Below are 98653 nucleotides of genomic sequence, written 5' to 3'. Positions count from 1 at the left end.
TTTCCATTCCTTTCCTCTCCCTGTTTTTTATCCGCTTGCATGGTCTTTTCTCCCCCCCCGTCCCCCCCTCTGATTTGTTTTTTCCATTGCATACCACCCACATTATACCCCCCCCCCCCCCCCCATTTGCAAGAGCTCTGCGAAAAATCGTATTTATTCACAAAACGCATCCGGTTTCTTTGGTGATTTAGCAGTTTTTACAGCGGCTCCTTCTGTTCCCGATGGGCAGGTCCCCTTTTGCGAAAAAAAGCCCCTCTGTCTTTTCAGACAGAGGGGCTTTTCCTCATTTCCCTTCGATCGAAAGGGGAACTCTTTTTTGATTACAGGGCAGCCACAGCAGCCTTCAGCGCATCCACGCGGTCGGTGTTCTCCCACTTCACGCCCAGGTCCTCGCGGCCCATGTGGCCGTAGGCGGCCAGCTTGCGGTAGATGGGCTTGCGCAGGTCAAGGTCGCGGATGATGGCGGCGGGGGTCAGGTCGAACACCTTCTCCACAGCCTGCTCGATCTTCTCATCCGAGACGGTGCCGGTGCCAAAGGTGTCCACCATGATGGACACAGGCTTTGCCACGCCGATGGCATACGCCACCTGCACTTCGCACTGCTTGGCAAGACCTGCAGCCACGATGTTCTTTGCCACCCAGCGGGTCGCATAGGCTGCGCTGCGGTCCACCTTGCTGGGGTCCTTGCCGGAGAAGGCACCGCCGCCGTGGCGTGCATAGCCGCCGTAGGTGTCCACGATGATCTTGCGTCCGGTCAGGCCGGTGTCGCCCTGCGGGCCGCCCACCACAAAACGTCCGGTGGGGTTGATGTAGTACTTGGTGTTCTCGTCCAGCAGCTCGGCGGGGATGGTGGCCTTGATGACCTTTTCCATCACGTCTGCACGCAGCTGCTCCATGCTCACGCTCTCGCTGTGCTGGCTGGAGATGACCACGGCGTCCACGCGCACGGGCTTGCCGTTCTCGTCGTACTCCACGGTCACCTGGCTCTTGCCGTCCGGGCGCAGGTAGTCCATCTCGCCGTTCTTGCGCACCTCGGTCAGGCGCTTTGCCAGCTTGTGGGCCAGGCTGATGGGCATGGGCATCAGCTCCGGGGTCTCGTCGCAGGCATAGCCGAACATCATGCCCTGGTCGCCTGCACCGCCCACCTGGTCGTTGGTGCCGAGGGCGATGTCGGGGCTCTGGCCGTCGATGTTGGAGATGACAGCGCAGGTGTCGGCGTCAAAGCCGTACTTTGCGCGGGTGTAGCCGATGTCGGAGATGACCTCGCGGACGATCTTCTGGAAGTCCACGTAGCAGTTGGTGGTGATCTCGCCCATGATGTGCACCAGACCGGTGGATGCGCAGGTCTCGCAGGCCACGCGGGCGTCGGGGTCGTGGGTCAGAATTTCGTCCAGAATGGCATCGGAGATCTGGTCGCAGATCTTGTCGGGATGTCCTTCGGTGACGGACTCAGAAGTAAACAGGTGTCTTGCCATTTGTTTTGCCTCCTAGTGTTTTTTACAGCAGGGTGTGTATTTCTTGCTCCAACATTCCGTTCAAGCTTTTTGTGCGCGAAAAATAAAAGCGCCCAGAGCCCGAAAGCTCTGAGCGTTGCACTCTTATCTCTCGGTTTCCCGCAGGATTTGGCACCTTGCGTTTGCACGCAGGTTGTCGGGCTTCACAGGGCCTGTCCCCTCAGCCGCTCTTGATAAGTCGGTATTCAGTTGGTACGTTGAGTATTCTATCATTGCTTCGTCAGATTGTCAAGATAAGTATCACTCATTTTAGACAAGATTCCAAAATTGATGGAAAGTTTTCATGGTTCTCAAAAGAAAAGCACCACCAGCCCGGCAATGATCGCCGCACCGGCCACCCAGACGAGGGATATGGTCACCCGCTTTTTGATCATCTGGCCCCAGGTCTGCACATAGGGCATATCCTCCAGGCCGGGCAGCACCCAGAAGGAACTGTGCCCCACCCACAGCATGTCGATGACGATGCCGTCGAACCAGTTCATGATTTCCAGAAACAGCAGTGCCTGTAAGTACGCGGTCCTGAAGTCCGACACGCCGTTCCATCCGCCGATGAACAAAACCGGTGCCGCCGCCAGAAACACATAAAGGGCGACCATGCACCGTGTGCGCTGTCTGCGCACCGTTTCCCGGTCGGCCAGGCCGATCTCGAACGCTTTCTCCTGCACTGCCTTGGGGTAAAAGTACAGGCCGTTCACCGCATTGTCCCGCACCGCCGCCTTGACGATGACCACCAGCAGCAGACAATACAGCACCAGTTGAACAAAAATCATTGTACCGTACCTCCACGCAGTAGTTAGTTTCAACTATCCGCTTTTATTATAGCACGGTTCTTTCTGCACACAAAGGGCAAAAAACAACGGCACCGCCGAAACGATGCCGTTGCACAAAACGATATTGCTTAGTAGCCCTTGGCCTGCTCGCCGTTCAGAATTTTGACGGCGCGGGAGGTGCCCAGACGGTCAGCGCCCAGAGCGAGGAACTTTTCCATATCCTCCACGGTGGAGATACCGCCGGCAGCCTTGACCTTGCAGCGGCCATGCACGCCCTTGACCATCAGCTCCACATCGTGGAAGTTGGCACCTGCGGTGGAGAAGCCGGTGCTGGTCTTGATGTAGTCAGCGCCTGCCTCGCAGACGATATCGCACATCTTTTCCTTTTCCTCGTCGGTCAGCAGGCAGGTCTCAATGATGACCTTCAGGATCTTATCGCCCACCGCCTGCTTCACGGCACGGATGTCCTCGCGGACGGCGTCGTACTCCTTGTTCTTCAGGCGGCCGATGTTGATGACCATATCCACCTCGGCAGCGCCGTTCTCGATGGCAGTCTTGGCTTCAAAGGCCTTGCTGGCGGTGTCCATAGCACCCAGAGGGAAGCCGACCACGCAGCACACCGGGATGCGGCCCGCCATGTACTCCACAGCCTGCTTGACGTAGCAGGTGTTGATGCACACGGATGCGGTGTGGTTTGCAATGGCTTCGTCACACAAGGTCTGGATCTGGGGCCAGGTAGCCTCCGGCTTCAGCAGGGTGTGATCGACATGGGAGAGAATTTCTTCACGATTCATGTTGTTTCCTCCGTTTTACTTGCTGGCACGGCGCACTTTTGCCATGCCGACAGCGCTCAGGGCAATAGCCGTTGCAGAGACCGTTGCACCAATGATGCCCAATACCAGACCGGAGACCAGGAATGCAAAACCTTTCAGACCACGCTTCATAAAACCGTACCTCCTAAATTATATTGGATATTTTCTCCGCCCGCGGCGGAGAAAATATCTCACTTGCGATTTTTAAAGATGATCAGCTTGCTGAACACATAATTCAGCACGATCACCAGCACATTGGAAAACACCTTTACGGCAAGCCCCCACAGCGCCTGCGCGTTGTAGAAGCTGGTAACAAAGATGGCCGTCGGGCCGTCTGCACCGCCGATGACGGCAATGGCGGCAGAGCCATCCGTGACCCCCGCCGGCGTGCCCGCATAGGACGCTGCCATCTGGATGGCCGTATCCGGGCCAAGCCAGTGGGACACTGCACCCAATAAGCCCTGCATCATATTCTCCATCAGTGCCGCACCCTGCGCCGCCAGCAGATTGCCCAGCACCAGCATAATTGCGGTGTCCAGCAGCATTGTGCCCAGACGGCAGGTGACGAATGCACCAAACTCCTTTGCCATGGCCCTGCCCTGCGTCTTGCTGCGGAATACAAAGGCGCGGTTGGTGCAATAGGCAAACAGGATGCAGATGATGTTATCCAGCACATTGCCCCAGCTGTTGGCCGCGGTGTAGCCGAACAGGCTGTTGAACAGCGCATAGAGCACGATGTTCAGCAGGGTGGTCAGCACGCCAAAGATAAGGTAGCTGAGCACTTCCCAGTGTTTTTTGAAGAATTTTATCATTTTTCTTATAAAAACAGCCCCGCCGCCGTTTTCCCGGCAACGGGGCTGTTGATCGCATTGTGTCAGAAGATGATCTTCCGAACGAAGGACTGATTACTCAGCGTCGTCGTTCAGCAGAGCCTTCATGGACAGGCTGATGCGCTTCTTGTCGAAGTCAACATCCAGCAGCTTCACATCGACCATATCGCCGACCTTCAGTGCGTCGGAGACCTTCTCAACGCGGTCATTGCTGATCTCGCTGATGTGGACCAGACCGTCAACACCCGGCAGGATGCGGACGAAAGCACCGAACTTGGTCAGAGACACGACCGGAGCATGGAAGGTGCTGCCGATGGGGTAGTTGTTCTTCAGCTGCTCCCAGGGGTTGTCCTCGGCCTTCTTGTAGCCCAGAGAAACCTTGTGGTTCTCGGTGTCGATGTCCTTCACATACACTTCGATGGTGTCACCAACGGAGACAACCTCGGAGGGATGCTTGATGCGGTTCCAGCTCAGCTCGCTGATGTGGCACAGACCGTCCACACCGCCGATATCGACGAATGCACCGTAAGAGGTCAGGCTCTTGACAACGCCGGTGTAGGTCTTGCCCACTTCAACGTTTGCCCAGAACTCCTCACGCTTTGCCTTGTTCTGCTCAGCGGTCACCTTGTTGATGCTGCCGACGATCTTGCGGCCGGAGCACTCGGTGACGACCAGCTGAACGTGCTGGCCAACCAGAGCGGTGTAGTCCTCATCGCGGCGCATAGTAGCCTGAGAACGGGGAACGAACACCTTGGCGCCCTTGACGTTGACCACAACGCCGCCCTTGTTGAACTCGGTGACGTCGCCCTCGACGACCTCGCCGGACTCAGCGGCCTTAGCGATCTCCTCCATGCCCTTGCGAGATGCGAGCTTCTTGCGGGAGAGCTGGATGACGCCATCCTGATCCATAACCTTCTCGACGATGAGGTCCAGCTCATCGCCAACCTTCACCAGGTCTTCGACCTTGGCGGAGGAATCATCGGTCAGCTCGCTCAGCTTGACAAAGCCGGTCTGCTTCGCTCCGATATCCACCTGGATCTCGTTGGCAGAGATGCTGGTCACGATTCCTTTCACAATACTGCCTGCATGAACACGCTTTTCCTCGGATGCATTCAGCATCTCCTCAAAGCTCATGCTGTCATTGATTTCTGCGCTCATACTGTTAAGTACCTCCTCAATAATAGACGATGGCGTTGAAGCCCCGGCTGTCACGCCCGCCACTTTAACATCTGCAAACCATTCCGGCCGAAGTTCGCTCGCTGTCTCGACCGTTACGGCACGCGTGTGTTTTGCGGCGACCTGTACCAGCTTTTGGGTATTGGAAGAATGATGACCGCCAATGACAACAATGATGTCGCATTGTTGGCTGAGGTCTTCCGCTTCCTGTTGCCTCGCCCACGTCGCATTACATATTGTATCAAAAATTCGGGCGTTTGTATAGGCTTTTTTGAGAAACTCCGAACTTTCTTGCCATTTTGTTACCTGAAATGTGGTCTGTGCAACTGCAAACAGGGGTTTTTGCGGGTCCGAGGGGCCCTTCCAGGCCCGCAGCTCGTCCAGATCGGCAAAAACGAACACCTCTCCACGGGTGTGCCCGACGATTCCCTGCACCTCCGGGTGGGTCTTATCGCCCGCCACCAGCAGCACCGCGTTCTCTTTTTCGGCCTGCTCGGCGATGCGCTGGATCTTCTGCACGAAGGGGCAGGTAGCGTCGTGATAGCGGACGCCGCGGGCGGCCAGCGCGTCATACACGCTGCACGGCACGCCGTGGCTGCGGATGACCACCTCATACCCGGCGGGGATGTCCTCCACCGTGTCTGCCACCAGCGCGCCCCGGCGCTGCATGTCTGCCACCGCCTGGGGGTTGTGGATCAGCGGCCCGAGGGTGGCCACCCTGCGTCCCTCGGCCAGCAGGCCGTAGGTCAGCTCCACGGCGCGGTTCACGCCAAAGCAGAACCCCGCCGTTTTGGCGACTTTGATCTCCATATTATTCCCCCATCTTCTCCCACGCATCCAGCAGCGCCTGCTTGTTGGCGCGCAGCTTTTTGGTGTCGCGGCGGCCCTCCATGGCAAACTGGGCGGCGGGCATCGGCTCGCCATAGATCACCCGCACTTTGCACAGCAGGTGCATTTTTCCGTCCGGCGTGTCGTAGAGGATGCGGCAGGGCACCACGTCCACTCCGGCCTGCGCCGCGATGACGAACAGGCCGCTTTTCGGCGGCAGCAGCTTGCCTTCCTTCTCGCGGGTGCCCTCCGGGAAGATGAGCAGGGTTTCGCCGTTTTTGCACTTTTCCACGGTCTGCTCAATGACAGCCACCTCGTCCCGGGTGCCGCGCACGCACACTGCGCCGCAGCAGCAGAAGAACCAGCTCAGCAGGGCGCTGATCTCGAACAGTTCTTTTTTCGCGAACACGACCATCCGCCTGCCCCACCGCGTCACCACGATGAACACCGGGTCGATGGCGGAGATGTGGGTCGGCGCAAGGATATACCCCTTCGTCTGCACTTTTTTCAGGTTCTCGCGGCCCTCCACATGGATGCGGAAGCCGATGTGCCACAGCAGCCATGCGAAAGGCACTAAGATGTAATATAATATCATTTTATCGTTTTATTCCTGTGTTTTAGATTTATTCAGCCTGCGAACCGGAAGTTTCTCCGAAGACCGTCCGCTGGGGTGGGACCCTGTTGCCCGAAGGGCAATAGGGCGGGCGATGGAATGGCCCGATTCGTGTCTAAGGAGGAAGCTTCCGGTTCACGGGCGTTTCCTTCAGCCGACTTTCTGTGCAATGATCTTCTTCATTGCAGCAAGGCTCTGTTCAAAATCCAGCTCCGAGGTGTCCAGCAGCACGGCATCATCCGCCTGCTTGAGCGGCGCAGCGGCGCGATGGGTGTCCTGATAGTCCCGCTGCTTCACATCGGCCAGCACTTCCTCATAGGGCGTGTCGATGCCCTTTTCCCGGTACTCCTTCCACCGGCGGGTGGCGCGGGCTTCCGGCGTGGCCGTAAGGAAAATCTTCACCGTGGCATTCGGCAGCACCACCGTGCCGATGTCGCGGCCATCCATCAGCACGTCCTGCTTCCGGGCCATGTCCTGCTGCATCTCCAGCAGGAAGGCGCGGACGGCCGGGTTCGCGCCCACAGCGGAAGCTGCCATGCCCACCTGTTCGGTGCGGATGGCGGTGCTCACGTCTTCTTCCTTTAAATAAATGTGCTGCTCACCGTCGATGAACGCAAAATGCAGTTCAATTTCCGGCAGCAGCGCGTTGACCGCCGCGTTATCCTTGGGGTCCTTGCCCGCGCGCAGGGCATACAGGCCGATGGTGCGGAACATGGCACCGGTGTCCACATAGATATAGCCCATCTCAGCCGCCAGACGGCGTGCCAGCGTGGATTTGCCTGCGCCCGCAGGCCCGTCGATCGCAACAGATACCATTTTGTATCTCTCCTTTTTAAGCCAAACGATTTAAAATGGCCGCCGCTCACGCTCTGGCCATCTTCAGCGGAAATTTATTTTTAATATTTACAGATCCGGAAAATCTGATTTTTCACGAAGGGGGCGTGCCGAATCACTGCATCTTTCGGTTTGGACTTTTTTCGTGAAAATGCGTTTGGAGCAGCCCGCAGGCCGCGACAAACGTGAAATAATAAAATTCGATTCCTATAAATATGCCCAGAGCAGCGCGGAGGGCATTCAAAATTGTTTTGTCTGCAATTACAGATTATTTGCAAACGCCTGCGCGGTGCAGAAGGCGATCTGCAGATTGTAGCCGCCGGTGTAGGCATCCACATCCAGCACTTCGCCCGCAAAGTACAGGCCCAGCGCCTTCTTGCTCTGCATCGTCTTCGGGTCCACCTCGCGGACGGACACACCGCCGCTGGTGATGACCGCATGGGCCAGGTCGCCCCGGGCGTCGATGGACACCCGCCAGTGCTTGCATAACTGCACCAGTTCCCGCTTCTGCTCCCGGGTGATCTGGTTTGCCTTGGTGGCCGGGTCGATGCCCCAGCGCGCCACCATCACCGGCTGCATGCTGGACGGCAGCAGCTTGACCAGCGCGCCCTGCGCCGCGTGATTCGCCAGCAGGGCAAAATCCCGCGTGATGCGGTCATAGAGCTGTTCCTCGCTGAGGGCAGGCTTCAGGTCGATCTCCGTATAATACTTGTGCTTTTTCATGTCGCCCAGATGGCTGGACGCACTCAGGGTCAGCGGGCCGCTGATGCCGAAATGGGTGAACAGCATCTCGCCCTGCTCGTCAAAGATGGCCTTGCCGTCCTCAAACAGGGTCAGCGTCACGTTTTTCAGGGCCAGCCCCATCATTTTTTTGCAGTCGGCGTCATGGCTCACCAGGCTCACCAGACTGGGCACCGGCTCCACCAGGGTGTGCCCGGCCTGCTGTGCCAGCTTGTAGCCGTCGCCGGTGGAGCCGGTGGTGGGGTAGCTCACGCCGCCAGTGGCCACCAGCACCGCGTCGGCCCGGTATTCCCGGCCCGAAGTACCCCGCACGCCGATGCACCGCAGGGCCGGGCCGGTCTTTTTCTTTTTGGGGTGGCGCGGGTTCTCCGGCACAGCGGGAGCCGCTTCCGGCTCCGGCGTTACATCTTCAAGGATCAGCTTTTTCGCGCCGTCATGTACAAGTTCCGCATCCTGCGCGTAGCGCAAAAGGGCCTGCCGGATTTCTTCTGCCTTGTCCGACACCGGGAACACCCGGCGGCCGCGTTCCACCTTCAGCTCCACGCCAAGGTCCTCGAACAGTTCCATAGTCTTGGCGGGCGGGAAAGACCCCAGCGAGGAAAACAGAAACCGCGGGTTCGTGCGCACATGCCGCAGGAATTCCTCCGCCGGGCAATCGTTGGTCACGTTGCAGCGGCCCTTGCCAGTGACCAGAATTTTCTGGCCGGGCTTATCCATGTGCTCCAGCACCGTCACCTGATGCCCCTGCCGCACGGCGGCACCCGCCGCCATCAGTCCCGCCGCACCGGCACCTACGATCAACACCTTCGCCATCTGATTTCCTCCCAAAACGCCTAGTTCTACGTATATATCATACCAGAACCGTCCCGCAAAAGCAATGCAGCCCCGCCGGGAAAGAATGGATTTTTGGGCTGCAGACAGCGCAAAAGGCGGCAGAGCCGTTTCGCCCTGCCGCCTTTTCTGATGCTTTATCCGATGAGCTTTGCCGGGTCGAGGTACTTGTCCCCTTCCAGCACTTCCAGATGCACATGGGTCTCCTCGGTGCATTCGTTCGGGATGTTCCCCGCGCGGCCCAGCGTCTGGCCCGTGGACACGGTGTCACCGGCCTTCACCTGCACATCCGCCGTGCCGCACACCCGCCAGACGCGGCCTTCCCCGTCCTCGATGCTCACCACGCTGCCCCAGCGGCCATCCGTCTCCACGGCGGTCACCTTGCCGTTCACCGGGGCAGACACTGCCGCATCCTGGGCGCAGGCATAGTCCACGCCGTTGTGGGTGCGCCAGTCGCCCAGCGTCTTGTTGTAGACCAGCTCATCGCCGCTGCAGGCGTTGAGCACACGTCCCGTGACCGGCTGCGCGCAGGCAGGCGCTGCCGAGCTGCTGGCAGGCGCAGAGGAGCCTTGCAGTGCGGAGGGTTCGCGCACAGAACCAGCACCAGACACCGCCCCAGAAGACGAGCCAGAGGATGCGGCCCCACTCTCCGCTTTGGGCACACCGGCCACGCTGTTTGCTGCTTCGGTAACATCCTGCCATGGTTCATCCTCCACTTTCAAATCGGTATCCGGCACGGCGGCCTGCGGGGCGGAAGACGCCTCCGGCCGTGTCAGTTCTTCATAGCTTTTTTCCAGTTCATTGCGGACGGCGCGCACCGCCCAGACCCCCGCCGCGCCTGCCGCCACCAGGCAGGCCAGAAGCGCCAGCGCAAAGCCTTTGCCGCGCAAAAATCGTTTGATCTGCTCCATTTTCTTCGCTCCCATCTGTCGTGTTGTGTACGCATTGCTTCCGGGGTTAGTGTGGGGTGCCCGGCGGGATTTTATACAAAACACAGCCTTCTTTTCGCCTTTTATAAGGAAAAGTACCGGGATGCCGCCCATTTTCTTGCATTTCCCGCTGCGGTATGCTATACTGTCCTGCGAACTGAACAGAAAAACAGCAGGTGCCTTCTGCCGTTATGGCGGCGGGAAGGGTAAAAGGGAAGCGGGTGCAAATCCCGCACGATCTCGTCACTGTGATAAGGGAGCCCGCGTCAGGGTGCTTTGCACCAGCCATTGGAGCTTTGCTCTGAGAAGGCGGCGCCGGGCGGCGATCTTTCAGCCAGGAAACCTGCCTGCTGTTGGTACGGGAGCGAAAGCTCCAGATCACGAGGAATTGGTTGTACCAAAAAAGCTCTGAACCGTAAGGGCCTTTTTGTCATGCCATCCGCAGGACAAAAGGGCCTTTTTTTCATCTCTCTTTCCTGTACCCTTTGTTCGGTTCAGCCCGTAATTCATTCCACAGGAAAGGAAAAGACACACAATGAGAAAGATCGAAACCAAGAAGCTGGCTGCAGCCGTCACGGCTCTGGCCCTGTGCGCCGGTGTGCTCACCGGCTGCGGCGGCGCTGCATCCAGCACCGCTTCCAGCACCAGCACCGCCGCGTCCGCTGCTTCCAGCGAAGTGAGCAGCGAGGAGGCTGACGAAATGGCCGCAAAGAACGTGGCAGACCTGATCGACGCCATCTATGTGCAGGAGCGCAGCGATGACACCGACGCCCAGTGCGAGGCCGCCAAGGCTGCCTGGGATGCCCTGACCGACACCCAGAAGGAGCTGGTCGAGGGCGAGAACGCCGACCCCGACTACTTTGGCCGCGACACCGGCGATGCCTCCAAGGACGATGCCCGCAACGCCGATGAGATCGGTGAGAACGAGCTGCTGGTGGTGTCCTTCGGCACCTCCTTCAACGACAGCCGCGCTGCCGACATCAAGGGTATTGAGGACGCCTTGCAGGCCGCATACCCCGACTGGAGCGTGCGCCGCGCCTTCACCGCACAGATCATCATCAACCATGTGCAGGCCCGTGACGGCGAGAAGATCGACAACATGCAGCAGGCCATGGACCGCGCTGTGGCAAACGGCGTGAAGAACCTGGTCGTCCAGCCCACCCACCTGATGCACGGCGCGGAGTACGACGAGATGATGGAGATGATCGACTCCTACCGTGACAAGTTCGAGACCGTCGCCGTGGCTGAGCCCCTGCTGGGCGAGGTCGGCTCTGACGCCTCTGTCATCAACCAGGACAAGGAAGATGTCGCCAAGGCCGTCACCGCTGCTGCCGTGAAGGAAGCCGGTTACGACAGCCTGAGCGCCGCCGCTGAGGACAAGGTCGCCTTCGTCTTCATGGGCCACGGCACCTCTCACACCGCAAAGGTGAGCTACAGCCAGATGCAGACCACCATGCAGACCCTGGGCTACGACAATGTGTTCATCGGCACCGTTGAGGGTGAGCCCGAGGAGACCGCCTGCGAGAACGTCATCGAGGCCGTGAAGGCTGCAGGCTACACCAAGGTCGTTCTGCGCCCGCTGATGGTCGTTGCCGGTGACCACGCCAACAACGATATGGCCGGTTCCGACGAAGATTCCTGGCTGAGCCAGTTCACCGCTTCCGGCGCATTTGACAGCATCGACTGCCAGATCGCTGGTCTGGGCGAGATCGAGGACATCCAGAGCCTGTACATCGCTCACACCAAGGCTGCCATTGACTCCCTGAAGGGCTGATTTTCCCGAACCCTCCCCGTCTCGCTGCCGCCGCTGCGGAGCCCGATGGAGAGGGTTCATTTTTTCTTAGAATCATGCTATAATAAAATCCAATTCTTTATAATGTAGAGGTATTTCTCATGAAACGCATTTTTTCCTGTGTTGTGACCGCTTCTCTCGCGCTGAGCCTGCTGGCAGGCTGCGGCGCTTCTTCTGCTGCTTCCTCTGCGGCGTCCAGTGCTGCTTCCTCCGAAGCTGCGTCCTCTGCCGCTTCTGTGGTTGAGACCGCTGCTCTGCCGGACGGCATCTACACCGCCGAGTTTGACACCGACAGCTCCATGTTCCACGCCAACGAAGCCTGCGACGGCAAAGGCACCCTGACCGTGGAGAATGGCCAGATGACCTTCCACGTCAGTCTGGTTTCCAAAAATGTCGTCAACCTGTATCTGGGCAAGGCCGCCGAAGCCGAAGCCAACGCGTCCGACTGGCTGCAGCCCACCACCGATACGGTCACCTACTCCGACGGCACTTCCGAGGAAGTGTACGGCTTCGACATCCCGGTGTCTGCTCTGGATACCGACTTTGACCTGGCCATTCTGGGCAAAAAGGGCAAGTGGTATGACCACACCGTCAGCGTGCGCGATGCGGTGGAACAGGCCGCAGCTGAAACGCCCGCCGACGGCACCTACACCTGCGAGGTGACGCTGGAGGGCGGCTCCGGCCGTGCCACCGTGGAAAGCCCCGCCGCCCTGACTGTGGCGGACGGCAAAATGACCGCCACCATCGTGTGGAGCAGCCCCAACTACGACTATATGATCGTGGACAGCGAGAAGTATCTGCCCACCAACACCGAGGGCAACTCCACCTTTGAGATCCCCGTGGCCGCGCTGGACACCGCGCTGGACGTGACCGCCGACACCGTGGCCATGAGCACCCCCCATGAGATCGAGTACACGCTGACCTTTGCTTCGGCAAGTTTGAAGTAACATGAAAATCACCCGAAACCAATTTCTAAAGCTCATTCCGGCGGCAACGCTGGCGCTTTCCGGCTGCGGCAGTAAGGCAGAGCCTGCGAATACAGAAAGTCTTGTTTTCTCGCATCATTACCAGTTGGACTACGCGCAGCAGTTCACGGCGGACTGCTACGAAGGCGGCTATACCATGGTGAGCATCCCGGATTCCGGCCAGAAATTTCTCGTTGTGCCGCAGGATGCCGCCGAGGTGGACAGCCTGCCCGCCGACGTGACCGTGCTGCGTCAGCCGGTGGAGAACATCTACCTTGTCTCCACCTCGGTGATGGACCTGATTTTGCATCTGGACGCGCTGGACAGCGTGACCCTCTCCGGCACCAAGGCCGAGGGCTGGTATCTGCCCGAAGCAAAGCAGGCCATGGAAGAAGGCCGCATCGCCTACGCGGGCAAGTACAGCGCCCCAGACTACGAGCAAATCTTAGCCGCAAACTGCAGCCTTGCCATCCAGAACACCATGATCCTGCACACCCCCGAAGTGAAGGAGCAGCTGGAGCATTTCGGCATCCCGGTGCTGGTGGAGCGTTCCAGCTACGAGAGCGGCCCGCTTGAGCGCATGGAGTGGATCAAGCTGTACGGCATCCTGCTGGGCAAAGAAGACACGGCCGAGCAGGTGTTTGCCGCGCAGGAAGCTGCCATTGCGCCGCTTTTGGAGCAGGAGCCCACCGGCAAGAGCTGCGCGTTCTTCTCCCTCAGCTCCAACAACCTCGCCACCGTGCGCAAAGGCAGCGACTATGTGGCCAAAATGATCGAGATGGCCGGCGGGGCCTACGTCTTCTCGGACCTCACCGACAATGGCAACAGCCTTGCCACCATGAACCTGCCGCTGGAAGATTTCTACGCCGGTGCCAAAGACGCCGACGTGCTCATCTACAACAGCGCCATCGAAGGCACCATTGCATCCGTGAGCCAGCTGACCGAAAAGTTCCCGCTGCTCAGCGAGTTCAAGGCCGTGCAGAACGGGCAGGTGTGGTGCACGAGCCAAAGCCTGTTCCAGCAGAGCATGGAGCTTGCTGACCTCATCCTTGACATGAACAAGGTGTTCACCGAGGGCACACCCGATGCCGATACCCTGAAATTCCTCACCCATGTTGCCTGACGTTTTCTGCCTTCCCCCCGTCGGGAGAAGGTGGCGCGAATGCGCCGGATGAGGGCGTACCGTCACGCGTTCTGTAATAATCAAGTCTTATTTTACTGAAAGGACTGTCTATGACCCGTACCCGACGCCTTGCTGTCTCCTATCTTGCCCTTGCGGCGGCGCTGGCTGTGCTGTTTGCGCTGAACCTGTTCTGGGGCAGTGTGTCCCTTGCGCCGGGCGCAGTGGTGGCGGCACTGCTGGGCAAGGGGCAGGACACGCTTTCCATGAACATCATTCTGCAGCTGCGTCTGCCGCGCGCGGTGATGGCGGCGCTGCTGGGTGCGGCCCTCAGCGCGGCGGGCTACCTGCTGCAGACCTTCTTTGCAAACCCCATCGCCGGGCCCTTCGTCATGGGCATTTCCAGCGGGGCCAAGCTGGCCGTGGCCTTGACCATGGTGGTTTTCCTCAATCGCGGGATGCTCACCGGTTCGGTAACGCTCATCGTCGCCGCCTTCGTGGGCGCTATGGCCGCCATGGCCTTTGTGCTGGCGGTGGCGCGGCGGGTGCAGCGCATGAGCATCCTCGTCATCTGCGGCGTCATGATCGGCTACATCTGCTCGGCCATCACGGACATCGTGGTGGCCTTTGCGCAGGACTCCAACATCGTCAACCTGCACAACTGGTCGCAGGGCAGCTTTTCCGGCATGACCTGGGCCAACGTCCGGGCAGCGGCGCTGGTGGCCCTGCCTGCGCTGGCGGCTTCCTTTCTGCTGTCCAAACCCATGGCCGCCTACCAGATGGGGGAAGAATACGCCCGCAGCGTGGGTGTGAACGTCAAGCCGTTCTCGGCGGCACTGGTGCTGCTTTCCAGCCTGCTGGCGGCCTGTGTCACTGCCTTTGCCGGGCCCATCTCCTTCGTGGGCATCGCGGTGCCGCACCTCGTCAAGCAATTGCTGGGCAGTGCAAAGCCGCTGCATGTGCTGCCCGGGTGCTGCCTGGGCGGGGCGGCGTTCTGTTTGTTCTGTGACCTTTTGGCCCGCAGTCTGTTTGCGCCCACCGAGCTGTCCATCAGCTCGGTGACGGCAGTGTTCGGCGCGCCGGTGGTCATCGGACTGCTGGTGCGGCGCAATCAGGAGGGTGCACGATGAACGAGACCTTTCTCTGCACGGCAAATGACCTTGCCATCGGCTACGGCAAAACGCCGCTTCTCTCCGGCATTGCGCTGGGGGTGCAGCCCGGCCAGATTTTGACCCTCATCGGGCCCAACGGCGCGGGCAAATCCACATTGCTGCGCACGCTGGCGGGCCAGCTGGACCCCATGGGCGGCGCGGTGCTGCTGGACGAAAAGAACCTTTCCGACTATACCGGCACCCAACGGGCCCAGAAGCTTGCCCTGATGGCACCGCACAGCCGCCGCATGGAGCTGACCACCTGCTTTGACTTTGCTGCGGCGGGCCGCTACCCCTACACCGGGCGGCTGGGCATCCTCTCGGCCGAAGACAAACGGCAGGCGCACAGCGCACTGGAACGGGTGGGTGCAGCCCATCTCGCCGACCGGGATTTCAACCGCATCAGCGACGGCCAGCGCCAGCGCGTTCTGCTGGCCCGGGCCCTGTGCCAGCAGCCGCAGGTGATTTTATTGGACGAGCCCACGTCTTTTCTGGACATCAAGGGCAAGATCGAGCTGCTGACCATTTTAAAAGAGCTGGCCCATGGTGAGCATCTCGCCGTGGTGCTGAGCCTGCATGAGCTGGAACTGGCGCAGAAGATTGCCGACACAGTGGTGTGCGTCTCCCCTGCCGGGGTGTCCGGCGTGCTGACGCCGGATGCTGCCTTTGCGCCGGAGAACATCCGGGCGCTGTATGGCCTGACGGAAGAACAGTACGCTGCTCTATACGGCGCACCGGAGCCGCCAAAGCCGGAAGCCAACCCGGCTGGGCCGCAATTTGAGCATTACGTCCGCAGCGGGCAGAAGCTGCTGCGCTGCGGTTACACCACCGGCACCTGTGCGGCGCTGGGTGCGGCGGGCGCGGCACGACTGCTGCTCACCGGCCATGCACCGGAGACGGTGGCTCTGCGCACACCGAAAGGCATTGTGGTGGAGGTGGCACCCATCTTCTGCCGCAAAACGGACACCGGCGCAGAATGCGCCATCCGCAAGGACGGCGGCGACGATGTAGATGTGACCACCGGCCTGCCGGTCATTGCATCGGTCGTGCTGGAACCGGACGCGCCCGGCGTGCGCATCTTTGGCGGCGAGGGTGTGGGCCGGGTGACTAAACCGGGCCTTGACCAGCCGGTGGGCGAAGCCGCCATCAACCATGTGCCCCGCCAGATGATCGCCGAAGCGCTGGAACGGGAGGCCGAGAACGCGGCCTACACAGGCGGCTTTGCCGTGACCATCTCCATTGAGGGCGGGGCCGAGACGGCAAAGCGCACCTTCAACCCCCACATCGGCGTGGAGGGGGGCCTTTCCATTCTGGGCACCAGCGGTATCGTGGAGCCCATGAGCCAGCAGGCCATTCTGGACACCATCCAGCTGGAAATGAATCAGGCCGCTCTGCGTGCCAAAAACACAGACGGCCCACGGCGGCTGGTGCTGGCCCCGGGCAACTACGGGCTGGACTATCTGGCGTCTGCCCTGCCACAGTTTGAGCGGTTCCCGGTGGTCAAGACCTCGAACTTCATCGGTGACACGCTGGATATGGCCGCAGCGGCAAACTTTGAAGAAGCGCTTCTCGTGGGCCACATCGGCAAGCTGGTCAAGCTGGCGGCGGGCGTCATGAACACCCATTCCCACACCGCCGATGGCCGCGCCGAGGTGTTCTGCGCCCACGCGGCGCTGTGCGGCGCTTCCCGCGAAGTGTGCGCCACCCTAATGGACGCCGCCACCACCGACGCCTGCCTTGACATTCTGGACGGTGCAAACCTGCGCACCCCAGTGCTGAAAAGCATCCTTGCCGCCATCCAGCTGCACCTTGACCGCCGGGCAGGCGGGGGCTTCCGGGTGGGTGCCGTGCTGTTCTCGAACCAGCACGGCCCGCTGGGCGAGACCGAAACCGCAAAGGAGCTGATGACAGAATGGAAAATGTAAAAGGTACCTTTTACGGTGTCAGCGTCGGCCCCGGCGACCCGGAACTGCTCACTCTGCAGGCGGTGCGGCTCATTCAAAGCTGCCCGGTGCTGGCCGCGCCGCAGACATCCTCCGGCCAGATGCTGGCGCTGGACATCGCCCGCCGGGCATTGGGTGATGCACTGGACGGCAAGGCCATCGTTCCCCTGCACTTTGCCATGAGCCGTGACCCGGCGGTGCTGGCGGCATCTCACCGGCAGGCGGCGCAGGCCGTGCGGCCTTTTCTGGATGCCGGGCAGGACGTGGCCATGCTGAACATCGGTGACGTTTCCATCTACGCCACCTTCGGGTACTTGCAGGAGATTTTGCAGGCGGAAGGCTATGCCACCGCCATGGCGGCGGGTGTGCCCAGCTTCTGCGCGGCGGCGGCGCGGCTGAATGTTCCCCTCACCGGCGGCATGGATGCCCCGCTCACCATTGCGCCCGGCGGCTGGGCAGACCGCGTGCTGGAAACGCCCGGCACCAAAGTGCTGATGAAGACCGGCAGGCAGCTGCCCGCCCTTCTCGATACACTGGAAGCCCGCAGAAAGCTGGCCGACAGCGCCCTTGTATGCAATTGCGGTCTGCCGGACGAAGCCGTCTGGACCGACCTTTCCGCTGCCCGGCCGGAAGAATCAGCGGGCTATTTTGCCACCGTTCTGGTAAAGGAGTAACGCTATGGTACATTTTGTTGGCGCAGGCCCCGGTGCACCGGACCTCATCACCCAGCGCGGCGCGGCCCTGCTGCAGGCCGCCGACTGCATCATTTATGCGGGCAGTCTCGTGAACCCGGCCCTGCTTGGCCTTGCCAAAGCGGGCTGTGCAATTTACAACAGCGCCGAGATGACTCTCGAACAGGTTCTGGATGTGATGCGCCGGATGGAAGCCGCGGGCAAGACCACCGTGCGCCTGCACACCGGCGACCCCTGCCTGTACGGCGCCATCCGGGAGCAGATGGACGTGCTGGATGCCGAAGGCATCCCCTACGATGACACGCCAGGCGTTTCCAGCTTCTGCGGCGCGGCAGCGGCGCTGAACGCCGAGTACACCCTGCCCACTGTCAGCCAGACCGTCATCATCACCCGCATGGAGGGCCGCACCCCGGTGCCGGAAAAGGAAAAGCTGGCAAGCCTTGCTTCACACGGGGCCACCATGGTCATCTTCCTCTCCATCGGTCTGGTGGACAAGGTGCAGGAAGCCTTGCTTGCAGGTGGTGCCTACACGGCAGAGACCCCGGCAGCGGTGGTGTACAAAGCCACCTGGCCGGAACAGAAGACCGTTCGCTGCACCGTGGGCACGCTGGCCGAGAGCGTCCATGCGGCACACATCACCAAGACGGCCCTCATCGTGGTGGGCGGCTTCCTGGGCCAGAATTACGAGCGCAGCAAGCTCTACGACCCGGCCTTCACCACCGCGTTCCGCAAGGGGACCGACCAGTGACCCGGGCTTACCTTGCCTTTACGGCAAAGGGCCTTGCGCTGGCCCAAAAACTGGCGGCAGCCTATTCCGGCAGTGTGGCCCGCTGCGGCCATGCGCCCGGGCAGGTCGGCCTTGCCGACTGGACAGCCCGGCAGTTTGCCGGGAGTGACGCTCTGATCTTTGTGGGCGCTGTTGGCATCGCAGTGCGGGCCATTGCCCCCCACTGCCAGAGCAAGGCGTCGGACCCCGCCGTGGTGGTGCTGGACGAGTGCGGGCATTTTGCGGTGCCCATCCTCTCAGGCCACCTCGGCGGTGCCAACAACCTGGCCCGGGCGCTGGCGGCTGTGTGCGGCGCGGTGCCGGTCATCACCACGGCTACCGATGCAATCGGCGTGTTTGCGGTGGACGAGTGGGCCAAGCACCAGAACTGTGCCGTGCTGGAGCCGGAGCGCATCAAGCTTGTCAGCGGTGCACTGCTGGCGGGCAGGCCCGTGCACTTTGCATCCGACTGGCCCATTGCAGGCACGCCGCCTGCGAGCCTGACCGAGAGCGCAGATGCCCCGGACTTTGCCCTCACCCTCTGCCCGGCGGGAGACGCCTTGCATCTGGTGCCCCGCATCGGGGTGCTGGGCGTAGGCTGCAAACGCGGCACCAGCGCCGGCACGCTGGAAGAAGCTTTCGCGGCCTTTTGTGCCGCAAACCGGCTGGCCCTGCAGTGCATCACGGCGGCGGCCAGCATCGACCTGAAACAAAACGAAGCGGGCTTACTTGCCTTCTGCCAGGATCACGGCTGGCCGGTGCAGTTCTTCCCCGCCGAAGCCCTGCGCGCCGCGCCCGGCAGCTTTACGCCCTCTGCCTTTGTGCAGAGCGTCACCGGCGTGGACAATGTCTGCGAGCGGTCAGCCGTGCTGGCGGCAGGCGGGCCGCTCGTTTTTCACAAATACGCCCGCACCGGCGTGACCTTTGCGCTGGCGGTGCGGCCCTTTGCCCCGGATTGGAGGTGGCAAAATGTTTGACCCGATGGAATTTGAGATCGACCAGCCGGAAAGCGTCGTCTATGCGGTCGGCATCGGCCCGGGCGACCCTTACTATATGACCCAGGAAGCCCACAATGTCCTCGAAAGTGTGGACGCCATCTGCGGCTACAAGCTGTATCTCGACCTGATCGAGCCGGAGTTTCCCTGCGAGGAATACTATTCCACCGGCATGACAAAGGAGATCGACCGCTGCCGCTGGGCGCTGGAAAAGGCCAGCACCGGCAAACGGGTGGCGCTGGTGTGCAGCGGCGACGCGGGCGTTTACGGCATGGCCAGCCCGCTGCTGGAGCTGGCCGAAGAATACCCGGACGTGACCATAGAGGTCGTGCCCGGCCTGACCGCCGCCCTCAGCGGCGGAGCCGTGCTGGGTGCCCCGCTGGCCCATGATTTCTGCGTCATTTCCCTTTCCGACCGGCTCACCCCGTGGGAGGTCATTGAAAAGCGGCTGGCCTGCGCGGCCATGGGCGATTTCTGCCTGGCGCTGTACAACCCTTCCTCCAAAGGCCGCCCGGACTACCTGCAGAAGGCGGTGCGCATTCTGCGCGCTAACGGTAAGGGCCCGGAGACGGTCTGCGGCCTTGTGCGCAACATCGGCCGCGAAGGCCAGACCAGCTGTGTGCTGACCCTGGCCGAGCTGGAAAGCACCCCGGTGGATATGTTCACCACCGTGTACATCGGCAACGCAGCCACCCGCGCGGTCTCGGGCTGGATGGTCACGCCTCGGGGGTACCGCAAGTGAAGGCGGTCGTGTTCAGCGGCACCACCGAGGGCCGCCGTTTCTCCCAGAAGCTGGCCGCACTGGGTGCCAAAGTGACCGTCTGCGTGGCAACGCCGCTGGGTGCCGAGGAGCAGGGCGAGATGGCGGGCATCACCGTCCACGCCGGGCGGCTGCAGCCGGACGCCATGGCGGCGCTGCTGGCAGGTGCAGACCTCTGCATCGACGCCACCCACCCCTACGCGGTGGATGCCACCAAAAACATCCGCGCGGCAGCGGCGCAGGCGGGCGTGGAATACCGCCGCCTGCTGCGGGCCCAGAGTCCCCTGCCCGAGGGCTGCGCCGTGTTTGAGACGGCGGCACAGGCCGCAGAATACCTTGCCGGACAGGATGGCAATGTGCTGTTGGCCACCGGTGCCAAGGAGCTTTCTGCTTTTGCGTCCCTCGACCCGGCCCGGCTCTACCCCCGCGTGCTGCCCACGCCGGAGGGCATTGCCGCCTGCGAGGCGGCCCACATCCCGCACAAAAACATCATCGCCATGCAGGGGCCGTTCAGCCTCGTGCTGAATGTTGCTTTGATGGAGCAGTTCCATATTCAATATCTCGTCACCAAGGACGGCGGCGCGGCAGGCGGCTTTGCCGAGAAGGTACAGGCCGCTGCCAAAACCGGCGCACAGCTGGTGGTGCTGCGCCGCCCGCCGGAGGTCGGCGAGACCGAGGACGAATTATTCACGCATTGTCAGGAGATGTTGCAATGGTCACACTGATCGGTATGGGCAGCGGCAGGTGGGAAGCCCTTTCCGCACAGGCACAGGCCGCCGTGCGCGGCGCGGGCCTTGTGTTCGGCGCAAAACGGCTGCTGGCGGGTCTGCCCGCAGACTGCACCGCCCGGCAGTTTGCCCTCTACCAGCCTGCCGACATCCTCGAAATGCTGGCGCAGAACCCCGGGCAGGACGCCGCCGTGCTCTACAGCGGCGACATCGGGTTTTACTCCGGAGCGTCCGGCCTGCTCACGCCCCTGCGGGCGCTGGGCATCCCGGCCCGGGTGTACCCGGGCATTTCCAGCGTGCAGCTGCTCTCGGCGGCGCTGGGCCGCCCGTGGCAGGACTGGAAGCTGGTCTCGGCCCACGGCTGTGCCTGCGACCCGGTGGCAGAATGCATGACGAACAAGGCCGTATTCTTCCTCACCGGCGGCACCGAGACGCCCGCCACCCTCTGCCGGAAGCTGACCGCTGCCGGTATGGGTGCGGCCCACGGTGTTGTGGGCGAGAACCTTGGCACCGAAGCCGAAGCCATCCGCTACGGCTCTGCCGCCGAACTGGCCGGGCAGAGTTTTGCACCGCTCAGCGTATTGCTGGTGGAAAACTTCGATCTTCCGCCGTTTCGTTCACAGGGCTGGCCGGATGAAGCCTTCACCCGGGGCGACGTACCCATGACCAAGCAGGAGGTGCGTGCCGCCGCGCTGGCAAAACTGGCGGTGACCCCCACCGATACGGTGTGGGATGTGGGCGCAGGCACCGGCAGCGTGAGTGTGGAATTGGCCCTTGCGGCCCCGAAAGGCCGCGTGTACGCTGTGGAGTGCGAGCCGGACGCCTGTGCGCTCATCCGCAAAAACCGGGAGAAATTCCGTGCTTACAACCTGACCCTCATCGAAGGCAAAGCGCCGGAAGCTCTCGACGGCCTGCCCGCCCCGGACGCCGTGTTCATCGGCGGGACGAAAGGCGGCATGGAGGCCGTGCTGGACGCGGTGCTTACCAAAAACGCGGCGGCACGCATCTGCATCTCGGCCATCGCACTGGAGACCTTGAGCGCCGCCATTGCCGCGCTGACCGCCCGGGGCCTGACCGCCGAGGTGACGCAGATTGCCGTCAGCCGCACAAAACCGGCGGGCCGCCTGCACCTGCTCATGGCCAACAACCCCACCTTCCTCATTACAGGGACATGCAAATGATGCAATTCCTCATCGCCGCGCCGTCTTCCGGCAGCGGCAAGACCACCGTCACCTGCGCGGTGCTGGCGGCGCTGAAACAGCACGGAGCCGACCCCTGTGCCTTTAAATCCGGACCGGACTACATCGACCCCATGTTTCACCGCTCGGCTCTCGGCGTAGAAAGCCACAATCTGGACCTGTTTCTTTCCACCAAAGACACCGTGCAGGCCCTTTATGCCCGCTACGCCGCCGGGCATGGTGCCGCCGTGTGCGAGGGTGCCATGGGCTTTTACGACGGACAGGGCCTGACCACCCGGGCCAGTGCCTGGGAGCTGGCAGATACGCTGGGCCTGCCGGTGCTTCTGGTGGTGCAGCCCAAAGGGGCCAGCGTGACGCTGGCGGCCCAAATTCAGGGTTTGGTGCACTTCCACAAAAACAGCCATCTCGCAGGCATTCTGCTCAATAACTGCTCCGAAAAGCTGTACAACATGCTCAAACCCCTGCTGGAAGCCGAGACTGGTCTGCCGGTTCTGGGCTATCTGCCCCATCTGCCCGAAGCTGTGGTGGAGAGCCGCCATCTCGGCCTGAAAAGCGCCGATGAAATTGCCGGCCTGCAGGAAAAGATCGCCCTGCTGGCAGACAGCCTGGTGCTGGACTGGGACAAGCTGGCCGAACTGACCGAGAAACCGGAGCCGGAAAGCGAAAGGCTTCCTCCTTGGGGGAAGGCTTCCCTTCTTCCCCGCATCGCCGTGGCAAAAGACGAAGCCTTCTGCTTCACCTATGCCGAAACGCTGGACGCTTTGCGGGACGCCGGGGCAACGCTTGTGTTTTTCAGTCCGGTGCACGATGCCGCCCTGCCGGAAGGCATCGGCGGGCTGTACCTGCCCGGCGGCTACCCGGAGCTGTACGCCAAACGATTGAGCGAAAATGAGACCATGCGCACATCCATCCGGGCCGCCGTGAGCGCCGGTCTGCCCACCGTGGCCGAGTGCGGCGGCTTTCTCTACCTCGGGCAGAGCCTTGAAGGGACAGATGGCCAGAACTGGCCCATGGCAGGCGTTCTGCCGGGCGAGGGCATCCGGGTGGGCAGGCTGGTGCGGTTCGGGTATGCGACGCTCACCGCAAAGGCGGACAGCCTGCTGTTCCGCGCGGGAGAAAAGCTGCCCATCCACGAATTCCACCACTGGGATTCCACCGCAAACGGCACTGCATTTACTGCCTGCAAAAGTGCAAAAATGCAGTGGGAATGCGGCTTTGCAACTGAGAATTTCTATGCGGGCTTCCCGCATTTTTACTGGGCGGGCACGCCCCTGCCCCGCCGCTTTGTGGCGGCGGCAGAACGCTATACAAAAGGACAACAAAAATGACCGAAACGGAATTGAAAACACTGCTTGCTTCCATCACCCCGCCGGACGAAGCCGCCCGCGCGGCGGCACGCGCCCACTGGATGGGTCTTGCAAAACCTCTGGGCGGGCTGGGCACCCTTGAGACCATGCTGGAAGATGCTGCCGCCCTCACCGGCAGCGCGGACCTCGACTTCTCCCGCCGGGTGGTGGCGGTGCTCTGCGCCGACAACGGCGTGGTGGCGCAGGGCGTGAGCCAGACCGGGCAGGAAGTGACCCGTGCCGTGGCTGAGAACCTCGCCATGCGCCGCACCAGTGTTTGCCAGATGGCCCGCACCGCCCACTGCGACGTGCTGCCCGTGGATATGGGCATCGCGGGCGAACCGGTGCCCGGCGTGCGAAACTGCCGCATTGCATCCGGCACGGCAGACTTTACGGCTGGCCCTGCCATGAGCCGAGCGCAGGCCGTGCAGGCCATCGGGGCGGGCATTGCCCTTGCCCGGGAGCTGGCGGACAACGGCTACCGGCTCATCGCCACCGGTGAGATGGGCATTGGCAACACCACCACCTCCAGCGCGGTGGCGGCGGTGCTGCTGGGCCAGCCGGTGGAGCTCATGACCGGACGCGGTGCGGGCCTTTCGGACGAAGGGCTGGCCCGCAAGGTGGACGCCATCTGCCGGGGCATCCTTGTCAACGAACCAGACCCGGAAGACCCGCTGGATGTTCTCAGCAAGCTCGGTGGGTTTGACATCGCGGGCCTGTGCGGCGTTTTTCTGGGCGGTGCGCTGGCCGGTGTGCCCGTGCTGATGGACGGCTTCATCAGCGGCGTGGCTGCTCTGTGCGCCGTGCGCCTCTGCCCGGCGGCCGCAAAGGCGGTGTTTGCCAGCCACTGTTCGGCCGAGCCTGCCGCACGGCTGGTGCTGGAAGCCCTGGGCAAGTCGCCCCTCATCACGGCAAACCTGCACCTCGGCGAGGGCACCGGCGCGGTGGCGTCCATCCCTCTGTGGGATATGGCGCTGGCCGTGTACGGCGGGTGCTACTCCTTCACGGAGGGCGGCATCACGCCGTATACTCCCCAATGCTGACGCTGGTGCTGGGCGGTGCCGCCAGCGGCAAAAGCGAATATGCGGAAAGCCTTGTGCTGAAAACCGCGCTCCCGCGCTATTATCTTGCCACTATGCAGGTATGGGACGCCGAATGCGCCGCCCGGGTGGAAAAACATCGCAAAATGCGGGCCGCAAAGCAGTTTAAAACGGTGGAGTGCCCCCTGCATCTGGACGCGGTGCGTCTGCCCGCCCGGGGCACAGCTCTGCTGGAGGACCTTGGCAACCTTGCCGCCAACGAGCTCTACGACCCCACCGGGGCGGGAGAGAACGCAGCGGCCGCCATCCTGCGCGGGCTGGATCTGCTTGCCGCCCAGTGCGAAAATCTCATCGTTGTCTCCAACGAGGTGTTCAGCGGCGGCGCCGACTATGCAGGCGACACGGGCCGCTATCTGCGGGCCCTTGCGCAGGTGAACAACGCCTTCGCCGCCCGGGCCGACAATGTGGTGCGGGTGGTGTGCGGCGTACCTGTATATTATAAAGGAGTGGAACCATGATCGTTTTGCAGACCATCGCGGTGGCCTTTGCCATGTTCTCGGCCATCCCGGTGCCGCAGTTCGAGTGGAACGAAAAAAACATGCGTTATGCGATGTGCGCTTTCCCGCTCATCGGGCTGGTCATCGGCGCGGTATGGTACGTGTGCGGGGCACTGCCCCTGCCGGACCTTGTCAGAGCGGCAGGCTTTGCGCTGGTGCCGGTGTGGGTCACCGGCGGCATCCATCTGGACGGCTACGCCGACACCTGCGACGCCCTTTCCAGCTACGGCGACCGGGAAAAGAAGCTGGAAATTTTAAAAGACCCCCACTGCGGTGCCTTTGCGGTCATCCGGCTGTGCAGCTATTTTCTGGCCTACTTCGGCCTGTGCACCTGCGTGCAGTTCACGCCCCGGGTGGGCGCACTGTGGACGCTGGCGCTGGTGCTGGAACGCACCCTCTCCGGCTACGCCGTGGCCGCGTTCCCCATGGCAAAAAACACCGGCCTTGCCCATACCTTTGCCACGGCGGCAGACAAAACCACTGTGCGCCGGGTGCTGACCGTGCTGGCTGTCGTACTGGCCGCCTGCATGATGTTCCTTCGCGGCTGGGCGCTGGTGCTGGCCGCGCTGGCGGTGCTGTTCTATTATAATAAGATGAGCGCAAAGCAGTTCGGCGGCATCACCGGCGACCTTGCCGGGTGGTTCTTGCAAAAGGCCGAGCTGTGGATGCTGGCGGCGCTGGCCGCCTGCCAGTGGGGAGGGCTGTTATGATCTTTATCACCGGGCCGCTCTACAGCGGCAAGCGCACCTTTACGCAGACACTGCCCGGCCACAATTTAAAAATGCGGGCCGACGTGCAAAATTTGGCGGCAGACGCCGCCGACCTGCCTGCCCTTGCGGACAGGCTTGCCCATGAATACGATATCCTCATCGCCACCGAAGTGGGCGGCGGTGTTGTGCCGATGGATGCAAACGAACGTGCCGACCGCGAAGCAGCGGGCCGCCTTGCCTGCCTGCTGGCGGCGCGTGCCGACTGCGTGGTGCAGATGTTCTGCGGCATCCCCACGGTTTTGAAAGGAGAACTTCCAACATGCTGATCTATCTTCTGCGCCACGGCCAGACCGAGTACAACGCCCAGAAGCGTTATCAGGGCCAGCGCGACATCCCGCTTTCGCCCGCAGGTGCGGCCCAGCTGTGCCGTGCCGATTTCGACCCGGACGTGGTCTACGTTTCCACGCTGCAGCGCACCAGCCAGACGGCGCACATCCTGTTCCCCACCGCAAAGCTCGTGCAAGTGGACGGGCTGAAGGAGATGTGCTTTGGCAGCTTTGAGGGCCGCAATTTCATTGAGATGGAAAAAGACCCCGAGTATCAGGCCTGGGTACAGGCCAACTGCGAAAGCTCCTGCCCGGACGGTGAGCGCAAGGCCGATTTCTCGGACCGTATCTGCCGCACCTTTGCCCAGCTGGTGGACAAGGCCCTTGCCGCAGGGGAACAGCGGCTGGTCATTCTGGCCCACGGCGGCACCCAGATGGCGGCTATGGAACGGTTCGCCCTGCCCCGCAGGGACTATTATGACTGGTGCGGCCCCAACGCAGGCGGCTATGTGCTGGATGCCAAGGACTGGACCGAAAAGCGAGTACTTTACCTTGTAAAAACCGTCCAGTATACGAAGGAGGCCCAGTGATGATCCTGTGGGCTGTATTGGGCGGCTTCGTGCTGGACGCGCTTTTCGGCGACCCGGCCTGGCTGCCGCACCCGGTGGTGCTGATGGGCAAGTGCATCTCCCGGCTGGAAAAGTTCCTGCGCGCCCGCCTGCCCAAAACGCCGCAGGGCGAAGTGCTGGGCGGCGGCATCGTGGCATTCTGCCTGCCGGTGGGCACCTTTCTGATTACCAGCCTTGTCTGCCTGCTGGCGGCAAGGATCAGCCCCTGGCTGGGCCTTGCCGTGCAGATGTTCTGGTGCGGGCAGGCGCTGGCGGCCAAAGGGCTTGTGCAGGAAAGTACGAATGTGTATGCCCAGCTTATCAAAAATGACCTGCCCGCCGCACGCAAGGCCGTGAGCCACATCGTGGGCCGCGACACCGAAGCCCTCACCGCCGAGGGCGTGACCAAAGCCGCCGTGGAAACGGTGGCCGAGAATGCCAGCGACGGCGTGATCGCCCCGCTTTTGTACATGCTCATCGGCGGGGCACCGCTGGCACTCACTTACAAAGCCATCAACACGATGGACAGCATGCTGGGCTACAAAAACGAGAAGTACCTCTACTTTGGCCGCATCCCTGCCAAGCTGGACGATGTGGCCAACTACATTCCCAGCCGCCTTGCCGCCCTTTTGTGGGTGGCGGCCGCAGCCTTTACCGGCAATGATGCCAAAGGTGCATGGCGCATCTGGCGGCGCGACCGGCGCAACCATGCCAGCCCCAACAGCGCCCAGACCGAAAGCGCCTGTGCCGGTGCCCTGGGCGTGCAGCTGGCCGGGCCTGCCTATTACTTTGGCGAATATTATGATAAACCCACCATCGGCGATGCCCTGCGGCCCATTGAGCCGCAGGATATCCTGCGCGCCAACCGCATGATGTATGTGGCCAGCGCCTTTGCGCTGGCATGGGGTGCAGCAGCTCTCTGAAGGCTTCCCCCTCGGGGGAAGGCTTTATTATGGAGGATTTTTATGCAACCACTGACCCATGGCGGCGACTGGGCGGGCTACCGCGCCGAGTTCGGCCGCGATCCGCTGGATTTTTCGGCCAATGTCAGCCCGCTGGGCCTGCCGGAAGGCGTAGCAAAGGCCATTACGGCGTCCCTTGCCACCGCCGACCGCTACCCCGACCCGCTGTGCCGCGCCCTGCGGGCAAAGCTGGCTGTAGCCGAGAATGTGCCCGCCGAAAGCATCTTGTGCGGCAACGGCGCAGCAGACCTGATCTTCCGGCTGGTACTGGCCGCAAAGCCCCGCACCGCGCTGGTGACAGCCCCTACCTTTGCCGAATATGCCACAGCCCTTGAAACCGTTGGCTGCACGGTAGAGCGGCACTTTTTGCGGGAAGAAAATGATTTTGCGGTGACGGAAGATATCCTGAATGCGGTGCACCCGGGCATCGAGATGGTGTTCCTCTGCCAGCCCAACAACCCTACCGGCCAGCTGGCCCAGCCTGCCCTTGTGGAAGCCCTGCTGCACAAATGCGAAGCCGTGGGCGCACGGCTGGTGGTGGACGAGTGCTTCCTCGATTTTCTGCCCGAGGGCGATACGCTCTCAGCAAAGCGGCTGCTGCAGACCAGCAAGCATCTTGTCATCCTCAAAGCCTTCACAAAGCTTTACGGCATGGCGGGCGTACGGCTGGGCTACTGCCTTTGCACGGATGAAGCCCTCCTTGCCCGGATGCAGGCAGCAGGCCAGCCGTGGGCGGTGTCCAGTCTGGCGCAGGCGGCAGGCATCGCCGCGCTGGACGAAACGGAATATGTCGCGCAGGTGCGTGAATTGATCAAGACACAGCGGCCCATTCTGGCAAGCGGCCTGCGGGCGCTGGGCCTGCGGGTGATCGAGGGCCGGGCCAACTACCTGCTGTTCCGCGCGCCGGAAGCGCTGGGCAATGCCCTGCGGCAGAAGGGTGCGGTGCTGCGCAGCTGCGGCAACTACCCGGGCCTTTCTGCCTGCTGGTACCGCACCGCTGTGCGCACCGAACAAGAAAACCGCCAGCTTTTGGCACTGCTGGCCGAGACCCTGCCGGAGGTGGCACGATGAGCAGGGCAAAATGCATTATGGTGCAGGGCACCATGAGCGGCGCGGGCAAAAGCCTGCTGTGCGCGGCGCTGTGCCGCATTTTTGCGCAGGACGGCTGGCGCGTGGCCCCGTTCAAAAGCCAGAACATGGCCCTGAACAGTTTTGTCACCAAAGACGGCGCTGAGATGGGCCGGGCACAGGTGGTGCAGGCGCAGGCTGCAGGCGTAGAGCCGGACGTGCGCATGAACCCCATCCTGCTCAAGCCCAGCAGCGATGTGGGCAGTCAGGTCATCGTGAACGGCAAGGCCCGGGGGCAGATGTCCGCCGCCGATTACTTTAAAATGAAGCGCACCCTCATCCCGGACATCCTCGAAGCCTACAACAGCCTTGCCGCCGAGAACGACATCATCGTCATTGAGGGCGCAGGCAGCCCCGCCGAGATCAACCTGAAGGCCGACGATATCGTGAACATGGGCCTTGCAAAGCTCGTGGATGCGCCGGTGCTGCTGGCGGGCGACATCGACCGGGGCGGCGTGTTCGCCCAGCTCTACGGCACCGTGGAACTGCTGGAGCCGGAGGAACGGGCCCGCATCAAAGGCCTTGTCATCAACAAGTTCCGGGGTGATGTGGAAATTCTGCGCCCGGGCCTTGCCATGCTGGAAGAAAAGACGCATCTGCCCGTGGTGGGTGTGGTGCCCTATCTGCGGGTGGAGATCGAGGACGAGGACTCCCTCTCTGACCGGCTGGACGCAAAAAGGGCCGTGAAACCGCTGGATATCGCCATTCTGCGCCTGCCGCATGTTTCCAACTTTACCGATTTCATCCCGCTGGAGCAGCACCCGCTGCTGGGCGTGCGCTATGTGCAGAACCCCCGTCAGCTGGGCACGCCGGACCTTGTCATCCTGCCCGGCACCAAAAACACCATGGACGACCTGCGCTGGCTGCGGGAAAGCGGGCTGGAACCACTGGTGCAGAAGCTTGCCGCCAGCGGTACGCCGGTGCTGGGCGTCTGCGGCGGCTACCAGATGCTGGGCGAGGAGCTCCGCGACCCGGCGGGCGAAGAAAGCGGCACGCCGGGCACCCTGCGGGGCCTGGGCCTGCTGCCCACGGTCACCACCTTCAACGCCGAAAAGCACCTGACCCAGACCGAAGCCGTGACCGCCGCCGGGCCCTTTGCCGGGGCCAGGCTGACCGGCTATGAGATCCATGCCGGACGCACCGAGGTGCGGGGCGAAGGGTTCTGCACCCTTGCGGACGGCACGCCGGAGGGCTGTGTGCAGGGCAATGTGTTTGGCACCTACCTGCACGGCCTGTTCGACACCGGCGAACTGACCGAAAAACTCACCGCATTTTTGTGCAGCCGCAAGGGGCTGGACCCCGCCGGGGCTGATCTCATCCCCATGGAGCAGTACCGTCAGCAGCAGTTTGACAAGCTTGCCGACGGCGTGCGCGCGGCGCTGGACATGCCCGCCGTCTATGCCGCCATGGGCCTGCAGAAAGGAGACAGCGTATGACGCCGCAGCATCATCTGCCCGCCGACATTGAGCGGACGAGCCTTTCCATCATCACCAAAGAGCTGGACGAGATGGGCCTGACCCCGCCGCCGGAAACGGCTGCCGTGGTCAAGCGAGTCATCCACACCACCGCCGACTTTGACTACGCCAAAAATCTGCGGTTCACCCCCGGTGCGGTGGAGGCCGCAGTCCGGGCTCTGCACGGGGGCGTGACCATTGTCACCGACACCAACATGGCGCTGGCCGGTATCTCGAAGCCCGGGCTTGCAAAGCTGGGGTGTGAAGCAGTCTGCTACATGGCGGACCCCGCCGTGGCCGAAGCCGCCAAGCAGGCGGGCACTACCCGGGCCGTGGCCGCCATGCACCGAGCAGCGCAGGAGCACCCGGGGGCCATTCTCGCGGTGGGCAACGCCCCCACCGCCCTGCTGACCATCGCCGAAGAACTGGAAGCCGGGCTGCGGCCTGCTCTGGTCATCGGCGTGCCAGTGGGCTTTGTGAATGTGGTGGAGAGCAAGGAAGTGCTCTTTGCCGCCTGTACGCGCTGCGGCGTGCCCGCCATCGCGGCCATGGGCCGCAAGGGCGGCAGCAACGTGGCCGCCGCCATCTGCAACGCACTCATTTATTCGGCCAGCGAAATGCTGGACCCTGCCGCCCGGGGCTGGCGGGGATAAAAAAGGAACCGGACAGGCCTTTTCGCCCGTCCGGTTCCTTTTTTATCGCATTTTCACTTTTTTACAGAGCATACCGCAGCCAGACCGCACCGCTTTCAAACTGCTGCACGCCGGTCAGGCGCAGGTGGGTCAGCGGGTGCTCCATGGTGCGCCCGTCGAACACCGAGGGCATCTCCCTGCGGCCGTCGATGGAGGTCATCATATGGCAGATGATATAAGGCTTGTTCATTACAGTTTTCCTCCGTACACCGGGAAGCCGCTGCTTGCACCGTAGCTCTCAATGTGCTTGAAGCGCTTGAGGTTCTCCATGTCCTCGGCACTGATGGCAAAGTCCACGGCGGCATTCGTCTCCATGTGGGCGGGGTTCGCAGTCTTGGGCAGCGAGACAGCTCCAGGTAGTCCAGGCCCATCTTCTGCAGCGTTGCGTCGATGCTGGCCTTGGCGGCCTCGTAGGTCTTGTGCTCGGCGGCCACCTTGGACACGACGAACAGCTCCTCGCGGGGCACGCCGCAGCTGCGCACGCCCTCGCCCACGCCGCGCTCGTTGCCATAAGCCTGCGCCGTATCAAAGTGGCGATAGCCCAGCTTGGCAGCGGCCTTCACGGCCTCGGCTGCGTTTGCATCGTCGATGAACCAGGTGCCCAGACCCAGCTGCGGAATTTTTACGCCGTTTGCCAGCGTCAGAGTTTCAGTGTACATTTCCAAAAACCTCCCGTATCATGTTCTGGCCTTATTCTACAACTTAAACTCAACTTTAAGTCAAGAGGTTTTTGAAAAATTCAAAAAAGTGCGTTTCGGCGCGGTTCAGCCTTTGATGATGCGGATGAGGTTCTTGTCCAGCTGAAGGGTGCGGTCCCACGGGTTCAGGATCACGCCGCTGATCTCCGGCACCGTCAGCGCCGCATCGAACAGCTTTTCGATCTCCACCAGGAAGGTGGACTGCACCGCCTCGGCCCCTTTCAGCTCCTGCTCAAAGCTGGTGAAGGCGTACCACCAGCGGGCCCCGTCGGCGGTCTGCACCGTGCGCAGCTGCAGCGGCGCGCCGCCGAGGTTCGGCTCCACCGCCGCCACCAGCTGTCCCTGCGCTTTCATGCGGCGGCGCAGCACCGTCAGGGTGTGGGCCAGCTGCTCCTGGGTGGGCTCGTGCTGCAGCGCCAGCACGGCCTGCTCGATCTTCTCGTTGCCCTGCAGGCCTTCGTCTTTTGTCTCGTTCATGAAAAAGGGTTCCTTTCTGCTGTTTTCCCTTATTTTACCACGCTTTTCTGCCGCCGGGAAGCCCCTGCCGGGCCACGGCGCTTCTCCCGATTGCATCCCGGGCGGCCGTCCGTTATAATGGAAGCAGAAGAACCCCCATGCGGAAGATAAGGAGGGACCTTGCATGAAATACGCCGGAATGCCCATGGCCATGTGGGCGCTGTTCCACCGCTCATTCACCCGGCAGCTGACCGCCGCATTTAGCCTGAGCACACAGCAGGCCAAAGCCGTGGAGGCGCTTGCAAAGCCGAAATATCAGCAGATCATTGCAACGCTGCCGGAGTTTGAAAAAGCAGACCGCTTCAAGATGAACATCGTCAACTGCGCCATGCTCTGCGCTTATATCCTGAACATGCCGCAGCGGCCGGATGTGGACACCCTGACTCGTTACTATGCCGCCGCCATGATGACCCCGGTGGTGCAGTGGGCCTTCCGCCAGAGCGGCAAGACCCAGTACACCCCCAAGCGCCTTGCCGGGATGCAGGCCACCGCAGACCTGCGCGCCGCCGACCGCAACCCTTACTCCTGGAACATGGAGTATTTCCCCTATGCCGACGGCAGCGGCTTTGAGGCGCGCTTCTCCCGCTGCGGCATCTGCACCCTGATGAAGGAGCTGGGCCTTTACGACCTGACCCCGGCTCTGTGCCACATGGACTACACCATGGCCGATGCCGGCGGGGCCACCACCTTTGTGCGGGAATACACCCTTGCCTCCGGCGGCCCCTACTGCGACTGCGGCTACCACAAAAAACAGTGACGATCTCCACGGGTGCACCCGGGCTGTGCATCCGTGGTTTTTATTTTTTCTGCGCCCGCTGCAGAACGTAAAAGGTCACGTCCGCTTCCGGGTCCCGCAGCGGGAGGAACACCCGCCCCGGGTAGCGTTCCCGGGCATTCTTGAAGTAATCGGTGGTGAAGCACGGCAGCGAGGAGGACGCCACCAGTGCATCGAAGGCAAACTCGTCCGTCTGCACCAGAAAGCGGGAAGACGGCATCTTCTGGCGGCAGAGCGTATCCCAGAAGCCAAGTTCCGTGCGCAGCAGGAAATTGAAGCCGTTGATCTCGGCAAAGCTCAGGCTTTCGCGGCGGGCCAGCTCGTGGCCGGGCGGCACGCAGACAAAGAGCTTTTCGTGCATGAATTCCTGCACTGCGGTGCCGTCTTCCGCCTCCGGCCGGAACGGGAGCACCGCCATGTCGCACCCGCCCTGCCGCCATGCGGCGAGCACTTCCTCGTTCTGGCCAATGCTGGAAGCAATGGTCATGCCCGGGCAGGCGGCGCTGAGCTTCGGCAGCAGTTCCCACAGCGGGGCCGGGGCGCAGGAGCGCACCACCAGCGTGCGGCGGCGCTGGTCGAAGGCCTGCACCTGGCGGACCGCCTGCTCCGCTTCGGCCAGCAGCTTGCGGGCTGCCGCCACCGCCTCCCGGCCGGTGTCGTTCAGCTCAATGCGGTTTTTGCTGCGGGTGAACAGCGGCACGCCGAAGTGTTCCTCCACATTTTTCATGCTGCGGGTGATGGACGGGGTGGAGATGTGACCCTTTTCCGCCACTTTGGAAAGGGTGCCCAGGTCCGCAAAATCCACCAGCTGCTGCAGTTCATTCAGATCCAGCATTGCACACCTCACATTTCATTTTGTGAAAAGCAGTTTCCACTATTGATATTTTACATTTTTGCCGATCTGTTGTAAAGTAGTGCCAGAAACACACTTCACCCAAAACCGGAAAACAGGAGGCATTTGCTATGGAATACGTTACACTGAACAACGGCATCAAGATGCCGAAGCTGGGCTACGGCGTCTACCAGACCCCGCCGCAGGACACCAAACGCTGCGTGCTGGACGCCATCGACGTGGGCTACCGCAGCATCGACACGGCCCAGGCCTACGGCAACGAGGAAGGCGTGGGCGAAGCGCTGGCTGCGTGCGGCCTGCCCCGCGAGGAGTTCTTCCTGACCACGAAGGTGTGGATCACCAACGCCGGTTACGAAAAGGCCAAGGCTTCCATTGAGGAGTCCATGCGCAAGCTGCAGACCGATTACCTGGACCTGCTGCTGATCCACCAGCCCTTCGGCGATTATTACGGCACCTACCGCGCCATGGAGGAGTTCTACAGCGCCGGAAAGATCCGTGCCATCGGCGTTTCCAACTTTGGCCCTGACCGCTATCTGGACATCCAGCACTTCGCCAGCGTGAAGCCCGCCGTGAACCAGATCGAGACCCATGTCTTCCAGCAGCAGAAGCTGGCCAGGGAATACCTGAAGAAGTACGGCTGCCAGATCGAATCCTGGGGTCCCTTTGCCGAGGGCCGCAAGGATATGTTCACCAACCCCGTGCTGACCGCCATCGGTGCCAAGTACGGCAAGACTGCCGCCCAGACCGCCCTGCGCTTTTTGCTGCAGAGCGACGTGGTCATTATCCCGAAATCGGTCCACAAGGAGCGGATGCAGCAGAACTTCGAGCTGTTCGATTTCACCCTCTCCGCCGAGGATATGGCTGCCATTGAAGCACTGGACGGCGGCGAAAGCCTGTTCTTCTCCCACTACGACCCCAAGACTGTTGAGTGGTTCATGTCCATCCTGTAAAAAACAGCAGCAAAAAAGCCCGGGAAAGCGCTGTGCTCTCCCGGACTTTTTGGGTATTTCTTCTGTTTTTGAGCCGCGTCTGTTTTTATTCCGCGTACAGCCCGATGATATTCAGCAAGATCTCGGTGCAGCGGTCCATGCGCTCGGCGGTGATGCACTCGCACACGCCGTGGAAGTTGAAGCCGCCGGTGCCCAGGTTCGGGCAGGGCAGACCTTTCCAGCTCAGCATGGCACCGTCGGTGCCGCCGCGCACGGGGATCTCCTCCGGCTCAAGGCCTGCCATGCGGGTGGCCTTGCGGGCTGTTTCCACCAGGTGGAAATGCGGTTTGATCTTTTCCAGCATGTTGCGGTAGCTGTCCTTGATCTCCACCTCCACGGTGCCCTCGCCGTACTTGCCGTTCAAAAACTCGGCAATGTCCAGCATGTTGTCCTTTTTGAACTGCAGCTTGGCGGCGTCGTGGTCGCGCAGGATGTAACCCAGCTTGGCGGTGGTCACGTCTCCGTACATCTGGCACAGGTGGTAGAAGCCCTGGCGGCCCTCGGTGGTCTCGGGCCGGGCAGTGACGGGCAGCGAACCGTGGAACTCCATGGCCACGTTGGAAGCGTTGATCATGGTGCCCTTGGCGGTGCCGGGGTGCACCGAGAAGCCGTGGACCGTCACGGTGGCAGACGCGGCGTTGAAGTTCTCATACTCAATGGAACCGGCGTCGCCGCCGTCCACGGTGTAGGCAAAGTCGGCCCCGAAGCCCGGGATATCGAACAGCTCAGCCCCCTCGCCGATCTCCTCGTCCGGGGTGAAGGCGATGCACAGCTTGCCGTGGGGCAGGCCCTTTTCCTGCAGCGTTTCCACAGCGGTCAGAATTTCGGCGATGCCGGCCTTGTCGTCGGCACCCAGCAGGGTGGTGCCGTCCGAGGTGATGAGGGTCTCGCCCTTCATGCTGCTCAGGAAGGGGAAGACCGAGGGCTTCATCACCATGCCGGTGGCGGGCAGGGTCACCTCGCCGCCGTTGTAGTTCTCCCACACGATGGGCTGCACGTTCTCACCGCTGGCGTCGTCGGCGGTGTCCATGTGCGCGATCAGGCCCAGGGCATGCTTGTCTTCGCAGCCCGGGGTGGCGGGCAGAGTGCCGTAGACATAGCAGTGCTCGTCCACACGGGCATCCTCCAGGCCAAGTGCTTTCATCTCCTCCACCAGCTGACGGGCGAGGTCGAACTCCCGCGCCGCAGAAGGATGGGTGCCGGAGTTTTCGTCCGAGGTGGTGTGCACCCGGACATAGTTCAAAAGCCGTTCATAAGCGCGCATAAGGCACACTCCTTTTTGATTTATTGATGTATACTTCCCAGTTCTTTTATCATACCCTCTTTTCCGACAATTTACAACCGTTTTTTCCAGCATCTGCATGGAAATATGCGTTCTCACGCCGGAGATGAACAAAATTCACGACGAAATCTGCGCGCAGCAGCGCAAAACGTGTTACAATGGGGCAAACTGGACTGGGAGGGAAATTTATGGCGACAAAAGTTTTTTTCTACACTCTGCGCCCCTACGATGAGCTGGGCATCGCGCAGCGGCTGGCACCGCAGATGGACATTGAATTTGGTTACTCGCAGGACTACCCCACGCTGGAAAACGCAGAGCTGGCAAAGGGTTACGACGCCGTGTCGGTGACGCCCTGCGACATGAGCGCCCCCATGGTGAAGCGCTTCCACGAGCTGGGGATCAAGAGCATCTGCTGCCGCTCCATCGGCTACGACCATGTGGACCGCGAGACGGCCCGGGCCCTGGGCATGAAGGTGGCCAATGTGGACTACCCGCCCAACGGCGTGGCGAACTTTGCCATCATGCTCATGCTGATGAGCCTGCGCAAGGCGGGCCACATCCTCAAGCGCGGCGAAGCCCAGGACTACTCACTGAAGGGCAAGATCGGCCGGGATATCTCGGGCTGCACGGTGGGCGTCATCGGCACCGGGCGCATCGGCCGCACCGTGCTGCAGCACCTGTCCGGCTTTGGCTGCCGCCTGCTGGCCTACGACCTGTACCCGAACGAGGACGTGAAGAAGATCGCGGAGTATGTGCCGCTGGAAACCCTGCTGAAAGAGTGCGACGTCATCACCCTGCACACCAACGCCACCGCAGAGAACCATCACCTCATCGACGCAAAGGCCATTGAGACCATGAAGCCGGGCGCAGTGATCATCAACACGGCCCGCGGCAAGCTGATCGACAGCGATGCCCTCATCGCCGGGCTGGAGAGCGGCAAACTGGGCGGCGCAGCGCTGGACGTGCTGGAAAACGAGAACGGCCTGTACTACTATAACCGCATGGGCGATGTGATCCCGAACCCGGAGCTGGCCGCCCTGCGCAGCATGCCCAACGTGATTTTGACCGACCACACGGCTTTCTACACCGAAGAAGATGTGGAGAGCATGGTGCGCGGCGTGCTGGAAAGCGCGGACGCCTTTGCGAAAGGCCAGCCCACCCGGCACGATGTAACGAATCTTTGATTTGGCAGGCGGACGATTTTGAATGGCCGCCGTTGCACTCTGGCCATATTCAGCGGAATTTTTCTTTTTGATAGCGCAAATCCCGGCAGACTGCGGTCTGCCGGGATTTGCATTTTCACTGGAAAAGTCGTAACAAAAAACGGCATTTTGTTTTTGAAGCATCTGCCGGTTTGGGCTCCTCCCGTGAAAAAGTAATTCCAGAAAATCCGCAGATTTTCTGGAATTACAAATAAAACTATAAATTTTCCGCTGAATATGGCCAGAGCATCGCGGAGGCCATTTCAAATAAAAATCAACCCAGGCTGATGCCCATGCGGCGGGCAACGGTGAGCAGCTCGCAGCCTTCGGGCACATTGCGGGTCTTGCCGGCAATGTCGGCCAGGCGGTTCTCGGTGACGTGGCGGTTCACCATGGCCACCGTCACGCCGTAGCGCTCGATCTCCACCAGCTTTGCCGCGTAGCTGCCGAACTGGGTGGCCAGCACGCGGTCGTAGGCGCTGGGGCTGCCGCCGCGCTGCATGTGGCCCGGGATGCACACGCGGGTCTCCATGCCGGTCTTCTTCTGCACAGCCTGGGCGATGCGGTTGGTGGCGGTGGTGCCAACGCCTGCCTCGGCGCGCTTTGCCATCCAGTCCTTGCGCTTCATGCGGGCTTCCTCGCAGTTCATGGCACCCTCGGCCACCGCGATGATGGAGAAGTTGGAGCCCTTTTTGGCGCGGCGCTCCACGGCATCGCACACGCGGTCGATGTCGTAGGGCATCTCAGGCAGCAGGATGATATCCGCACCGCCTGCAATGCCGGAATAGAGGGTCAGCCAGCCGGCCTTGTTGCCCATGATCTCAATGCACATCACGCGGCTGTGGCTGCCGGCGGTGGTGTGGATGCGGTCGATGACGTCGGTGGCAATGTCCACAGCGGTGTGAAAGCCGAAGGTGACGTCGGTGCCGTAGATGTCGTTGTCGATGGTCTTGGGCAGACCAATGATGTTCAGGCCCTCCTGTGAGAGCAGGTTTGCCGTCTTGTGGGTGCCGTTGCCGCCCAGGCACAGCAGGCAGTCCAGCTTGGCATCCTTATAGGTCTTTTTCATGGCGGCGACTTTGTCAATGTTGTCGTCCTCCACCACGCGCATCATCTTGAACGGGGTGCGCTTTGTGCCCAGAATGGTGCCGCCCAGCGTCAGGATGCCGCGGAAGTCGTCCTCGCACATTTCCTTATAGTCGCCGTTGATGAGGCCGCTGTAGCCGTTCAGGATGCCCACGATCTCCACATTCTCACCCATGCGGGCGTACAGTGCTTTTGCTACGCCGCGGATGGTGGCGTTCAGACCCGGACAGTCGCCGCCGGAGGTCAGGATTCCAACACGTTTTTTCATTCAAAAGCCCTCTTTCATCTGGTATTCAGCGCCGGGCGTGCTGCGCAAAACAAAGTCTGCCCGGGAAGCTGCCTTTTTATAATATAAGAGTATTCCCGATGAAGGCCGGTGTCAAGAGAAGCACCGAAAATTTACACGCCCTTACGGCCGGTTTTTTGCGCCGAGAAATCTTTTGCGGAAAAAACGAAAAAATGGTTGACAAGCCTGACCCTTTCGGGTATAATATCCCTTGTCAGCAGCGCACGGCGCTGAGGGCAGAACAAAATCATGGGGATTTGCATAGTGGTAGTGCGGTAGACTCTGACTCTACTTGTGGGAGTTCGATTCTCTCATCCCCAACCAAGAAAACCGCAGTCTCAACTGGCTGCGGTATTTTCGGGGCATAGCGCAGTTGGTAGCGCGCCTCGTTCGGGACGAGGAGGCCGTGGGTTCAAATCCCGCTGCTCCGACCAAAAAAGCTCAACACACATTTGTGTGCTGAGCTTTTTTCTTTTTATGCAGCGGGATTTGAACCCGGCGGCTTTCGTTTTGCCTTGCAACGGGCGGACTTCTGTGCTGCGCTATGGTTAGTTTTGAATAACCATCATGCGGCTGCGGGGATCGGCGGCACAGGCCCCCGCGTTCTACGGAATATGAAAAAGAAAAGAGGCAGAATCATGCTTGTAAAAGAAATGGACGAAGCCAGTATCCAGGCCATTGGCCATGCATTCGGTTATTATGACTACGGCCCGGAGAAAAAGGGCCTGATCGCCTGCTTCCGCAGCCCGGACACCGCTGCAGAATACATCTGCGGTTTCGTGCGCTGCGTACTGGCCGACGGCTTTCTGCACACGACCAGTGAGCGCGGCGAAGGGTACATCGCCTATAAGCTGCCGGGGCAGAAGGTGAGCTTCCACGCCGCAAGGCTTTTGCTGCAGGGGATCCGCCGCTCCATGAACCTGCGGGAGATCATCCGCTTTGCAAAGGCGATCTCGCAGGGCGGCCCTTCGCTGGAAGATGTGCTGAAAAAGGAGAAGAAGCCCTGCATCTATGTGGGCATGGTCTGCGTGCGGGAAGCCTATCAGGGGCAGGGCTACATGCGCAAGGTCATGCTGCTGTGCATGGAGCGGACGGCCCTGCCCGTCTGGATGCTGGGCGGCGGGGCGCTGTGCGCGGTGTTTGCCGTACTGCTGTTCCGGGAGTATCACCCGGTCGAGTAAGGGCCTCTCCCCTGTTCCCATACGAATATGCAAAAACCTCCCGGTGCAGGCCGATCGCCCCGCACCGGGAGGTTTTGCATTGTCTGTTTTTGCGGCAAGTGCCTCAGCCCACGTTGATGTGGCCCACCGGCATGATCTTCCGCTTGTTGTCGTCCGGCTTTGCCGTCAGGCTCATGGCCAGCGACACCGGGCCCACGCGGCCGGTGAACATGACCAGCATATACAAGATCTTTGCGCCGGTATTCAGCTGGCCGGTGACACCCACCGACAGGCCCACCGTGCCGAAGGCCGAGCAGGACTCAAAGATGGCGTCGATGACCGACACGGCGTCCGAGGTGTTATAATACACCACCACCGCCGAGCCGAAAGCTGCCAGCGCACCGATGACGATGATGGTCATGGCGCGGTACACGGTCTTCGATTCGATGTGGTGTTCCGCGATCACGCAGTCGTCGCGGCCCTGGGCCACACTGCGGATGGTCAGGATGATGACCGCAAAGGTGGTCACCTTCACGCCGCCGCCCGTGGAGCCGGGGGCCGCGCCGATGAACTGCAGCACGCTCATGAGCAGCTTGGTGATGGGACCGCAGGCGGCAAGGTCGATGGTGTTCATGCCTGCAGTACGGGTGGACACGGACTGGAACAGGGCCGCCATCAGCTTGCCGGGCACGCTCAAGCCCCCCATGCTGGCGGGGTTGTTCCACTCCATCAGCGCGATGAGTGCCGCACCGCCGAACCACAGGATCACCGAGAAGCTCAGCACCACCTTCGCCTGCAGGGACAGCCGGTGCTTTTTGTGGAATTGGCCGATCTCCACCCAGACCATAAAGCCCAGGCCGCCCGCAATGATCATGAACATCACAACGGCCTGTACATAGTAGTTGCTCACATAGGGCACCAGTGAGGAATACTGACCGAACCGGCCGAACAGGTCAAAGCCCGCGTTGCAGAAGGCCGAAATGGCCGTGAACACGCTGACCCAGATGCCCTCCAGCCCGAACTGCGGCACAAAGGCGAACAGCAGCAGCAGGATGCCGATGCCTTCAAACAGCGCCGCCAGGCCCACCACCGTCTTCAGCACTTCCTTTGCCTGCGCGTAGCCGTCCGCCGAGACGCTCTCGCCCATCAGCCGCAGGTCCCGGAAGCCCATGCGCCGCCGCATGGCCAGCGCAAAAAAGCTGGTGAGGGTGACCAGGCCCAGGCCGCCCACCTGAATGAGCACCAGGATCACGGCCTGCCCGAAGTAAGAGAACTGGGTCCAGGTGTCCCGCACGATCAAACCGGTGACGCAGGTGGCGCTGGTGGCCGTGAACAGCGCATCCACCACGCCCAGCCTGCCCTGCTTGCTGGCAAGAGGTGTGGTGAGCAGCAGCGTGCCCAGCGTGATGACCACCAGAAAGCTCACGCAGATGATCTGCGTCGGGTTCGGCCCGCTGCGGCGTTTGCCCGCCGGGTGCCCAAACAGCCTGTTTTTCTTACTTTTTTCCATAAGCTCCTCCGCACGCGGCAAACAGCTGCCGCGGCTTTCATTTTCTCTCTGCTTATAGAATACACCTTTTGCGCAGCGGGTTCAACTTGATTTTATCCGCCGGATGCGGTATTATAAGTGTGCGCCGTCTCCGGCGGTGTGTTTTTGTCTTCATAGCTCAGCTGGATAGAGCGTTCGCCTCCTAAGAATTCGGTCAACCTGATACCTTGGGGGCAGAAGTGATTGCTCTAATCAAAAGCAAGACCGGGAATCGAAGTTTTCTCAACAATTTTTGATGCAACAAGTTTAACACCGTTCCGGTTGCAACGCAGTCGGTCACTTCGTTGTGAAAAGCATTCCATACAAAGTGCAGAAAAGTCAAAAATCAACGATAATACATATATGTCTCTATACCTCAGCTGGATAGAGGGTTCGCCTCCTAAGCGAAACGCCCCCGGTTCGAACCCGGGTAGGGACATCCTTTTAAGAAATGCGAAGGTCATTTTTCCATGTGAAAGACGATCTTCGCATTTTTCATTTTGAACCTATCACCAAAATTAGCCAGCTAATGCCATTAGCAGAATTTTCAGCTCCAGCTAATAAAATCGGCTTTCCAGCTAATGAAGCCTCATAAAGCGCCTTTTGAACCCTGTTTTCTGGCTCTCTGCTAAGATTGGTAAACGCTTTCCTGTAAATCCATGTAAATACAAGATAATCTGTGTGAATCTATTTTCCACCTTTCTGCTGGAAGCCGTGCAAAACACTTTTCTCCATACATAGCGCGTTCACTCGCTGTTCTCTCGGAACAGAAAGAGGAACGCGCTTTTTTGTTTTCGGGCCGAACTACCCGAATCCACCAAAGGAGGGTTTACCGATGAAAAAAGTTCTGACCGTCACGATCGACGGTATCCGCTACCATGCTTCCCGCCCGGCAGATTGCCGGCACTGCTTCTTCTGGAAGAATCGAAAGAAGGGCTGTGTTCTCGGCAAAGAGAACTGCTACTATCTGATTGAGCCGCCCAAAGGCCCCAGCAAGTGCGAAGGGTGCCCCTACAAGCGGGCAAAGCCCTGTGTGCTGGTTCCCTGTTACAAAGACCTGATGACACCGCTGGAGAAACGAGGTGATGCCAAGTGAGCCACAAGCGAAACGAAGCCCTGCGCCATGTTCAGCACTCCATGCACCATGTGATCGCCGCTGGCGAAGGTTCTGACCGTGCCCCGGACAGCTGCAAGCTGTGTCCGTACTATCGGCCCGATTTCAAGTTCCGCACCTGCCTGTATGCCCACTGCCCTTATAAGAAGCAGGTCAATGTATTCCGTTCCACACCTGAAAAATGGGATATTCTCTATGCCCGAAAGAAAGCCGACAAGAACCGCAGACCTTGATTACTTCTATGGGCAGTCCAGCGAGCTGTTCTCCTTCTACCGGATTCCCAAGCTGTTGTTTCATGACAGCCGCTTCCAACCGCTTTCCACAGATGCCAAAACCCTGTACGGTATCCTGCTGGACCGCATGAGCCTTTCAGCCCGGAATGGTTGGTTGGACAAAGCTGGGCGGGTGTTCATCATCTATACTGTGCAGGAGGTGCAGGATTCACTGGGCTGTGCCGATAAAAAGGCGACCAAGCTGCTGCGAGAACTGGAAGAGTACGGCCTGATTGAACGCAAACGGAGGGGGCTGGGCAAGCCCGATCTCATCTATGTGAAGAATTTTTCGTCAGAATCGTCAAAACTACGCTTTCTGAATCGTGATAATGACGATTCTGGAGTCGTCCAGAATACGCTTCAAGACCCGGCCAAACTACGATGTAATAAGACTGATAGAAATAACACAGAGGTAAGCGATACTGATCCTATCTATTCCGATGAAAACGACTGGATGAGCAAACGCGCCCAACTGGAAGAATATTTTTCACGTTCTTTGGAGATGGACCTTCTTCTCCGGCTTTACCCGGATGATGAAGATACCCTCTACCAAATCGTGGATTTGCTGGTGGATACCTGTGCCACCAACCGCAAGACGCTGCGCATTGCCGGGGACGATAAGCCCGCCGAGGTGGTACGCAGCCGGTTTATGAAGCTGAACGCCGACCATATCCGTTTTGTGCTGAAGTGCCTTGCAGAGAACAGCAGCCCAATCCGAAACATGAAACAATATCTGCTCGCTTCTCTGTATAACGCACCCACCACGATGCAGCTTTCCTACCAGAACCAAACCAACCACGACTTAGCGATGCGGAGGTGATGAAAATTTCAAAGAAAGCAACTACGATTGCCATCGTCAACCAGAAAGGCGGCACCGGTAAGACCACGACCTGTGAAAATCTGGGCATCGGTCTGGCGATGGAGGGCAAGAAGGTCCTGTTGGTGGACGCTGACCCGCAGGGCAGCTTGACCATCAGCATGGGCTGGCAGCAGCCCGATGAATTGCCCACAACCCTTTCCACCCTGATGCAGAAAGCCATGAACGACCAAAGTATTCCGCCCGGCGAAGGTATCCTGCACCATGCGGAGGGCGTTGACCTGATTCCAGCCAACATCGAACTGGCAGGGATGGAAGTGTCTCTCGTTAACTGCATGAACCGGGAAAAGATGCTGAAACAGGTGTTGGAAGGTGCAAAGCATGAATACGATTTCATTCTGCTGGACTGCACTCCTTCCCTTGGGATGCTGACCGTGAACGCACTGGCAGCAGCAGACACCACCCTGATTCCTGTGCAGGCGCAGTATCTGTCTGCAAAAGGCTTGGAACAGCTTTTGCAGACGGTGCAGAAAGTCCGGCGGCAGATCAACCCGAAGCTGAAAATCGAGGGCATCCTGCTCACCATGACCGACAGCCGCACCAACTACGGGCAGCAGATCGACAACCTGATTCGGGGTGCTTACGGCAGCAAGATCAAGGTGTTTGACCAGACCATTCCCCGGTCTGTCCGTGCTGCGGAAATCAGTGCCGTGGGCAAAAGCATTTTCCAGCACGACCCCAAAGGCAAGGTGGCAGAAGCCTATAAATCTCTGACCGAGGAGGTGATGGCGAATGCCGAAAAACAGCTTAAACGTGTCGCTGAAAGGGGCAGATGACATTTTCTCCACGGAAGAATCCCGACAGGAACAACAACGGGAACAGGTTCAGCAGATTCCCATCGGAGAACTGTTTCCTTTCAAGAATCATCCTTTTAAGGTTTTGGATGATGAGTCCATGCAACGCACGGTGGAAAGCGTGGAGCAGTACGGCGTGCTGTCTCCGCTGATTGCCCGCCCACGCCCGGAAGGTGGCTACGAGATCATCTCCGGGCACCGCCGTCAGCACGCTGCACAGCTTGCCGGGCTGGACACCCTGCCGGTTATTGTCCGTCAAATGGATGATGACGCCGCTGTTTTGCTCATGGTGGACAGCAATCTCCAACGTGAGAACATCTTGCCCAGCGAACGGGCTTTCGCTTACAAGATGAAGCTGGAAGCAATCGAGCGAACTGTTGGACGACCCAAAAATGTGGGACAAGTTGTCCCAGATTATTTCGGGAAACGCAGTACAGAGATTGTTGCTGAAGGAACAGGCGAAAGTTATAAGCAAGTCCAGCGTTTTATCCGCCTGACCAACCTCATCCCGGAACTGCTGGATATGGTAGACGAAAAGAAAATTGCTTTTAATCCCGCTGTGGAGTTGTCCTATCTGGACGAAAGCCAACAGCGGGATTTTTTAGAAGCGATGCAAGACACCCAGAATGCTCCATCCCTTTCCCAAGCGCAACGGCTCAAAAAGCTGGCACAGGAAGGGCACTTTTCGTATGATGTTGCCTTTGCTGTCATGGGAGAAGAAAAAAAGGACGAACTGGACAAAGTGGTCATCAAAAACGACACCCTGCGGAAGTATTTCCCGCGCAGCTTCACCCCGAAACAGATGGAGGACACCATCATCAAGCTGCTGGATCAGTGGCAGCGTAAACAGCAGCGGCAGAATGAACGCTGATACACCTTTTGAACGTAAGACCCGACCGGGTCTTTCTTTTTTGCAAAAATTAGGAGAAAAACACTATGAACACTACCATTGATCTCAAGACCGCAAAGACCATCGAAGCCATGAATCAGAAAATCAACCACATGGACACTGCCGTGACCGACTTCTTTAACAAGATGAGCGATGTGTTGGAGCGGCAGCTCGGCGATGATGAAGTTTACGCCGCTGTGATTGCCCCGGAGATCGAACTGACCATCACTCCGCTGGCGAACGTCCGCAGTTACCTGCCTTGCTTCGATGAAGCAGATTCCTGCTACAGCATCAGCGACGATGTGCCGCTGGCTCTCTGTTACGACCCTCGTCAGGTCATCACACTGGCTGGCAAGCGGTATCTGTCCGGTGCCGTTGTCTTTGTACGCTACGATACCAATGGCAGCTTTGTTGCCCTTACCACCAGTGACCTGTATCTGATCCAGTGCTATCTGGCCGAGAACAGCGTCCCTCTTATGGCTGGCCGCGAGAAGATGGTCTGCATCTGCATTGACTGAGAGGTGCAGTATGGATACTGAAATGACCTGCTATGAGAGTTTCGCAGAAGTCACGGAGGACTTTTACTGTTCCGCCGTTGATGTTTTGAAGATTCTGGTTCTCCGTCTGCACGACTACCATGCTCGTTGCTTCCATTCTCTGCGGGATGCTCTGTACGACTATTTTTCTACCGATGCCGCACCGCATACTCATGCCAATGTTTCCACTAAGCATACCGTCACCGCGTCTTGCGCTCCTCGTCCTCCCTGAGAGGATTCTTCTCACAGTTCAGTCAATGCAGGAGGTTCGCTATGAATTATATTTATTCGTTTATCATTTTTGAAGCTGGTGCCTTTTTCGGCTTCTTTGTGGCAGCTCTGTTGAACGCCGCCCGTGCTGGGCAGGAAATCACTATCAAATTTGAGGAGGAAGATAATGGAACAGAACGAGAACACTCTGTCGGTGCTGAAAATTGCACCGGGGCAGTATCCGCAGCAGGTCGAGATCGATAACGACCTGAAAGCCTTGCAGCAGGCGGTGGGCGGCTCCATCGGCGCAAGCTACCCTTTTGAAGATCCGGTTGCCATCGTTTATAACGATGACGGCAAGCTTATGGGTCTGCCGCTGAACCGGGCTTTATGGGACGAGGACGGGCTGATGTACGATGTTATTGCCGGAACCTTTCTGGTGGTAGGTCTGGGCGAGGAAGATTTTGTATCGCTCTCCCCGGAGCTGGCGCAGAAGTATGAAGAAGAATTCCATCAACCCGAAGCCTTTCTCCCTCTGGGGCGTCGCCTGATGGTCATTCCGGTTTCGGATGAATCAGTTCAGAGTGATGCAGAAAAGGCTGTGAGTAAGCCCCCGGTGGAACATGACCGTTAAGGCGATTTTCTGCACAGGAGGTGGTAACGATGCAGGAAGAAATCGAGCATAAGACGGCCAACCTTGCCATCTCGACCACAAAACTGTCTGCCCGCACCCTGCTGCGTGGGATGCAGTTTCTGCTGCGGCAGTACGACAAGCACGCTTCGCAGGGCAAGCAGTCCATGAAGCGGCTAGTGCGACAGAACCGTGGCGTGACCAATGTGGAGATCCAGAAAACCGGCATCAAGGATTTTGACCGCTATGCTAAGCGGTATCACATCGACTACGCCATCCAGAAAGACCTGTCCTGCACGCCGCCCCGGTATCTGATCTACTTCAAGGCACAGGACACAGACGCCTTGAGCGCAGCGTTCAAGGAATATTCGGCATCGGTGCTGGATAAAACCAAGCGTCCTTCCGTGCTGGCAAAGCTGCACGATCTGGCGCAGTCCGTTGCAAACCTGCCGGACAAAGTGCGGCACAAGCAGGAGGAGCGCGGCCTATGAGCAAAAAGAAGCTTTCCAAGCTGCTGGCGCTCTATCTGCCCTATGTGGTAATTGGCTTGCTGGCAACCAATCTGGGCGAGGCGTGGCGGCTGGCTGCGGGTAAGGAACTTGGCGACAAAATCGTATCGCTGATGGATACGCTCCCGGCTGCATTTTCAAATCCGCTGCCCAGCCTGCATCCACTGGATCTGCTGGTGGGTTTATGCTGCGGTGCCGCGATGCGGCTGGCGGTGTATCTGAAAGGTAAAAACGCCAAGAAGTACCGTCACTGCATGGAGTACGGCTCCGCCCGGTGGGGCACTCCGAAGGATATAGAGCCATTTATGGCTCCAAAGTTCGAGGACAATATCATCCTGACCAAAACAGAACGGCTGATGATGTCCAACCGCCCACCTGATCCGAAGAATGCTCGGAACAAAAACGTGCTGGTAGTCGGCGGCTCCGGCAGCGGCAAGACGAGGTTCTGGCTGAAACCGAATCTTTTACAATGTCATAGTTCATATGTAATTACTGATCCGAAAGGCAGTATCGTAGTCGAGTGCGGCAATGCCCTGTTACAAAAGGGCTACAAGCTAAAGATTTTCAACACCATCAACTTTTCCAAGAGTATGCGCTATAACCCCATGGCGTACATCCACAGTGAAAAGGACATTCTGAAGCTCGTCACCGCACTGATGACCAACACCAAGGGTGAGGGTCAAGGTGGTGACCCTTTCTGGGACAAGGCCGAACGGCTTTTGCTGGTTTCATTGATTGCCTATCTGCATTATGAAGCCCCGGTTGAGGAGCAAAACTTCGCAACACTGTTGGAAATGTTGAATACTATGCAGGTGTCTGAGGACGATGAAACTTATCAGAATCCAGTTGACCTACTGTTTGAGGATCTGGGCAAGAAGAAGCCAAAATCCTTTGCCGTGCGGCAGTACAAACTTTACAAGCTAGCTGCCGGCAAGACGGCTAAGTCGATCCTTATTTCCTGCGGTGCCCGTTTATCTCCATTCGACATTCAGGAAGTTCGGGATGCCACCATGTATGATGAACTGGAACTCGACAAGCTGGGCGACCGGAAAACGGCATTGTTCCTGATTATGAGTGATACCGACAGTACATTCAACTTCTTAATCTCTATGATCTACACCCAGCTTTTCAATCTGCTCTGCGACAAAGCCGATGATGTGTACGGCGGTAAGCTGCCCATCCATGTGCGGTGCCTCATTGATGAGTGTGCTAACATCGGTCAGATTCCACAACTGGAAAAACTGGTGGCCACTATCCGCAGCCGTGAGATCTCGGCGTGTCTGGTCTTGCAGACCCGCAGCCAGTTGAAAGCCATCTACAAGGACAATGCGGATACCATCGTGGGCAACATGGACAGCCAGATTTTCCTCGGCGGCAGTGAGCCTACCACCCTGAAAGATCTTGCCGAAGCACTCGGCAAGGAAACCATCGACAGCTACAACAATTCTGATACCCGTGGCAATAGCCCAAGCTATGGAACCAACTATCAAAAACTCGGCCACGATATGCCATACTTGTTGATGAAGAGTTCAGTTGCCTTGAATTTTACATGAACAGGGACACGATCAGCTGGATTCTGAAAAAGGTAGGATGTCTGTCAGAAATAACAGCATATCTTTTTTGAGCCACTCACTGGATTACCCAGCGGGTGGTTATTTTATTAACGCTTCTGTCTGCCATTCCGGTTGGGAGGAATTGGGCTGCCCTTTCCCCGCATACTTTTAGTTCGTTTTGCTTTTTTGGATTTTCTGAGGATTCCCAAAAAGGCAGTAAATTCCGCAGAAGTCAGTTTCTCATAAGGAATTTCCATCTGGTCGCAGAAAACCTGAATAAAGGCTTCCTCTCCGCTGGTTCCCGTCTGCACAAGCTTTTCAAACTTTTGCCGGACTTCGGCTACGGTTTCCTGCCGTTCATCAGCGGTGGTAGCGTCGTTTGTGTGTGCTGTTTGGATGTCTTTTACGATCTTGTCAATGTCTTTATGGACGATGTGATTGAAATAATCCTCTCCGTCTATCTGTGCGACTTCAAGGGTTCGCATATAAAGGTCATCGTCTCCCGGCGCATAGCTTTCCATGACGCTCTGCCGGGCAGCTTCCAGTTCCAGATTCATCTGGCTGACACGCATACCGGCGATACGGTCAACGATAACGGTAATGTCCGTCATGAGCCGGGGAAAACCTTCATGGGTGGCAAGCTCGCAGAGCAGACGGTTGTTGATCCTGCCGCTTCTTAATAGCTCAATCATTTCATCGCTCAAATGGAGCGACTGGAGATCAGAATTAGGGATGGTCTTATTTTCCGACAGCCCCATCAGATAGTCGGTGGACACGCCGTAAAACTCTGCCAGCGTTGCAATCGCAAATGGGCTGATGTCCTTGTAGTCATCGCCCTCATATTTCCCCAGCGCCGACTTGGACAGGCCGGTTTGTTCTGCCAGCTGTTCCAGTGTCAGGTGCTTATCCACCACCCGCAGGTCTTTGAGCCGTTCCGGGATTGACAGTTTTGTGTACATCAAAGCACCCCCTCTCGTCAACATTTTTCAATATTTTTTTCATTATAGCACGTTTCCGAGAGCGTGGAAATATGCGGTTTTTGTGCGCTATTCCAACGTCTTGGACATACGGGAGCAGCCCCCTTTTTTCGGTAAACTGGTTCTTGTCAGGAGACACAGAACCTTGAAAATCGAATGACCGGCTGCAAGGGGTATGACCTCCGGGGAAGTGACGCGATAAAAGGGTTCCCGCAAAATCATGGATTTTGTGACGACGGGAGCGCACCAAAGAGGACAATACGCCGGGAGAAAATCCGGGCAGGAGCGGCTTGCAGACAGACCGGCAGATAGAAAAGTAAACCATGCGGGGCATACCGCACCGCAGCAAATGAATGGAGGTAGATCATTATGAAACTGAATATGAAGGAAAAGAAAATTCTTTACGCTTACGCCTGCCCCAGCCATCACAACACAGTGACAAGGCTGAAATGGCTGACAGCGCTGACCGTTGACCCGGAGGCTAAAGGGCAGATGCTTCATCTGACCAGGAAAATTGAGGCAGAGACAGACGAAAGCTGGTACGACAGCTTCTATCACTGCCTACGCATGGAGATGGATGAGTATTACCGGATCAAGCACCGCCTGCGTGTGCTGAAAGCAAACACCGATTATGAGGAGGAACTGTATGAGGAAGCTGTCTAAATATGAAAAAGAAACCATCATCAACTGGAACGAGGGCGAGAACATTGCCAGTATTTACACCTTCAACGCCAGCTTAAAACGCAGGCTGGAAGATTTCAGTAGGAAGTATCCGCTATTGTGTAGGTTGGAGCGCAGCACACCGGAAGGCAGCGCGACCTATGTGCTGGACAAATCCCGCCTTTCTATCCGGCTGGTGCCGCCGTACAGTGAAGAACGGCTGGCGGCTGCAAGGGAGTACGCAAAGGAACATGGCTTTCAAGTCATACAGACAGAAGAAAAAATTGCTTGAAATGAGGGCGATTTACCAAAAAATACCGGGTCTGCACCCAGTATTTTGAACGGTAATCCCCGCAGGCGTATTCCGTATCCACTTCCTGCGATTGGTGCAGATGTATGGATACGGAGCCGGAAAAGCTGGCGGACACCGTATCAGCGGTGGATGCCGGTTTTTCCGGTGCAGGAGTACAGAGGGATGCAATCCCTTTGTGGCTGGGTGCAGGGGCGGCAGCGCACTGCTGGGGTCAAGGGGCAACGCCCATTGGCAGGTTAAGGGCGGCAGCCATTATCGGGTCAAGGACGAAGTGCCTTGGCGGGTTGAGGGCGGTAGTCCCATCGGGTCAAGGGTGAAACGCCTTGCCCAGGGAAAGTTGATGCCTGCGTCAACTTGTACTGGGTATTACCTGACGCAAAATTCCGCAGGTTTGGCGGCTTCGCCGCCCTCCCCAGCCCGGAACAGCTTTGCAGGAAGGAGGAAAAATGTTTGAAATTAACAAGGCACAATGGGCGCTCCGGGAAGCATGGCACTTACAATCCCCGTCACAATGACCGCCGGTTCGATGTAGAAAACAGCGAACACATTGACGCTGAGCGTGCCAGACAAAATGTGTACTGGGACTGCTACCGGGGATTTACCACCCACGACTTTCGGGATAACCCGGAGCAGCCGGATTTCAGCTTTGAGGAAATTGAGCGGATGTATTACTACGAGCATTATGCCGACCATGTAAATGCCCAGAACGCCCGGAATGAGAAAACCCGGCATATTGAGCGCAACCGTACTGTGGATGACCTCTTGAAAAATAACAAGACCTGTCCGGAAGAAAGCATCTACCAGATCGGCACGATAGAGGAATCCGTCTCACCGGAAACGCTGGCGCTCATCGTCAGTGAATTTTATGAAGAATTTGAGCGCCGTTTCGGTTCTCATATCCACATTTTAGACTGGGCGCTCCATCTGGATGAGGGAACACCGCATATTCACGAGCGCCATGTGTTCGACTGTGAAAATCGGTATGGAGAATTGTGTCCCCAGCAGGAAAAGGCGCTGGAGGAACTGGGTATCCCTCTCCCAAAACCGGAGCAGCCCAAAGGAAAGCACAATAACCGGAAACAGACTTTCGATGCAGTCTGCCGGACAATCCTGTTTGACATTGCCAAACGGCATGGACTTCATCTGGAACAGGAGCCGTCCTATGGTGGGCGTGACTATCTGGAAAAGCAGGATTATATCCTGATGAAGCAGAAAGAACAGATGGCGGCGCAGGAGCAAAAGCTGGAAGAACTGACGCTCAAAATCGAGGATGTGGAGACGCTGTTGGAGGATGTTTCCGATGTGGCCTATGACAAGGCAGTGGAGGTCGTGACAGACAAGGTACGGGAACAGACCCAGCTTGAGGATTTGGAAGTGATCGAGAAATACCGAAAGAGCGTGGTATCCCCCAATGCAAAAAATTCGCCGGAAGTGGTGAAGATTGCAAATACCCTACTGGGAAGGGCACGGGAAAAATTACAGCAGTCCGCAGAAAAGATTCTCAAAAAGGTGCAGGCTGTGCTGCTGAAGCCGGAGGTCAAGCAGGCTGGCAAAGAGCAGATTAAGAAAAAAGCCAGAGAATCCATCAAAGAGAAGCTGGCGAAAGGCAAATTGGACGCTGACCGGAAGAACCGGGAGCGATGGGAACGTGAGGGGCGGATCGCCCCGACAAAAAAACAGGATATGGAGTTGTAAGGCATCTGATTTTCTGAGGAAACCGGGTGCCTTTTGTTTTGTTTGGAGGTGGGGAAATCGAATGTATTTGAAACAGTAAAGCAGTCTGTCACGACAAGACAGGCTGCGGAATTTTATGGGATTCCAGTAGGACGGAACGGGATGGCCTGTTGTCCTTTTCACGATGACAGACATCCCAGCATGAAGGTGGACAGGCGGTTCCATTGCTTTGCCTGTCAGGGGGACGGAGATGTGATTGATTTCACTTCCCGCCTCTTTGGACTGGGCAGTAAGGAAGCTGCCTTGAAGCTGGCAGAGGATTTCTCTGTCAGTCTTGACAGCAAAGGTCATGGTCCGCCACGAAAGACAATCATCAAAAGAAAAATCAGCGAGGAAGTGCGATACCGGCAGGCAGAGCAGAAATGTTTTCGGGTGCTGTGCGATTACCTGTGTCTGCTGGAACGCTGGAAAGAAGAATATGCTCCCAAACAGCCGGAGGATGACTGGCATCCCCTGTTTGTGGAGGCTCTGCACAGGCAGCCATATATCGAATATCTGCTGGATATTCTCCTGTCTGACAGCATAGAAGAACGTGCTTCCGTGGTTGCTGAGTATGGAAAAGAGGTGAAGAAAATTGAGCAGCGAATATCAGAATTTACCGCCAGCCACCCGGCAGGCTGTGATGAGCGCAGCCGAGGCCATAGCGCCGGAACAGAGCGCCCAAGATGTGCGGGAGAGCCTTTCTGTCACCGATAAGGGAAAAACCGCCAATACCATCGACAACTGCCGGATCGTGTTCTGCTGTGATCCGCTCCTGCGGGATGCTATCCGGTTAAATCTCCTGACCGACCGGGTGGACATTGTACGGGATTTGGGCTGGCGCAGGAACACCAGCGCCTTAACAGATACCGATGTGAAATATCTTCTCCTCTATTTTGAGCAGAACTACGAGCTGACCAGTGAGAAAAAGATCACAGCTGCACTTTCCATTGTAGCAAACGAAAATTGCTATCACCCGATTCAGGATGTGCTGAACAGCCTTGTCTGGGACGGGACACCCCGCATCCGTTCCTGCCTGCACCACTTTCTTGGCGCTGATGAAAGCGACTATGTGGAAGAAATGCTGAAACACTTCCTGCTGGGCGCTATCCGCCGGGTATGCCGTCCCGGTTCCAAATATGAGGAAATGCTCTGTCTGGTAGGCGGCCAAGGTGCCGGGAAGTCCACTTTCTTCCGCCTGCTGGCAATCCGGGACGAGTGGTTTTCCGATGACCTGAAAAAGCTGGACGATGACCGGGTGTTCCAGAAGCTGCAAGGCCACTGGATCATCGAGATGTCGGAAATGCTTGCCACCAGCAGCGCAAAGAGCATTGAAGAAATTCGCTCCTTTATCAGCCGACAGAAGGAAACCTACCGAACGCCTTATGAATCCCAGCCCAAAGACCGGCTGCGGCAGTGTGTGTTCGGCGGTTCTTCCAACACATTGGACTTCCTGCCGCTGGATCGGGCCGGGAACCGGCGCTTTCTCCCAATCATGATTTACTCGGAGAATGCGGAGGTTCATATTTTGGAGGACGAGGATGCTTCCAGAGCCTATCTTTTGCAGGTGTGGGCAGAAGCCATGACCATTTACCGCAGCGGACAGTATTCCATGAAATTCAGCAAGAGCATCCAGCGTCAGCTGGTGGAGGTGCAGAAGGATTTCATGCCGGAGGACACTGAGGCCGGGCAGATACAGGGCTTTCTGGAACACTACACCGGCAGCATGGTCTGCTCCAAACAGCTTTTCAAGGAGGCGCTGGGCCACACTTATGACGAGCCGAAGCGGTGGCAGCTTCACAATATCAACGAGATCATGAATACGGTGGTGACAGGCTGGAAGCCGTTCTCCAATCCGAGGATGTTCGCCGGGTACGGCAGGCAAAAGGGTTGGGAATGTGACAATTTCGACAACGAACTGTCCGACAACGAAGGCGGATTTGTGGAACTGAGCGAGGAAGAATGCCGCCAGCTGGAACTTCCGAAGGAGTGGATTGCCTGAGAATGATGGTCTGTTGCCAGTTGGTTGCCGGGTTCGTTGCTGGCAAATCTATGGTTTTGATATAGAAAAAGCCCATAAATAAAGGATTTTTCACAAGTATTTTCTGTCCGGCAACGAAAGCAACGAGATTTTACAAGAAAACTTATCAAGCAAAGATTGACAGTCAGATATTCATTTACAGGTTTTTATAGGCTGGTTGCCGGACTTCGTTGCCGGCACACGGTTATCTGGACTGTCACACTATGGAGGTAGCCTATGGAGAAAAACAAGAAGCAGAATAAAAAAGTCCGGTTCGTGGTGGTTCGGGAGTTTTCCGGGGACAAAACCATGCGGGAAGCCTTTGAACAGCTGATCGAGCGCCAGACCTGCGAACACTTCGAGGAATGGTTAGAACATCGGGAAATGGCACAAAAAGCGGCGTAAAGCGGTTGAATCAGGAACGGGGACATGGTATTATAATGGTATCGTGTCCCTGTCCATAGAAGGAGAACACTATGAGCAGGAAAAAACAAGTCAATCAAAAAATCACAGCGCTTTACTGCCGTATCTCTCTGGACGATGGCAGCGATAATGAGAGCATGAGCATTAGCAACCAGAAACTTATGCTCCGGGACTTTGCCGAAAAAAACGGGATGTTCCAGTATGAGTATTATGTGGATGACGGTTATACAGGCCGCAACTTCAACCGCCCTTCCTTTCAGCGTATGATTGCTGATATTGAGGCGGGAAAGATTGGCTGTGTCATCACAAAAGACCTGTCCAGACTGGGCAGAAATTATATCGAGGCCGGCAGCTATATCGAAATCTTTTTCCCCAAACACAATGTACGATATATCGCCATTACAGACGGAGTTGACAGCCTGACCCGCCAGGAAATGGACATCACGCCCTTTAAGAATATCCTGAATGATATGTACAGCCGGGATATTTCCAAAAAGGTGCTGGCGGGGCGTATGACCCGTTCCCGGCAGGGAAAGTTTTGTGGTGGGCAGCCGCCTCTCGGATTGATGCGTGACCCGGATGACCGGGGGCATTTGATCCTTGACCCGGAGACGGCGCCGGTGATCCGAAAAATCTATGACATGGCGCTGGACGGCTGGGGCTGTATGCGGATCGCAAAGCAGCTCATGGATGACAAGGTTCCTATCACGAGGGTAAAGAGCAATACGGAATGTGACGTCAACTATTATGCGTGGGGCGGTGCAAGGATCAGTCATATCCTGCGAAACCCATTCTATAAGGGCGCACATCTGGTCTGCCGGACACATCAGAAAGGGATTCGTTCCAACACCTATGACATTATCCCCCGTGAGGACTGGGAAATCATTGAGGATTGCCATGAAGCAATCGTTTCCCCGGAAGAATGGGAGCAGGTGCAGTCAATCATTGACCGCAGACCTACCATTATGAAAGGCAACTCCTGTCCCTTCTATAACCTGTTCCACGGTATCATTTACTGTGCTACCTGCGGAAAGTCCATGCAGGTGCGGTATGAAAAGGTGGGCAGAACCGGAAAAAACCGTTTTACCGGCGAGATGCGGGAGCCGATTGACAAGGCGTATTATATCTGCCAGACCTACAACCGGCTGGGCAAGAACGCCTGCACCAGCCATAAGATCGAGGCAAGGGATTTGTATGACCTTGTTCTGAAGGACATTCAGGAACTGGCGGCACAGGCTCTCAAAGATGCCGACGCATTTTATCAGCGACTGAGCAGCCGGATGGAGCGCCGGTATCTGATAGACGCTTCCCAGACGCAGAAAGAACGCCAGCGGCTGGAAGCCAGAAATCAGGAGATTGACGGGATGTTCCTGAGCCTTTACACCGATAAGGCTAAAGGGATACTGACCGAGCAGCGTTTTATGAAGCTGACGGCGGCGCTGGAACAGGAGCAGGAAGCCAACCAGAAGCGCCTGCAAGACCTGATGTTGATGATGCGACACTCTGACGAACAGGAAAGCGAAGTCCGCACCTTTATCCGGGAAATCCGGCGCTACGCCGCCATTGAAGAACTGGACGAGGCGGTGCTGAACCGGCTCATCAGCAAGATTCTGGTGGGTGAAGTCAAGAAGATTGACGGACAGAAAGTGCAGGAAGTCAGGATCATTTATAACTTTGTCGGAGAAATCCCGGAGATTACAGAATAATCAGTGATCCCCATCTCTCAATCAATGAGGGATGGGGATTTTTTCTTTGCCGTCGTCCGGCAGATGTTACATTAAATTTTCCAAAGTGGATTGCAATTATAATTCATTGATTGTTTCAGTAATTGCCATGTTTCGAATCCGCTTCGCTGGGGCATGAACCGCAAGAGCTGCGGCAGCAAATACGAATAGAATGATAAGGCAGAGCGTCATTCCTGGCAGATGCCATGTCATGCCAAAATAGCGTGTAATGAGTCGAGCGTACAGCATACGGCTCAGCAGCAGACCGGCAATACAGCCGACAATCAGCCCGGAAACAGCATAGGTAAAGGCTTCCGCAGCAACCATCCGAGTAAGCTGACTGCCATCCATTCCAATTGCACGCATGACGCCATACTGCTTTGTACGGGCAGAAACGCTCATCGAAATGCTGTTGACAATGTTAAAAAGAGAAATCAGTCCAATAATCGCCAGAAAACCATATACGACAATTCTGGAAGCCAGATAGGTAGCAGCTTCCTGCGAATTACGCTCTCGCACATCCGATACAATGATCTCGTCTGTTGCAAGGTGGGCAATTTGCATTACAGTCTGCTCTGTTGCTGAATCGTTCAGCAAAACGCCGATCATATTATAGTTCTGCGCTCCGACCAGACGGTCAAATAGCGCCTGTGGGCAGATGACTGTAACATCATCCGGGAACATTCCCTCCGAAAAAGCCCCCACAATGGTAAGGTATCTTCCGCTTATATAAACGGTATCTCCAACCTTCAACGGGTTGTTTTTATTATAGATCGTCATGACTTCGTTGCTGCTGGCTGCCTGATCGGCCATCCTGCCTGCTACAACGAGATCCCTGCTTTTTTCCATCATAAAATCATCGTAGGAACCCAGCACCACATGCTCTACCTCTTTCTGCGGACTGCTGGCAGGAGTGTTGGTAAGACCGGTTGCGCCCCAGACATACCCAACACCCGGAATCGCACGCAGCTGTTCTGCCATACTGCGGGACAATACCTGTTCGTTTCCGTACCCGTTCAAGAGAATATCCGGCTGCCACGGAGCTTGACCGGGCAAAAGCAAGCCGGCAAATTTAAGCAGTACAGAAAAGCAGAGCACCAAAACAATACTGAGTGCAAAAGAAGATGTCATTAAAAACAGGTTCTTTTTACCGGCAATGGCGTGATGGGCTCCCAACGACAACTCGATTTTTCCAAAGCTATAGTTTGAAGCATGACGCGAAGCGGAAAGATTCTCTCCCGTGCCGGAGACCGCCGCCACAGGTGAGACCCGTGCCGCCCGTCGCGCCGGTGACTCTGCCGCCAGCAGGACGGTCACGATACCGACCACGATGCCACTGACTAAACCTACAGGACTGATTTGAAAAACCGGTGTTGTGGAAAACTCGCCACCGATGCCATAATGCAGCGCCGCGCAAATGCTCCAGCTGGCAAGTGTGCCAAGCAGAACGCCTACGGGCACAGCCGTTTTGCACCAGTTAAGCGCTTCTAAACGGACAAATCGGATAATTTGAGATTTGCTCATGCCGATACAGCGCATCATTCCGAAGAACTGGATTCGTTGTGCCAGATTGCTGTTCATGCTGCCGGAGATCATCAGTACACCTGCCAGAAGAACCAGCACAAACAGAACTGCGGCAAGGCTGTAAACATTTTTTGCGGCGCTGCTATCGCTTTGTCCGGCGATAGCCATCACACCGGTGTTTTCTGAGACAGCATTTTCCGGCAGGTTATGCTGTGCCGTCAGTTCCGGGATTGCTTTAGCTGCCTTAGACGCGCTGGTAAACTGGACATAATATGACGTTTGAAGATTATGGACGTTGTTCTGCTCCATCAGCGCTGCAAATGCTGTGCGCGGCAGGTAGGCATCCATCAAAGAATATTGCCCGGAATAGTAGCTTTCCTCCACACCGCCCAAACCGGACACTGTAAAATCCCAGTCTCCGGACGGCGTACGTAGTGTAACAGTGTCCCCAACTGCAACTTGAAGGACACGCGCTGCATTGCTGCTGAGCATGATTTCGCCCATTCCCTGCGGAAAGCGTCCTTCGGCGGCACCAGTTGAATTCATTGTCAGATAGGATTCATCAATACCATAAAGTACAACCCTTTTTCCGTCCATGCGGTAGGGCAGTTCTCCGTCCGGGTTAAATATCGTAACTGCACCAATCGAAACCACATCATCCCGCTCCGCAATTTTCAGGGCTGTTTCTTGAGAAATGCCGTCCAACTCTATGTGCCAACTTCCGTTTTTGCCGGTCATTCGGTCGCTTTGGGTTCGAATCATCATATCCGCCACGCTAAAAATTGCTGTCACCAGAAATATCGAAATAATGACACACAGAATGGTCATCCGATTCTGCCGTTTCCGCACCTTTGCAGAGATCGGCACAAGGCTTAAATAGCTTTTCATTCCCGGCACCTCCCAAAATCGGTGAGGTTACCGTCCGATACCTGCAATACCCGGTCAGCCGTTTGCGCGATACTACGGTTGTGGGTAATCATAATAATCGTCTGCTCATACTTTTTGGATGCTTCTTTCAGCAGGGCAATGACCTCGCTGCTGTTCTGGGTGTCCAGATTGCCGGTCGGCTCGTCAGCCAGGATCAGGGCTGGCCGGGTAATGAGCGCACGGCCAATCGCCACACGCTGCTGCTGTCCGCCGGAGAGCTGGCTGGGCAGATGGTTCCGGCGCTCTTTCAGGTTCAGTACCGCAAGAAGTTCTTCCAGATATTTCTTATCCGGCTTCTGGTAGTCCAGCAGCACCGGGAAGATGATGTTCTGCTCCACCGTTAACTCCGGCACAAGGTTAAACGCCTGAAAGATAAAGCCAATGTTCCTGCGGCGGAATACCGTCAGCTTGCGCTCGTCCATGGCAAAAATGTCCTTACCGTCGATCAGCACCTTGCCGGTCGTGGGCGTGTCCAGCGCGCCGATCATGTTCAGCAGCGTACTTTTGCCGGAACCGGATTCCCCCACGACGGCCACATATTCCCCCTTGGGAACGGAAAAACTGACATCCTTCAAAGCCTTGACTGCGGTTTCTCCGCTGCCATAGGTCTTACAAATGTTTTTGACCTCTAATAAATTCATCGTGCATATACCTCTTTCTTCATGTTTTGCGAAATAGGCGGGCTGCTTTTGTTTTTCCTGCCTATGAGGAAAGGATAGCACCGAAATATTACTGTAACCCTACACTCAGCCTACAATTTTGTAGGAATTAAAAAATTCATGGTGAAGGTCGTGCCTTTTCCAAGTTCACTGTCCACCTCAATCGTGCCGCTATGGGCTTCCACAATGGTCTTTGCCAGCGGCAGGCCCAGCCCGATGCCCTGCTTGTCCTGGGAAAAGCGGCTGCGGTAGAACCGCTTGAAAATATGGTGCAGATCCTCCGGATGGATGCCACAGCCGTTGTCCTTTACGGCGATCTGAACGGCGTTGGGCAGAGCTTTCCATGTAATATGAACCGTGTCGCCGCTCTCCGTATGGTCGAGGGCGTTTTTCACGATGTTGTCGATGGCCTCTGTCAGCCAGTCACGGTCGCAGAATAGGGAGACCTCCTCCGAACCGGACAGGATAAGTTCTTTCTGCTCCTGTTTGGCCCGGTATGCGAAATGCAGCTCAACGTCCCGCAGCATATCCGCCACATTCTCGGTCGCCTTTTCCAGTATGACAGAACCGGCGTCCAGCTTGGTGATCTTGAGCAGGCTCTGTACCAGCGTTTCAATGCGGTCAAGCTCCTGTTCGGACAGGCCGGCGAATTCTTTTACGGAGGACGCTTCTATATCTTCCTCCTGAAGCAGGCCATTATAAATATTCAGTGCCGCCAGCGGTGTTTTCAGCTGGTGGGAAATATCGGAGATCGTATTTTTCAAAAATTCCTTTTCCCGAAGCTCGTTATCTGCGTGGGCGTTCAAAACCGCCGCCAGGGAATTGACGGAATGGAACAGCCGATATAGCTCCCCCTCACTGTCGCATTCAATACGTGCGTTGCTATCCCCGTCAAGATACACATTGATCTGGGATACCGCCTGTTCCATGATCTTATTCTGCTTTTTGAAATAGGAGCAGCAAACCACCCATATAGCCGCCGCTGCCAACAAAAAAATAAGCAGCAGGCACAAAGAAAGCCTTTGATAGCGCAGCCATAAAAAGCCCTGTGCCAGCAGGAGGGATGCTGCCCAGATAACCGATACCGCAAGAAACAGATTTCTGATATCCTTATTTGCAAGTATTTTCATAGGCTGCCTCACCCTACTACATTCCATTTATAGCCCATGCGACGGACGGTCAGGAGCATCTGCGGGTCACTGGGGTTATCCTCAATCTTCATGCGAAGCCGCCGCATATACACGGTGAGGGTGCTGCTGTCGATATAATTTCCGTCGCAGTCCCACAGTTTATCTAATATCTGCTCCTTGGTAAGCACCGTATTGGGGTTTCGCATAAACAGGCACAGCAGCTTGTATTCAGCAGCGGTCAAATCCAACAGCTCCCCATTTTTGAAAGCCTGACCCTGCAGCAAAAGAACCTTGATTCCGTTCGATTGCAGTTCTGTGTCCGTTGCGCTGAAATCCTTTGCACGGCGAAGCAGGGCATTGACCCGTGAAACCAGGACTCCAAGCTTGAAGGGCTTGGTGATATAGTCGTCGCCGCCCATATCCAGCCCCATAATGATACTCGTTTCTTCGTCCGAAGCGGTCAGAAAGATGATCGGCACCTTGGAAACCTGCCGCACCCGTTTGCAAAATTCAAAGCCGGTGCCGTCCGGCAGGGATACATCCAGTACCAACAAATCATACCTGCCATCCGCCCACAGCGCATCCGCTTCTTTCAACGTTCTGGCAATATTCAATTCAAATCCCTGCTTCTTGAACGCAAAGGAAAGCCCGTTGATCAGGCTCAAATCATCTTCCAAAAGTAATATCTTACTCATGCTTCTGTTCCTTTCCCTGTTTCGTCCGGCCATCAATCGGCTTTTCCGCAGTTTTGGGAATCAGCCAAACACCGGCCATCTTTACAGCGCTGGGGATACGACCACCAGCGCAATAATAATTTACCCTACGAGGTGACACGCTCCATTTCTCAGCGGCCTCTTTCAATGTCATATAATCCATTTCGCACCTCCATCGAGTATATTATAGTTCTGCGTTTCGAACAATGCAAGGCAGAAAACATGAATAAGAAAAGGACAAGCACTATGAAAGACTGCTTTCTTTGATAGTGCTTGTCCTTTTTTGAATTTACCACTTGACATTGTGGCAAAGAACTTATGAGCCGGGATGAACTGGCGGTGCTGGATGGCGGCAAGTGCATCCTGCAACTGCGGGGTGTGCGCCCGTTTTTGAGCGACAAGTACGACCTGACCCAGCACCCGAACTATAAGTACACCTCCGATTATGACCCCAAGAACGCCCTCGATATCGAGAAGTTCTTGAATCGAAAAGAAAAAATCCACCCGGATGATACCTTCATCATGGTGGATGCTGATTCACTCCCGCCCGCCTGATAAGACGAGCGGTTATTTTTTACCCATTGACCCAACAGGTACACCGGAAAATCAGCCTTCGCCGTGGTTTTCGGCTTTTTGCAAACGGATTTCAGGTGTGTGCAGGGTCACTTTTTCAAAACAAAGGAGATTTTTCTATGGAATTCTTTAACAGCGCAGTGGACGTTCTGAAGACTCTGGTTGTGGCATTGGGTGCCGGTCTGGGCGTGTGGGGTGCCGTCAACCTGATGGAGGGTTACGGCGGCGATAACCCCTCCGCAAATGCTCATGTGCGGTAAAGAAGCTAAAACAAGACAAAGGCAGCCAAGGCTACCGCTATACCGTATAAGAATGGAGCAGTAACACCAAGATGTTGCTGCTTCATTTTCATATTTCCAAATTTCTTTGAACGCTGTTGACTTCTATTACGGTTAGTGATATATTTATTACAGTAACCGTAACAAGGAGGATAAACAATGCGTGATAATATGAAAGGTGGTGCGCTTACAGAAGTGACATTTTACATTTTACTTTCTCTCTATGCTCCAAAACATGGATATGCTGTCATGCAATTTATCGAAGAAAAAACAGGTGGGCGGCTTTCATTGGGAGCAGGCACTTTGTATGGTGCGCTAAACTCTTTGCAGGAAAAGAAATGGATTAAGCCTTGCGGAGATTGTGAAGGTAGAAAAAAAGAATACATCATTACCTCACTGGGAAAAGAAGTTGCGAAAAAAGAACTTGTAAGGCTTAATGAACTTGTAGAGGTTGCAAGTGGAATTATTGGAGGTACAGTATGAGAAAAAAATGTTATCATTTTTTTGGTGGTCTGTTGAATGCACAGGCGAATTGGCTGAATAAAATGTCGGAGAAGGGCTATCGTCTTATTCGAGCGGGGAAAATGTTATATGAGTTTGAAGAATGTAAACCTAATGAAGTAAAATACTGTGTAGAATTTATCGGAGAAAAATCGAAAGAGAATGCAAAAGACTATTCCCTCTTTTTGGAAGATATGGGCTATAAGGTATTTTTCAAAAATATCAATCTTAACTATTCTGTCGGTAAGGTGCGTTGGCGTCCATGGGCTGAAAAAGGCGGACGCATTGCGACCAACACTACAACCTTCAACCGTGAATTGTTGATTGTAGAAAAAGAGAATGATGGAAAGCCGTTTGAACTTCATACTTCCTATGAGGACAAGGAAAACTATTACAGAAATCTGCGTAATCCATGGTTGTTGATACTGCTTATGTTTGCAATATTTGCAGTTATAAATCATTCGATTGTTTTTGGTGTGCTTGCTTTGATTTCTCTGATTCCCGTTCTTGTATATCAAATACAAATCATGCACAACAGACAAGAAGCAAAAACACAAGAATGATAATATAAATAGCAAATCCAGCCGAGCCAGTCAACGGCAAGTAAATGGGCTACGCCCACCGTTGACAGCCCCGACTGTCCTTGCTGGTGGGTAATCAAGGGGCGACAGCAAAAAGTGCTGCCGCCCTTTCCCATAATCGAAGAAAGGGGGATTTTACATGACTGAATACGAAGCCTATCAAGAACATATCCGCTATACCCATGATACCTACTGCCGGATTGTTATTCGTCATGCGTCCTTTGACGCTGCCCGTATGCTGGCAGCGAGGTGGAAACGGGAAATCTCCCTTGAATATTTGACCGAGGAAAAGTTTGTCCCACTAAGCACCACGGACGAGTATTTTCAAGTGCCAGACTATGGCGAAACATATCCGTTTTCTGTCCGAGGTCAGACGATACTTTTAGATAGCTGCTCCCTTGCGGCGGCTCTTGCCGGACTTCCGGAACAGACGCAGGAGGAAATCTTTTTGTATTACTTCCAGCACTTGACGCAGAAAGAAATCGGAGAACAAAGCGGCTGGACACGCAGCACAATCGGACGGCATATCCAGCTTGCCTTGAAGCGGCTGAAAGAGGAAATGGAGGTGCTGCCCCATGAGTGACCGACTTCTCCCCTATGACACGATTATAAAGGCACATGAGGGCGACCCCATAGCGATACAAGCTGTCCTTGACCGATACGCCGGATATATCCGCTACTTCTCCAAGATGAACGGCTATTATAACTCTGATATGGAGGACTACATCAGAACAAAGCTGATTGAAAGCCTGTTCAAGTTTCGGCTTGACCGATAACATAAAAACTGAATATCCCGCCGCCCCGCAGCGGCACATGAAGCAGTAAATCCGAAAAAGATTTGCTGCTTTTTTTGCGCCTATTTTTGGCAAATTTCCAAATGTTCCGTATTAGACAGTGAAGCCAAAAAAGATTGCCGTTTTTTTCAGACGGCGAGCAAAACACAGTTTCCAAAACGCCTTATTGTCGGGAAAGACCACGCCGCAGGAAAAGTTCTTGCCGGAAAGTCCGTCATTTTTGCTTTTTGCGGTGTTGTAGGGAGTAAGGGGAGAACGCCGCCCGCAGCCTTTTATAAAAAAGCTGGTTATAGATTTCCCGAAAAAGTGGCAGTAGCAAGTGAACGGCAGTCCGGCAGTTTCTTAGAGCAAGATTCTACCACGGTGCCAAAATCCGCATATCTGCGGTTTTGCCCCTTTGGTAAATCTTGTTGGGGAGTGCCTTCCCCAAACCCTGCTATGCGGCTTGTGCCGCTTGAAAATCCCACCAAAAATACTTAAAAAATCGCCCACAAAACGGCGGTAAGTGAAAGGAGTTGATACCCATAGGAAAGCGATACAATACGCCCCACCGAAGCCATGTAGTCAAGACACGCATGACCGAAGAAGAATATGCCGACTTCACCGAGCGGCTGAAACACTATGACATGAGCCAAGCCGAGTTTATCCGGCAAGCCATAACCGGGGCAGCCATACGCCCCATCATAACTGTTTCCCCCGTCAATGACGAGCTGCTTGCCACTGTCGGGAAGCTGACCGCCGAATACGGCAGGATCGGCGGCAACTTAAACCAGATAGCCCGGACGCTGAACGAGTGGCACACTCCCTATCCGCAGCTTGTCGGGGAAATACGGGCGGCGGTTTCCGACCTTGCTGCCCTAAAGTTTGAAGTCTTGCAGAAAGTGGGTGACGCTGTTGGCAACATTCAAACATATCAGCTCTAAAAATGCCGACTATGGCGCAGCGGAAGCCTACCTCACATTTGAGCATGACGAGTTTACCATGAAGCCCACCCTTGACGAAACCGGGCGGCTCATACTCCGGGAGGATTATCGGATAGCCACGCTGAACTGCGGCGAGGAAGATTTTGCTGTTGCCTGTATGCGAGCCAATCTCCGCTATGAGAAAAACCAAAAACGGGAAGATGTGAAAAGCCACCACTATATCATCAGCTTTGACCCACGGGACGGGACAGACAACGGCTTGACCACAGACCGGGCGCAGAAGCTGGGCGAGCAGTTCTGTAAAGAGCATTTCCCCGGACACCAAGCCCTTGTATGCACCCACCCGGACGGGCATAACCACAGCGGCAATATCCATGTGCATATCGTCATCAACTCCCTGCGGATTTACGAAGTCCCGCTTCTGCCCTACATGGACAGACCAGCCGATACACGGGAGGGCTGCAAGCACCGCTGCACCAACGCCGCTATGGAATATTTCAAGAGTGAAGTCATGGAGATGTGCCACCGGGAGGGGCTTTACCAAATCGACCTTTTGAACGGCAGCAAGGAACGGATAACGGAACGGGAATACTGGGCGGCAAAGAAAGGGCAGCTTGCCCTTGATAAAGAGAACGCCGCCAGAGAAGCCGCCGGACAGCCAACCAAGCCCACCAAGTTTGAAACGGACAAGGCGAAGCTGCGCCGGACGATACGGCAGGCACTTTCCCAAGCTACCAGCTTTGACGAGTTTTCTTCCCTTTTGCTGCGGGAGGGTGTGACCGTCAAGGAGAGCCGGGGGCGGCTTTCCTACCTCACGCCGGACAGGACAAAGCCTATCACAGCCCGGAAGCTGGGGGACGATTTTGACAAGGCTGCTGTCCTTGCCCTGCTCACGCAGAACGCCCACAGAGCCGCCGAACAGAGCAAAGCCATACCGGAATACCCCCACACCCAAAAGGGACGCTTGCGGGAGGAAAAAGCCACAAAAACCACCCCGGCAGACAACACCTTGCAGCGCATGGTTGACCGGGAAGCAAAGCGAGCCGAGGGAAAGGGCGTGGGCTATGACCGCTGGGCGGCAAAGCACAACCTAAAGCAAATGGCAGCTACCGTTACCGCCTATCAGCAGTATGGATTTTCTTCCCCGGAGGAACTGGACGAAGCCTGTTCTGCCACTTATACCGCCATGCAGGAAAGCCTTGCAGAGCTAAAGCAGGTGGAAAAGACGCTAAACGGGAAAAAGGAGCTGCAACGGCAGGTGCTTGCCTATTCCAAGACCCGCCCTGTCCGGGACGGGCTGAAACAGCAGAAAAACGCCAAAGCAAAAGCAGCCTACCGTCAGAAGCACGAAAGCGACTTTACCATAGCAGACGCAGCCGCCCGTTATTTCAGAGAGAACGGCATTTCCAAGCTGCCGAGCTATAAATCCCTGCAAGCAGAGATTGAAAGCCTTATCAAAGAGAAAAACAGCGGCTACAACGATTACCGGGCAAAACGGGAGGAATACCGCCGCTTACAGACTGTCAAGGGCAATATCGACCAGATTTTACGCCGGGAGCGCAAGCCTGTGAAAAGGCAGGAACAGGAGCGATAAAAACCGCCCCCAAAATGTACCCGAACCCATACAGAACAAGGGGGCTGCCCCGTACCCTATCCGCAATACTAAAGGATTTTTTAACGGGCTTACAGGGCAGAAAACCCCCGAAAATGATACCGAGATGATACAGAATTACCGCCGATACCGTCATACCAGCGGAAACGGCAGAAAGGAGCGCACCCATGCCAAGAATGAGCAAGAAACGGCGGCTGGAATGGTCTTTTTTCCTGCGGCAAGTGAAAGTCGGGAATACCACCTGCGACCGTATCACATACAACGACCTCTGCCGGGGCTGTACCCATAGCTGCAAGCAGAGCTTCCGGGCGGTTATCATACTCTGCCCCCGCTACTACTCCAAACGCCGGAAAAAGGAGGATAGGGCGAAACTACCTGCAAGTGGGAATGTACACGGAAATGATTTTCCCACAGAAAGGTGTCCGCTTCATCGCTATCAATGATGGAGTGGACAGCGCACAGGGCGACAATGACTTTGCCCCGCTGCGGAATATCTTTAACGAATGGCTGGTGAGAGATACGAGCAAGAAAATCAAAGCAGACGGACAAGCGCAAGCAGGACTGTTATATCTGCGGCAACTACAAGAAACGCACCCATGACTGTACGGCGCACTTTATCCGCACCGACCTTTTGACCGCTGGTGTACTCTCCAATCTGCGGAAAGTGACCAGCTATGCGGCAAAGCATGAAGCCCGGTTTATGAAGCTCTTGATTGAGCAGAACGAGGACGGGGGCAAGCGCAGGAACGCCGCCAAGAAAAAGGAGCTGGAAGCCGCCGAGAAACGCATAGCCGAGTTATCTGCTATCTTCAAGCGGCTGTATGAGGACAGTGTGACCGGGCGCATATCAGACGAGCGTTTCACAGAACTGTCGGCAGACTATGAAGCAGAGCAACGGGAACTGAAAGAAAGAGCCGCCGCTATCCAAGCGGAGCTTTCCAAAGCACAGGAAGCTACCGTGAACGCAGAAAAGTTTATGAATGTTGTCCGGCGGCATACCAGCTTTGAAGAACTTACCCCTACTCTGCTGCGGGAGTTTGTAGAGAAAATCGTTGTGCATGAGTGTAGCTATGACGAGAACAAGACCCGCAGACAGGACATTGAGATTTATTATTCTTTTGTTGGCAAGGTGGACTTGCCCGAATAACCGCCCGACCTATCCGACACAAGAGCTAAGTGCCGGATAGGAACGGCAAAATTTTTTACGCTTCTATTACTTCTTTATCACACATAAGCAAAAAGTCAGGGTATGAAGCAGCTGATAGCTGGCGGTGGCGTTGCCCTGATCGGTATCACTCTGGTGCCCCTGCTGTCCGGTCTGTTCGGCTAATTCGCTCTCACAATAAACACCGTTTGACCCATAAGTACACCAGTAAATTAACTCTCGCCGCAGCTTTCGGCACAGTAACAAACGGATTTCAGGTGTGTGCAGGGTCGCTTTTTTCAAAACAAAGGAGATTTTTTCTATGGAATTCTTTAACAGTGCAGTTGACGTTCTGAAGACTCTGGTCGTGGCACTGGGTGCCGGTCTGGGCGTGTGGGGTGCTGTGAACCTCATGGAAGGTTACGGCGGTGATAACCCCTCTGCCAATGCTCATGTACGGTAGAGAAGCACAAAGCAAAACAAGGATAGCCAGCCCTGCCACTATTCCGAAGTCAGGGGAACGCAATAGAAAAATTCATAGCTGTATGCTATACTTAATTAGCATTTGAACATATCAAGCTGACACAGCAATCTCTTTACTTGCCGTTAATGCGCGTCTACCAATAGTCCGCACAAAGCAAGAGTAGCGTAAAGGTATAAAAATTTCAAACTTCTTTGTAACGAAATTCCGATTTCTCCGTCTAACCTATGAAGCTGAAGGAGGTGATGACAAGTATGGACTATGAAAAACTCTATAAAGCCTACTATTTACAGGTATACTCGTATACTATTTCTCTTGCCAAAAATCGTGAGATAGCAGAGGAAATCACGCAGAACACATTCTATAAGGCTGTTTCTACAACATCACAATTCAAAGGTAAGTCAGATGAATTGACATGGCTCTGCTCCATAGCAAAAAATCTTTACCATGATGAAATGCGAAGCCGTCAGCGAGTAGCTGATGTGAGTGAAATCAATGACTTGCCATCAAATGAAAATGTTGAGAACTCAGTTGCAGATTCTGACATGGCGTTCCGCATACACCTCGTTCTTCACCGTTTGGAAGAACCATACAAAGAAGTCTTTCAGCTTCGCGTATTCGGGGAACTATCTTTTTCACAAATCGCTGCAATTTTTGGAAAAACAGAATCATGGGCGAGAGTTACTTATCATCGTGCAAAGCTAAAAATTCAAGAAAGGATGGATGAAAAGCATGAGTAAACAATGCGATATTGTTCGAGATATTCTTCCGCTGTATGTTGACGATGCTTGCAGCGAAGCAAGCGCAGAGATGGTAAAAGAGCATTTGAACGCCTGTGCTGACTGTAACGCAATTTATCAGAAATTGCTTTCTCACACGAGCGAAGATGTTCTTCACGAAGAAAGCGAAAGCGTTATTATGCGCCATGAGGCAAAAGAAAAGCAGAGAGGCAGAAAAAAGATAACGATTGCTGTTCTCGTTTCCATCGCTCTTTGTATCATTGCAATTTTTACAGCTCTCTTTCTGTTACCTATAAACATTGCTTATGAGCCTGTCAAAATCGACTTCCCATTTGAGGTTGAAGATGTCGAAAACGTTGAAATGTACCACTATGACGGAGTGCCTGCATCAGCAGAAAAGAAAGTAGTTGTTGCTGAAAATGATATAAAGACCCTGTATGATAAGTTCAAGGGCTTATCCCTAAAAGACAAAACGACTGAGGAAACTGCCGGAGCAGATGTGACCAGCTTTAGATTTAACCTCTCAGATGGAACAAGCTACGATTTGATTTACGCCTGCTATGGGGTTAAAAACGGCGAATTGAAGTCAGCAGCAGGCGGTTTTAAGTATTTCACAAGTGCGGATATCGGCTCTTATTGGAACAATTTGAATACGGAACTTGAGGCAATTCCTATCAATGAGAGTGAATTGCCGTGAGCAGATAGCAAACCCAGCCGAGCCTGTCAACGGTCAAGATGAACGGCGCAAATGCGCCGCCGTTGACAGCCCCGCCCGTCTTTGCTGTTCGGTAATCAAGAGGGCGACAGCACAAGATGCTGCCGCCCTCTGCCATTATTCAGAAAGGGGGATTTTCCATGACCGAACACGAAAAGTATCAAGAACATATCCGGCATACACACGATGCCTTTTGCAAGACTGTTATTCGCCACGCTGCCATAGACGCAGCCCGGAGCATACGGAGCCGCCGCAAGCGGGAAATCTCGCTTGAATATCTGATAGAAGAAAAACACTATCCATTCAGTACCACAGATAAATACTTTGCGGAGCAATCCGGCATGACCAGCTATCCGCTTTTCGTCTGTGGTCAGATGGTGCTTTTGGAAAGTCCAGAGCTTGCCGCAGCCCTGTCCGCACTATCACAGATGGAACAGGAAATCATTTTCTTGTACTACTTCCAACGATTGACGCATAGGGAGATTGGACGGAGATATGGACGGGCTGGCAACACAACCGGGCGGCGTATTCAGATGATTTTACGGCGGCTACGGGCAGAGTTGGAGGGTTTGTCCTATGAGCCAGCTACTTCCCTATGAGACAATCGTTAAGGCAAGCGAGGGCGACCCGGAAGCTGTTGCCGCCGTCCTATCCCATTATGCGGGATATGTCCGCTCTTGTGCGAAAATGGACGGACAGATTAACACGGATATGCAGGAGCATATCGTCAGGCAACTGATAGAAAGCCTGTTGAAGTTCCGCTTTGACCGCTAAACAGAAAAGTTGTATAATTAGAGCCTGACAAATTAAACTTCAATGAGGGTAGAGCAAATGGAACAGATTATCAATTATAGAGACATACCCACAGATAAAAGGATTGACATATTAAATGCTCTTGAGCGAATAGGTTTTTTTCCGGCATACGGCGGCGTGAGAACAATGCAGCAAATTATGGAAAAGTCAGTTCCAGGTTCAGGCCCACAATTCTATTTCGTTTTCCGTGAAAATGAGTTGATAGGGTACAATTTTCTCATTGGGGACACTAAGAAATATAAAGCGTTCCCATGGCTTGCTATTAGCAATATGGATGAGCAGAAGTTGACTGTTTGTGAAGAACTGATGAAAATACAAATTGCCTTTTTTGAAGAACTCGGAATGCAAAAGATAGCAGATCATTGCGTTAGGATTATGGAAGATTACAGAAAAGGAATTGGAAAGCGGAAAGAAAGCGATTGCAGATAAATTCCATTTGAAAAACGGCTGACAATTTAATACCGCCGCCCATCACAGCGGCAGATAAGCAGTAAATCTTGAAAAGGTTTACTGCTTTTTTTGCGCCCATTTTCAAAAATCTTTGGCAAACCACACCGCCGGATTGTTGTAGGGAGCAGACAGGGAAAATAAAAAAATTTTCGCTGCGTTTGCCAAAACGCCCCCTTTTCACCGTTGTAGTGGTGAACAGCGGGCAGAACACGCCGCCGCAATCGCTATATTGGTGGAGCAAGCCAGTATATCCGCAAACCAGAGCCGCCGAGGAAAGCGGTAGTTTTTTAGAGCAAGATTCTACCACGGTGCCAAAATCCGCATATCTGCGGTTTTGCCCCCTTTGGTAAATCTTGTTGGGGAGTGCCTTCCCCAAACCCTGCTCATGCGCCCTGTCGGGCGAGAAAGGAGGTCAACGCTTGAAGAAAAAATATAACACACCCCACCGCTGCCATGTGGTCAAAACCCGCATGACCGAGGAAGAATACGCCGACTTTACCGAGCGGCTGAAACACTATGACATGAGCCAATCCGAATTTATCCGGCAAGCCATTACACGGGCGACCATTCGTCCCATCGTTACCGTTTCCCCGGTCAATGATGAACTGTTGTCCGCCGTTGGCAGGCTGACCGCCGAATACGGAAAAATCGGTGGCAACCTCAATCAGATTGCCCGCGCCCTCAACGAGTACGGCACACCATACAACGCCCTGTCCGTTGAAGTCCGCGCCGCCATTTCTGACCTTGCTGCCTTGAAGTTTGAAGTCCTGCGAAAGGTAGGTGACGCTGTTGGCAACATTCAAACATATCAGCTCTAAAAATGCGGATTATGGCGCAGCCGAGCAGTACCTCACCTTTGAACATGACGAGTTTACCATGAAGCCCACCCTTGATGAAAACGGGCGGCTCATGCTCAGAGAGGACTATCGAATAGCCACGCTGAACTGCGGCGACGAGGATTTTGCCGTTGCCTGTATGCGCTCCAATCTCCGCTATGGGAAGAACCAGAAGCGGGAAGATGTAAAAAGCCACCACTACATTATCAGCTTTGACCCACGGGACGCGGTGGACAACGGTTTGACCGTAGACCGGGCGCAGGCGTTGGGCGAGGAATTTTGCCGGAAGCAGTTTCCCGGACACCAAGCCATTGTCTGCACCCACCCGGACGGACACAACCACAGCGGCAATATCCATGTGCATATCGTTATCAATTCTCTGCGGATAGAGGAAGTTCCGTTCCTGCCTTACATGGACAGACCGGCAGACACCCGCGCCGGGTGCAAACACCGCTGCACAGACGCGGCGATGGAATACTTCAAAGCCGAAGTCATGGAGCTGTGCCACCGGGAAAATCTCTATCAAATCGACCTTTTGCATGGCAGCAAAAACCGCATTACCGAGCGTGAGTATTGGGCGCAGCGGAAAGGGCAGGCAAAGCTGGACAAGGAAGTTGCCGCCTTGCCAGCCGAGGAGCAGCCAGCCAAGCCCACGAAGTTTGAAACAGACAAGGAAAAATTGCGGCAGGCCATACGCACCGCGCTGTCCTCTGCCACAAGCTATGGCGAGTTCGCCGCCGTTCTCTTGCAACAGGGCGTGACTGTCAAGGAGAGCCGAGGGCGGCTATCCTACCTCACGCCGGACAGGACAAAGCCCATTACCGCCCGCAAGCTGGGAGATGATTTTGACCGCGCTGCCGTTCTTGCCCTTTTGGAACAGAACGCCCACAGAGCCGCCGAGCAGACCGCAACCGTACCCGAATACCCCCGCAACATAAGGGAGCGTTTGCAGGGCAAAAAAGCTGTCCAAACCACCCCGGAAAAGGACGGTATTCAGCGCATGGTTGACCGGGCAGCGAAGCGAGCGGAGGGAAAGGGCGCGGGCTATGACCGCTGGGCGGCAGTCCACAATCTGAAACAAATGGCGGCTACCGTTGCCGCCTACGGGCAGTACGGCTATTCGCCGGAGGAGCTGGACGCAGCCCTGGTATCTGCCAATGCGGATTTACAGGACAGCACCGCCAAGCTGAAAGCCCTGGACGCTGCTATCCGGGAGAAAAAGGAGCTTCAGACACAGGTGCTTGCCTATGCCAAGACCAAGCCTGCCCGTGACGGTCTGAAAGCACAGAAAACGGAGAAAGCCCGCAGCACCTATCGGGAACGGCACGAAAGCGATTTTATCATAGCGGACGCAGCCACCCGTTATTTCCGGGCGCATGGCGTTTCCAAGCTGCCAAGCCATAAAGCCCTGCAAGCGGAAATCGAGCAGCTTACCGCCGAAAAGAACGCCCATTACAACGAATACCGGGAGAAAAAAGCCCGTGTCAAGGAGCTGCATACCGTGAAAAGCAATCTTTCTCAAATCCTGCAAGGCGAGAAAGACAGAGAGAAAAAGCACGAACATGAGCGTTAAAAACCGCCCCGAAACGATACCAAAACAGGGATATGCCCTGCACCCTATCCGCAATACTGCCCACCTTTGAAACGGGGCGCACAGCGCAGGAAATCCCCGAAAATGACACCGAGAAACTACATTTTTACCGACCTATCCGCTTATACCAGCGGAAACGGCAGAAAGGAGCGAGAAATGCCACGTATGAGCAAAAAGCGGCGGTTGGAATGGAGCTTTTTCCTCAACCACCGAAACCGTATTACCTACAATGACCTTTGCCGGGGCTGCACACACGGCTGCAAGCAGAGCTTCCGGGCGATTATCGTCCTCTGCCCCCGGTATTTCTCTAAGAGATGGAAACACAGGGAGGACACCGCCAATGGCAGATAACCGCAAATATTACTACCTCAAACTGAAAGAAAACTTCTTCGACAGCGATTCCATTGTGCTGTTGGAGGACATGAAAGACGGGATTTTGTATTCCAATATCCTCTTGAAGCTGTACTTAAAATCGCTGAAAAATGGCGGCAGATTGCAGCTTGACGAGCATATCCCCTATACCGCCCAGATGATAGCCACGCTGACCCGTCACCAAATCGGGACGGTGGAACGGGCATTAGCCATCTTCCAGCAGTTAGGGCTTGTGGAGCAGCTTGACTGCGGGCTACTTTATATGACCGACATCGAGCTGATGATCGGTCAATCCTCTACCGAAGCGGAACGGAAACGCGCCGCAAGGCTTGAAAATAAGGCACTTTTGCCGCCGCGGACAAATGGCGGACATTTGTCCGACATTCGTCCACCAGAGATAGAGATAAAGAAAGAGATAGATATAGAGTTAGAAAAAGAGGAAGAGTTAAAGGGACAAGCCCTCGCCCGCAGCTATGGCAGATATGAGAATGTATTTCTGACTGATACGGAGCTTTCCGAACTGCAAGCGGAGCTGCCCGAAAAATGGGCGTACTATATTGAGCGGCTTTCCGGCTATATCGCGTCCACGGGCAAGAAATATAAAAACCACGCCGCCACTATTCGCAGATGGGCGGCAGACGATACCGCAAAGGCTGCCCCGAAACAGGGCATACCCGAATACACCTGCAAGGAGGGCGAGAGCTTATGAGTAATCTGTTTACAGAACGAGTTTTGAATATGACGGCTGTTACCCCACAGCCGGAGGACTACATGGGCGAGGACGGACTGCTTTACTGCGGCAAGTGTCACACTCCGAAAGAAGCCTACTTCCCGGAAAAGCAAGCCGCCTTGTTTGGGCGTGACCGCCACCCGGCAGAATGTGACTGCCAGAAAGCCCAGCGTTTGGAGCGTGAAGCCGCCGAACAGCGCAGAAAGCACCTTGACACCGTGGAGGACTTGAAACGCCGGGGATTTACCAATCCTACCATGCAGGAATGGACTTTCGCCAACGACAACGGGAAATGCCCGCAAATGGAGATTGCACACTTCTATGTGGAGCATTGGGAAATCATGCGCGAGGAAAATATCGGCTATCTGCTATGGGGCAAGGTCGGCACAGGAAAAAGCTATTTTGCCGGTTGTATCGCTAATGCCCTCATGGAGCAGGAAGTCGCTGTCCGCATGACGAACTTCTCTGCGATTTTGAATGACCTGACCGCCAGCTTTGAGGGGCGCAACGAGTATATCGAGCGTCTTTGCCGTTTTCCTCTGCTTATCATTGATGATTTTGGAATGGAGCGCGGCACAGAGTACGGTTTAGAACAGGTCTACAATGTGATTGACAGCCGCTACCGCAGCCGCAAGCCCTTAATCGTTACCACCAATCTGACATTGGACAGCCTGCAAAATCCGCTGGACACCGCCCATGCCCGGATTTATGACCGCCTTTTGGAAATGTGCGCCCCTATCCTCTTTACGGGAGAGAACTTCCGCCGTGAAACGGCGCAAGCCAAGCTGAACAGACTAAAAGAATTGATGAAATGAAAGGAGTTGCCTATGGCAGAGAACAAGCAGAACACCACCCCGGAACGCCGCCCGGACTGCGTGACAGAGATCCGCATGGGCAACACCGTCCTTGTCGTTTCCGGCTTTTTCAAAAAAGATACCACCGACACAGCAGCCGATAAGATGATGAAAGTGCTGGAGGCGGAAGCCGCCGCAGGACACAAAGCCCAGCTTTCGCCCTAACGCTACAAGCCGCACAGAAAAATCGTCATTTTACCGGGCGGTAAAGAAGCAGAAGCCGCTATACAGACAGCCGCCCCATGTGGTATAATCGAAATACGGAATAGTGGGGCTGGCTGTCGGAAACGGAGGATTTTATGTTAAGACAGACCACCCAGAAAATCACTGCCCTTTATCCAAGACTATCCCATGAGGACGAGCTGCAAGGCGAAAGTAATTCCATTTCCAACCAGAAGCGTATCCTTGAAACCTACGCAAAGCAGAACGGCTTTTCCAATCTGCGCTGGTACACGGACGATGGCTATTCTGGTGCGAACTTCCAAAGACCGGGCTTTCAATCCATGCTTGCGGACATTGAAGCCGGGAAAGTGGCTACCGTTATCGTAAAGGATATGTCACGGTTAGGGCGAAACTACCTGCAGGTGGGAATGTATACCGAGATGATTTTCCCACAAAAAGGAGTCCGCTTTATCGCCATCAACGATGGAGTAGACAGCGCACAGGGCGACAATGATTTTGCCCCTCTGCGGAACATTTTCAACGAATGGCTGGTGAGAGATACGAGTAAGAAAATCAAAGCTGTAAAACGGTCAAAAGGCATGAGCGGCAAGCCTGTTACGAGCAAACCCGTGTACGGCTACCTCATGGACGAGGACGAAAACTTCATCATTGACGAGGAAGCCGCACCCGTGGTCAAGCAGATATACCGTCTGTGCCTTGCCGGGAACGGTCCGACCAAGATAGCCCGTATGCTGACCGAGCAGGAAATCCCAACGCCGGGAACGCTGGAATACCGCAGGACGGGCAGCACACGCCGCTATCACCCCGGCTATGAGTGCAAATGGGCGACAAATACCGTGGTGCATATCCTTGAAAACCGGGAGTACATGGGCTGTTTGGTGAACTTCAAGACGGAGAAACCGTCCTACAAGACCAAGCACAGCATAGAAAATCCCATTGAGAAACAGGCAATTTTCGAGAACCACCATGAGCCTATCATCGACACCCAGACATGGGAGCGTGTGCAGGAATTACGCAAACAGCGCAAGCGTCCGAACCGCTATGATGAAGTGGGCTTGTTCTCTGGTATGCTCTTTTGCGCGGACTGCGGCAGCGTCATGTATCAGCAGCGTTACCAGACCGATAAGCGGAAACAGGACTGCTATATCTGCGGGAACTACAAAAAGCGCACCCATGACTGCACCGCACATTTTATCCGCACCGACCTTTTGACTGCGGGCGTTCTCTCCAATCTACGGAAAGTGACGAGCTATGCGGCAAAGTATGAAGCCCGGTTTATGAAGCTGCTGATCGAGCAGAACGAGGACGGCGGCAAACGCCGGAACGCCGCCAAGAAAAAGGAACTGGAAGCTGCCGAAAAGCGTATCGGTGAACTTTCCGCTATTTTCAAGCGGCTGTATGAGGACAGCGTAAGCGGTCGCATTTCTGACGAGCGTTTCACGGAGCTTTCGGCAGACTATGAAGCCGAACAGCAGGAATTGAAAGAGCGTGTTGCCAGAATACAGGCGGAGCTTTCCAAAGCACAGGAAGCTACCGTAAACGCAGAAAAGTTTATGAACATTGTCCGCAAGCACATGAACTTTGAAGAACTGACCCACACCCTCTTACGTGAGTTTGTAGAGAAAATCGTTGTGCATGAGTGCAGCTACGATGAAAATGGCACACGCAGACAGGATATTGAGATTTACTATTCTTTCGTCGGCAAGGTGGACTTGCCCGAATGACCGCCTGCCCTATCCGATACCAAAGACAAGTACCGGATAGGAAAGGCAAAATTTTTTACACTTCTATTACTTCTTTATCACACATAAGCAAAGAGTCAGGGCATGAAGCAGTTCATGGCTAATTAAAGGGAACAAAAAGAAAGGAAAAGCACAATCCAGACGGTATCAGCGGCAGGCTACAAGAATAAATTGTGATTTCACAAGATTGGTGTTATAATAAGAGAAAAGTTCCTGCCGGGGCAGTCGTCCCGGTGGTATGGATAGAAAGGCAGGAAAACAATATGCACATCAGCTATAAACCACTCTGGCACACACTGTTAGAGCGTGATATGAGGAAAGAGGATTTAAGGCTTGCCGCTGGTATGACAACGAATATGATTGCCAACATGAGCAAAGAGGGAAAGCACATCAGCATGGACACATTAGCCCGTATCTGTGAAACGCTGAATTGTGAGATTACCGATGTGATTGAGTTAGTACCAGACGAGCCTGCTTCCACAGGAGGTAAGAAACATGAGCGAATTGAAACCAAGAATAACGGAAAACGGAATTGATTATATCCTTGTCGGAGATTACTACATCCCGGACTTGAAACTGTCGGAAGAACGCCGCCCCATCGGAAAGTATGGACGGATGCACCGGGAATATTTAAGAGAAGTCCACCCAGCCAGATTGAACACATTGGTACTGACCGGAGAATTGTGGACATATCTTGCAGACCTGAACGAACAGGCACAGGAACGGTTAGACACTATCATGGAGCAAATGAAAGCTGCCGAGGGCGTGACCGAGGACTTGAAGCGTACCCGTCAAATGGAATGGGTGCAGCGGTGCAATAATATCCACAACCGGGCAGAAGAAATTGTTTTGCATGAGATGATTTATTCATAACGGTATGGTAGAATGATTATGACAAATCGAAAGTTGACAAGGAGTTTTGATAGCGTGAAAAAAATATTTCTTAAAATTGTGATAGGGGTTGTTCTTGCTTGTATTTTATTTGTTTGTTTTCTTTATACGAACAATGAGATCGGCGTGACTTCATCTAAGCTGGAGGCAGATATTCGTTCGTCGCAGAAGATTAAGGATGATTGGACGGTCGATGGAAGCGTTTCCAGCACGATGGCTGCATATATTTCTTACCCTCAGGATTTGAGTGACCATTCTTTTTCCGTCTATGTCAATCGTCCAGGACTTTCCTTCGGATATTTTTTCCGTGGAGGTGGAACTCTTTCGGGGATTCAAAGAGGAATTGTGGAGTTTACTGTAGAGGGATATAATGAACGAGCATTTATTTCTATGAATCAACAGCAGGTGCAACAACTTGAAATAGATGATGGCAACACAATTCAAGTGGTTGATATTGACCGCAATAAACCTTTTGCGATTGTCTTGCCTATAAATGCGGGTAATATTACTTTTTATGATGTAAATAGAAATACTGTGGAATATTGGAATAATCCTCTTTGACAAATTCCAGTTTGTCGTGCTAAAAATTCAACTGAATAATCCCAGCAAAAACCGCTGCTACATGGAAGCCAACAAACCATGCAACAGCGGTTTTTCTTTATCGTTTTTTCCTCTGGCTGATAGGCGTTCCCATTTTCTTTGATTTTTTGAGAATCCGAATCAGCCAGCGAAATTCTTCATCTGACAGATTTTTATAGTTGATACCAAGCTGCTTACAGTAAAGGACAACCAGCTTTTCATCACGGCTGCCCTTGAAATTTTCAACCGCTTCCAGATTTTCTTTCAGTTCATCGGCAACGGTGGTCTGAGGTGCACTCTCGCTGTCCTTTTTATGGGCTTCCCGAATATCCCGGATAATCAGGTTGAGGTCATCCCGTACCATGTGACTGAAATATTCATCATCACTGATATGGGCGGCTTGCAACACTTTCAAATGGGGGTCATCTTCGCCGGGGCGATACCGTTCAATGATTTCATGCCGGACGGTATCGACAAGGGCGTTGAGGTTTTGAATCTGCATGGTGGCAATCCCATCCACATAAATCTCAATGTCCGCAAGAAACTTGATAAAGTCCTTATGGGTGGCAAGTTCGCACAGCAGACGGTTGTTAATCCGACCGCTTTTCAGAAGTGCTACCATCTCATCACTCAAATGCAGCTCCCTTAATGGCGTGTTGATCTCCGCCCGGTTCTCTGTCCGGCAAAAGAGATAATCGAGGGACACCCCATAAAAATCTGCCAGCAGGATAAGGTTGCCATGATTGATTTCCTTATAGTCATCTTTTTCATAACTGCCAAGAGCCGATTTTGAAATACCCGTTTGCTCTGCCAGTTCTTCCAGTTTTAATCCTTTGTTTAATCGTAAATCTTTTAGCCGTTCCTGTATTGTAGTAGCTCCGTTCATTGAAGCAGTTCCCCCTTCTGACAACATTTATAACCGTTGAATTGATTATACCATATCAATTCCGCAATCGTGGAAATTTCTGATTTTTACCCCTAATTCCTACTTTGTGGACATACGGCATAGGGCACAAAAATGTTCTATGATACAGGTAGTTCATCGATGGATTATTCCAATCGAATGACCAGCCTGTGTGGGATATGCTTCCCCGGCGATGTAGTGCCATGACTTTTGGCAGGGATGTGGAGGAACCCTGACCGAAACGAGCATACCAAAGGGAGCGATACGCCGCTGTGAGATTCAGGGGAGGAACGACACCGGGGAGAACTGGCGAACTGACACCGAAATGATACCGAAACACGACAATCTGATAGGGGGATAGTCTACCCTATCGCTGATACTTCGGGAGATTTTAGGCGGCTCTATGGCTGTAATTTTGCCGAAAATCGCCCCGAAACCATACACGAAAACGGGAGGAAGCGCAATATGCCGAGAATGAGCAAAAAGAGGAAGCATGAGCTTTCTTTTTACCTCAATGACCGGGGGCGTGTCACTTACAACGAATTATGCCGGAAATGCCAGCACGGGTGCAAGCAGAGCTTCCGGGCGGTTGTGATTGACTGCCCCCGTTATTTATCCAAACGAGCAAAGAAAAAGGAGGAACACACCGAATGAATTTTGAATTTATGACGATAGACACACCATTGCCGCCCTGTATGGCTTTTCCAAGAGCGTTGACAGGGTTTCCAGTCAGCAGCACCGCAAAGGTCATGTACTGCCGGATGTTGGACGCTATGCTCTCCAATGGGCAGGAGGACGAGAACGGAATCCTGTTTGTCTGCTTCCCTGTCACAGCCATTGCCGCAGTCCTGTCCCGCAGCTCTATGACGGTCAAGCGTTCTTTGAATGAACTGGAAAACGCCGGACTTATCATGCGGGTGCGTCAGGGCGTTGGAGAACCAAACAGGATTTATGTGCTGATACCGGGAAAGGAGGACGCTGCCCTTGCCTGATACCTCAAAGCTGGAAAAACTCAATCGGGAGTTGGAGAAAAGCGAAAAGAAACTGCGGAAAGCCATCAATGATGAAAAGGCATTGCAGCACCAGTTAAAGCAGCTTACCCGAAAGGAACGGACGCACCGGCTCTGTACTCGTGGCGGTATGCTGGAAAGTTTTCTGCAAGAGCCGGAACGCCTGACAGATGATGATGTCATGCTGTTGTTGAAACTCATTTTTCACAGGCAGGACACGCAGGAACTATTGAAAAAACTGCTGGAACGGGAGAAGCCGGAAACCCCTTAGTTTACTAAGGGCGCAATTATACACCACCCAAAGGTTGGTGCATTGCGTTCTCCGAAGGCTCCTCGCCGGAGGGCTGTGATTTTCCGCAGTCATGGTCTGCTCCAAATCATACAGGAGACGCTACGCTTCCCCTGCGCTGGCTGCCGCCAGCTACCCTTTTGTGGACTTGCCATCTGGGGACACCTTGCGTTGCAAGCTGTTCCCAGCCGACAAGTTTCATAAAATATGCTATCTTTTCGATAAGCAATAAAGTATAATGAAGTCAGTAATAAATCAGGAATTTGAGGTCAAGGCTTAAACGGGAGGTTTATATGAAAAAATACCAATGTCCTTGCTGCGGATATTTTACCTACAATGTTCCGGCAAATGAAGATTGTGGGTATATCTGCCCCGTTTGTTTTTGGGAGAATGACCCGTTTATTGCTTCTGATAACGAACCAAGCGACTCTAATCATGGAATAACACTAAAAGAAGCGAAATTCAATTTCTCAAAATTTGGTGCTTGTGAAAAAGAAATGTTATGTCATGTCCGACCACCAAGAAATGATGAAAAGAAAACTTTATAGTAATGTGTAAAGGAGAGAATCAAATGAAGCATAAAAAGATTTTGTTAATTGCTCTGATATGTCTAATCGGCATAGGTATTAGCGTTCTCTTGTTCTCTGGTCATAGACCATTCAAAAATTTAACAGCAGAAGACATTACTTCGGCAAATGTTCGCTTATCGCCTCCTGATACAACAATACAAATATCAGAAACAGAGGAATTGGCATCATATCTCAATGAAGTAGTTATTTATAATAAGGACAACTCATATACAGAATATGCCGGACAAGCAGTTATTTTCACTCTGTCTTTGGCAGATGGTTCTCAAGTGGAGATTATAGCATACAATCCATTTATTATAATTGACGGTATTGGTTATAAATGCAAATATGAACCTTGTGAAGCTCTTAATCATTATGCTAATGAGCTAATGACAAGAGAACCATAATTTTTAAGTGTACCATCTACCCATCGGGTCAACTTGTCCCGAACTTTTACAACTAAATACCCGCCGCCTACACAGCGGCACACCGAGCAGGAAATCTGAGAAAGGTCTCCTGCTTTTTTTCTGCCCAAAATGAGGTGGTAAAGCACCACCCCATCCACCAATTACCGAAAGGAGGGACACGAAATGCCCTGCCCACACAACGAAATCACGATTGTTCAGCGCAGCCAGCGACAGTCTGCGGTTGCCGCCGCTGCTTACCAGAGCGGTGAAAAGCTGTTCTGTGAATACGACCAGCAAGTGAAGCACTACCCGGAAAAGCGTGGTATCGTCCACAATGAAATCCTGCTCCCGGCAAATGCCCCACAGAAATATGCAGAACGCAATACCCTATGGAACGCCGCCGAAGCGGTGGAAAAGCAATGGAACTCCCAGCTTGCAAGGCGGTGGGTGCTTACCATCCCAAGAGAGATACCACCCGACCAGTACGCTGTCCTTGTCCGGGAGTTTTGCCAGCAGCAGTTTGTTTCCAAAGGCATGATTGCTGACTTTGCCATCCATGACCCCCATCCGCCGGGACACAACCCCCACGCCCATGTCCTGCTGACCATGAGGGCAATGGACGAACATGGAAAATGGCTTCCAAAGAGCCGCAAGGTTTATGACCTTGACGAAAACGGGGAACGGATAAAGCTGCCGTCCGGCAGGTGGAAAAGCCACAAGGAGGATACGGTTGACTGGAACGACCAGAAGTATTGTGAAATCTGGCGGCATGAATGGGAGGTTATCCAGAACCGCTATCTGGAAGCTAATAACCGCCCGGAGCGAGTGGACTTGCGTTCTTATGCCAGACAGGGGCTTGATATTATCCCTACTGTCCATGAGGGAGCTGCTGTCCGGCAGATGGAAAAGCGGGGTATCCAGACGAACATCGGCAACCTGAACCGGGAAATCAGAGCCGCCAACCGCCTGATGAAGTCTATCCGTCAGCTCATCCAAAACCTCAAAGGCTGGATTACCGAGCTGGGCGAAAAACGGAAAGAGCTGCTTGCACAAAAAGCGGCGGAGGAAGCGACACTTCTTCCCAATCTGCTGATGAAGTATATGGAGATACGAAAGGAAGAACGGAAGGACTGGACAAGGGCTGGACAGAACCGGGGGACTTCACAGGACTTAAAGGCAGTCAGCGAAGCCCTGTCCTATCTCCGGCAAAAGGGGCTTTCCACTGTGGAGGACTTAGAAGCATTTCTGGAATCCTCCGAGAAATCAGCCGCAGATTACCGCAATCAGATGAAGCCAAAGGAAGCCCGCAGCAAAGTGATTGACGGGATTCTTGCCAGCCGGACAGACTGCAAGGAATGTAAGCCTGTCTATGAGAAGTACCAGAAGATATTTTTCAAGAAAACAAAGGAGAAATTCAAACAGGAACACCCGGAGGTTGCCCGGTATGCGAAAGCCGCCGCCTACCTTGCCAAGCACCCGGACGATAAGGACAGTACCCAAAAGGAGCTGCAAGAGGAGCAGGAAACGCTTCTGGAAGAAATTGCAGCCCTGAAAACACCGCTGACCGAGGTACAGGAGGATTTGAAGAAGCTGCGGGACATTCGCTACTGGGTACGGAAAGCCACCCCCGGCACAGAAGAAAGCAAAGAGCCGCCCAAGAAACAGCCTATCAAAGAAGTCTTGCAGGATAAGGCTGACGAGAAAAAAGCACAAAGAACTGTCCCGGCACAGACGAAACACAAACAACAGGATATGGAACTTTAACAGGCACTTGCCATTTTCAATCAGAGAATGTCAGGTGCTTTTCTTATTTTCAAGGAGGGATAGATTTGAATGTATTTGAAGCTGTGAAGCAGTCCGTCACAACAAGACAGGCTGCGGAGCATTATGGAATCCATGTAGGTCGGAACGGGATGGCTTGCTGCCCGTTCCATAACGATAAAACCCCAAGCATGAAGCTGGATCGGCGTTACCACTGCTTCGGCTGCGGTGCGGATGGGGATGTGATTGATTTTGCCGCCGCCCTGTATGGGCTGGGAAAGAAAGAAGCCGCCGTACAGCTGGCACAGGACTTCGGGCTTTCCTATGAGGACTGGAAACCGCCGGGAAAGGCAAAAAAGCCCAAGCCCCGGCAGAAATCCCCGGAGGAACAGTTTCAGGAAGCAAAAAACCGTTGCTTCCGTATTCTTACCGATTATCTTCACTTGCTTATGGCATGGAGAACGGACTACGCCCCGCACTCCCCGGAGGAAGCCTTTCATCCCCGGTTTGTGGAAGCCTTACAGAAGCAAGACCAAGTGGAATATCTGCTGGATGTGCTGCTGTTCGGGGAGACAGAGGAAAAAGCGGCTTTGATTACGGACTACGGAAAGGATGTGATACAGCTTGAACAGCGAATGGCAGAGCTTGCAGCCGCAGACGCAGCAAGAACTAAAAAACACCATGAACGCCATGCAGCCGCCCCAGAGCATTGAGGAAATCAAGGCGGGGCTGGAAACCACCGAGAAAGGCGGTGTCCGTCAGAGCATCCGGAACTGCCTGACCGTATTCCAGCGTGACCCTCTGCTTTCCGGGGCTATCGCATACAACATCCTAACTGACCGCAAGGACATCATAAAGCCCATCGGCTTCCACAGAGAAAGCACCGCCCTGAACGATACGGACATGAAGTATCTGCTTCTCTATCTGGAAGAAACCTACGGGCTTACCAATGAGAAAAAGATTGATAACGCCATCGGGATTGTGGCGAATGAAAACAAGTACCATCCCATCCGGGACTACCTAAGTGCCCTTGTGTGGGACGGGACAGAACGAATCCGTTTCTGTCTGCGGCACTTTCTGGGGGCTGACGCAGACGATTACACCTATGAAGCGTTGAAGCTGTTCCTGCTGGGTGCAATCTCACGAGCCTTTCAGCCGGGGTGTAAGTTTGAAATCATGCTCTGTCTGGTAGGCGGTCAGGGGGCTGGCAAGTCCACCTTCTTCCGTCTGCTGGCAGTCCGGGACGAGTGGTTCTCCGATGATTTGCGGAAGCTGGACGATGACAATGTGTACCGCAAGCTGCAAGGTCACTGGATTATCGAAATGTCGGAAATGATGGCAACCGCCAACGCCAAGAGCATTGAGGAAATCAAGTCATTTTTAAGCCGGCAGAAAGAAGTTTACAAGATACCCTATGAAACCCACCCGGCAGACCGCCCCCGTCAGTGCGTGTTTGGCGGCACTTCCAATGCCCTTGACTTCCTGCCCCTTGACCGTTCCGGCAACCGCCGCTTTATCCCCGTCATGGTGTACCCGGAGCAAGCCGAGGTTCACATTTTGGAGGACGAAGCTGCTTCCAGAGCCTATATCGAGCAGATGTGGGCAGAAGCTATGGAGATTTACCGAAGCGGCAGGTTCAAGCTGGCTTTCAGCCCCACCATGCAACGGTATCTCAAAGAACACCAGCGGGATTTTATGCCGGAGGACACCAAAGCCGGAATGATACAGGCGTATCTTGATAAGTACACCGGGAGCATGGTCTGTTCCAAGCAGCTTTACAAGGAAGCCTTGAACCATACCTTTGACGAGCCGAAGCAATGGGAAATCCGGGAAATCAACGAGATTATGAACCAGTGCATTACCGGCTGGCGGTACTTCCCGAACCCAAGAATGTTTTCCAAATATGGCAGACAAAAGGGCTGGGAGCGTGAAAACCCGGCAACGGACTCCGGCAACCCGTCTGAAAAAACGATGGATGGTTTTGTGGAGGTCACAGAACAGATGGAGCTTCCATTCTGAAAATGACCGCCCGTTGCACCCCCTGTTGCTATCCCGTTGCCGAGCCGGTTGCAGGGCATTAGCCCGGGAAAACCCCTTATTTCCGGGCTTTTCTCCCTTATAACAACCAAAACAACAGAAAAATAAAAGAAAAGTATAAATAGTAACCATCGCCAGATTGAGATTGTTTGCAAGGTCTTTTGAAGCCCGTTGCCGGACTTCGTTGCCGACACCCTCTGTCTGGCTATTTTCATGTATGGAGGATAACTGCCTATGGCAAAAAACAAAACAGAGATTCATGTTACAACGGTGTTTGACGGGGAGCTGGACGCAACCGATGTGTTCGTCAGCCTGATTTCCCAGAAATACGGTAAGACAAATACGAAAGAATATCTTGCTAAAAGGAAAGATATGAGCTATAATGAAGATGAGGTTCAAAAGAGCCAGATACCGTCTGGATTGTGTGGGTAAATGGCTATGATGAACGAAATGGAATACAGAACAATCGGTTCGGCACTTGCCGGGGGCTATCGTGCAGCGGTCTATTGCAGGCTGTCAAAGGACGATGACCTGCAAGGCGAAAGTGCCAGTATCGCCAACCAGCGGGATATGCTGGAAAAATACTGCGAAAAGCAGGGATGGGAGGTTGTGGCAGTCTATCAGGACGATGGTTTCACAGGTCTTAATATGGAGCGTCCTGATTTACAGAGAATGTTGAGAGCCATTGAGCGCAGGCAAATCAACCTTGTCATCACGAAAGACCTCAGCCGACTGGGGCGGAACTATCTGCAAACCGGGCATTTGATTGAGGACTTTTTCCCAAGAAACGGTGTCCGCTATATCGCCATGAATGACGGTATCGACACCCTGCGTGATAACAACGATATTGCCCCGTTCAAGAATATCCTGAACGAGATGTACAGTAAGGATATTTCCAAGAAAGTCCATTCCTCTTATCTTCTGAAAGCACAGAAAGGACAGTTTACCGGGTGTCTTGCCCCGTTTGGGTATCGGAAAGACCCGGAGGACAAAAACCATCTGCTCATTGACGAGGAAACCGCCCCGATTGTGCGGCTGATTTTCGGATATGCCCTGAACGGTCATGGTCCGAACTATATCCGCAGACGGCTGGAGGAAGAAAAAATCCCCTGCCCCACATGGTGGAACCGGGAACGGGGGCTTCGCAATATCCGCACCAAATGGGAAAAGAAAGACCCGGAAAACGGGCGGTATATGTGGGACTTCTCCGTTATCAAAGACCTTTTGATGAATCCCGTCTACACCGGGGCGATTGCTTCCCAGAAAAAGGACTACCGTTTCAAAATCGGCACGATTGGGGAAAAGAAGCCGGAGGACTGGATTGTGGTGGAGGGGCAGCATGAACCGCTGATTGACCGCATGAGCTTTGACATTGTGCAGAATAAGCTGAAATCCCGCCAGCGTCCGGGGCAGACCAATGAAATCAGCCTGTTTGCCGGACTGATAAAATGCGGCGAGTGTGGGAAGTCGCTGACGGTACGCTACACAAACGCAAAACATCCCCAGCAGATTTATTCCTGCAAGACCTACAATGCCTTTGGAAAGAACCACTGCACCCAGCACCGGATTGACTATGACACCCTTTACAGCCATGTGCTGCGGAAAATCCGGGAATGTGCCAGAGCTGCCCTGATGGACGGGGAAGCGGTTGCTGACCGCCTGACCAATACCTGTGAAGCCGAGCAGCGGGAACAGCGGGAAGCAATGGAACGCTCCCTTACAAGGGACGAGGAACGGATTGAGGTTCTGGACAAAATGGTCATGCGGCTTTATGAGGATATGATTGCAGGGCGTATCAGTGAGCAGAATTTCAACACCATGCTGGAAAAGACACAGACCGAGCAGACGGAGCTTAAAGCAAAAGTGTCCGAGGGCAGAAAGCGGCTGTCCGATGAAGTCCAGCTTGCCAATGACGCAAAACAATGGGTGGAAGCCATTCAGGAATACGCCAACATCACAGAGCTGGACGCAGCCACCCTCAACCGCTTAATCAAAGAAATCGTCGTGCATGAGCGCATTGACGAAGATAAAACAAGACACATTTCTATCGAAATTCATTTTAATCTCAAACCCATCCCGGAGGTGGAACAGGTCACTGCCTGACCTGTCCCGCCGGGACGGTTCTCTTAACAACACCATATAGATTTTTTGTACGCCGCCGCCCGCCATCGAGCAGAGTTTTACACCTAATTGGGGATAAAACAGCTCATGGCTGGCGGCGGCGTTGCACTCATCGGTATCACTCTGGTGCCCCTGCTGAGCGGTCTGTTCGGCTGATCTTTTCCGGGCGGCGTTTGCCGCCCTTACATATTACTTGCAAGCAGCTTTCAGCCCCACCGTGGCAAACGGATTCTTTATTACAAAGGAAGCTCATTGCAAAACGAATATTCACTGTTACTTGAAAGGGAGGCGATTTTTATGCAGTTTCTGACGCACATTATCTTTTTGCTCAACCTGCTCAAGACCCTGATCAATCATTTTTCTTGATGGGTGGTGGCACTGAGTGGAAACAGTTCTCAAAGCAATCTCCGATTGGATCAAGTCGCTGCTGACAGCGGCGATCATGTCCAATCTTTCCGGCTTGTTTGATGATGTGAACACCCAAGTGGGCAACATCGCACAACAGGTCGGCACCAAACCATCCAGTTTTGAACCGAGAGTTTTTGCCATGATTGAAGCCCTCTCTCGAAATGTGGTGCTGCCCATTGCAGGCGTGATTTTGACCTTCATTGCCTGTTATGAATTGATTGAGATGATCACCCAGCATAACAACATGGCACAATTTGAACCTGCGCTGCTGATGAAATGGATCTTCAAAACTGCCATTTCGGTCTGGATGATCTCCAACACTTTCGACATCATCATGGCGGTGTTCGATGTGACGCAGCAGGTGGTGGCAAATTCCAGCGGCATCATCAGCGGCAACACACGGGTGAACGACATCGGGCTTTCCATGTTGCAATCCAGCATGATGCAGATGGACGTAGGACCCCTGTTCGGGCTGTTCTTGCAGTCCTTCTTTATCGGCATCACCATGCGCATACTGTCCATTGTGATTTTCGTCATCGTCTACGGAAGAATGATTGAGATCTACATGATGGTCAGTCTGGCTCCGGTGCCCATGGCCACATGGGGTAACCACGAGCAATCCCATGTGGGACAGAACTACCTTCGTTCTCTGTTTGCGCTGGGATTTCAGGGCTTTCTGATCCTGATCTGCGTGGCGATCTACGCTGTTCTGCTTCAGAATGTTGCCATTTCCGGGGATGCCATCAACTCGATCTGGAGCATCGTGGGGTACACGGTGCTGCTGTGCTTTACGCTGTTCAAGACTGGTTCTGTTGCCCGGAGCATTCTGAGTGCACATTGATTGGAGGTGAAATTTTGGCAGCTTATATTTCCGTGCCGCGCGATTTCAGCAAGGTGAAGTCCAAAGTAGCCTTCAACCTGACCGCCCGGCAACTTATCTGTTTTGGTGCAGCGGCAGTCGTAGGCGTGCCGCTGTTCTTTGTTCTGCGGGACACCGCTGGCAATTCCGGTGCTACCCTCGGCATGATGGCGGTCATGCTGCCCATGTTCTTTCTGGCCATGTATCAGAAGAACGGTCAGCCGGCTGAAAAGATCCTGCGGTACTACCTTCAGGCGCGCTTTGTTCGCCCGAAGGTGCGTCCGTACCAGACCCGCAATTACTATGCACTGCTTATGAAGGGAGATGACGCCCATGATTCCGTTTCTGAAAAAGAATAAGGACGGCAAAAAGCCGCCCAAGTCCACGGTGCCCCGCACGGCACAGGAGAGCATTCCGTTCCAGCGGATGTTTGAGGACGGCACCTGCCGTGTCCGTCCCGGCTACTACACCCGCACCATCCAGTATCAGGACATCAATTATCAGCTCGCCCAGCAGGAGGACAAGACCGCCATTTTTGAGGAATGGTGCAGTTTTCTCAACTTTTTCGACAGCTCTATCCACTTTGAACTGTCCTTTGTGAACACTGCCACAGACAGCGCAGACTTTGAAAAGTCCATCCGTATCCCTTACCAGCAGGACGGCTTTGACGATGTGCGCGCTGAGTATTCCCAGATGTTGCGGCAGCAGCTTTCCAAGGGCAACAATGGTCTGACCAAGACCAAATTCCTGACCTACGGCATCGAGGGAGACAGCATGGCGCAGGTCAAGCCGCGGCTGGAGCACATCCAGAACGACCTGATGAACAACTTTCACAGGTTGGGCGTTCTGGCAAAGCCGCTGGACGGTACGGAGCGCCTGCGGCTGATGCACGGGATGCTGAACATGGACGGTGCCAACAAGTTCCACTTCAACTGGAAAGACCTTGTAAAAAGCGGCCTTTCCGTAAAGGATGCCATTGCACCCACTGCACTGGCGTTTAAGAACAGCCGTACCTTTCAGATGGGCGGCATCTTCGGGGCGGTCAGCTTCCTGAATATCACGGCTTCTGACCTGAGTGACCAGTTGCTGAAGGATTTTCTGGACATGGATTCCAGCCAGATCGTTACCATGCACATCCAGTCTGTTGACCAGAACAAGGCCATCAAAACCATCAAGCACACCATCACCGAACTCGACCGCAGCAAGATCGAAGATCAGAAAAAAGCTGTTCGCGCCGGATATGATATGGACGTGTTGCCGTCAGACTTGGCGACTTATGGGCGGGATGCAAAAGCCCTGCTGAAAGAATTGCAGTCGCAAAACGAGCGTATGTTCCTTGTCACCTTTTTGGTGTTGAACACCGGAAAGACCGAGCAGGAACTGGAAACCAACGTGTTTCAGGCGGTCAGCATTGCGCAGAAGCACAACTGCGAACTGTGCCGTCTTGACTTCCAGCAGGAGCAGGGGCTGATGAGCAGCCTGCCGCTGGCAGATTGCCAGATCGAAATTCAGCGGGGACTGACCACCAGCAGCACGGCGATTTTTGTGCCGTTTACCACGCAGGAACTGTTCGACAACGGCAAGGAAAGCCTGTATTATGGCTTGAACGCCCTGTCCAACAACCTGATTATGGTTGATCGCAAAAAGCTGAAGAACCCCAACGGTCTGATTCTGGGCACTCCCGGTTCCGGCAAGTCCTTCAGCGCAAAGCGTGAGATCTGCAATGCATTCCTCGTGACAGATGATGATATTATCATCTGCGACCCGGAATGTGAGTACGCTCCGCTGGTGGAGCGTCTGCATGGGCAGGTCATCCACATCAGCCCTGCCAGCACCCAGTATATCAACCCGATGGACATCAACAGCAACTACTCGGAGGAGGACAACCCGCTGGCTTTGAAAGCCGACTTTGTGCTGTCCCTGTGCGAACTGGTGGTGGGCGGCAAAGAGGGCTTGCAGCCGGTGGAAAAGACGGTCATTGACCGCTGCGTCCATGTGATCTATCGCAAGTATTTCGAGAATCCCATCCCGGAAAATATGCCGCTGTTGGAAGATCTGTACAACGCCCTGCTGACGCAAGATGAACCGGAAGCACGCCATGTGGCGGCTGCGCTGGAAATCTACGTCAAGGGCAGTCTGAACATCTTTAACCACCACACCAACGTGGATATCAATAACCGAATCGTCTGTTTTGACATCAAGCAGCTGGGCAAGCAGCTCAAAAAGCTGGGTATGCTCATCGTGCAGGATGCCGTGTGGGGGCGTGTGACCGCCAACCGCAGTGCCGGAAAATCCACCCGGTACTATGCAGACGAGTTCCACCTTTTGCTGAAAGAGGAGCAGACTGCCGCTTATTCCGTGGAGATCTGGAAGCGTTTCCGCAAGTGGGGCGGCATCCCGACAGCCCTAACGCAGAACGTCAAAGATCTGCTGGCAAGCCCCGAAGTATCAAATATTTTTGAGAACTCGGACTTCGTTTATATGCTCAATCAAGCGAACGGAGACCGGCAGATTTTGGCGAAGCAGCTGAACATTTCGCCCCATCAGCTTTCCTACGTCACTCACTCCGGTGAGGGTGAAGGGCTGCTGTTCTTCGGCAACGTGATCCTGCCCTTTGTTGACCACTTCCCGAAAGACCTTGAACTCTACCGCATCCTTACGACCCGCCTTTCCGAAGTTGCGGAGGCGCAAAAGCATGAGTGAGAAACAGCCGAAGCTGAAATTCGAGGAGGAAAAGGAGCGCACGGCTACGCGCTCCCCTCCGAAAAAGTCTAAAGTGGAGCAGTCGGTGCCCAAAAAGCAGAAACTGAAACAGGATGCAGACAAAGCTGCGGAGAAATCCCAGCATTTGCGTTTTGGCAAAGCCGAGATAACCCCGGATGAAGCATCCCGCATGACAAAGCAGCAGAAACGTGCTATGTATGCCGCTGCTGCCGCCCGGTCTGCGGCACATCGAGAGATTGATCAGTACGAGGACGACAATGTGGGCACGCAGGCTTTAAGCGAGGGCGAAAAAGCTGCCGAGACTACCCACGATATTTCCAAGAGCCGTTACGCCAGAAAGCTGAAAAAGAAAGCCAAGATGCAGGGCAAGAAAAGGGCCCGAACCGCAAAATCTTCCGTGCAGAAGCCGCCTGCGGCACAAGATGCAGGCGCATCCGGCACCGGCGAGGGCAGTTCCAACTGGCTTTCACGCTGGAAACAGCGGCAAGAAATCCGTAAAAGTCACTATGCCACCGCCCATTCGGGTACAGCGGCACAGACCGCAGGCGGCAAAGCGGTATCCAATGGCACCACTGCTGCGAAGTCTGGCATGGAACAGGTCATCGACAAAGGAAAATCGGTGGTCAGTACCGCAGTCAACGGCATTGCCAATTTTGCAAAAAGTAACGCGCACGTTCTTTTGATCGTGGGCGTTTTTCTTTTGCTCTTGCTGCTGGTCATGTCGGCATTTTCGTCCTGTTCCATTCTGTTTTCAGGCACCACGCAGGTATCCGGTCAGACCATTTACACCGCAGAGGACCGGGACATCCGGGGAGCCGAAACCGACTACAAGAAGCTGGAAAAGGAGCTGGACAAAAAGATCAAGCGCACCCCCACCGACCACCCCGGCTACAACGAGTACCAGTATCACCTTGACCCCATCGAGCATGACCCATGGCAGTTGACCTCTTTTCTCACGACTCTCTATGACGATTACACCCGGTCAGAGGTGCAGGGCAAGTTGAAGGAGACCTTCAAAAAGCAGTACAAGCTGACCACATGGGTGGAGGTGCAGATACGGTATAAGACCGTCTGGGTCATCAGTCCGGCAGGAATCCCAGTCCCTACGCAGGTGCCCTATGAGTACCGCATCTTCCACACCAAATTGGTGAATAAAGGGCTGGAAGTGGTTATCCGGGAGGAACTGGACAACGACCAGTGGAAACGCTATGAGATCTTTCAGGATACGCTGGGTGGTCGGCCTTATCTGTTCAACGGCGGTCTGCCGCCCGGTGGCTCCGATGGCTCCGGCACACCCGGCATCGACTATCAGGTTCCTGCGGAAGCCCTGACGGACAGCGAGTTTGCCGCTATCTATAAGGAGGCGCAAAAGTATGTGGGCACGCCCTACGTCTGGGGCGGTTCTACCCCGGAAACCGGGTTTGATTGCTCCGGCTACGTTTGCTGGGTCTACAACCAGAACGGCTACAATGTGGGGCGCACCACCGCCAACGGTCTGTGGAACAAGAGCCAGCACATTTCCGAAGCCGAAGCAAAGCCCGGCGACCTTGTTTTGGGTAGCTTGAGCGAGCGACAACCACCAGCTCCGCTGGTGGAGTAGAAAATGCTTTAGCTATAAGATTCGAGCGAAGCGAGATGACAAAGAAATTGTCATCCTAGAAGATGCATTTTGCAACATAGCTCGTTAGAGCGGTAGGGCAGGTAATGCAGATGAAAGAAGCTTGCTCGTGGCCCCTTGCAGGGGCTTTGCTAGTAAAGTGCCCTTCTAGGGCTTACTCAAGCCACCGGCTCAGCCGGTGGTTTTGACTCTTTGAAGGAACGTATGATACGCCGGGGAAAAGTCATGTGGGCATCCACCTTGGAAACGGCATGATGGTGTCCGCCGGCGACCCCATAAAGTATGCCAATATTCATTCGTCCTACTGGCAGAAATATTTGTCCGGTTTTGGGCGGCTCTCAAAATGATTGGAGGAAGAAATGAGCGAAAAACTCGATAAGCTGCGCGCTTCTCTGGAAAAGGAAAGGGAGCGTCGCATTAAGATCAACACTCGCATTGAAAGCCTTGAACGGAGGATTCAGGAAGCAGAAGCTGCCGAGGTCAACGAGATGGTGCGCACCGCCAAGGTCACGCCGGAACAGCTTGCCGCCCTGCTGCGCCAGTCTGCAACTTCCACCCCGACCCCGGCTGCGCTGTCCGCGGTCGGCGCTACCTTTAATAAGGAGGACGATTCCAATGAAGATGATGAATAAGTTCTGTGCCCTGATGTTGTCGGTGGCACTGTGCGCTGGTATGGCGGCTCCTGCTTTTGCCTATGGCGGTGAGCCTACGGAGGAAGTGGAACAGCCTGTCCTGACTTCTACCACCGATGAAGAAGATGTAGTCACCGTGACCGATGAGGAAACCGGTGCTCTGACCCCGGAGGGCAACCTGACACTGGTGGACGATTACCACACCAATTATTCCGATGGCAGTGGTCAGCAGTTCATTACGCTGGTGTCGAAGTCTGGCAACACATTCTATCTTGTCATCGACCGCAACGACAAGGGGGAAAACACCGTTCATTTCATGAATCTTGTGGATGAATCCGACCTTCTTTCCCTGATGGAGGAAGATGCCACCGATGCCTATACCGCTGAAAAAGAAGCGGCGGCGCAGGCAGAGCAGGAGCGCAAACAGGCCGAAGAGGATGCGAAAAAGGCTGCGGAAGAAGCGGCGGCATCCGGCACGGAACAGACTGGTGGCAACAAAGTTACGAAGTATGCTGCCACATTCTTAGGCGTTCTGGCTCTGGTCGGTCTGGCTGCTGGCGGCGGCATTTACACCTTTATGAAGCAGAAGCAGAAAAAGCAGGCAGAAAAAGAAGCCCTTGACCCCGATGCAAACTACACTGAGGACAAGGGCAACTTTGAAATCCCTGTGGAGGATGAGCCGGAGGAGACCGGCGAGGAGGATAAGGCAGAAGAATAATTCTATTGGCGGCGTTTGCCGCCTTACATATTGCAATCCAAAACAGATTGGAGGGATTCTTATCGCAAAATTGATCGTGGCGGAAAAACCGTCCGTTGCCATGTCCTACGCCAAAGTCCTCGGCGCGACCAACCGCAAAGACGGTTATCTGGAGGGCAACGGCTATCTCGTAAGCTGGTGTGTGGGTCATCTGGTGGAACTGGCACCGCCCAACATCTACGATGCCAAATACGTCAAGTGGAGTATCGCAGATTTGCCCATTCTGCCGGAAAGGTGGCAGTATCTGGTTTCTGCGTCCACCAAAAAACAGTTTGGCATCCTGCAAAAGCTCATGCACCGCCCGGATGTGGACAGTGTGATCTGCGCTACGGACGCAGGGCGCGAGGGAGAACTGATCTTCCGCTTGGTCTACCAGCAAGCGGGCTGTAAAAAGCCCGTTTTCCGCCTGTGGCTGTCCAGCATGGAGGAAAACGCCATCCGGGAGGGTTTCGCCCATCTCAAACCGTCAACTGAATACGATGCGCTGTACAATGCAGCACTCTGCCGGGAACGTGCCGACTGGATGGTCGGCATCAATGCGTCCCGGCTTTTTTCGTGCCTGTACGGTCAACCGCTGGCGGTAGGGCGTGTTATGACCCCGGTGCTTGCAATGACCGTGGTGCGGGAAGCCGCCATTGCTGCCTTTACCCCGGAAAAATTCTACACGGTGGCTCTGACCCTTGCAGACGGCGGCACCGCATCCAGCAAGCGGTTTGCCCAGAAAGCGGATGCCGAACTGCTGCTTTCCAAATGCCGAAAGGAGGGGCGCGTCACGGTACAGAAGATGGAACGCAAGGAGAAATCCGAAAGCCCGCCGCAGCTCTATGACCTTACCGCATTGCAGCGGGATGCCAACCGTCTGCTGGGATTTACGGCACAGCAGACCTTGGATTATGCTCAAAGTCTTTACGAAAAACGGCTCATCACCTACCCCCGCACGGACAGCCGCTTTTTGACGGAGGATATGGCGGCATCCCTGCCGGGGCTGGTGACAGACACGGGCAGGGCGCTTGCCGTGGAGGAACCGTTTCCCATCCATGTGCAGCAGGTCATCAATGGCAGCAAAGTCACCGACCACCATGCGCTGCTGCCTACGAAAAGCATGGCAAACGCAGACCTTGCCGCCCTCCCTGCCGGGGAGTGGAATGTCCTGCGGCTGATTGCTGCACGGCTGCTCTGCGCTGTGGGTGAACCGCACCGCTATGCAGAAACTACGCTCACCACCATCTGCGCCGGGGAGGAATTTACCGCCAAGGGCAAGGAGGTTTTGGAGGAAGGCTGGAAAGCGGTGGAGCGCAAGGTGCTGGCGGACATCCTGAACCGGAAGCAGGAACTCACAGCCCTGCCCAATGTCGCAGAAAATGAGTGCGGCATCCTCAATGCAGAACTGAAAGAGGGGCAGACGTCACCGCCGAAGCATTTCACCGAGGACCTTCTACTTCATGCAATGGAAACCGCCAGTGCAGACAGTATGCCGGAGGGTGTGGAACGTCAGGGCATCGGCACCCCGGCCACCCGTGCCGCAACTATTGAAAAGCTGGTGCAGAAAGGCTTTCTGGAGCGCAAGGGCACCAAGAAAACCAAGGTGCTGCTGCCCACCGACAAAGGCAAAGCCCTCATCACTGTGATGCCCGAAGAAATCCAATCCCCGGAAATGACCGCCGATTGGGAAACAAAGCTGCTGCAAATCGAACGTGGCGAAATGGAGCCGAGCGAATTTATGACCGAGATCAATACGATGATTACCGAACTGGTAAAGAACACGGAAATGAAAAAAGGAGCGAATGCGCTTATGAAAAACAAAATTATTGGTGTCTGCCCGAATTGCGGTGCAAATGTTGTAGAGCGTGAAAAAGGCTGGTTCTGTGAATCCAACCCTTGCCGTTTCGTGCTGTGGAAGGACAATGCTTTCTTTAAGCGTCTGGGCAAGCGTCTGGACGCCCATGTGGCAGACAAGCTGCTGCGGGATGGTCGGGTCCGGCTGAAGGACTGCAAGAGCGCCAAGGGCAAGACCTACAATGCCACCGTGCTGCTGTCCTGTGAAGCTGATGGCCGCAGCAAGTTTTCGCTGGAATTTGAAGGTGGGTGCTGATGGAGCAGATAAAAGAAGCGGTTTACCTTATCAACGATGAACGCTATCTGCATCTCCGGGAAAACGGTACAGGAGTCGGCTTTGCCACCTACAACAAGGTAACTGGTGAGCCGCTGGAAAGCGGGCAAATCTCCGAAAAGAACCTGCCGCCAGATGGACAAAACACCATCCCTGCCGCCCGGAACTGGTATCTGTTTGAACTTTCGGACGATGACCGCAAGGTCATCCAACAGGAAAGCGTAAAGATCCTCGAAAACATCCCGCAGGCGGGCATCGGCAGACGGCGCATCTGGGAGCCGGAAACGCTGCCGAAGGATATTCGTCTCATCAACAGCCACTATGATGACCTCTATCGCATTCCAGATGGCGGCGTGATTCAGGTGGATTACCCGGATGGGCGCAGTTTTACGGCACGGGTGGAACATCTGGATGATTATCACTTTGACATGGGCGGTCTGGGCAATGTGTTCCACATCTGCCAGTTTGCCGAGGTCATGGAGCGGAACCATGCCGACTTCTACCCCGAAATTCAGACACAGGACGAGCAGGCCGCATGGGAACTGGGCGGCAAAGGCTATCTTGCCATCCAGTCCTATGAGGATGGATGGGACTACACCATTTACCACAGCGATTATTCTGTGATGGACGGCGGGCAGCTGAATGCCCCGGAACTGACCATTCAGGAAGCCCGTGAGCAGATTCTGGAAGCGCACCACTTGGAAAAGGGCCGGCGGCTGTTGCAGGACTACGATGCCGTCATGGACAAAGTTGCGGAAGCCGAGGAACTGAGTGCAGATCACCGCCCTTCCACATTGGAAAAGCTGGCAGCACTGGCAAGTGATACGTCTGCGCCAAAATCCTCTGCACGTTCTGCGCCAGAACTGTGAGGTGGACGATGCAGCAAAAATGGAACCAGAATTTTGACGGCGAACCCATGGCGGACATCCCGCAGAAATTTCTGAACGCAGGGTGCGATGTTTATATGGTGATGCAGCTGCGGCATGACGAAAAAATCCTCGACGAAAGATTTGCTTCCATGCGGGAACTGCATCGTTGGGGCAAAACGCCCGACCCGGAGCATTACGAGGTCACCTACTATGCTGATTTGCCCGTCATGTGGCAGGATGTGCCGGACAACGAGGTTCTGGAAGAACTGTTTCAGATGTTCAACCTCTCCCGTCCGCAGGATTTTGAGGGGCACAGCCTGTCGGTCAGCGATGTGATCGCACTCAAACGCAATGGCAAAGTGTCTGTGCATTATGTGGACAGCATCGGCTTCAAGGAGCTGCCGGGGTTTCTGGATAAAAAGCCGGAGCACTCTTCTGTTCTGCAAATGCTCAAGGAGAAGTGCGATGCCCCGGAGTGCAACCCAACTGGATGCCGGAAAGCGAGGGCTGAACATGAACTTTGACCACGAGGAATTGACCCTGATGATGCTCTACAACACCGGCACCCGGCTGGGGCTGGTACACGAGTTGCGGCTGATGCAGTGCTATCTGATGCCCGATGAAACCGCCCTGCGGGAACTGTCGGAGGGTGTTATCGAAAAGTTGAAACTGCTGACCGATGCTGAGTTTGCCGAACTGGAATTTCCACTGGACTGATTTTTGCCGCCTGCGGGCGGCGTACATAAAGTATTTTGTTCTTCCAAAAGATATGCTATAATCAAATTAGACAAAATTCCTCTCTTCAAGCGATTTCTCCGCAATTTTCCTGTGGCTCTGCTC

The 98653-nt window shown here is 55.3% G+C and carries 110 protein-coding genes, 3 tRNA genes, 10 pseudogenes and 2 riboswitches; of the genes and pseudogenes, 96 read left to right on the top strand and 27 right to left on the bottom strand.

Annotation, left to right across the window (positions count from 1 at the left end; genetic code table 11):
- Window positions 1–320: 320 nt before the first annotated feature.
- The 10 genes from metK to CGS49_RS01165 all read right to left on the bottom strand — a co-directional run bounded on the left by metK (window position 321) and on the right by CGS49_RS01165 (window position 9875).
- Window positions 321–1475, bottom strand: coding sequence for a methionine adenosyltransferase (metK, locus tag CGS49_RS01205; RefSeq protein WP_097800150.1), 1155 nt, complete (start codon window positions 1473–1475; stop codon window positions 321–323).
- A 120-nt stretch (window positions 1476–1595) separates the two neighbouring features.
- Window positions 1596–1694: riboswitch (SAM riboswitch) on the bottom strand.
- Between the two features lie 110 nt (window positions 1695–1804).
- Complete coding sequence (locus CGS49_RS01200; protein ID WP_097800149.1) at window positions 1805–2284, bottom strand: hypothetical protein; 480 nt, start codon at window positions 2282–2284, stop codon at window positions 1805–1807.
- A 128-nt stretch (window positions 2285–2412) separates the two neighbouring features.
- The gene (gene deoC, locus CGS49_RS01195; protein ID WP_097800148.1) at window positions 2413–3078 is read right to left on the bottom strand and encodes a deoxyribose-phosphate aldolase; all 666 of its coding nucleotides are present in this window, start codon (window positions 3076–3078) and stop codon (window positions 2413–2415) included.
- A gap of 15 nt (window positions 3079–3093) precedes the next feature.
- Window positions 3094–3228: a hypothetical protein gene (locus CGS49_RS14515; protein WP_005944717.1), complete on the bottom strand. Its 135-nt coding sequence runs from the start codon at window positions 3226–3228 to the stop codon at window positions 3094–3096.
- 59 nt (window positions 3229–3287) lie between these two features.
- Window positions 3288–3908: a GtrA family protein gene (locus CGS49_RS01190; RefSeq protein ID WP_097800147.1), complete on the bottom strand. Its 621-nt coding sequence runs from the start codon at window positions 3906–3908 to the stop codon at window positions 3288–3290.
- 93 nt (window positions 3909–4001) lie between these two features.
- A complete protein-coding gene (locus CGS49_RS01185; RefSeq protein WP_097800146.1) occupies window positions 4002–5912 on the bottom strand; it encodes a bifunctional 4-hydroxy-3-methylbut-2-enyl diphosphate reductase/30S ribosomal protein S1 in 1911 nt (636 codons plus the stop codon).
- Window position 5913: 1 nt separating this feature from the next.
- Window positions 5914–6525, bottom strand: coding sequence for a lysophospholipid acyltransferase family protein (locus CGS49_RS01180; RefSeq protein ID WP_097800145.1), 612 nt, complete (start codon window positions 6523–6525; stop codon window positions 5914–5916).
- Between the two features lie 168 nt (window positions 6526–6693).
- Window positions 6694–7359 (bottom strand): (d)CMP kinase, encoded by a 666-nt coding sequence (gene cmk / locus CGS49_RS01175; protein ID WP_097800144.1) that lies wholly within the window; start codon window positions 7357–7359, stop codon window positions 6694–6696.
- A gap of 279 nt (window positions 7360–7638) precedes the next feature.
- Complete coding sequence (locus CGS49_RS01170; RefSeq protein WP_097800143.1) at window positions 7639–8931, bottom strand: BaiN/RdsA family NAD(P)/FAD-dependent oxidoreductase; 1293 nt, start codon at window positions 8929–8931, stop codon at window positions 7639–7641.
- A 155-nt stretch (window positions 8932–9086) separates the two neighbouring features.
- On the bottom strand, window positions 9087–9875 hold the full coding sequence (locus CGS49_RS01165; RefSeq protein ID WP_242975294.1) for a M23 family metallopeptidase: 789 nt from the start codon (window positions 9873–9875) through the stop codon (window positions 9087–9089).
- Window positions 9876–10035: 160 nt separating this feature from the next.
- Window positions 10036–10243: riboswitch (cobalamin riboswitch) on the top strand.
- Window positions 10244–10413: 170 nt separating this feature from the next.
- On the opposite strand from CGS49_RS01165, the gene CGS49_RS01160 reads away from it, so the two are divergent.
- The 21 genes from CGS49_RS01160 (at window position 10414) to CGS49_RS01060 (ending at window position 30773) form a co-directional block, all read left to right on the top strand.
- Window positions 10414–11652 carry a sirohydrochlorin cobaltochelatase gene (locus tag CGS49_RS01160; protein WP_097800141.1) on the top strand — a complete coding sequence of 413 codons (1239 nt, stop codon included), beginning with the start codon at window positions 10414–10416 and terminating at the stop codon, window positions 11650–11652.
- Between the two features lie 119 nt (window positions 11653–11771).
- On the top strand, window positions 11772–12617 hold the full coding sequence (locus CGS49_RS01155; RefSeq protein ID WP_097800140.1) for an iron transporter: 846 nt from the start codon (window positions 11772–11774) through the stop codon (window positions 12615–12617).
- Window positions 12618–12741: 124 nt separating this feature from the next.
- The gene (locus CGS49_RS01150; protein ID WP_242975293.1) at window positions 12742–13758 is read left to right on the top strand and encodes an ABC transporter substrate-binding protein; all 1017 of its coding nucleotides are present in this window, start codon (window positions 12742–12744) and stop codon (window positions 13756–13758) included.
- 110 nt (window positions 13759–13868) lie between these two features.
- Window positions 13869–14885 carry a FecCD family ABC transporter permease gene (locus CGS49_RS01145; protein WP_097800138.1) on the top strand — a complete coding sequence of 339 codons (1017 nt, stop codon included), beginning with the start codon at window positions 13869–13871 and terminating at the stop codon, window positions 14883–14885.
- Window positions 14882–16831, top strand: coding sequence for a cobalt-precorrin-5B (C(1))-methyltransferase CbiD (cbiD, locus tag CGS49_RS01140; RefSeq protein ID WP_097800137.1), 1950 nt, complete (start codon window positions 14882–14884; stop codon window positions 16829–16831). The genes CGS49_RS01145 and cbiD overlap by 4 nt, the downstream gene beginning before the upstream one ends.
- Window positions 16819–17523, top strand: coding sequence for a precorrin-2 C(20)-methyltransferase (gene cobI, locus CGS49_RS01135; protein WP_097800136.1), 705 nt, complete (start codon window positions 16819–16821; stop codon window positions 17521–17523). The genes cbiD and cobI overlap by 13 nt, the downstream gene beginning before the upstream one ends.
- A 4-nt stretch (window positions 17524–17527) precedes the next feature.
- A complete protein-coding gene (gene cobM / locus CGS49_RS01130; protein WP_097800135.1) occupies window positions 17528–18289 on the top strand; it encodes a precorrin-4 C(11)-methyltransferase in 762 nt (253 codons plus the stop codon).
- A complete protein-coding gene (locus CGS49_RS01125) occupies window positions 18286–19284 on the top strand; it encodes a cobalt-precorrin 5A hydrolase (RefSeq protein ID WP_097800134.1) in 999 nt (332 codons plus the stop codon). The genes cobM and CGS49_RS01125 overlap by 4 nt, the downstream gene beginning before the upstream one ends.
- The gene (gene cobJ / locus CGS49_RS01120; protein ID WP_097800133.1) at window positions 19277–20044 is read left to right on the top strand and encodes a precorrin-3B C(17)-methyltransferase; all 768 of its coding nucleotides are present in this window, start codon (window positions 19277–19279) and stop codon (window positions 20042–20044) included. The genes CGS49_RS01125 and cobJ overlap by 8 nt, the downstream gene beginning before the upstream one ends.
- Window positions 20041–20787: a precorrin-6A reductase gene (gene cobK, locus CGS49_RS01115; protein WP_097800132.1), complete on the top strand. Its 747-nt coding sequence runs from the start codon at window positions 20041–20043 to the stop codon at window positions 20785–20787. Before cobJ ends, cobK begins: the two co-directional genes overlap by 4 nt.
- A complete protein-coding gene (cbiE, locus tag CGS49_RS01110; RefSeq protein WP_097800131.1) occupies window positions 20775–21971 on the top strand; it encodes a precorrin-6y C5,15-methyltransferase (decarboxylating) subunit CbiE in 1197 nt (398 codons plus the stop codon). Before cobK ends, cbiE begins: the two co-directional genes overlap by 13 nt.
- The gene (locus CGS49_RS01105) at window positions 21968–23317 is read left to right on the top strand and encodes a cobyrinic acid a,c-diamide synthase CobB (RefSeq protein WP_097800130.1); all 1350 of its coding nucleotides are present in this window, start codon (window positions 21968–21970) and stop codon (window positions 23315–23317) included. Before cbiE ends, CGS49_RS01105 begins: the two co-directional genes overlap by 4 nt.
- Window positions 23314–24378 carry a nicotinate-nucleotide--dimethylbenzimidazole phosphoribosyltransferase gene (cobT, locus tag CGS49_RS01100; protein ID WP_097800129.1) on the top strand — a complete coding sequence of 355 codons (1065 nt, stop codon included), beginning with the start codon at window positions 23314–23316 and terminating at the stop codon, window positions 24376–24378. The genes CGS49_RS01105 and cobT overlap by 4 nt, the downstream gene beginning before the upstream one ends.
- Window positions 24372–24893, top strand: coding sequence for a bifunctional adenosylcobinamide kinase/adenosylcobinamide-phosphate guanylyltransferase (locus CGS49_RS01095; RefSeq protein WP_097800128.1), 522 nt, complete (start codon window positions 24372–24374; stop codon window positions 24891–24893). The genes cobT and CGS49_RS01095 overlap by 7 nt, the downstream gene beginning before the upstream one ends.
- Entirely contained in the window at window positions 24890–25642 is a 753-nt protein-coding gene (locus tag CGS49_RS01090) for an adenosylcobinamide-GDP ribazoletransferase (protein ID WP_097800127.1), read from the top strand. The genes CGS49_RS01095 and CGS49_RS01090 overlap by 4 nt, the downstream gene beginning before the upstream one ends.
- Window positions 25639–25968 (top strand): bifunctional adenosylcobinamide kinase/adenosylcobinamide-phosphate guanylyltransferase, encoded by a 330-nt coding sequence (locus CGS49_RS01085; protein WP_097800126.1) that lies wholly within the window; start codon window positions 25639–25641, stop codon window positions 25966–25968. The genes CGS49_RS01090 and CGS49_RS01085 overlap by 4 nt, the downstream gene beginning before the upstream one ends.
- Window positions 25962–26558: a histidine phosphatase family protein gene (locus tag CGS49_RS01080; protein WP_097800125.1), complete on the top strand. Its 597-nt coding sequence runs from the start codon at window positions 25962–25964 to the stop codon at window positions 26556–26558. Before CGS49_RS01085 ends, CGS49_RS01080 begins: the two co-directional genes overlap by 7 nt.
- Window positions 26558–27499, top strand: a complete 942-nt coding sequence (gene cbiB, locus CGS49_RS01075; protein WP_097800124.1) for an adenosylcobinamide-phosphate synthase CbiB — start codon at window positions 26558–26560, stop codon at window positions 27497–27499. Before CGS49_RS01080 ends, cbiB begins: the two co-directional genes overlap by 1 nt.
- 42 nt (window positions 27500–27541) lie before the next feature.
- The gene (locus CGS49_RS01070) at window positions 27542–28609 is read left to right on the top strand and encodes a pyridoxal phosphate-dependent aminotransferase (RefSeq protein WP_097800123.1); all 1068 of its coding nucleotides are present in this window, start codon (window positions 27542–27544) and stop codon (window positions 28607–28609) included.
- Window positions 28606–30102 carry a cobyric acid synthase gene (locus CGS49_RS01065; RefSeq protein WP_097800122.1) on the top strand — a complete coding sequence of 499 codons (1497 nt, stop codon included), beginning with the start codon at window positions 28606–28608 and terminating at the stop codon, window positions 30100–30102. The genes CGS49_RS01070 and CGS49_RS01065 overlap by 4 nt, the downstream gene beginning before the upstream one ends.
- Complete coding sequence (locus CGS49_RS01060) at window positions 30099–30773, top strand: precorrin-8X methylmutase (protein ID WP_097800121.1); 675 nt, start codon at window positions 30099–30101, stop codon at window positions 30771–30773. Before CGS49_RS01065 ends, CGS49_RS01060 begins: the two co-directional genes overlap by 4 nt.
- A gap of 61 nt (window positions 30774–30834) precedes the next feature.
- Here the strand turns inward: CGS49_RS01060 and CGS49_RS14095 are convergent, their stop codons facing one another.
- The 4 genes and pseudogenes from CGS49_RS14095 to CGS49_RS01050 form a co-directional block, all read right to left on the bottom strand.
- Window positions 30835–31002 (bottom strand): hypothetical protein, encoded by a 168-nt coding sequence (locus tag CGS49_RS14095; protein WP_179858999.1) that lies wholly within the window; start codon window positions 31000–31002, stop codon window positions 30835–30837.
- The gene (locus CGS49_RS14605; RefSeq protein ID WP_343215846.1) at window positions 31002–31127 is read right to left on the bottom strand and encodes a hypothetical protein; all 126 of its coding nucleotides are present in this window, start codon (window positions 31125–31127) and stop codon (window positions 31002–31004) included. The genes CGS49_RS14095 and CGS49_RS14605 overlap by 1 nt, the downstream gene beginning before the upstream one ends.
- Before the next feature lie 92 nt (window positions 31128–31219).
- Window positions 31220–31471, bottom strand: a pseudogene (locus CGS49_RS14600) (aldo/keto reductase); the annotation flags it as partial.
- Between the two features lie 105 nt (window positions 31472–31576).
- Complete coding sequence (locus tag CGS49_RS01050) at window positions 31577–31987, bottom strand: SseB family protein (protein ID WP_097800120.1); 411 nt, start codon at window positions 31985–31987, stop codon at window positions 31577–31579.
- Between the two features lie 163 nt (window positions 31988–32150).
- On the opposite strand from CGS49_RS01050, the gene CGS49_RS01045 reads away from it, so the two are divergent.
- Window positions 32151–32783, top strand: a complete 633-nt coding sequence (locus tag CGS49_RS01045; protein WP_097800119.1) for an L-2-amino-thiazoline-4-carboxylic acid hydrolase — start codon at window positions 32151–32153, stop codon at window positions 32781–32783.
- A gap of 40 nt (window positions 32784–32823) precedes the next feature.
- Here the strand turns inward: CGS49_RS01045 and CGS49_RS01040 are convergent, their stop codons facing one another.
- On the bottom strand, window positions 32824–33636 hold the full coding sequence (locus tag CGS49_RS01040) for a LysR family transcriptional regulator (RefSeq protein WP_097800118.1): 813 nt from the start codon (window positions 33634–33636) through the stop codon (window positions 32824–32826).
- Between the two features lie 128 nt (window positions 33637–33764).
- Here CGS49_RS01040 and CGS49_RS01035 point away from each other — a divergent pair, with 128 nt between their 5' ends.
- Window positions 33765–34604, top strand: coding sequence for an aldo/keto reductase (locus CGS49_RS01035; protein WP_097800117.1), 840 nt, complete (start codon window positions 33765–33767; stop codon window positions 34602–34604).
- Between the two features lie 85 nt (window positions 34605–34689).
- On the opposite strand, the gene pepT is transcribed toward CGS49_RS01035, so the two are convergent.
- Window positions 34690–35907, bottom strand: a complete 1218-nt coding sequence (pepT, locus tag CGS49_RS01030) for a peptidase T (RefSeq protein WP_097800116.1) — start codon at window positions 35905–35907, stop codon at window positions 34690–34692.
- Between the two features lie 206 nt (window positions 35908–36113).
- Between pepT and CGS49_RS01025 the strand changes: the two genes are divergently transcribed.
- Window positions 36114–37109, top strand: coding sequence for a D-isomer specific 2-hydroxyacid dehydrogenase family protein (locus tag CGS49_RS01025; RefSeq protein WP_097800115.1), 996 nt, complete (start codon window positions 36114–36116; stop codon window positions 37107–37109).
- 292 nt (window positions 37110–37401) lie between these two features.
- Here CGS49_RS01025 and CGS49_RS01020 read toward each other — a convergent pair whose 3' ends face one another.
- Window positions 37402–38481, bottom strand: coding sequence for a 6-phosphofructokinase (locus tag CGS49_RS01020; RefSeq protein ID WP_097800114.1), 1080 nt, complete (start codon window positions 38479–38481; stop codon window positions 37402–37404).
- A 268-nt stretch (window positions 38482–38749) separates the two neighbouring features.
- Between CGS49_RS01020 and CGS49_RS01015 the strand changes: the two genes are divergently transcribed.
- The 3 genes from CGS49_RS01015 (at window position 38750) to CGS49_RS01005 (ending at window position 39680) form a co-directional block, all read left to right on the top strand.
- Window positions 38750–38823, top strand: a tRNA-Gln gene (locus CGS49_RS01015).
- Window positions 38824–38857: 34 nt separating this feature from the next.
- A tRNA-Pro gene (locus CGS49_RS01010) sits at window positions 38858–38933 on the top strand.
- Between the two features lie 204 nt (window positions 38934–39137).
- Entirely contained in the window at window positions 39138–39680 is a 543-nt protein-coding gene (locus CGS49_RS01005; RefSeq protein WP_097800113.1) for an N-acetyltransferase, read from the top strand.
- Between the two features lie 103 nt (window positions 39681–39783).
- Here CGS49_RS01005 and CGS49_RS01000 read toward each other — a convergent pair whose 3' ends face one another.
- Window positions 39784–41169: a TrkH family potassium uptake protein gene (locus tag CGS49_RS01000; protein WP_097800112.1), complete on the bottom strand. Its 1386-nt coding sequence runs from the start codon at window positions 41167–41169 to the stop codon at window positions 39784–39786.
- 383 nt (window positions 41170–41552) lie between these two features.
- Here CGS49_RS01000 and CGS49_RS00995 point away from each other — a divergent pair.
- The 12 genes and pseudogenes from CGS49_RS00995 to CGS49_RS00945 form a co-directional block, all read left to right on the top strand.
- Window positions 41553–41626: transfer RNA gene (locus CGS49_RS00995), tRNA-Arg, on the top strand.
- 396 nt (window positions 41627–42022) lie between these two features.
- Window positions 42023–42283, top strand: a complete 261-nt coding sequence (locus tag CGS49_RS00990; RefSeq protein ID WP_097800111.1) for a hypothetical protein — start codon at window positions 42023–42025, stop codon at window positions 42281–42283.
- Complete coding sequence (locus tag CGS49_RS13820) at window positions 42280–42534, top strand: hypothetical protein (protein WP_005924919.1); 255 nt, start codon at window positions 42280–42282, stop codon at window positions 42532–42534. Before CGS49_RS00990 ends, CGS49_RS13820 begins: the two co-directional genes overlap by 4 nt.
- Complete coding sequence (locus CGS49_RS00985; RefSeq protein WP_097800156.1) at window positions 42497–43393, top strand: DUF6017 domain-containing protein; 897 nt, start codon at window positions 42497–42499, stop codon at window positions 43391–43393. The genes CGS49_RS13820 and CGS49_RS00985 overlap by 38 nt, the downstream gene beginning before the upstream one ends.
- Window positions 43393–44226 (top strand): ParA family protein, encoded by an 834-nt coding sequence (locus tag CGS49_RS00980; RefSeq protein ID WP_097800110.1) that lies wholly within the window; start codon window positions 43393–43395, stop codon window positions 44224–44226. The genes CGS49_RS00985 and CGS49_RS00980 overlap by 1 nt, the downstream gene beginning before the upstream one ends.
- Window positions 44183–45115: a ParB/RepB/Spo0J family partition protein gene (locus tag CGS49_RS00975; protein ID WP_044960475.1), complete on the top strand. Its 933-nt coding sequence runs from the start codon at window positions 44183–44185 to the stop codon at window positions 45113–45115. The genes CGS49_RS00980 and CGS49_RS00975 overlap by 44 nt, the downstream gene beginning before the upstream one ends.
- Before the next feature lie 65 nt (window positions 45116–45180).
- On the top strand, window positions 45181–45651 hold the full coding sequence (locus CGS49_RS00970) for a hypothetical protein (RefSeq protein WP_097800109.1): 471 nt from the start codon (window positions 45181–45183) through the stop codon (window positions 45649–45651).
- 10 nt (window positions 45652–45661) lie between these two features.
- On the top strand, window positions 45662–45901 hold the full coding sequence (locus tag CGS49_RS00965; RefSeq protein WP_015564208.1) for a hypothetical protein: 240 nt from the start codon (window positions 45662–45664) through the stop codon (window positions 45899–45901).
- Window positions 45902–45942: 41 nt separating this feature from the next.
- Entirely contained in the window at window positions 45943–46143 is a 201-nt protein-coding gene (locus CGS49_RS00960; protein WP_097800108.1) for a hypothetical protein, read from the top strand.
- Window positions 46067–46513, top strand: coding sequence for a DUF3846 domain-containing protein (locus CGS49_RS00955; RefSeq protein ID WP_097800107.1), 447 nt, complete (start codon window positions 46067–46069; stop codon window positions 46511–46513). The genes CGS49_RS00960 and CGS49_RS00955 overlap by 77 nt, the downstream gene beginning before the upstream one ends.
- A 29-nt stretch (window positions 46514–46542) precedes the next feature.
- Window positions 46543–47001 (top strand): PcfB family protein, encoded by a 459-nt coding sequence (locus tag CGS49_RS00950; RefSeq protein WP_097800106.1) that lies wholly within the window; start codon window positions 46543–46545, stop codon window positions 46999–47001.
- Window positions 46998–48527, top strand: a pseudogene (locus tag CGS49_RS00945) (VirD4-like conjugal transfer protein, CD1115 family); the annotation flags it as partial. The gene CGS49_RS00950 and the pseudogene CGS49_RS00945, both read left to right, overlap by 4 nt.
- 152 nt (window positions 48528–48679) lie before the next feature.
- Here CGS49_RS00945 and CGS49_RS00940 read toward each other — a convergent pair.
- On the bottom strand, window positions 48680–49531 hold the full coding sequence (locus CGS49_RS00940) for a helix-turn-helix domain-containing protein (RefSeq protein ID WP_013976927.1): 852 nt from the start codon (window positions 49529–49531) through the stop codon (window positions 48680–48682).
- Window positions 49532–49918: 387 nt separating this feature from the next.
- Between CGS49_RS00940 and CGS49_RS00930 the strand changes: the two genes are divergently transcribed.
- The 7 genes from CGS49_RS00930 (at window position 49919) to CGS49_RS00905 (ending at window position 56384) form a co-directional block, all read left to right on the top strand.
- Window positions 49919–50212, top strand: a complete 294-nt coding sequence (locus CGS49_RS00930) for a hypothetical protein (RefSeq protein ID WP_013976928.1) — start codon at window positions 49919–49921, stop codon at window positions 50210–50212.
- Window positions 50196–50501 carry a hypothetical protein gene (locus CGS49_RS00925; RefSeq protein WP_013976929.1) on the top strand — a complete coding sequence of 102 codons (306 nt, stop codon included), beginning with the start codon at window positions 50196–50198 and terminating at the stop codon, window positions 50499–50501. Before CGS49_RS00930 ends, CGS49_RS00925 begins: the two co-directional genes overlap by 17 nt.
- 684 nt (window positions 50502–51185) lie before the next feature.
- A complete protein-coding gene (locus tag CGS49_RS00920; protein WP_430407811.1) occupies window positions 51186–52217 on the top strand; it encodes a plasmid recombination protein in 1032 nt (343 codons plus the stop codon).
- A 48-nt stretch (window positions 52218–52265) separates the two neighbouring features.
- The gene (locus CGS49_RS00915; protein ID WP_097800155.1) at window positions 52266–52952 is read left to right on the top strand and encodes a CHC2 zinc finger domain-containing protein; all 687 of its coding nucleotides are present in this window, start codon (window positions 52266–52268) and stop codon (window positions 52950–52952) included.
- Entirely contained in the window at window positions 52879–54237 is a 1359-nt protein-coding gene (locus tag CGS49_RS00910) for a virulence-associated E family protein (protein ID WP_097800104.1), read from the top strand. Before CGS49_RS00915 ends, CGS49_RS00910 begins: the two co-directional genes overlap by 74 nt.
- A gap of 255 nt (window positions 54238–54492) precedes the next feature.
- A complete protein-coding gene (locus tag CGS49_RS14090; protein ID WP_013976933.1) occupies window positions 54493–54660 on the top strand; it encodes a hypothetical protein in 168 nt (55 codons plus the stop codon).
- Window positions 54661–54731: 71 nt separating this feature from the next.
- Entirely contained in the window at window positions 54732–56384 is a 1653-nt protein-coding gene (locus CGS49_RS00905; protein ID WP_013976934.1) for a recombinase family protein, read from the top strand.
- Between the two features lie 96 nt (window positions 56385–56480).
- Here CGS49_RS00905 and CGS49_RS00900 read toward each other — a convergent pair whose 3' ends face one another.
- The 5 genes from CGS49_RS00900 to CGS49_RS00880 all read right to left on the bottom strand — a co-directional run bounded on the left by CGS49_RS00900 (window position 56481) and on the right by CGS49_RS00880 (window position 61518).
- Window positions 56481–58814, bottom strand: a complete 2334-nt coding sequence (locus CGS49_RS00900; protein ID WP_097800103.1) for an ABC transporter permease — start codon at window positions 58812–58814, stop codon at window positions 56481–56483.
- Complete coding sequence (locus CGS49_RS00895; protein ID WP_013976936.1) at window positions 58811–59494, bottom strand: ABC transporter ATP-binding protein; 684 nt, start codon at window positions 59492–59494, stop codon at window positions 58811–58813. Before CGS49_RS00895 ends, CGS49_RS00900 begins: the two co-directional genes overlap by 4 nt.
- A 110-nt stretch (window positions 59495–59604) precedes the next feature.
- Window positions 59605–60642, bottom strand: coding sequence for a sensor histidine kinase (locus tag CGS49_RS00890; RefSeq protein ID WP_097800154.1), 1038 nt, complete (start codon window positions 60640–60642; stop codon window positions 59605–59607).
- A gap of 8 nt (window positions 60643–60650) precedes the next feature.
- Window positions 60651–61337 carry a response regulator transcription factor gene (locus tag CGS49_RS00885; RefSeq protein ID WP_013976938.1) on the bottom strand — a complete coding sequence of 229 codons (687 nt, stop codon included), beginning with the start codon at window positions 61335–61337 and terminating at the stop codon, window positions 60651–60653.
- Window positions 61330–61518, bottom strand: a complete 189-nt coding sequence (locus CGS49_RS00880) for a helix-turn-helix domain-containing protein (RefSeq protein WP_013976939.1) — start codon at window positions 61516–61518, stop codon at window positions 61330–61332. The genes CGS49_RS00885 and CGS49_RS00880 overlap by 8 nt, the downstream gene beginning before the upstream one ends.
- Before the next feature lie 143 nt (window positions 61519–61661).
- Here CGS49_RS00880 and CGS49_RS00875 point away from each other — a divergent pair.
- The 28 genes and pseudogenes from CGS49_RS00875 to CGS49_RS00725 all read left to right on the top strand — a co-directional run.
- Window positions 61662–61910 (top strand): annotated as a pseudogene (locus CGS49_RS00875) (VirD4-like conjugal transfer protein, CD1115 family); the annotation flags it as partial.
- A gap of 137 nt (window positions 61911–62047) precedes the next feature.
- Window positions 62048–62176 (top strand): annotated as a pseudogene (locus CGS49_RS00870) (Maff2 family mobile element protein); the annotation flags it as partial.
- 189 nt (window positions 62177–62365) lie between these two features.
- A complete protein-coding gene (locus tag CGS49_RS00865) occupies window positions 62366–62689 on the top strand; it encodes a PadR family transcriptional regulator (protein ID WP_055247170.1) in 324 nt (107 codons plus the stop codon).
- Window positions 62686–63270 (top strand): DUF2812 domain-containing protein, encoded by a 585-nt coding sequence (locus tag CGS49_RS00860; RefSeq protein WP_055247169.1) that lies wholly within the window; start codon window positions 62686–62688, stop codon window positions 63268–63270. The genes CGS49_RS00865 and CGS49_RS00860 overlap by 4 nt, the downstream gene beginning before the upstream one ends.
- A 157-nt stretch (window positions 63271–63427) precedes the next feature.
- Complete coding sequence (locus tag CGS49_RS00855) at window positions 63428–63871, top strand: sigma-70 family RNA polymerase sigma factor (RefSeq protein ID WP_097800102.1); 444 nt, start codon at window positions 63428–63430, stop codon at window positions 63869–63871.
- A complete protein-coding gene (locus CGS49_RS00850; RefSeq protein WP_050617396.1) occupies window positions 63864–64064 on the top strand; it encodes a helix-turn-helix domain-containing protein in 201 nt (66 codons plus the stop codon). Before CGS49_RS00855 ends, CGS49_RS00850 begins: the two co-directional genes overlap by 8 nt.
- A gap of 542 nt (window positions 64065–64606) precedes the next feature.
- On the top strand, window positions 64607–65005 hold the full coding sequence (locus CGS49_RS00835) for a plasmid mobilization protein (RefSeq protein ID WP_097800153.1): 399 nt from the start codon (window positions 64607–64609) through the stop codon (window positions 65003–65005).
- Window positions 64977–66599: a relaxase/mobilization nuclease domain-containing protein gene (locus CGS49_RS00830; protein WP_097800100.1), complete on the top strand. Its 1623-nt coding sequence runs from the start codon at window positions 64977–64979 to the stop codon at window positions 66597–66599. The genes CGS49_RS00835 and CGS49_RS00830 overlap by 29 nt, the downstream gene beginning before the upstream one ends.
- A gap of 185 nt (window positions 66600–66784) precedes the next feature.
- Entirely contained in the window at window positions 66785–67060 is a 276-nt protein-coding gene (locus tag CGS49_RS00820) for a hypothetical protein (RefSeq protein WP_242975292.1), read from the top strand.
- A pseudogene (locus CGS49_RS00815) lies at window positions 66975–67764 on the top strand (DUF4368 domain-containing protein); the annotation flags it as partial. The gene CGS49_RS00820 and the pseudogene CGS49_RS00815, both read left to right, overlap by 86 nt.
- A gap of 87 nt (window positions 67765–67851) precedes the next feature.
- Window positions 67852–67947 (top strand): annotated as a pseudogene (locus CGS49_RS00810) (Maff2 family mobile element protein); the annotation flags it as partial.
- Between the two features lie 136 nt (window positions 67948–68083).
- A pseudogene (locus tag CGS49_RS00805) lies at window positions 68084–68212 on the top strand (Maff2 family mobile element protein); the annotation flags it as partial.
- A 257-nt stretch (window positions 68213–68469) separates the two neighbouring features.
- Window positions 68470–68982, top strand: coding sequence for an RNA polymerase sigma factor (locus CGS49_RS00800; RefSeq protein WP_003533443.1), 513 nt, complete (start codon window positions 68470–68472; stop codon window positions 68980–68982).
- Window positions 68975–69679: a zf-HC2 domain-containing protein gene (locus tag CGS49_RS00795; RefSeq protein WP_015527904.1), complete on the top strand. Its 705-nt coding sequence runs from the start codon at window positions 68975–68977 to the stop codon at window positions 69677–69679. The genes CGS49_RS00800 and CGS49_RS00795 overlap by 8 nt, the downstream gene beginning before the upstream one ends.
- Window positions 69680–69795: 116 nt before the next feature.
- Window positions 69796–70296, top strand: coding sequence for an RNA polymerase sigma factor (locus CGS49_RS00790; protein ID WP_004853592.1), 501 nt, complete (start codon window positions 69796–69798; stop codon window positions 70294–70296).
- On the top strand, window positions 70274–70471 hold the full coding sequence (locus CGS49_RS00785; RefSeq protein ID WP_005921293.1) for a helix-turn-helix domain-containing protein: 198 nt from the start codon (window positions 70274–70276) through the stop codon (window positions 70469–70471). The genes CGS49_RS00790 and CGS49_RS00785 overlap by 23 nt, the downstream gene beginning before the upstream one ends.
- Before the next feature lie 42 nt (window positions 70472–70513).
- On the top strand, window positions 70514–70939 hold the full coding sequence (locus tag CGS49_RS00780) for a hypothetical protein (RefSeq protein ID WP_005921288.1): 426 nt from the start codon (window positions 70514–70516) through the stop codon (window positions 70937–70939).
- 68 nt (window positions 70940–71007) lie between these two features.
- Window positions 71008–71310 carry a hypothetical protein gene (locus CGS49_RS14085; protein WP_179858998.1) on the top strand — a complete coding sequence of 101 codons (303 nt, stop codon included), beginning with the start codon at window positions 71008–71010 and terminating at the stop codon, window positions 71308–71310.
- A 69-nt stretch (window positions 71311–71379) separates the two neighbouring features.
- A complete protein-coding gene (locus CGS49_RS00770) occupies window positions 71380–71778 on the top strand; it encodes a plasmid mobilization protein (RefSeq protein ID WP_008818019.1) in 399 nt (132 codons plus the stop codon).
- Complete coding sequence (locus tag CGS49_RS00765; RefSeq protein ID WP_055155943.1) at window positions 71750–73369, top strand: relaxase/mobilization nuclease domain-containing protein; 1620 nt, start codon at window positions 71750–71752, stop codon at window positions 73367–73369. Before CGS49_RS00770 ends, CGS49_RS00765 begins: the two co-directional genes overlap by 29 nt.
- A gap of 174 nt (window positions 73370–73543) precedes the next feature.
- The gene (locus CGS49_RS14360) at window positions 73544–73738 is read left to right on the top strand and encodes a hypothetical protein (RefSeq protein WP_006573562.1); all 195 of its coding nucleotides are present in this window, start codon (window positions 73544–73546) and stop codon (window positions 73736–73738) included.
- Window positions 73728–74468 (top strand): phage replisome organizer N-terminal domain-containing protein, encoded by a 741-nt coding sequence (locus CGS49_RS00755; protein ID WP_005933730.1) that lies wholly within the window; start codon window positions 73728–73730, stop codon window positions 74466–74468. Before CGS49_RS14360 ends, CGS49_RS00755 begins: the two co-directional genes overlap by 11 nt.
- Window positions 74465–75304, top strand: coding sequence for an ATP-binding protein (locus CGS49_RS00750; RefSeq protein ID WP_054324685.1), 840 nt, complete (start codon window positions 74465–74467; stop codon window positions 75302–75304). The genes CGS49_RS00755 and CGS49_RS00750 overlap by 4 nt, the downstream gene beginning before the upstream one ends.
- A 12-nt stretch (window positions 75305–75316) precedes the next feature.
- A complete protein-coding gene (locus tag CGS49_RS00745) occupies window positions 75317–75508 on the top strand; it encodes a transposon-encoded TnpW family protein (protein ID WP_005946147.1) in 192 nt (63 codons plus the stop codon).
- Window positions 75509–75642: 134 nt separating this feature from the next.
- The gene (locus CGS49_RS00740) at window positions 75643–77250 is read left to right on the top strand and encodes a recombinase family protein (protein ID WP_097800099.1); all 1608 of its coding nucleotides are present in this window, start codon (window positions 75643–75645) and stop codon (window positions 77248–77250) included.
- 191 nt (window positions 77251–77441) lie between these two features.
- Window positions 77442–77804, top strand: a complete 363-nt coding sequence (locus CGS49_RS00735; RefSeq protein ID WP_343215842.1) for a helix-turn-helix domain-containing protein — start codon at window positions 77442–77444, stop codon at window positions 77802–77804.
- Window positions 77764–78141: a TnpV protein gene (locus tag CGS49_RS00730; RefSeq protein WP_040341768.1), complete on the top strand. Its 378-nt coding sequence runs from the start codon at window positions 77764–77766 to the stop codon at window positions 78139–78141. Before CGS49_RS00735 ends, CGS49_RS00730 begins: the two co-directional genes overlap by 41 nt.
- Window positions 78142–78195: 54 nt before the next feature.
- Window positions 78196–78720, top strand: coding sequence for a hypothetical protein (locus CGS49_RS00725; protein WP_040647981.1), 525 nt, complete (start codon window positions 78196–78198; stop codon window positions 78718–78720).
- Between the two features lie 97 nt (window positions 78721–78817).
- Here CGS49_RS00725 and CGS49_RS00720 read toward each other — a convergent pair whose 3' ends face one another.
- The gene (locus CGS49_RS00720) at window positions 78818–79624 is read right to left on the bottom strand and encodes a helix-turn-helix transcriptional regulator (RefSeq protein WP_006573790.1); all 807 of its coding nucleotides are present in this window, start codon (window positions 79622–79624) and stop codon (window positions 78818–78820) included.
- A 483-nt stretch (window positions 79625–80107) separates the two neighbouring features.
- Here CGS49_RS00720 and CGS49_RS00710 point away from each other — a divergent pair, with 483 nt between their 5' ends.
- The 8 genes from CGS49_RS00710 to CGS49_RS00675 all read left to right on the top strand — a co-directional run bounded on the left by CGS49_RS00710 (window position 80108) and on the right by CGS49_RS00675 (window position 85697).
- Window positions 80108–80296, top strand: coding sequence for a hypothetical protein (locus CGS49_RS00710; protein WP_002304353.1), 189 nt, complete (start codon window positions 80108–80110; stop codon window positions 80294–80296).
- Window positions 80293–80634: a replication initiator protein A gene (locus CGS49_RS00705; RefSeq protein ID WP_005930726.1), complete on the top strand. Its 342-nt coding sequence runs from the start codon at window positions 80293–80295 to the stop codon at window positions 80632–80634. The genes CGS49_RS00710 and CGS49_RS00705 overlap by 4 nt, the downstream gene beginning before the upstream one ends.
- Window positions 80627–80923 carry a DUF3847 domain-containing protein gene (locus CGS49_RS00700; RefSeq protein ID WP_002594808.1) on the top strand — a complete coding sequence of 99 codons (297 nt, stop codon included), beginning with the start codon at window positions 80627–80629 and terminating at the stop codon, window positions 80921–80923. Before CGS49_RS00705 ends, CGS49_RS00700 begins: the two co-directional genes overlap by 8 nt.
- Window positions 80924–81234: 311 nt before the next feature.
- Window positions 81235–81489 carry a CPCC family cysteine-rich protein gene (locus CGS49_RS00695; protein WP_097800098.1) on the top strand — a complete coding sequence of 85 codons (255 nt, stop codon included), beginning with the start codon at window positions 81235–81237 and terminating at the stop codon, window positions 81487–81489.
- 23 nt (window positions 81490–81512) lie between these two features.
- Window positions 81513–81917, top strand: a complete 405-nt coding sequence (locus tag CGS49_RS00690) for a hypothetical protein (protein WP_097800097.1) — start codon at window positions 81513–81515, stop codon at window positions 81915–81917.
- A gap of 183 nt (window positions 81918–82100) precedes the next feature.
- Complete coding sequence (gene mobQ, locus CGS49_RS00685) at window positions 82101–83681, top strand: MobQ family relaxase (RefSeq protein WP_097800096.1); 1581 nt, start codon at window positions 82101–82103, stop codon at window positions 83679–83681.
- A gap of 65 nt (window positions 83682–83746) precedes the next feature.
- Window positions 83747–84391, top strand: coding sequence for a CHC2 zinc finger domain-containing protein (locus CGS49_RS00680; protein ID WP_044954158.1), 645 nt, complete (start codon window positions 83747–83749; stop codon window positions 84389–84391).
- Window positions 84360–85697 carry a virulence-associated E family protein gene (locus CGS49_RS00675; RefSeq protein WP_097800095.1) on the top strand — a complete coding sequence of 446 codons (1338 nt, stop codon included), beginning with the start codon at window positions 84360–84362 and terminating at the stop codon, window positions 85695–85697. Before CGS49_RS00680 ends, CGS49_RS00675 begins: the two co-directional genes overlap by 32 nt.
- 28 nt (window positions 85698–85725) lie before the next feature.
- Here CGS49_RS00675 and CGS49_RS14595 read toward each other — a convergent pair.
- Window positions 85726–85976: pseudogene (locus tag CGS49_RS14595) on the bottom strand (tweety protein).
- On the opposite strand from CGS49_RS14595, the gene CGS49_RS00665 reads away from it, so the two are divergent.
- From CGS49_RS00665 to CGS49_RS00655, 3 genes and pseudogenes are all read left to right on the top strand, one after another.
- Entirely contained in the window at window positions 85950–86147 is a 198-nt protein-coding gene (locus tag CGS49_RS00665) for a hypothetical protein (RefSeq protein WP_003020324.1), read from the top strand. The pseudogene CGS49_RS14595 and the gene CGS49_RS00665 sit on opposite strands and share 27 nt — an antisense overlap.
- Window positions 86148–87818, top strand: coding sequence for a recombinase family protein (locus tag CGS49_RS00660; protein ID WP_097800094.1), 1671 nt, complete (start codon window positions 86148–86150; stop codon window positions 87816–87818). It begins immediately after the preceding gene.
- A gap of 90 nt (window positions 87819–87908) precedes the next feature.
- Window positions 87909–87992 (top strand): annotated as a pseudogene (locus tag CGS49_RS00655) (Maff2 family mobile element protein); the annotation flags it as partial.
- A 117-nt stretch (window positions 87993–88109) separates the two neighbouring features.
- On the opposite strand, the gene CGS49_RS14355 reads toward CGS49_RS00655, so the two are convergent.
- Window positions 88110–88385, bottom strand: coding sequence for a hypothetical protein (locus tag CGS49_RS14355; protein WP_242975296.1), 276 nt, complete (start codon window positions 88383–88385; stop codon window positions 88110–88112).
- Between CGS49_RS14355 and CGS49_RS00650 the strand changes: the two genes are divergently transcribed.
- From CGS49_RS00650 to CGS49_RS00600, 11 genes and pseudogenes are all read left to right on the top strand, one after another.
- Window positions 88279–89085 carry a VirB6/TrbL-like conjugal transfer protein, CD1112 family gene (locus CGS49_RS00650; RefSeq protein WP_242975291.1) on the top strand — a complete coding sequence of 269 codons (807 nt, stop codon included), beginning with the start codon at window positions 88279–88281 and terminating at the stop codon, window positions 89083–89085. The genes CGS49_RS14355 and CGS49_RS00650 overlap by 107 nt on opposite strands.
- Window positions 89086–89099: 14 nt before the next feature.
- Window positions 89100–89462: a PrgI family protein gene (locus CGS49_RS00645; RefSeq protein ID WP_179858997.1), complete on the top strand. Its 363-nt coding sequence runs from the start codon at window positions 89100–89102 to the stop codon at window positions 89460–89462.
- Window positions 89437–91806, top strand: coding sequence for a VirB4-like conjugal transfer ATPase, CD1110 family (locus CGS49_RS00640; protein ID WP_097800092.1), 2370 nt, complete (start codon window positions 89437–89439; stop codon window positions 91804–91806). Before CGS49_RS00645 ends, CGS49_RS00640 begins: the two co-directional genes overlap by 26 nt.
- On the top strand, window positions 91799–93427 hold the full coding sequence (locus CGS49_RS00635; RefSeq protein ID WP_242975290.1) for a C40 family peptidase: 1629 nt from the start codon (window positions 91799–91801) through the stop codon (window positions 93425–93427). The genes CGS49_RS00640 and CGS49_RS00635 overlap by 8 nt, the downstream gene beginning before the upstream one ends.
- Before the next feature lie 239 nt (window positions 93428–93666).
- Window positions 93667–93792, top strand: a pseudogene (locus tag CGS49_RS00630) (NlpC/P60 family protein); the annotation flags it as partial.
- A gap of 12 nt (window positions 93793–93804) precedes the next feature.
- Complete coding sequence (locus CGS49_RS00625) at window positions 93805–94077, top strand: DUF4315 family protein (RefSeq protein ID WP_097800090.1); 273 nt, start codon at window positions 93805–93807, stop codon at window positions 94075–94077.
- The gene (locus CGS49_RS00620) at window positions 94061–94795 is read left to right on the top strand and encodes a DUF4366 domain-containing protein (protein WP_097800089.1); all 735 of its coding nucleotides are present in this window, start codon (window positions 94061–94063) and stop codon (window positions 94793–94795) included. The genes CGS49_RS00625 and CGS49_RS00620 overlap by 17 nt, the downstream gene beginning before the upstream one ends.
- 100 nt (window positions 94796–94895) lie before the next feature.
- On the top strand, window positions 94896–96926 hold the full coding sequence (locus tag CGS49_RS00615; protein ID WP_242975289.1) for a type IA DNA topoisomerase: 2031 nt from the start codon (window positions 94896–94898) through the stop codon (window positions 96924–96926).
- Window positions 96926–97813: an LPD16 domain-containing protein gene (locus CGS49_RS00610; protein ID WP_097800088.1), complete on the top strand. Its 888-nt coding sequence runs from the start codon at window positions 96926–96928 to the stop codon at window positions 97811–97813. The genes CGS49_RS00615 and CGS49_RS00610 overlap by 1 nt, the downstream gene beginning before the upstream one ends.
- 8 nt (window positions 97814–97821) lie before the next feature.
- The gene (locus tag CGS49_RS00605) at window positions 97822–98337 is read left to right on the top strand and encodes a YodL domain-containing protein (RefSeq protein WP_097800087.1); all 516 of its coding nucleotides are present in this window, start codon (window positions 97822–97824) and stop codon (window positions 98335–98337) included.
- A complete protein-coding gene (locus tag CGS49_RS00600; protein WP_097773944.1) occupies window positions 98327–98530 on the top strand; it encodes a transposon-transfer assisting family protein in 204 nt (67 codons plus the stop codon). Before CGS49_RS00605 ends, CGS49_RS00600 begins: the two co-directional genes overlap by 11 nt.
- The last annotated feature ends 123 nt before the right edge of the window (window positions 98531–98653 follow it).

Origin of the sequence: Faecalibacterium langellae (genome assembly GCF_002549775.1) — a bacterium.
In the GTDB taxonomy this organism is placed as follows: Bacteria; Bacillota; Clostridia; order Oscillospirales; family Ruminococcaceae; genus Faecalibacterium; species Faecalibacterium langellae.
Note: the sequence above shows the minus strand (reverse complement) of the source record. Positions and strands in the feature narration are given on the sequence as shown.

Coding starts and splice junctions, on each gene's coding strand:
- metK (WP_097800150.1), bottom strand. CDS start 1,475: ATGGCAAGACACCTGTTTACTTCTGAGTCCGTCACCGAAGGACATCCC.
- CGS49_RS01200 (WP_097800149.1), bottom strand. CDS start 2,284: ATGATTTTTGTTCAACTGGTGCTGTATTGTCTGCTGCTGGTGGTCATC.
- deoC (WP_097800148.1), bottom strand. CDS start 3,078: ATGAATCGTGAAGAAATTCTCTCCCATGTCGATCACACCCTGCTGAAG.
- CGS49_RS14515 (WP_005944717.1), bottom strand. CDS start 3,228: ATGAAGCGTGGTCTGAAAGGTTTTGCATTCCTGGTCTCCGGTCTGGTA.
- CGS49_RS01190 (WP_097800147.1), bottom strand. CDS start 3,908: ATGATAAAATTCTTCAAAAAACACTGGGAAGTGCTCAGCTACCTTATC.
- CGS49_RS01185 (WP_097800146.1), bottom strand. CDS start 5,912: ATGGAGATCAAAGTCGCCAAAACGGCGGGGTTCTGCTTTGGCGTGAAC.
- CGS49_RS01180 (WP_097800145.1), bottom strand. CDS start 6,525: ATGATATTATATTACATCTTAGTGCCTTTCGCATGGCTGCTGTGGCAC.
- cmk (WP_097800144.1), bottom strand. CDS start 7,359: ATGGTATCTGTTGCGATCGACGGGCCTGCGGGCGCAGGCAAATCCACG.
- CGS49_RS01170 (WP_097800143.1), bottom strand. CDS start 8,931: ATGGCGAAGGTGTTGATCGTAGGTGCCGGTGCGGCGGGACTGATGGCG.
- CGS49_RS01165 (WP_242975294.1), bottom strand. CDS start 9,875: ATGGGAGCGAAGAAAATGGAGCAGATCAAACGATTTTTGCGCGGCAAA.
- CGS49_RS01160 (WP_097800141.1), top strand. CDS start 10,414: ATGAGAAAGATCGAAACCAAGAAGCTGGCTGCAGCCGTCACGGCTCTG.
- CGS49_RS01155 (WP_097800140.1), top strand. CDS start 11,772: ATGAAACGCATTTTTTCCTGTGTTGTGACCGCTTCTCTCGCGCTGAGC.
- CGS49_RS01145 (WP_097800138.1), top strand. CDS start 13,869: ATGACCCGTACCCGACGCCTTGCTGTCTCCTATCTTGCCCTTGCGGCG.
- cbiD (WP_097800137.1), top strand. CDS start 14,882: ATGAACGAGACCTTTCTCTGCACGGCAAATGACCTTGCCATCGGCTAC.
- cobI (WP_097800136.1), top strand. CDS start 16,819: ATGGAAAATGTAAAAGGTACCTTTTACGGTGTCAGCGTCGGCCCCGGC.
- cobM (WP_097800135.1), top strand. CDS start 17,528: ATGGTACATTTTGTTGGCGCAGGCCCCGGTGCACCGGACCTCATCACC.
- cobJ (WP_097800133.1), top strand. CDS start 19,277: ATGTTTGACCCGATGGAATTTGAGATCGACCAGCCGGAAAGCGTCGTC.
- cbiE (WP_097800131.1), top strand. CDS start 20,775: ATGGTCACACTGATCGGTATGGGCAGCGGCAGGTGGGAAGCCCTTTCC.
- CGS49_RS01105 (WP_097800130.1), top strand. CDS start 21,968: ATGATGCAATTCCTCATCGCCGCGCCGTCTTCCGGCAGCGGCAAGACC.
- cobT (WP_097800129.1), top strand. CDS start 23,314: ATGACCGAAACGGAATTGAAAACACTGCTTGCTTCCATCACCCCGCCG.
- CGS49_RS01095 (WP_097800128.1), top strand. CDS start 24,372: ATGCTGACGCTGGTGCTGGGCGGTGCCGCCAGCGGCAAAAGCGAATAT.
- CGS49_RS01090 (WP_097800127.1), top strand. CDS start 24,890: ATGATCGTTTTGCAGACCATCGCGGTGGCCTTTGCCATGTTCTCGGCC.
- CGS49_RS01085 (WP_097800126.1), top strand. CDS start 25,639: ATGATCTTTATCACCGGGCCGCTCTACAGCGGCAAGCGCACCTTTACG.
- CGS49_RS01080 (WP_097800125.1), top strand. CDS start 25,962: ATGCTGATCTATCTTCTGCGCCACGGCCAGACCGAGTACAACGCCCAG.
- cbiB (WP_097800124.1), top strand. CDS start 26,558: ATGATCCTGTGGGCTGTATTGGGCGGCTTCGTGCTGGACGCGCTTTTC.
- CGS49_RS01070 (WP_097800123.1), top strand. CDS start 27,542: ATGCAACCACTGACCCATGGCGGCGACTGGGCGGGCTACCGCGCCGAG.
- CGS49_RS01065 (WP_097800122.1), top strand. CDS start 28,606: ATGAGCAGGGCAAAATGCATTATGGTGCAGGGCACCATGAGCGGCGCG.
- CGS49_RS01060 (WP_097800121.1), top strand. CDS start 30,099: ATGACGCCGCAGCATCATCTGCCCGCCGACATTGAGCGGACGAGCCTT.
- CGS49_RS14095 (WP_179858999.1), bottom strand. CDS start 31,002: ATGAACAAGCCTTATATCATCTGCCATATGATGACCTCCATCGACGGC.
- CGS49_RS14605 (WP_343215846.1), bottom strand. CDS start 31,127: ATGGAGACGAATGCCGCCGTGGACTTTGCCATCAGTGCCGAGGACATG.
- CGS49_RS01050 (WP_097800120.1), bottom strand. CDS start 31,987: ATGAACGAGACAAAAGACGAAGGCCTGCAGGGCAACGAGAAGATCGAG.
- CGS49_RS01045 (WP_097800119.1), top strand. CDS start 32,151: ATGAAATACGCCGGAATGCCCATGGCCATGTGGGCGCTGTTCCACCGC.
- CGS49_RS01040 (WP_097800118.1), bottom strand. CDS start 33,636: ATGCTGGATCTGAATGAACTGCAGCAGCTGGTGGATTTTGCGGACCTG.
- CGS49_RS01035 (WP_097800117.1), top strand. CDS start 33,765: ATGGAATACGTTACACTGAACAACGGCATCAAGATGCCGAAGCTGGGC.
- pepT (WP_097800116.1), bottom strand. CDS start 35,907: ATGCGCGCTTATGAACGGCTTTTGAACTATGTCCGGGTGCACACCACC.
- CGS49_RS01025 (WP_097800115.1), top strand. CDS start 36,114: ATGGCGACAAAAGTTTTTTTCTACACTCTGCGCCCCTACGATGAGCTG.
- CGS49_RS01020 (WP_097800114.1), bottom strand. CDS start 38,481: ATGAAAAAACGTGTTGGAATCCTGACCTCCGGCGGCGACTGTCCGGGT.
- CGS49_RS01005 (WP_097800113.1), top strand. CDS start 39,138: ATGCTTGTAAAAGAAATGGACGAAGCCAGTATCCAGGCCATTGGCCAT.
- CGS49_RS01000 (WP_097800112.1), bottom strand. CDS start 41,169: ATGGAAAAAAGTAAGAAAAACAGGCTGTTTGGGCACCCGGCGGGCAAA.
- CGS49_RS00990 (WP_097800111.1), top strand. CDS start 42,023: ATGAAAAAAGTTCTGACCGTCACGATCGACGGTATCCGCTACCATGCT.
- CGS49_RS00985 (WP_097800156.1), top strand. CDS start 42,497: ATGCCCGAAAGAAAGCCGACAAGAACCGCAGACCTTGATTACTTCTAT.
- CGS49_RS00980 (WP_097800110.1), top strand. CDS start 43,393: ATGAAAATTTCAAAGAAAGCAACTACGATTGCCATCGTCAACCAGAAA.
- CGS49_RS00975 (WP_044960475.1), top strand. CDS start 44,183: ATGCCGAAAAACAGCTTAAACGTGTCGCTGAAAGGGGCAGATGACATT.
- CGS49_RS00970 (WP_097800109.1), top strand. CDS start 45,181: ATGAACACTACCATTGATCTCAAGACCGCAAAGACCATCGAAGCCATG.
- CGS49_RS00965 (WP_015564208.1), top strand. CDS start 45,662: ATGGATACTGAAATGACCTGCTATGAGAGTTTCGCAGAAGTCACGGAG.
- CGS49_RS00960 (WP_097800108.1), top strand. CDS start 45,943: ATGAATTATATTTATTCGTTTATCATTTTTGAAGCTGGTGCCTTTTTC.
- CGS49_RS00955 (WP_097800107.1), top strand. CDS start 46,067: ATGGAACAGAACGAGAACACTCTGTCGGTGCTGAAAATTGCACCGGGG.
- CGS49_RS00950 (WP_097800106.1), top strand. CDS start 46,543: ATGCAGGAAGAAATCGAGCATAAGACGGCCAACCTTGCCATCTCGACC.
- CGS49_RS00940 (WP_013976927.1), bottom strand. CDS start 49,531: ATGTACACAAAACTGTCAATCCCGGAACGGCTCAAAGACCTGCGGGTG.
- CGS49_RS00930 (WP_013976928.1), top strand. CDS start 49,919: ATGAAACTGAATATGAAGGAAAAGAAAATTCTTTACGCTTACGCCTGC.
- CGS49_RS00925 (WP_013976929.1), top strand. CDS start 50,196: ATGAGGAAGCTGTCTAAATATGAAAAAGAAACCATCATCAACTGGAAC.
- CGS49_RS00920 (WP_430407811.1), top strand. CDS start 51,186: ATGTATTACTACGAGCATTATGCCGACCATGTAAATGCCCAGAACGCC.
- CGS49_RS00910 (WP_097800104.1), top strand. CDS start 52,879: ATGAGCGCAGCCGAGGCCATAGCGCCGGAACAGAGCGCCCAAGATGTG.
- CGS49_RS14090 (WP_013976933.1), top strand. CDS start 54,493: ATGGAGAAAAACAAGAAGCAGAATAAAAAAGTCCGGTTCGTGGTGGTT.
- CGS49_RS00905 (WP_013976934.1), top strand. CDS start 54,732: ATGAGCAGGAAAAAACAAGTCAATCAAAAAATCACAGCGCTTTACTGC.
- CGS49_RS00900 (WP_097800103.1), bottom strand. CDS start 58,814: ATGAAAAGCTATTTAAGCCTTGTGCCGATCTCTGCAAAGGTGCGGAAA.
- CGS49_RS00895 (WP_013976936.1), bottom strand. CDS start 59,494: ATGAATTTATTAGAGGTCAAAAACATTTGTAAGACCTATGGCAGCGGA.
- CGS49_RS00890 (WP_097800154.1), bottom strand. CDS start 60,642: ATGAAAATACTTGCAAATAAGGATATCAGAAATCTGTTTCTTGCGGTA.
- CGS49_RS00885 (WP_013976938.1), bottom strand. CDS start 61,337: ATGAGTAAGATATTACTTTTGGAAGATGATTTGAGCCTGATCAACGGG.
- CGS49_RS00880 (WP_013976939.1), bottom strand. CDS start 61,518: ATGGATTATATGACATTGAAAGAGGCCGCTGAGAAATGGAGCGTGTCA.
- CGS49_RS00865 (WP_055247170.1), top strand. CDS start 62,366: ATGCGTGATAATATGAAAGGTGGTGCGCTTACAGAAGTGACATTTTAC.
- CGS49_RS00860 (WP_055247169.1), top strand. CDS start 62,686: ATGAGAAAAAAATGTTATCATTTTTTTGGTGGTCTGTTGAATGCACAG.
- CGS49_RS00855 (WP_097800102.1), top strand. CDS start 63,428: ATGACTGAATACGAAGCCTATCAAGAACATATCCGCTATACCCATGAT.
- CGS49_RS00850 (WP_050617396.1), top strand. CDS start 63,864: ATGAGTGACCGACTTCTCCCCTATGACACGATTATAAAGGCACATGAG.
- CGS49_RS00820 (WP_242975292.1), top strand. CDS start 66,785: ATGCCAAGAATGAGCAAGAAACGGCGGCTGGAATGGTCTTTTTTCCTG.
- CGS49_RS00800 (WP_003533443.1), top strand. CDS start 68,470: ATGAAGCTGAAGGAGGTGATGACAAGTATGGACTATGAAAAACTCTAT.
- CGS49_RS00795 (WP_015527904.1), top strand. CDS start 68,975: ATGAGTAAACAATGCGATATTGTTCGAGATATTCTTCCGCTGTATGTT.
- CGS49_RS00790 (WP_004853592.1), top strand. CDS start 69,796: ATGCTGCCGCCCTCTGCCATTATTCAGAAAGGGGGATTTTCCATGACC.
- CGS49_RS00785 (WP_005921293.1), top strand. CDS start 70,274: ATGAGCCAGCTACTTCCCTATGAGACAATCGTTAAGGCAAGCGAGGGC.
- CGS49_RS00780 (WP_005921288.1), top strand. CDS start 70,514: ATGAGGGTAGAGCAAATGGAACAGATTATCAATTATAGAGACATACCC.
- CGS49_RS14360 (WP_006573562.1), top strand. CDS start 73,544: ATGCCACGTATGAGCAAAAAGCGGCGGTTGGAATGGAGCTTTTTCCTC.
- CGS49_RS00755 (WP_005933730.1), top strand. CDS start 73,728: ATGGCAGATAACCGCAAATATTACTACCTCAAACTGAAAGAAAACTTC.
- CGS49_RS00750 (WP_054324685.1), top strand. CDS start 74,465: ATGAGTAATCTGTTTACAGAACGAGTTTTGAATATGACGGCTGTTACC.
- CGS49_RS00745 (WP_005946147.1), top strand. CDS start 75,317: ATGGCAGAGAACAAGCAGAACACCACCCCGGAACGCCGCCCGGACTGC.
- CGS49_RS00740 (WP_097800099.1), top strand. CDS start 75,643: ATGTTAAGACAGACCACCCAGAAAATCACTGCCCTTTATCCAAGACTA.
- CGS49_RS00730 (WP_040341768.1), top strand. CDS start 77,764: ATGAGCGAATTGAAACCAAGAATAACGGAAAACGGAATTGATTATATC.
- CGS49_RS00720 (WP_006573790.1), bottom strand. CDS start 79,624: ATGAACGGAGCTACTACAATACAGGAACGGCTAAAAGATTTACGATTA.
- CGS49_RS00710 (WP_002304353.1), top strand. CDS start 80,108: ATGCCGAGAATGAGCAAAAAGAGGAAGCATGAGCTTTCTTTTTACCTC.
- CGS49_RS00705 (WP_005930726.1), top strand. CDS start 80,293: ATGAATTTTGAATTTATGACGATAGACACACCATTGCCGCCCTGTATG.
- CGS49_RS00695 (WP_097800098.1), top strand. CDS start 81,235: ATGAAAAAATACCAATGTCCTTGCTGCGGATATTTTACCTACAATGTT.
- CGS49_RS00690 (WP_097800097.1), top strand. CDS start 81,513: ATGAAGCATAAAAAGATTTTGTTAATTGCTCTGATATGTCTAATCGGC.
- mobQ (WP_097800096.1), top strand. CDS start 82,101: ATGCCCTGCCCACACAACGAAATCACGATTGTTCAGCGCAGCCAGCGA.
- CGS49_RS00675 (WP_097800095.1), top strand. CDS start 84,360: ATGAACGCCATGCAGCCGCCCCAGAGCATTGAGGAAATCAAGGCGGGG.
- CGS49_RS00665 (WP_003020324.1), top strand. CDS start 85,950: ATGGCAAAAAACAAAACAGAGATTCATGTTACAACGGTGTTTGACGGG.
- CGS49_RS00660 (WP_097800094.1), top strand. CDS start 86,148: ATGGCTATGATGAACGAAATGGAATACAGAACAATCGGTTCGGCACTT.
- CGS49_RS00650 (WP_242975291.1), top strand. CDS start 88,279: ATGTCCAATCTTTCCGGCTTGTTTGATGATGTGAACACCCAAGTGGGC.
- CGS49_RS14355 (WP_242975296.1), bottom strand. CDS start 88,385: ATGGCAAAAACTCTCGGTTCAAAACTGGATGGTTTGGTGCCGACCTGT.
- CGS49_RS00640 (WP_097800092.1), top strand. CDS start 89,437: ATGATTCCGTTTCTGAAAAAGAATAAGGACGGCAAAAAGCCGCCCAAG.
- CGS49_RS00635 (WP_242975290.1), top strand. CDS start 91,799: ATGAGTGAGAAACAGCCGAAGCTGAAATTCGAGGAGGAAAAGGAGCGC.
- CGS49_RS00625 (WP_097800090.1), top strand. CDS start 93,805: ATGAGCGAAAAACTCGATAAGCTGCGCGCTTCTCTGGAAAAGGAAAGG.
- CGS49_RS00620 (WP_097800089.1), top strand. CDS start 94,061: ATGAAGATGATGAATAAGTTCTGTGCCCTGATGTTGTCGGTGGCACTG.
- CGS49_RS00615 (WP_242975289.1), top strand. CDS start 94,896: ATGTCCTACGCCAAAGTCCTCGGCGCGACCAACCGCAAAGACGGTTAT.
- CGS49_RS00610 (WP_097800088.1), top strand. CDS start 96,926: ATGGAGCAGATAAAAGAAGCGGTTTACCTTATCAACGATGAACGCTAT.
- CGS49_RS00605 (WP_097800087.1), top strand. CDS start 97,822: ATGCAGCAAAAATGGAACCAGAATTTTGACGGCGAACCCATGGCGGAC.
- CGS49_RS00600 (WP_097773944.1), top strand. CDS start 98,327: ATGAACTTTGACCACGAGGAATTGACCCTGATGATGCTCTACAACACC.